The sequence below is a fragment of the Micromonospora sp. NPDC004704 genome, assembly GCF_053601675.1.
Window position 1 is genome coordinate 227111 of sequence record NZ_JBSGCD010000008.1, and the last position, 111450, is coordinate 338560.

Here is a 111450-nt window from a genome sequence, read left to right on the forward strand (position 1 = left end):
ACCCGATGGCCCCGTCGGTCAGCCCGAAGAAGTCCTGGGAGGGCTTTGCCGGGTCGGTGCTGGCGGCGGCCGGGGGCAGCGCCCTGCTGCTCTTCCTGCTCTTCGACGTGAACCCGCTCTGGGGAGCCCTCTTCGGGGTGGCCGTCTCGGGTGCGGCGGTCCTCGGGGACCTGGGCGAATCAATGATCAAGAGGGATCTCGGCGTCAAGGACATGAGCAATCTGCTGCCGGGACACGGCGGTCTGATGGACCGGCTGGACTCGGTGCTGTTCGCCGTACCTGTCGCTTATCTCCTGTTGGCGCTCCTGGTGCCGGTCGGCTGAGATGTTCACACGTCCGCGACCTCACCGGGTTCACGTACCGGTTCGGACCCCTCGGCCAGGTACGTGCTTCCGTCGGCGTGGGAGACTGGACAAGCCATGACGAGCCTGCCCATGATCCAGATCAGTCCGGACGCGCCGACGGCGGCCGGGAAGTCCGCCCGCGCGGCAATGCCTCCGCGCCATCTCGCCGACCTCGCCCTGCCCGACCGGCAGGCGCTGGTCGCGGAGTTGGGCGAGCCCGCGTTCCGCGCCCGCCAGGTCTCCACCCACTACTTCGGTCGGCTGGTACGCGACCCGGCACAGATGACGGACCTGCCGGCCGCCACCCGCGACCGCATCACCGAGGCGTTGCTGCCGACCCTGCTGACCCCGGTCCGCGAGTTGGCCTGTGACGACGGCGCGACCCGCAAGGCGCTCTGGCGGCTGCACGACGGCTCGATGGTCGAGAGCGTCCTGATGGGTTATCCCGACCGGATCACCGTCTGCATCTCCAGCCAGGCCGGGTGCGGCATGGCCTGCCCGTTCTGCGCGACCGGTCAGGCCGGCCTGACCCGGAACCTCTCCACCGCCGAGATCGTCGACCAGGCGGTCTACCTCGCCGGTGTGGCCGCGTCCGGTGCGGTCGCCGGTTCGCCGCCGAGGCTGTCGCACGTGGTCTTCATGGGCATGGGCGAGCCGTTGGCCAACTACTCCCGGGTGATCGCGGCGGTACGGCGGCTCTGCGCCCCCGCGCCGGAGGGGCTCGGCCTGTCCCAGCGCCACATCACCGTCTCCACGGTCGGTCTGGTGCCGGCCATCCGCCGGTTGACTGGCGAGGACCTCTCGGTGACCCTTGCGCTGTCGTTGCACGCGCCCGATGATGATCTGCGCGACGAACTCGTTCCGGTCAACCAGCGGTGGAAGGTCGCCGAGGTGCTGGATGCGGCATGGGACTACGCCGACCGCACGGGGCGTCGCGTTTCCATCGAGTACGCAATGATCAAAGATGTGAACGACCAGCCGTGGCGTGCCGACCTGCTCGGTCGGCTGCTGGCCGGACGGCTGGCACACGTGAATCTCATTCCGCTCAACCCGACGCCGGGCAGCCGCTGGGATGCCAGCCCGAAGCCGGTGGAGCGGGAGTTCGTCCGACGGTTGCGCGAGGCCGGGGTGTCGACCACGGTCCGCGACACCCGAGGGCGGGAGATCGACGGGGCATGTGGGCAGTTGGCCGCGGCCGAGGTGGCCACGTGACCGGGCACCGCGGATGGGCCGGCTGGCGCAGTGGGCTGCGTGATGAGCGATCGAAGCAGGAGACATAGTGGCGAGTCAGGGTCAACGCTTCCGGCGTAAGGCGCTCCGGCGGGGCTACAAGGTCGACGAGGTGGACACGTTCCTGGACCGGGTCGAGTCCACGCTCGCCGGGTCGCCGGTCGGCGCGCCCGTCGCCTCGGCGGAAGTCCACGACGTGGTGTTCCGGGTCCGTTTCGGCGGCTACGACGAGTGGCAGGTCGACCTGCATCTCGACCGGGTCGAGCGCCAACTCGCCGAGTTGGAGGAGCGCGGCGGCGGCAGCAGGGGCGCCGACTCCCGCCTGCCGGCCCGGATGGGTCCGCCCGACCGGATGGGCGCCCCCGACCGGATGGGTCCCCCGGATCGCATGGGTCCGCCCGACCGGATGGGTCCTCCGGACCGCATGGGTCCCCCCGGACAGATGGGTCCGCCGGATCGCATGGGTCCCCCCGGACAGATGGGCCCTCCGGATCGCATGGGTCCGCCGGACCGGATGGGTCCTCCCGGCCCGATGGGTCCCCCGGATCGGATGGGGCCCCCCGACCGCATGGGTCCTCCCGGACCGATGGGTCACCCCGACCGGATGGGTCCGCCGATGCGGGACGACCGTGCGCTGCCTCCGGGCCAGCCGTCGCTGCCGCAACGACCGATGCCCGCCCAGGCCGGGCCGCCCCCTGACCCGTACGGACGGTACGACGAGCCGACCGGCGTCTTCGGCGGCGAGGTCCCGCCGCGCGGTGGTTATGACAACCCGCGTGGCCCCGGCGGCCCGCCTCCCGGTGCCCGTGGGCCGGCCGGTCCGCCCGGTCCCAATTTCGGGCCGTCGCCGGACGATCGTTTCGACGGTTTCGAGTCGGGACGCCACGGTAAGACGGACATGACCGCCGAAATCCGGATGCCCGACCGTGACCTGCGCGGCCGTGGCCCCGGTCCCGGACCGGGCATGGCGCCCGCGGGTGGCCCGCCGATCGCCGGCCCGCCCATGGGTGGCCCACCGATGGGTGGCCCCCCGGCTGGTGGCCCTCCGCCGATGCCCGGCGGCCCCGGTGGCGACATGCAGCGGGTCGACAACATCCGTCGCCAGTTCCAGGTCCGCCGCTTCGGCAGCGGGTACGACCCGGAGCAGGTGGACCGGTTGTTCGACGGAATCCTGACCAGCATGTCCGGGCGGGGGCCGATGCCGGTCAACCCGGCCGAACTCGACCTGATGAAGTTTGGTCTGGTGCCCGGCGGCTACTTCGAAGCCGAGGTTGACGCCGCGCTGAAGGAGGTGCAGGACATCCTGCGCCGCCGCTGACCGTCTCGATCATCCCGGGCAACCGGGTAGAACATGAATTCAGGCCCGTCCCGGTTCCGGGACGGGCCTGAATGCGTACGTTGCCGGTGTGCCGTGCCGATCCCGGCGGCTGCCGAGGATCAGGAACGGAGCCCGTTACGACGCAGTACGGTGTCGCCGATCACGATCAACAGCAGCCCGGCTGCGATGCCGATCAGCCAGATGTCCTCGGTCGCGCCCTCGTGGTTACCGACCAGCATGGCCAGCAGAGCCGCCGCGGAGACGACAGCGCCGATCCGGCCTGCCCTGCGGTGCCCCGGCTTGTGCTGATCGGGCGACGTTACCGGCTCGCTTCCTGCCACGTTCGGTCCTTCCCCTCACGATCGGATCTCCGGTTCAGTTTCCCACGCCGGTCACCGGCTGCGCCGGAGGGTCTCCACGCTGGCGTGAGGCAGCCAACCTGGCGTCGCGGGTTGGGCCCCGTACTCACTCCGGTAGCGTTTGGGCGTACGACTTGTTCTCTCGGTTGAAGGAGTGCGCGGTGCGAGTGACCGGTACGGGACACGCCAGTATGCGGATCGACACGGGTGCGGGCAGCATCCTGTGCGACCCGTGGGTCAACCCGGCCTACTTCGCCTCGTGGTTCCCATTCCCGGACAATTCACAGCTCGATTGGGAAACCCTCGGCCAGGTCGACTACCTCTACGTCTCGCACCTGCACCGGGACCATTTCGACGCCGCGCACCTGAAGCGGTTCATCTCGAAGAAGGCGACCGTCCTGCTGCCGGCGTACCCGACCTCGGAGCTGGAGGACGAGCTGCGGGACCTGGGCTTCACCAGTTTCCTGCGTACCACCAGCAACGAGGTGGTCGAGCTCGACGGCGGGCTCAAGGTGATGATCCAGGCGCTGACCAGCCCGACCGACGGCCCCATCGGTGACTCGTCACTCTGGGTCGAGTACGACGGCATCCGGTTGCTCAACCAGAACGACGCCCGCCCGAGCGATCTGGACGTCTTCAGCGAACTGGGCCACGTGCACGCGCAGATGATCCAGTTCTCCGGCGCCATCTGGTACCCGATGGTCTACGAGCTGCCGACCGCGGCGAAGACGGCGTTCGGCAAGCAGAAGCGCGACCGGCAGATGGACCGGACGATCCGCTACATCGACGACCTGAAGGCGTCCTACGTCTTCCCGATCGCCGGACCGCCCTGCTTCCTCGACGACGACCTGTGGCAGTTCAACGACATCCACGGCGACGAGGGCAACATCTTCCCCGACCAGCAGGTCTTCATCGACCACTACGAGGGGCTCGGCTACGACAACGGGGTCATCCTCCTGCCCGGCACCGTCTCCGAGCTGACCACCGAGACCTGCGAGACCACCCACCCGGTCGCCGACGTCCGCAAGTTCTTCGAGAACAAGGAAGAGCACCTGCGCGAGTACCAGGCCCGGCAGCGGCCGGTGATCGAGGCGGCCAAGGCGACCTGGCGGCACCCGGAGGTCGACGTCCTGGGTGAGATGAAGCGCCGGATCGAGCCGTTGCTCGACGAGTCCGTCTACCTGGCCAAGGGCGTCGGCGGTCCGATCCGGTTCGACCTCATCGGTTACGACGGCGAGTCGGTCGAGTCGATCGTGGTGGACTTCCCGGGCAAGGAGGTCCGGGCAGCCGCCGACGAGAAGGTCCGCTACCGGTTCCGTACCGAGCGGGCGCTGATCGAGTCGCTCCTGCACTCCGGCGAGGTCGACTGGGTCAACTCCCTCTTCCTCTCCTGCCGGTTCTCGGCGGCCAGGATCGGGCAGTACAACGAGTTCGTGTACGCCTTCTTCAAGTGCCTCTCCGAGGAGCGGCTCCAGTACGCCGAAGGCTGGTACGCCGAGCAGCGCCCGGACGCCGAGGACGTCACGCTCGGCGACTGGGTCGTACAGCGGCGTTGCCCGCACCTGAAGGCGGACCTGACCCGGTTCGGCATCATCGACGGCGACCAGCTCACCTGCCAGCTCCACGGGTGGCGCTTCGACCTGCCCAGCGGTCGCTGCCTCACCAGCGTCGGCCACGAGATCCGCGCCCACCGCGCCGGCACCGAAGCCCCCACCCCCGCCGAAGCCACCACCACCACCAACTGACCCCGCCCGACCCCGCCCCGCCCCGCCCCACCCGTAACGCCTGTTGTAGAGAAAGAGTGGTTATCCGGAGGCGGATAGCCACTCTTTCTCTACAAGAGCGGCAACACCGAGCGCGCAACGGCGCGCGGGGCGCGAGCGGGGGAGCGCGGGGTCAGCGGTTGAGGTCGGTGAGGATGCGGCGGGCGGCGTTGTGTCCGGCGGCGCCGATCACGCTGCCCGCCGGGTGGCAGCCGGCGCTGCCGGCGTACAGGCCGTCGATTCCGGTGGCGTACGGCATCCGGTCGGCGAACGCGACCGTGTTGTCGACGTGGTGGATGTGCCCGCCGGTGATGCCGAAGTGGGCCTCGATCCCGGGCGGGGGCAGGGGTACCGCGTCGGCGACCAGGTCGGCGGTGCCGGGGGCGTACCGCTCGCAGACCGCCAGCAGCTTGTCCACATAGGACGGCATCGCCTCGGCCCAGGTGGTGCCGGCCAGCTCGTACGGGACCGACTGGACGAACAGCGCCGACGAGTGGTGCCCCGCCGAGTCGCGCAGGGACGGGTCGACGGTGGTGTGCAGGTACCACTCGATGGTCGGCTCCTCCGGCAGCCGCCCGGCCCGTACGTCGGCCCACATCGCGCGCAGCGCCGCCATCGGCGACTCCCCGGCCGCCCCGTCGAGCAGGGAGGCCGAGCCGGGCAGCAGGTGGATGGTCGAGCCGAACGGGCTCGGGGCGTCCGCCGGCAGGCAGGAGAACCGCGGCAGCCCGGACAGTGCCAGGTTCAGCTTGAGCGTGGTGCCGGTACGGCGTACCGCCGCCATCCGGTCGGCGAGCGGGGCCGGCAGGGCTCCCTCGGGCAGCAGGTCGATCAACCGGTACGGGTCACAGGCGCCGAGCACCACCTCGGCGTCGATCTCCCGCCCGTCGGCGAGTACCACGCCGGTGGCCGTACCGCCGGTCAGAGTGACCGTGCTGACCGGCGTACCGGTGAAGATCTTGGCCCCGGCGGCGCGGGCGGCGTCGGCGAAGGTCCGCGAGACGGTCCCCATGCCGCCCTCGGTGATCATCCAGGTGCCGTCGGCGCCGGGCAGCCGGCACATGTTGTGCACCAGGAAGTTGTGCCCGGTGCCGGGGTCGTCCGGACCGGCGTTCAGCCCGGAGAGCCCGTCGGTGACCGCGTACATCGAGACCAGCAGCTCGGACCGGAACTCGAACCGGGCCAGGTAGTCGGCGACCGAGCCGGTGACCAGGTCGACGAAGACGTCGCGCAGCGCCGGCCGGATGAACCGCTCGGCGGTCTGCGCGACCGGCAGCGGCTCGGCCAGCCAGGCCGGCGCCAGGTCGTCGCGCAGCGCCGCCAGCTCGGCCTGCATGGCGTCGTCGGCGGCCACGTCGGCGGGGGAGAAGACCGACGCCATCTGCGCCCGGGTCGCCGCCCGGTCACTGCCGAAGAGCAGGTACGGCGAGCCGAGGCCGCCCGGCGTCGGCAGGAAGTAGTGCGGGTCCCGGCGCAGCACCGGGATCTTCACGTCCAGCAGGGCGATCAGCTCCGGCGGCATCAGCCCGAGCAGGTACGACCCGGTCGAGTGGCGCAGTCCCGGTACCTTCGCGAACGGCTGTTCGGTCCGGGTGGCTCCACCGAGCGTCCCGGACGCCTCCAGCACCACCACGTCGAGGCCGGCGCGGGCCAGCAGCACGGCGGAGACCAGACCGTTGTGCCCGGACCCGATGACCACCACGTCGGCCCGCCGGGGCAGCTCTGTGCTCATCCGGGGAGCCTAGTGCCGATCGGAGCCGTCCGGGAGGGTCCTAGGCTGAACCCGGATCTTGATCGTCACCCGTACCGGTGGCTGGCACCGCCGGGCGGGACGGGACGGGCGACGCGGGAGGATGTCGATGTTCGACTGGTGGGGTGCGGCGGTCGTACGGTTCCGCTGGGCGGTGCTCGGCGGCGGGCTGGCCCTGGTCCTGCTCGGCGCGACCTGGGGGACCGGGGTGCTCGGTTCGCTCACCGGCGGCGGCTTCGACGATCCGGCCAGCGAGTCCAGCCGTGCCCAGCAGCGGATCGTCGCCGAACTGGGCGAGCAGGGCGCCGACGTGCTGGTGCTCTACTCCTCCGCCACCACGACGGTGGACCAGCCGGCCGTCCGGGAGCCGGTCACCGCCACCCTGGAGCGCCTGCGCCAGCGGCCCGAGGTGGTCAGCGTGACCGACTGGTACGCCACCGGCGCCCCGGCCCTGCTCTCCACCGACCGGCGGGCCACCTACGCCCTGGTGCAACTGCGGGCCGGCGACGAGGACGGCAAGACCGCGGCCTTCGAACGGCTCCGACCGGACCTGGAGGCCCCCGGCGTACGGACCCAGATCGGCGGCAACGTGCCGTTCCTGGTCACCGCGAACAAGCAGACCACCGAGGACATCACCCGGGCCGAGACGCTCTCCCTCCCGGTCCTCCTGGTGCTGCTCATCCTGATCTTCGGCGGGCTGGTCGCGGCGGCCACCCCGCTGCTGATCGGTGGACTGGCCATCCTCGGCGCGTTCGTCGCCGTACGGCTGCTGCACCTGGTGACCGACGTGTCGGTCTTCGCCGTCAACATCATCACCCTGATCGGGCTCGGCATGGCGATCGACTACGCGCTCTTTGTGGTCAGCCGCTTCCGGGAGGAACTCGCCGCCGGGCACGACACCCCGGCGGCGATCGCCCGGGTGATGAACAGCGCCGGTCGTACCGTGCTGGTGTCGGGGTTGACGATCGCGTTGGCCCTGGCCAGCCTGCTGATTTTCCCCCAGGTGTTCCTCCGGTCGATGGGGTTGGGCGGGGTGGCGGCGGTCCTGGTCGCCATGCTCGCCGCCCTGACCGTGCTGCCGGCGCTGCTCGCCGTACTCGGCCCCCGGATCAACGCGCTCCGGGTGCCGCTGCCGGGTGCCCGCCGCCGGGCCGCCCGAGCGGCTGCGTCGGCCGCCGCTGCCGCTGCGTCTGCCGCTGCGTCGGCTGCGGAAGGCGGGACCGGTGGGGCCAGTCGGGACGGGAGCGCGGTCGCCGGGGGCGGTTGGGCGCGGTTGGCGCGCAGTGTGATGCGGCGGCCGTTGCCGTACCTGGTCGGTGTGCTGGTGGTGCTGGCGATCCTGGCCGCTCCGTTCCTGCGGATCGAGTTCGGCGGGATCGACGAGCGGGTGCTGCCGGCCGACGCGCAGCCACGGGTGGTCACCGAGCGAATCGGCGCCGAGTTCCCCGGCGGCAACCCGAACCCGATCGAGGTCCTGGTGTCGGGGGTGCCGGCGGAGGTGGCCGGCGGGTTCGCCGAGCAGGTCGGTCGGGTGTCCGGGGTCACCGGCGTACGGGTGGCGGCGAACCGGGGCGAGCACACGCTGCTCTCGGTGACGTACCGGGGTGAGCCGACCGGGGAGACCGCCCAGTCGGCCGTACGGGAACTGCGTCGGCTGCCCGGCCCGGCCGGCGCCGAGGTCCTCGTCGGTGGCCGTCCCGCCGCCGACGCCGACCTCCTGCACAGCCTCGGTACGCGACTGCCCTGGATGGCGCTGATCATGGCGGCGGCCACCCTGGTGCTGCTCTTCCTCGCCTTCGGTTCGGTGGTGCTGCCGATCAAGGCGGTGGTGATGAACCTGGTCTCGATCGGTGCCTCGTTCGGCGTGGTCGTCTGGATCTTCCAGGAGGGGCACCTCGCGAACCTGCTCGACTTCACCCCGACCGGCTTCATCGAGCCGAGCAACCCGATCCTGATGCTCGCCGTGCTGTTCGGGCTCGCCACCGACTACGAGGTCTTCCTGCTCTCCCGCGTACGGGAGGAGTGGGACCGGACCGGGGACAACACCGCCGCCGTCGCCACCGGGCTGCAACACACCGGCCGGATCATCACCGCGGCGGCGCTCCTGCTGGTCGTGGTGGTGGCCGGCTTCGCCACCGGGGGGACCACCTTCATCAAGCTGATCGGGGTGGGCATGATCGTGGCGATCGTGGTGGACGCGACCCTGGTCCGGGCCCTGCTGGTGCCGGCGACGATGCGCCTGCTCGGCCGGTGGAACTGGTGGGCACCCGCTCCGCTGGCCCGCTTCCACCGCCGCTTCGGCATCCGCGAGTCCGGCCCCTCCTGATCCCCGGAGGGCCCGGTCGGGCCGGGCGTGCGCGACGGCGAGCAGATGACATGCCATGTTCAAGATCGGCTTCCTCGTCGGCCGACCGACTTTTATGTGATCGCGACACGGCTTCGGGCTGGTCTAGGATCGCGGGCCATGACGGTGTTCGAGACCGAGCGGCTGATCGTCCGGAACTGGACCGAGGAACCGGGCGACCTGAGCCGGATCTTCGAGATCTACTCCCTGGTGGAGGTCACCCGCTGGCTCGGGGCGTCGCCCGACCTTCCGCTCACCGACCCTGGGCGGGCCGCCGACGTGGTACGGCGCTGGCACGCCCGGCACGCCGATCACGGCGACCGCTACGGCGCCTGGGCGATCGAGCGCCGGGACAACGCACAGGTCGTCGGCACGGTGCTGCTCAAACCGCTGCCCGGTGCCGACGGCTCGACCCCCACCTCGGACATCGAGGTCGGCTGGCACCTGCACCCGGACTCGCACGGGCACGGCTTCGCCACCGAGGCGGCCCGGGGCGCGGTCGACCGGGAGTTCCCCCACGGAACCCCCGAGATCTACGCGGTGGTGTCACCGGGCAACGACGCCTCGATGGCGGTCACCCGGCGGCTGGGCATGACGCCGATCGGCCGGCGGACCGACTGGTACGGCGGCGAGGAGTTGGAGACCTTTGTCCTGCCCCGCCCCGAGTGAACCGGGTCCTCCCGAGGAAGATCGCCGGACCAGACCGGCAGGGCAGAGCCGGCCCGGACCGGCAGGGCGCAGCCGGACCGGATCGGCAGGTCACCGGCGGGGCGTGAGGCTCGGTGTCCGGTAGTCGGCGTGGTTCAGGGAGAATGTCCGGGTGAGCGTTCCCCGTGACATCGTGCTGCTCGGCTCGACCGGGTCGATCGGCACCCAGGCCATCGACATCGCTCGGCGCAATCCCGACCGCTTCCGGGTGGTCGCGCTCGGTGCCGGCGGTGGCAACGTGGCGGAACTCGCCGCCCAGGCCCTGGAGTTCGGGGTCGAGGCCGTCGGGGTGGCCAAGTCCTCGGCCGCCCAGGACCTGCAACTCGCCTTCTACGCCGAGGCCGCCAAGCGCGGCTACCCGAGCGGCGGCTTCCGCATCCCCAAGATCCTCGCCGGCCCGTCGGCGATGACCGAGTTGGCGCAGTGGCCGGCCGACGTGGTCCTCAACGGGGTGGTCGGCTCGCTCGGGCTGGCACCCACCCTGGCCGCGCTGCGCGCCGGTCGTACGCTCGCGCTGGCCAACAAGGAGTCCCTGGTCGCCGGCGGTGCGATCGTACGGAGTGCGGTGCAGCGACCCGGCCAGATCGTGCCGGTCGACTCCGAGCACTCCGCGCTGGCCCAGTGCCTGCGCTCGGGTGACCGGAGCGAGGTGCGCCGGCTGGTGCTGACCGCCAGCGGTGGCCCGTTCCGGGGTCGGCGGCGGGCCGAGCTGACCGGGGTCACCCCCGAACAGGCGTTGGCGCACCCGACCTGGAACATGGGACCGGTCGTCACGATCAACAGCGCCACGCTGGTGAACAAGGCCCTCGAGGTGATCGAGGCGCACGAGCTGTTCGACGTCCCGTACGCCGACATCGAGGTGATGGTGCACCCGCAGTCGGTGATCCACTCGATGGTCGAGTTCGTCGACGGCTCCACCATCGCCCAGGCCAGCCCGCCGGACATGCGGCTGCCGATCGCGCTGGCCCTGGGCTGGCCGGACCGGGTGCCCGAGGCCGCCGCCGCGGTCGACTGGACCGCCGCACACACCTGGGAGTTCGCCCCGCTGGACGACGCGGCGTTTCCGGCCGTGCGGCTGGCGAAGCAGGCCGGGCTGACCGGCCGGGGTCGACCGGCCATCTACAACGCCGCCAACGAAGAGTGCGTCGCCGCGTTCGTGGCGGGTCGGCTACCGTTTCTCGGCATCGTCGACACGCTGGAGCGGGTTCTGGAGGCGGCTCCGGAACTGGACGAACCGGGTACCGTCGAGGAGGTGCTCGCGGCGGAGTCCTGGGCACGCGAGCACGCTCAGAAGATCATCGAGATGTCGGTGAAGGGAGCTTGATGCTGTACCTGCTCGGGGTCGTGGTGGTTGCCCTGGGGATTCTCATCTCGGTGAGCTTGCATGAGGCCGGACACATGGTGACGGCCAAGAGCTTCGGGATGAAGGTCACCCGCTACTTCGTGGGCTTCGGCCCCACCGTCTGGTCCTTCCGCCGGGGCGAGACCGAGTACGGACTCAAGGCGATCCCGCTCGGCGGTTTCTGCAAGATCGTCGGGATGACCCCCCAGGACGACGACGTCGACCCGGCCGACGAGCCGCGGGCGATGTGGCGGTTCCCGGTGTGGAAGCGGACGATCGTGATGTCCGCGGGCTCGATCACCCACTTCCTGCTGGCGATCGTGGCGCTCTGGTTCGCCGCGGTCTTCATGGGCCTGCCCAACCCCGACTTCCCGACCACCGAGGCGCAGGCCCGGCAGCAGCCGGCCGTGATCGCCCTGGCCGACTGCGTCGTGGTGGAGAACGTGCAGCGCGCCTGCACCCCGAACGACCCGCCGAGCCCGGCCGCCCAGGCCCAGCTCCGTACCGGGGACCGGATCACCGCGGTGAACGGGGCCGCCGTCTCCACCTGGGGCGACGTCCTCGACGTGGTCCGGCGTACGCCCTCCGACGCGCCCGCGAAGGTCGACTTCCAGCGCGACGGCGCCACCCAGCAGGCCGAGGTGAAGCTCGCCTCGGTACAGCGCCCGCCCCTGGGCGACGCCACCGGCCCGGTTTCCCCGGTCTCCGCGCTCGGTGTCGGACTCAGCATCACCACCCCCGGCATGATCACCTACAGCCCGATCGACGCCTTCGGCGCGACCGCCGACTACACCGGTGACATGGCGGTCGGCACCGTCCAGGCGTTGCAGCGGATCCCGGAGAAGATCCCGGCCCTCTGGAACGCGATCACCGGTGGTGAGCGGGACGCGGACACCCCGATCAGCGTGGTCGGGGCCAGCCGGCTCGGTGGCGAGGCCGTCGCCAACGACGCCTGGGAAGTCCTCGTCCTGGTGTTCATCTCGCTGAACTTCTTCGTCGGCATCTTCAACCTGCTGCCGCTGCTGCCGCTGGACGGCGGCCACATCGCGATCGCCTGGTTCGAGCGGGTCCGCACCTGGATCTTCGCCCGGCTGGGCCGCCCCGATCCGGGGCGCGTCGACTATCTCAAGTTGATGCCCGTAACGTACGTGGTGATCCTGATCGGTGGGGCGTTCACGCTGCTCACCGTCACCGCGGACGTGGTAAATCCGATCACGCTCTTTTCAAGGTGAGTGTCCAGTGACCGCTGTCAGTCTCGGTATGCCGGCCGTACCTCCGCCGCCGCTCGCACCCCGGCGGATCAGTCGCCAGATCATGGTCGGGTCCGTACCGGTCGGCGGCGGTGCCCCGGTCTCGGTGCAGTCGATGACCACCACCCTGACCTCCGACGTGAACGCCACGCTCCAGCAGATCGCCGAGCTGACCGCGTCCGGATGCCAGATCGTCCGGGTTGCCGTGCCCTCCCAGGACGACGTGGAGGCGCTCCCGGCGATCGCCAAGAAGTCGCAGATCCCGGTGATCGCCGACATCCACTTCCAGCCGAAGTACGTCTTCGCCGCGATCGACGCGGGCTGCGCGGCGGTCCGGGTCAACCCGGGCAACATCCGGCAGTTCGACGACAAGGTGGCCGAGATCGCCCGCGCCGCCGAGGCGGCCAGGGTACCGATCCGGATCGGTGTGAACGCCGGCTCCCTGGACAAGCGCCTGCTCGCCAAGTACGGCAAGGCGACCGCCGAGGCACTGGTCGAGTCGGCGCTCTGGGAGTGCTCGCTGTTCGAGGAGCACGGCTTCCGGGACATCAAGATCTCGGTCAAGCACAACGACCCGGTGGTCATGATCCGGGCGTACCGGCAGCTCGCCGAGCAGTGCGACTATCCGCTGCACCTCGGGGTGACCGAGGCCGGGCCGGCGTTCCAGGGCACCATCAAGTCGGCGGTCGCGTTCGGCGCGCTGCTGGCCGAGGGGATCGGCGACACGATCCGGGTCTCGCTCTCCGCGCCGCCGGTCGAGGAGATCAAGGTCGGCAACCAGATCCTGGAGTCGCTGGGCCTGCGCGAACGGGGTCTGGAGATTGTCTCCTGCCCGTCCTGCGGTCGGGCCCAGGTCGATGTCTACAAGTTGGCCGAGGAGGTCACCGCCGGTCTGGAAGGGCTGCCGGTGCCGCTGCGGGTCGCCGTCATGGGCTGCGTGGTCAACGGACCGGGCGAGGCGCGGGAGGCCGACCTCGGCGTCGCGTCGGGCAACGGCAAGGGCCAGATTTTCGTACGCGGTCAGGTGGTCAAGACGGTGCCCGAGGCGCAGATCGTCGAGACGCTGATCGAAGAGGCGTTGCGGTTGGCGGATGAGATGGGTGCTGAGTTGCCCGAGGAGCTTCGGGACATGATCACCGGGCCTACTGTCACGGTGCATTAGCTGGGGGGTTTTCGCGGCGGCGTCCCCACTCTGGGCCGTCAGGCTTGATCCCCGTCGTGGGGACGCCGCCGCGAAAACCTTTGTGTGTATGCGAAAGGGCATCCCCTCGGGTGGAGGATGCCCTTTCTGCTGTGAGGGTGTCTGGTGGTTCTCACTCGGATTCGGCGAGGATGGCGTAGAGCTTGCGGCGGGTTTCTTCGAGGACCTGGGCGGCGCGTTCGCGCTGGTCGTCGGTGCCGTTGATCATGACCTGGCGGAGGGCGTTCATCGCCTGGAAGCCGGCGTCGCGCATCTCCTGCCAGCTGTTGACGGTGTCGGGGGTGAACTCTTCCCAGGGCGGGGTCTGGGCGGCCTCGGTGGCTTCGGGTTGGCCGGCCTCGGTGAGGCTGAAGCGCTTGCGCCCGCCGCCGGCCTCGGCCGCCGCGGCGACGATCAGGCCCTCGTCCTCGAGCAGTTGCAGGGTGGGGTAGATCGAGCCGGGGCTCGGCCGCCACGCACCGCCGGTGCGGGAGTCGAGCTCCTGGATCATCTCGTAGCCGTGCATCGGCCGCTCGGTGAGCAGGGCCAGTACGGCGCCGCGCACGTTCGGCCGGCGTCCCCGGCCGCGACCCCGTCCCCGGCCGTGACCGGGATGTCCGTGGCCGCCGGGGGAGAAGGGCGGGAAGCCGAAGCCGCCGCGCATCCGGGACTCGTCGTGCATCGCCTGGAACCTTCGGTGGAAACTCATGTAACTCCTCCTGTGAGTATCGCTGATGTGTCGACGATATATCGCCAACGCATCGGCTGCAACCCCCTCGACGTGAGTCGGGCAATAATGGGGCGACAAACCGTACGGTCGTACGGTTGGGTGGGGTGATGCGACTTCTGCCGGAACGACTTCTGCCGGAACCCGGAGCGGCCCGGATCCTCGCCGTCTCCACCCTGGTCCAGACGGTCGGGCGGGGCATCTGGCTCACCGCGAGCGCGCTCTTCCTGACCCGATCGGTCGGCCTGACCGTGGCGGAGGTCGGTGTCGGCCTCACCGTGACCGCGCTGGTCAGCCTGGTGGCGAGCACCCCGATGGGCTACCTGGCCGACCGGTTCGGGCCGCGCGGCATCCAGTTCCTCGGCCTACTCGCCTCGGCCGGGCTCACCGCGGCCCTGATCGCGGTCCGGTCCTTCCCACAGTTCCTCCTGGTCGGGGTGGCCACCGCGCTCAGCGACGCCGCGTTCCGGGGCGCCCGGGGCGCCATGATCGCCGGTGCCGTCCCGCCCGACCAGCGCGTACGCACGCGTGCCTACCTGCGGGCCACCACCAACGTCGGCATCTCGGTCGGCACCGTCCTGGCCGGCGTCGGGCTCGCCGCCGACACCCGGACCGCGTACGTCACGCTGATCGCGGTCAACGCGGCCAGCCTCGCCGGGGCGGCACTGGTCCTGATCCCGATGGCACCGATCCCACCGGTGCGGGGGACCGGTAACGGGCCACGGCTGATCGCCCTGCGGGACCGCCCGTTCCTGGCCTTCACCGTGCTGGACGGGCTGATGTCGATGCACTTCGGTCTGCTCAACATCGCACTGCCGCTCTGGATCGCCCAGCACACCCACGCGCCGCGCTGGCTGATCTCGGTCCTGCTGCTGGTGAACACCACGGTCATCGTCCTGTTCCAGGTACGCGCCTCGCGCGGGACCGAGCAGTTGACCGGTGCCGCGCACGCCGCCCGCCGGGCCGGAGTCGCCATCGGTGTCGCCTGCCTGCTCTACGCGGCCAGCGGCGGGGTGCCGACCCCGGTGGCGGTCGGCCTGCTGGTGGCCGGCGCGCTGGTGCACGTGATCGGGGAACTCTGGCACTCCGCCGCCGGTTGGGGCATCTCGTTCGGGCTGGCTCCGGCCCACGCCCAGGGGCAGTACCAGGGCGCGTACGGGATGGGGATGCAACTGGGCGGCATGCTGGCCCCGGTCCTGGTGACCACGCTCGCGATCGGGTGGGGCGCGCCGGGTTGGTTGGTGCTGGCCGTACTCTTCGCGCTGCTCGGCGCGGCGCAACCCCCGGTCGTACGCTGGGCCGCCCAACACCGCCCCACCGGCGTCGGGATGCAGGAAGCGCCGCTGGTTGTCGCCTCCGGTGGCGGAAGGGTCCCCTCCTGAGGGGCGGGCACGGACGTCGCCCCGCCCGAGCGGTCACTCATCTGGCACGCTGGTGGGTGTGCTGATGGTTCCGGTACGGCAACTCGGCGAGGCCGAGCGGGGCGCGGTCGAACGGCTGCTCGACCTCGAACCGTACGCGGCTGCCCAGGTGGCCGAGCGGATCGCCGCGCACGGACTGTCCTGGTGGCGGGCGGACGGTCGGGTCTACGGCTACGGTTCCGGCCGGGAGATCGAGTCGCTCTGCTGGGTCGGGGGTCAGCTCACCCCCGTACGGGCGACCGCCTCCGCGATCAGCGCGTTCGGTGAACTGCTCGCCGCCGAGGACCGGTTCTGCTCGTCGATCGTCGGACGGGCCGACGAGGTGCTCGGCCTCTGGGAGCAGCTCTCGGCGCACTGGGGCCCGGCCCGTGACGTACGCCCGAACCAGCCGTTGCTGGCCACCGGGGCGCCGCCGCCGATCCCGGTCGACCCCGACGTGCGCCCGGTCCGCCCGGCCGAGGTCGACCTGCTCTTTCCGGCCGCGGTGGCGATGTACACCGAAGAGGTGGGCGTGTCACCACTGGCCGAGGACGGTGGGCGCAGCTACCGCCGCCGGGTCGCCGACCTGGTCCGGGCGCGCCGCGCGTACGCCCGGTTTGTCGACGGCCAGGTGGTCTTCAAGGCCGAACTCGCGGTCGTCACCCGGCGCACCGCGCAGATCCAGGGTGTCTGGGTGGCGCCGGGGTGGCGCGGCCGGGGGATCGCCGCCGCCGCGATGGCCGCGGTCGTGGCGGACGCGTTGACCCGGGTCGCGCCGACGGTGTCGCTCTACGTCAACGACTACAACGTGCCGGCCCGCCGGGTCTACGAGCGTTGTGGCTTCCAGCCGGTCGGTACGTTCGCCACCATCCTGTTCTGAGCCTTCCTTTCTGCCGGTCGACGGCTGTCGGGGTGGATCCTCGGCAGCGGGGGTGCGACCGATGCTGGCAAAGCAGCTCCAAAGACCGCTTAGTTCCGCCAAGCTGACAACCAGGGCAAATGTGAAACCCCTGCGGCGGTACTACGGCGATGGGGTCGGCTAGCCAGGAGGTAGACGTGTCAACGAGATTTCGCGCCGCCGTGCGCGTCACCAGCGCGCTGCTCGTGGCCGGGCTCGCGGTTGCCGGCTGTGGGGGAGACGACGACAACGGCGGCGGTAGCGGCACGACCTCCAGCAACGTGAAGGTCGCCGACGGGTTCAAGATCGGTCTGCTGCTGCCGGAATCCAAGACGACCCGGTACGAGACCTTCGACCGGCCGCTGATCCAGTCGCGGCTTGCCGAGCTGTGCCCCAAGTGCGAGGTCCTCTACCAGAACGCCGACCAGGACCCGGCCAAGCAGCAGTCGCAGGCCGAGGCGATGCTGACCCAGGGGATCAAGGTGATGATCCTCGACGCGGTCGACGCGAAGGCGGCCGGCGCGATCGTCAGCAACGCCCAGTCACAGAAGGTGCCGGTGGTCGCGTACGACCGGCTCGCCTCCGGCCCGGTCAGCTTCTACGTCTCGTACGACAACCGGCGGGTCGGGATGGTCCAGGGGCAGGCGCTGCTGGACCAGTTGAGCGCGAACGGGCAGAACCCGAAGCGCGGCGACATCGTGATGATCAACGGCTCGCCGACCGACCCGAACGCGGCCGACTTCAAGGCCGGCGCCCACTCCGTACTGGACGGGAAGGTCAACATCGGCAACGAGTTCGACACCCCGGACTGGTCCCCGGACCGGGCCCAGCAGGAGATGGACCAGGCGATCACGGCCATCGGGCGGGACCGGGTGATCGGTGTCTACGCCGCCAACGACGGCATGGCCGGTGGGGCGATCGCCTCGATGAAGGGCGCCGGATTCGGTACGCCGCTGCCCCCGGTCACCGGTCAGGACGCCGAACTCGCCGGGATCCAGCGGATCGTCTCCGGTGACCAGTTCATGACGGTCTTCAAGTCGATCAAACCCGAGGCGGACATCGCCGGGCAGATGGCGATCAACGCGGCGACCGGCCAGGACTTCACCGCGCAGTCGACCACCATGCGCAACAACGGGACCAAGGACGTCGCGTCGGTCCTGCTGGAGCCGGTCTCGGTGACCAAGACCAACATCAAGGACACGGTGATCAAGGACGGGTTCTACACGGTGGCGCAGATCTGTGCCGGTGCGTTCGCCGCACCGTGCGCCTCCGCCGGCATCTCCTGACCCGCCGCGGCAATTCCTGATCTTCCTCGGACAACACGTGATCTTCCTCAGGCGGATCGTGATCTGAAACGGGGTGAGGGCGGTGGCCGACACACCGGTGCTCGCGTTGTCGGGCATCTCCAAACGGTTCGGTGCGGTCGAGGCACTCGCCGACGTCTCGCTGGAGGTCTACCCCGGTGAGGTGGTCGCCCTGGTCGGCGACAACGGCGCCGGCAAGTCGACGCTGATCAAGGTGATCGCCGGGGTCAACCCCGCCGACGAGGGCGAGATCCGCTGGCAGGGACGGCCGGCGCAGATCACCAAACCGAGCGACGCCACCGCCCTGGGGATCGCCACCGTCTACCAGGACCTCGCCCTCTGCGACAACCTAGACGTGGTCGCCAACCTGTTCCTGGGCCGGGAACTGACCCGAAGCCTGGTGATCGACGAGATCGGGATGGAACGACGGGCACGGGAACTGCTGGTCAGCCTCTCGGTGAAGATCCCCTCCGTGCGGCTGCCGGCCGCCGGCCTCTCCGGCGGGCAGCGCCAGTCGGTCGCCATCGCCCGGTCGCTGCTCGGCGAACCGAAGCTGGTGCTGCTCGACGAGCCCACCGCCGCACTCGGCGTCGCGCAGACCGCCGAGGTGCTGGACCTGATCGAACGACTCCGGCAGCGGGGTCTCGGCGTCCTCCTGATCAGTCACAACCTGGCCGACGTCAAGGCGGTCGCCAACCGGGTAGCGGTGCTGCGCCTCGGCCGCAACGCCGGGGTGTTCGACCAGCAGCGGACCAGCCAGGAGGAGATCGTGCAGGCGATCACCGGGGCACTGGACAACGCCGTCACCCGACGCCGGGCCCGTTCCGCCGAGGGCGGTGGCGGTGGCCTGGCCGGTTCGCCCGCGACCGGCCCCGTCACGGGTCCGACCGCCGGCCCCGGCGGCCCGGCGGGAGGCCCGGTTGTCGGCGGCCCGCCCGGTGGCCCGGTCCCCGACCCACCCGCCGGTGGTCCGGCCGCCGGTGGTTCGGCTGCCGGCCCGGGTTCCGGCGGTGCGGCCGGTGGCCCGACGGCCGGCGGTGCCCACTCCCCGGACCCGGAGGAGCGGACGTGACACGGCGGGAGGTCTCGGCATGAGTACGGCGACCACGAGTCCGGAGCCGCCCGCCGGTGACGGTCTCCAACACCCGGCCGACCGGGGGACCACCGGCCCCCTGGACGCCCTGCGGCGGCGGTTGCGCGGCGGCGAACTGGGCGCCTGGCCGGTGGTGATCGGACTGATCGTCATCTGGGCGGTGTTCCAGTCGCTCAACGACGCCTTCCTCAGCCCGCAGAACCTGACCAACCTCGCCCTCCAGATCGCCGCCACCGGCACGATCAGTGTCGGCATCGTGCTGGTCCTGCTGCTCGGCGAGATCGACCTGTCGGTCGGCTCGGTGGCCGGTGTGGCCGCCGCCCTGCTGGCCGTACTGAGCGTGCGCAACGGTTGGGGCGACGTCGCCGCGATCATCGTCGCGGTCATTTTCGGCATCGCGATCGGCATCTTCCAGGGCAGCATCTTCGCCCGGCTCGGGGTGCCCGCGTTCATCGTCACCCTGTCCGGCAACATCGGCTGGCAGGGCCTGCAGCTCTACCTGCTCAGTCCGGAGGGGACGATCAACCTCCCGTACACCGGGGTGATCGGCGGGCTGACCCACACCAACCTGGACAGCGTCTCCGGCTGGGTGATCGGCGCGGCGGCAGTGGTCGTGTACGCCCTGACCGTGCTGGTGGACAGTCGGCGCCGGATCGCGGCCGGACTGCCGACCCGGGGCGTACTGCCCTCGCTGGTGCGGGTGGTCGGGCTGGCCGTACTGGTCTTCGCCGCGGTGGGCGTACTCAACGCCTGGCAGGGCGTACCGGTGGCGTTGTTGATCTTCGTGGGTCTGGTGGTCATCGTCGACCTGGTGCTGCGCCGGACCCGCTACGGCCGGAGCATCTTCGCGGTCGGTGGCAACGTCGAGGCCGCCCGCCGGGCCGGCATCAACGTCTCGCTGATCCGGATCTCCGTGTTCGCGCTCGCCTCCGCGTTCGCCGCCTTCGGCGGGGTGCTGACCGCGTCCCGCGGATTCGCCGCCGGCCAGTCCACCGGGGCCGCCGACACCCTCCTGATCGCCATCGCCGCCGCTGTCATCGGCGGGGTGAGCCTCTTCGGCGGCCGGGGGTCGACCTACGGCGCGCTGCTCGGCGCACTGGTGCTCGGGTCGATCACCTCGGGCATGTTCCTGCTCCAGCTCAACTCGTCGGTGCGGTTCATGATCACCGCAGGGGTGCTGCTGGCCGCCGTCATCCTCGACTCAGTGTCCCGACGCGGTCGCCGTACCACCGGCCGGGGCTGAATCCCCGGCGGTCGGTCACTCCCAGGCGCGCAGGTACTGGGCGGGCCGGTCGGGGGCGGCACCGAGCCGGGCCGCCGCCCGCTGCGGCCAGTACGGGTCACGCAGCAACTCCCGCCCGAGCAGGACCAGGTCGGCCTGCCCGCTCGCGACGATCTCCTCGGCCTGCTCCGGCTCGGTGATCAGCCCGACCGCGCCGGTGGGCACCCCGGCCTCGCGGCGGATCCTGGCCGCCAGCGGCACCTGGTAGCCGGGCCCGACCGGAACCGGTGCGGAGGGGAGCACCCCGCCCGAGGAGCAGTCGACCAGGTCCACCCCGGCGGTGGCCAACTCGGTGGCGAGCAGGACGCTGTCGGCCACCGACCAACCGTCGGGCACCCAGTCGGTGGCGGAGATCCGGGCCAGCACCGGGACGTCCGGGCCGACCGCCGCCCGTACCGCCCGGGCGACCGCAAGCGGCAGCCGCATCCGGTTGGTCAGGGTGCCGCCGTACTCGTCGGTGCGGTGGTTGGACAGCGGGGAGAGGAACTCGTGCAGCAGGTAGCCGTGGGCCGAGTGCAGCTCGATCGCCTCGAACCCGGCGGCCACGGCCCGGGCCGCGGCGGCCGCGAACGCGTCGACCACGGCGGCGACGCCGTCGGTGTCCAGCGCCGCCGGGATCCGGTACGCCGGAGCGAACGGTTCCGTACCGGGGCCGACCGGCGTCCACCCGCCCCCGGCGTCCGGCACCCCGCCCCGGTGTTTCGCCCAGGGCCGGTAGGTCGACGCCTTGAAACCGGCGTGCGCGAGTTGGACCCCGGGCACCGCACCCTGCCCGGCGATGAACGCGGTGATCGGCCGCCAGGCGTCGACGTGGGCGTCCGACCAGAGCCCGGTGTCCTGCGGGCTGATCCGCCCCTCGGGCAGGACCGCGGTCGCCTCGGTCAGCACCAGCCCGGCACCGCCGACCGCGCGGGCGCCGAGATGGATCCGGTGCCAGTCGGTGGGCAGACCGTCCGGACCGGCCGAGTACTGGCACATCGGTGCCATCGCCACCCGGTTGGGCAGGGTCACCGAACGCAGCCGCAACGGGGTGAACAGGGCGCTCGCCGAACCCGCCGGTGCGGCACCGGTCGCGACCTCGGGGGCGGTGGGACGGGCGGTCATCGGCGATCCTCTCGGGGGCGGAGGCGCCGGCACGGTGTTGCGGCGACCGCCGGTTCCCGTGGGGGCGGGACAGGCAGGTCAGGGCCGGCCCGGATGTCGGACGGCGGAGCCGGCCGGACGCTTGGGTGACATATCACCGCGTACGAAGCCCGCTGTCAATGCGCTGGCGATCGCCCAGAGCGCGATGACGAGCAGCAGGGTCCGTTCGACCGCCCCGATCAGCGGTCCCCGGCCGACGGTGAGCATGGCCAGGCCGATCGTCACCGACAGCGGCAGCGCCACCGTGGCGCCGACCAGGCCGAGCCGGCGCAGCACCCGGGCGTCAGTGGCCGACCAGGCGATCGCCAACATGGCGAAGACGACGCAGGCCACCGCGAGGATGCTGCCGCCGCCGTGGACCAGGTCGGTGGTGGTGGTCGGCTCGAACGGCGGGAGCGGGCAACCGGCGGTGCAGGGAACCGAGGCGGACAGCCCGGTGCCGGCGGCGCCGACGGCCAGCAGGGTGGACGCCGGACGCAGCGTCGGGGTCAGGGCCGCGGCGAGCAGGAGCAGGCCGACCGCCACCGCGAAGATCCCGACCTGGTACGCGGTCGCGTACCCGCTGGGGCCGACGCCGGCCTCGCTGACGTACCCGGTGATGGGGGAGGTCGGACCGGCGACCACGGCGAGGGTCACGACGACCACTCCGGTCAGCAGGCTGGCGGCGGCGCCGCGAGCGACCAGGGTCCGGCGCATGGGGACAAACTATCTTGCCCGCTCGGGGCACCGGCGCCGGTCGGGTGTGCCCGACGTACCTGGTCGCCGTCCCGGACCTGGTCGGGGCGGCCGGCGGGGCGGGACTTGATCTCGACTGGTTATGCTGCCCGGCGTGACAGCGGCATACCTCGTCTCCGGCGTCCGTACCCCGATCGGCCGGTACGCCGGCGCGCTGGCCGGCGTACGTCCGGACGACCTCGCGGCGCACGTGATCCGGGAACTCGTGGCCCGCCACCGGACGGTCGACTGGGCGGCCGTGGACGACGTGGTGTTCGGCTGCGCCAACCAGGCCGGCGAGGACAACCGGAACGTGGCCCGGATGGCGACCCTGCTGGCCGGGCTCCCCGAGGCAGTGCCGGGGACCACCGTGAACCGGTTGTGCGGCTCGGGGCTGGACGCGGTCGGGATCGCCGCCCGCGCCGTCATCGCCGGTGAGGCCGACCTGATGGTGGCCGGCGGGGTGGAGAGCATGAGCCGGGCACCGTTTGTCATGCCGAAGGCGACCACACCCTTCTCCCGCGCGGCGGAGATCTACGACACCACGCTCGGGTGGCGGTTCGTCAACCCGCTGATGGAACGCGGCTGGGGCACCGACGCCATGCCGGAGACGGCGGAGAACGTGGCCGCCGAGTACGGCGTCGACCGGGCCGCCCAGGACGCGTTCGCGTACCGTTCCCAGCAGCGGGCGGCACGCGCCCAGGCCAGCGGCCGGCTCGCCGAGGAGATCGCGCCGATCGAGGTTCCGGCCGGCCGCCGGGAGACCCGGTTGGTGGACCTCGACGAGCACCCGAGGGAGACCTCCCTGGAGCGGCTCGCGGCGCTGCCCACCCCGTTCCGCGACGGCGGCACCGTCACCGCCGGGAACTCCTCCGGGGTCAACGACGGCGCCGCCGCGGTGCTCGTCGCCAGCGCCGACGCGGTACGCCGCTACGACCTCACCCCACTGGCCCGGATCACCGGATCGGCCGCCGCCGGGGTGCCGCCGAGGGTGATGGGCATGGGCCCGGTCCCGGCGACCGGGCGGCTGCTCGACCGGCTCGGCATCGGCATCGGCGACGTCGACCTGGTCGAGTTGAACGAGGCGTTCGCCGCGCAGGCGGTCGCCGTACTGCGCGAGCTGGGACTGCCGGAGGACGCCGAGCACGTGAACCCGAACGGCGGCGCGATCGCCCTCGGGCACCCGCTCGGCGCCAGCGGTGCCCGGCTGGCGTTGACCGCGGCGCTGGAACTGGGCCACCGGGGGGCGCGGCGGGCGCTGTGCACCATGTGCATCGGGGTCGGTCAGGGCATCGCGCTGATGCTGGAGTCCGTCGACTAGGCCGACACTCCCGGTGCCGTCGAACGGGCCCCGATCGGCGGGATCGTGACGACCCTGCGGCGGAGCCACGGGGCGGCGGACCGCGCGTATGCTCGATGGCTCATCGATCCGGTCGACGACCGGTGGTACGAGCTGAGGCGGACGATGCAACGGCCTGACGAACATCGCCGGAAGGGCAACACCTCCACTGTGGACAGTGGACCGGCGGGCGGCGGTGCCGGGCGGCGGATCGCCCCGGTCGACCACGTCGGCGGCTAGCCGTGCCGGCCCCCGTACCACCGGCCGGCGGTGAGGAGTTCAGCCGGGCAGGTGTGCACCGGTACGCCCAACAGTGGGCCGGTGCCGTCGCCCGGCTCGGGTTCGTGCCGATGAGCGCGGTGGAGACCGAACGCCTGCTGACCGTGCACACCGTACGGCTCGCGCAGGCGTTGCTCGCCGAGCCGTTCAGCGCCGAACCCGCGGACGACGTCGGTCGGGCCCTGGTCGGGGCGCACCTGACCGCCCCGGCCGTGCTCGACTGGTCCGTACGCGCCCTCGGCAACGGGTTCGCCGCCGCGGTCCTCCCCGAACGGCTCGACTCCCCGGCCGTACGGCACCGGGTGACGCAGTTGCAGGGTGGCCTGGCCGCCGGCTTCGCCCGGGCGCTGCGCGAGCTGACGTTCAGCCAGCAGGAGCGGATCAGCCGTTCGGCCTGGCAGGCCCGGGACGAGACCGAGCAGGCACTGCGGGACAGCGAGGCACGGTTCCGGGCCGTCTTCACCGGGGCCGCGCTGGGCATCGGGATCGCCGACACCGGCGGCCGGATCGTGGACGTCAACCAGGCGTTCGCCGAGATGCTGGGCTACTCCGTCGGCGAACTGCGCGACACCGACGTGACCGCGCTCTGCCACCCCGAGGACGCCGAGCCGCTGGCCGAGCTCTACCGGGAGCTGGTCGAGGGCAAGCGGGAGACCGTCCGGGTGGAGAAGCGGTACTGCCGCAAGGACGGCGACGTCGTCCGGACCGACCTGGCGCTCTCCCTGATCCGGCACGACGACGGCCGGCCGAGGTTCATCGTGGCCATGGCGGAGGACATCACCGAACGGTACGAGTTGCAGCAGCGGTTGCGCTTCCAGGCACTGCACGACCCGCTGACCGGGCTGCCGAACCGTACCCTCTTCTTCGACCGGCTGGCGGCGGTCTTCGCCGACGGTGAACCCGCCGACCGGGTCGGCCTCTGCTTCCTCGACCTCGACGGCTTCAAGGCGATCAACGACAGCCTCGGGCACGACCTCGGTGACCGGTTGCTGGTGGTGGTCGCCCGGCGGCTCGCCGAATCCGTCTCCGGCCGTGGTCACCTGGTCGCCCGGATGGGCGGCGACGAGTTCGTCATCCTGGTCGACGGCAGCGGCGGCCCGCAGGAGGTGATCGACGTGGCGGAGGTGGCGCTGGCCACCGTCGCCCGTCCGGTGCATGTCGGCGACCAGCAGCTCGAGGTCTCGGCGAGCATCGGCCTGGTCGAGGGCCCACTCGCCGGAACCCGCCCGGCCGAGCTGATGAAGGCCGCGGACGCCACCCTCTACTGGGCCAAGGCGGACGGGCGCGGACGCTGGGCGGTCTACGACCCCGAGCGCGGCGCCCGGGACAACACCCGCGCCGGGCTCGCCGCGGTGCTGCCGGCCGCGCTGGAGCGGGGCGAGTTCACCGTGGACTACCAGCCGATCGTGGCACTCGCCGACGGATCGACCCGGGCGGTCGAGGCGCTGGTCCGGTGGCGGCACCCGGAGCTGGGACTGCTCGGCCCGGACCAGTTCATCGGGCTGGCCGAGGAGACCGGCCTGATCATCCGGCTCGGCCGCTGGGTACTGCACCAGGCGTGCGGGTACGGCAGCCGGTGGCGGCGGGAGTTCCCCGACTCCCGCCTCGTGGTCAGCGTCAACCTGGCCGTACGGCAGGTCAACGATCCGGGTGTGGTCGACATGGTGGCCGACGTCCTCGCCGAGACCGGCTTCCCAGCCGAACTGCTGCAACTGGAGATCACCGAGAGCGCGCTGATGGCCACCTCCGGGGAGCCCGTACGTTCGATGCGCCGACTCGCCGCGCTCGGCGTACGCCTGGCCATCGACGACTTCGGCACCGGTTACTCGAACCTGGCGTACCTGCGGCGGTTGCCGTTCCACACGCTGAAGCTCGCCGCACCGTTCGTCGAGGGGATCCGGACCGGCGATCCGCTCGCCCTGGTCGACGAGCGGATCGTCGACGCCCTGGTCCGGTTGGCGCACGCGCTGGGCCTGTCGGTGACCGCCGAGGCGGTGGAGACCGCCGGGCAGGCCGACCGGCTGCGGGCGCTGACCTGCGACACCGGGCAGGGCCTGTACTTCGGGGCGCCGGTCGCGGCGGACGAGATAACCGCTCGACTACGCGAATCCGCCTCCGGTAGGGCAGGCTGACCGGGTGGATCTGACGGACACCGATTCCCTGGTCACTGTCCTGGCTGGACTGGCCATCCTGGCCGGCATCATCGGCGTACTCATGCCCGTGCTGCCGGCACTGCCGCTGTGCTGGGGCGGCGTACTGATCTGGGCGATCTTCGCGGACGGCGGCTGGGGCCGGTGGGTGGTGCTCGGCGTCGCCACCGCGCTCACCGTGGTCGGGACCATCATCAAGTACGCCTGGCCGGGGCGGAACCTGAAGCGGACCGGGGTGCCGAACAGCACGTTGCTGGCCGGCGGCGTACTCGGGTTGGTGGGCTTCTTCGTCGTGCCGGTGGTGGGCCTGGTCCTCGGCTTCGTGCTCGGCGTCTGGCTGGCCGAGCGGCTCCGGCTGGGCGAGAACCGGCTGGCCTGGCCGTCGACCAAGGACGCACTCAAGGCGTTCGGCCTGGCCATGCTGGTCGAGCTGAGCGTTGCCCTCGCCATCGCGCTGACCTGGGTGGTCGGCCTGGCCGTGGTCTGACCGGCACTCCTGGTTCGTGTCGGTCCGAACCTGCTTCGGGCGCCGAGCCCGATTTGTCCGACGGCGTGGCCCAGTGGTGGGTGCGACGGCGCGGAACGGGCGTTGGCACGGCGGTTGCCGTACGGGTGAGAGAGGTGACCGCGTCCCGCGCCGTCGCGTACGCCGGGCCGTCCGAGGGCCCGGCTCTGGGCCGGTGTGATCCGGCCCGGTCGGAGACCCGTGTCCGGGTCTCCGGGAGATCTGTGGTGCCCGGAGTGGCTCAGCGGGCCGGTCCGGCTCCCGCCGCGGCTGGTGACCCGGCGCACCGGTGGCGCACTCGTCGGTCCTCGCGCATCGGCATGACAACGAGCATGCGGCCGGCCGGGGTGTCGGGGCAATCCGATTATCGAATCCAGCTACCGCCGCCGATCCCCGCCTGATCGCGCCCGGACCGCTCCGGCCGTGGTCACCGTGGGTGTCGTGCCCACCACACCGCTCAACTGACCATGATCAAAGCGTTACGGCGCTCCTCCCATCGGGTACTGGGCGGACACGGTGAGAGAGCTGAGCGGCCCTCCACACCGGCGGGAGCAGGAGGCGAGATGAGCGCGGGACCGGCAGGAGACGACGGCCTACACCCGGCCGGTCCGGTGCACGGGACGCGCCAACTCCCTGTCGGCGTCGATGCCGGCACCACCACGGTCGACACCGCAGGTACGGGCGGCGGCGACTGGTACGACGTGGTCACGAGCGTCGACGGCCACCTGGTACTGGTGGTCGGGGACGTGCTCGACACCGGGGTGCCGGCGGTGGCGGCAATGGGTCAACTGCGTACCGCACTGCTGGCGGAGCTGCTGGGCGGGGTGGCGCCCGGTACCGCCCTCACCCACCTCAACGCGCAGTTCGGCAACGCGCTGCGCGGGTCGTCCGCGATAGTGGTCTGCCTGGAGTTCGACCCGCACACTGGCCGGCTCTGCTACGCCAGCGCGGGTCACCCGTCACCGGTCTGCCTCGGCCCCGAGGGTCAGATCGACCTGCTGCACCGGCGACCGCTCGGCCCGCCGATCGGGGCCCGGCCCGATGCCCGGTACGACACGATCGAGTCCCGGTTGGCGCCGGGGGCACGGCTGCTGTTCTACAGCGCGGTCCCCGCGCGGGCACCCACCCGGATCGACCCCCCGGCCGACGTGATCTTCCCGTTCCGCCCGGTGTGGGACTCGCCCCGGCCGGTGGCGGCGATCCCGGTCGAGCCGGCCGAAGAGCAGATAGAGGAGCTGATCCAGGTGCGTTTCGTCCAGGCACCCCGCCGGCCGAGGGCCGACGGGGTGGCGATCCTGGCGCTCGCGGAGACCGCCCCGAACCGGTTCGCCCTGCGCCTACCGGCGGACCCGACCAAGCTGAGCACCCTGCGCCAGCGGCTGCTGGACTTCCTCACCGAGCACCAGGTGGGCGAGGAAGACCTATTCGATCTTGTGGTCGCGGTCTCCGAGGCGGCGGCGAACGCGATCGAGCATCCGGTGGCACCGGCCGACCGGACCATCACCGTCGAGGTGACCGTCGCCGACGGCACGGTGGTGGCGACCGTACGGGACAGCGGCCAGTGGCGGGAGGCGCACGATCCGGGGTTCCGGGGGCGGGGGCTGGAGCTGATCCGGGCGCTCGGCGAGCTGCGGGTGAGCCGTACCGCCGAGGGCACCGAGGTGACCTTCTGGCGGCGTCTGTCGTCCTGATCCGGACCCGACCGGTCCGGCCGGCGGCTGGGGCCCGCCGGGGTACACGAAGGCGTCGTGGCGGGAGTCACGGCGCGGTGAGCGCCCGCACCCCCGGCGATAGGCTGGATGGCATGAACGTCCGTGCGCCACTCACCCCAGGCACGCTGTCCCCGTGGCGGCCGGTGCCGCCCCAGATCGCCCGACCGGAGTACGTCGGCAAGAAGCGGCCCGCCCAGTGGCGCGGATCCCACGTGCAGACGGCCGAGACGATCGAGAAGATGCGGGTCGCCGGGCGGATCGCCGCGCAGGCCACGCAGCTCGCGGGTGAGCACTGCAAGCCGGGGGTCACCACGGACGAGATCGACCGGGTGGTGCACGAGTTCCTGGTCGACCAGGGCGCGTACCCGTCGACCCTGGGCTACCGGGGCTTCCCCAAGTCGTGCTGCACCAGCCTGAACGAGGTCATCTGCCACGGCATCCCGGACACCACCGTGTTGGAGGACGGCGACATCATCAACGTCGACGTCACCGCCTTCATCGACGGGGTGCACGGCGACACCGACGCCACGTTCTGCGTGGGCGAGGTGGCCGAGCCGAACCGGCTGCTGGTGGAGCGGACCCACGAGGCCATGATGCGGGGCATCCGGGCGGTCGCCCCGGGTCGGCAGATCAACGTCATCGGCCGGGTGATCGAGTCGTACGCCCGCCGGTTCGGCTACGGGGTGGTACGCGACTTCACCGGCCACGGCATCGGCGAGACCTTCCACAGCGGGCTGTACGTCCCGCACTACGACAGCCCCCGGCCCACCGACGTGATGGAACCGGGGATGACCTTCACCATCGAGCCGATGATCACCCTCGGCACCCACGAGTACGACATGTGGGCCGACGGCTGGACCGTGGTGACCAAGGACCGGCGGTGGACCGCCCAGTTCGAGCACACGATCCTGGTGACCGAGGACGGTCACGAGATCCTCACCCTGCCATGACCGAAACCCCGGCAGCGGTACGAGAGGACCATCACGCCGACGTCTCCGGTGGCTGGCTGCGCCCCGCCGTCTTCGGTGCGATGGACGGACTGGTCACCAACATCGCCCTGATCGCCGGCGTCGGTGGGGGCGGCATCGCGCCGCGCACCATCGTGCTGACCGGCGTCGCCGGCCTCGTCGCCGGAGCGATCTCGATGGGACTCGGCGAGTACACCAGCGTCCGCTCCCAGAACGAGCAGTTGGCCGCCGAGGTGGCCAAGGAGCGTCGTGAGCTGGAGCGGCACCCGGAGGCCGAGGCGCAGGAACTGGCCGACGCCTGGGTGCAGCGCGGGCTGCCCCGTCATCTCGCCGAACAGGTCGCCTCGGCGCTGCGGAGCAACCCCGAAGAGGCGCTGCGGGTGCACGTACGCGAGGAACTCGGGGTCGATCCGGACGAGCAGCCGAGCCCCTGGACGGCCGCGATCCTGTCGACGGTCTGCTTCTCCATCGGCGCCCTGGTGCCCCTGCTGACCTACCTGGTCGGCTTCACCAACCTCTGGCTGGCGTTGGGCGTCGGCGCGCTGGGCCTGTTCGTGGCCGGTGCGCTGGTGGCCCGGTTCACCGGCCGGCCGTGGTGGATCAGCGGCACCCGGCAACTGCTGCTGGGTATGGCGGCGGCCGTGGTGACGTACCTGGTGGGGCGGTTGATCGGCCTCGGCGGCCCGCTCGGCTGAGCCCGGACCGGTCCGGGCTCAGGGCCGCGGGTCGGGTGGACCCGAGTCGGCTGCGGTGGCGGGGCCGTCCGGGGCCAGCCGGAAGATCCGCAGGTCCCGGCCGCCGGCCCGCTCCACATAGGTCTGGTACGCCGGCCACTCCGTCAGCAGCAGTTGCCACAGCCGTTCCCGCTGCGCACCCTCCGCCAGGGTGGCCCGGACCGGGCGCCGGGCCCCGTCGAGGGTGACCGTGGCGCTCGGGTCGGCGAGCAGGTTCAGCGACCAGGCCGGGTGCTGGGCCTGGCCCCAGTTCGAGGCGATCACCACGTACGCGTCGCCGTCGCGTACGAAGAGCAGGGGGTTGCTGCGGGGCTGTCCCGAGCGGCGGCCGGTGGTCGTGATGATCAGCGACGGGGCGATCCCGAGCGCGACCACCCGTCCCCTGGTCAGGCGACCGATCACCCGGTCGACCGGGACGACGAACCGGACCGTCCGGGCGAACCACCGTCGGTGGCTGAACCGGCGGGCGAGCGTACCGAGTGCGGACATCGACACAGTGTGTCGGTTTCCGGGAAAAAGAAAAGCCCCCGACGGTGGCGGATCCGGTGCCGGTGGGCGCCCGGCGTCGATTCCCGGACCGGAACCCCTACGGCTGCTCGGCTACCGGCCGCGTGCCGCCCCGGCCCAGGGTCTCCAGGCAGTGGTCCAGCCAGCGGATCTCCGCCTCGGTCTGGAAGATCATCGCGTCCAGCACCAGCCGCCCGGAGACGTTGTCGGCGTCGGTGTCGCGGATCTTGCGCCGGACGAACTCCTGCAGCGCCTGCCTGCTCGCCACCCGCTGGGTGTTCACCACCGCGTCGATGTCGACGCCCGGTGTGGCCAGCGCCAGCGCCAGCTTGATCGTCAACTCGTCCCGGGGCCGGTCGGTACGGCGCAGCGCCGTACCGAACCACCCGGCCAGGTCCGCCCGTCCGGCCTCGGTGATCCGGTACGGTCGCTGCCCGGCGTCGTGCTCCGGCAACGATTCGACCAACTCGTCCCGGACGAGGCGGCCGAGGGTGGTGTAGACCTGCCCGATGTTGAGCGGCCAGGTAGCGCCGATCGACTCCTCGAAGGCGGATCGGAGCTGGTAGCCGTACATCGGCCCGCGTTCGAGCAGGGCGAGCAGGCCGTAGCGGATGGACACGGCTACCGAGTATGTATACCGGGTATCCCGCCCGCAACTCGCTGACGATCCACTCGGCCGACCCGCCCACCGCCGGCCCGTTCACGGCCTGGTCGCGACCGCGGTCCGGTGATCCCCGACGGTGGTCCTAGGCCGGTCGACCGGGGAATGCCACCGTGGCGGGAGTGACGCCCGCGGTGCGCCGCCACCGGGTGGCCCGTACGGCGCAGTCGGTCAGCGCGTCCAGCGCCCGCCCACGTTCGACACCGGTGGTGGTGGCGAGCGCCGCCCGCCAGACCGCGCCGGTACGTTCCTCGATCTCGATCGCCAGCCGCAGCGCCGACGCCGGATCCGTGACCGGGTACGGCAACTCGTAACTGGCCGCCGCCGCGGGTGCGGTCCCGCCGCCGGTGGTCAACAGCAGCACCAGCGCGTCCCGCCGGGTCCGGTGAGCGGCCTCGGCGGCCCGTGCGTCGGTGGCCGCCGCCCCGGTCAGTCGCACCCCGATCGGCCCGTACGCGAAGATCGCCGCGTGCTCGGCGGCGAGTGCCGCGTCCAGTGGCCCGCTCATCCGTCCACCCCCGCCCGGACCACCGCTGGCCCGCTCGTCCGGTCGCTCCCGTTCGGCCGATGTGTCGGCCCGCCGGTCCCCGTGCCGCCCACCCGGCTCACCGTGGCACCTTCCGCTCGGCCCGCCACGGCACCTTCGGCCCGGTTCACCGGAGGACCTCCAGGTGGGTGGCCCGTGCCGCGGCGATGGTGCCGAGCAGGACCGCCCGGTCGGCCGGGGCCTCGGTGCAGGCCTTGGCCATGGTCTCCCGGCCCTCGGTCTCGGCCGCCCGCAACATCGCCAACGCACTCTTCGAGTCGCCGGGGGGTGTCGCCGTGCCCGCCGGGGCGCCGGCCGACGGGCTGCCGCTGGGCAGGGCGGTGCGGGTCACCCGGGCGAGTTCCGCCGCGTGTGCCCGGTGCGCCTGTGCCACCGGGGCCAGCCGGTCGGCGAGGTCGGGAAAGGCCGCCACGGCGGCGTCGTACCGGGCGGCGAGATCGAGGGTGTTGGTCACCAGGGGGGCGAGCGGGTCGGGCGGCGGTGGCACCGGGTCGTCGCCGAACAGGCCGCACGCGGTCAGTGACCCCGTTCCGGCGGTCAGTGCCACCAGGCCGGCCGCCCGGATCAGGTCGCGACGGGACCGCCCCCGTACGCGATGGTTCTGGTTGGTCTCCGCGGTCCGCACCGGGCAAGTCAACACCATGGGCCGCGGACCCCGGCCACAAGGCCGGTACCGGGCGTAACGCTCCGCCGGTGCGCCGCCCGGCTCGCCGGTCGGCCCGCGCGTTACGCTCTGCGCAGCCGCCGGGCGCGTCTGGGCCCGGTGGCGAACTGGCATGGCTGCCCGCACGGGCCGCCGACGATTCGGAAAGGGGTGCGGATATGACGCAGCGTGGCCGCGCTACCAGCCGGTCGACGGCTGGACCGCGGGCTGGTGAGCGGCGCTCCGTGGAACGCCCTCGGGGTGATCTTACGGCTCGTCGGGCCCAACTACGGGCGGTGATCGAGCCGGTGGTGATCGCGCAGGGGTACGACCTGGAGGACATCTCGGTCTCCCGCGCCGGCCGACGGCACGTGGTCCGGATCATCGTGGACGGCGACGGCGGCATCAACCTCGACGCGGTGGCCGACGTGTCCCGCGCCATCTCGGCCGCGCTCGACCTGGCCGAGGAGACCGGCGGGGACCTGATCGCCGGGGAATACCAGCTCGAGGTCAGTTCGCCGGGCGTGGACCGCCCGCTGACCCTGCCCCGGCACTGGCGGCGTAACGTCGGTCGACTGGTCAAGGTCACCACGAAGGGTCCCGGCCGGTCCGCGCCGGAGCAGCGTACGGCGGATCCGGCGACCGGCGACCGCCCGGCCACCGAGCGGCAGGTCACCGGACGGGTGATCGCCGCCGACGACGAACGGGTGCGGTTCGACCTGGACGGGACGTCCGGGGAGTGGGCCTACGCGGATCTCGGCCCCGGTCGGGTGCAGGTGGAGTTCAGCCGGCTCGACGAGGTGGCGGACTCCGACCTGGCGGAGATCGACGACGAGTCCGACATGCACGACGACGACCTGCCCGAAATCGACGACACTGACGACGAAGATGTGGAGGGCGAGGAGAGGTGAACATCGACCTCGCGGCACTGCGCGCCCTGGAGCGCGAGCGGGAGATCCCGTTCGACACGATCCTCGCGGCGATCGAGACCGCGTTGCTGACCGCTTACCGGCATACCGAGGGCTCGGAGACGCACGCCCGGGTGGAGATCGACCGTAAGACCGGGGCCGCCCTGGTCTACGCCCAGGAGGTCGACGACGAGGGCGTGGTCGGCCGGGAATGGGACGACACCCCGCACGACTTCGGCCGGATCGCGGCGATGACCGCCAAGCAGGTGATCCTCCAGCGGCTGCGGGAGGCGACCGACGAGGTGCACTTCGGCGAGTACGTCGGCCGCGAGGGCGACCTGGTCACCGGGGTGGTGCAGGCGCACGAGGGGCGGGCCGAGAAGGGCATCGTCAGCGTCGACCTGGGCAAGCTGGAGGCCGTACTGCCCGCGCCGGAGCAGGTGCCGGGTGAGATCTACGGTCACGGCCAGCGGATCCGGTGCGTGGTGGTGCACGTGGCCAAGGGCTTCCGGGGACCGCAGATCACCCTGTCCCGTTCGCACCCCAACCTGGTGAAGAAGCTCTTCGCCCTGGAGGTGCCGGAGATCGCCGACGGCACGGTGGAGATCGCCGCCATCGCACGTGAGGCAGGTCACCGTACGAAGATCGCGGTTCGGTCGGCGGTGCCCGGCGTGAACGCCAAGGGCGCCTGCATCGGGCCGATGGGCCAGCGGGTCCGCGCCGTGATGAGCGAGTTGCACGGCGAGAAGATCGACATCATTGACTGGTCCGACGATCCGGCCAACTTCGTCGGCAACGCGTTGTCGCCGGCCAAGGCCCTGCGGGTCGAGGTGGTCGACCTGGCCACCCGGGCGGCCCGGGTCACCGTGCCGGACTTCCAGCTCTCGCTGGCGATCGGCCGGGAGGGCCAGAACGCCCGCCTGGCGGCCCGGCTGACCGGTTGGCGGATCGACATCCGGCCGGACAACGAGCAGGCGGCGAGCCCGGCACCGACCGGTGCGCGGGGGTCCGCTGATCACGTGACGGAGCCGGGCGGAGCGATCTCGGCCGGGTAGGGGTAGACTTTCCCAGTGGTACGACGCGTGTGGCCGGTGCGCACCTGTGTGGGCTGTCGGAAACGCGCTTCGGCTGTCGATCTGCTGCGGATTGTCGCGGTCGGCGACGGGGTTGGCTACAATCTCCGACCTGATCCGGCCCGCAGACTGCCGGGTCGGGGGGCGCATCTGCACTTTGACTCGGCTTGCTTCGCGCTGGCACTGCGGCGCCGCGCCTTCGGGCGGGCGCTGCGTATCCCCGGTGTTCCAGATACCGGGGCGCTGGCCGAGCACATTGATGCGTCAACCACTACGTCCGGCCATCCGGCCGGGCGAGGGTCGCAAGCAAGGTAGGACGACCGACATGAGCACACGATGAAGTCCCAGAAATGACCAGGCTTCAAGTGCACGAGTGAGGTTGTTGCGGGTGCTGCCCGCACGACCTCGGAGTGAGGAGTGCAGTGGCAGGCAAGGCCCGCGTTCACGAGCTGGCAAAAGAGCTCGGGGTCGAAAGTAAGACCGTTCTCGCAAAGCTGAAAGAAATGGGCGAGTTCGTCAAGTCCGCGTCGAGCACCGTCGAGGCGCCGGTCGCCCGCCGGTTGCGCGGCGCGTTCGTCGCGTCGTCGAACCCCGCGGCTCCCGCGGCTCCGGCGACCCCAGCCCCTCCGGCGACTCCGTCGGCGACCCCCGGGGCAACCCCGGGCGAGCCGCGGGTGTCCGCCAAGCCCATGCCGCCCCGGCGGCCCACGGCGCCGTCGGCGCCTCCGGCCCGGCCGAAGGGCCCGGTTCCGGGTCCGCCGCAGCCGGCCGCAGCCGCGCCGACCGCCAAGCCGGCGAGCGCGCACGACATCGAGGTGGCGGCCGCCGAGGCGCGCGCCTCGGCCCTGAAGGCGGAGCAGGAGGCGGCGGTCAAGGCCGCCCAGGCCGCCCGTCAGCAGCAGCGCGACACCGTACGCCGGGAACCGCCGGCAGACGGTGGCGCACAGACCCGGCCGCGTCCGGGTCCGAACGCCGTTCCGCCGCGTCCGGGTTCACCGGCCGCCCGGCCGGCGAACCCGGGTGCTCCGGCACCGGGTCGGCCCGGCCCCGGCGGTCGTCCGCCGGCGCGTAGCGGTGGCAACAACCCGTTCGGCATCACCCCGGGTGGTCAGCGTCCGGCCGCTTCCGGCGGACCCCGGCCCAACCCGGCGTCGATGCCGCCCCGGCCGAGCCCGGCCTCCATGCCGCCTCGGCCCAGCCCGGCTTCGATGCCGACCCAGCGTCCCGGTCGTCCCGCTGGCGGCCCCGGCCGTCCGGGCGGTCCCGGTGGCGGTGCGGGTCGTCCCGGTGGCGGCGGCGGTGCCGGTGGCGGCTTCCGCGGCGGTCCCGGTGGCGGTGGCGGTGGCGGTGGCTTCCGTCCCGGTGGTGGCGGCGGTGCCGGTGGCGGCTTCCGCCCCGGTGGCGGCGGTGGCGCCCCCGGTGGTGGTGGCGGTTACCGTGGTGGTCCCGGTGGCGGCGCGCCGGCCGGCGCGGGCGCCGGTGGCGGCCGTCCGGGTGGTGGCGGTCGTGGCCGTGGCGGCGGTGCCGCGGGTGCCTTCGGGCGTCCGGGTGGCAAGCCGACCCGCGGTCGCAAGTCGAAGAAGCAGCGCAGACAAGAGTTCGACAACCTGTCCGCGCCGACCATGAGCTCGGGTGCCCCCCGAGGTCAGGGCCAGGTCGTACGGCTGTCGCGCGGTGCCTCGCTGTCGGACTTCGCCGACCGGATCAACGCCAACCCCGGCTCGCTGGTCCAGGAGATGTTCAACCTGGGCGAGATGGTCACGGCAACCCAGTCCTGCTCGGACGAGACCCTGTTGCTCCTCGGTGAGCACCTCGGCTTCGACGTGCAGATCGTCAGCCCCGAGGACGAGGACCGCGCCCTGCTGGCGCAGTTCAACATCGACCTCGACGCCGAGGTTGACGTCGCCCGGCTGGTCACCCGCCCGCCGGTGGTGACCGTCATGGGTCACGTCGACCACGGTAAGACCAAGCTGCTGGACGCGATCCGCAAGACCAACATGGTCGCGGGCGAGGCCGGTGGCATCACCCAGCACATCGGTGCCTACCAGGTGTGGGTTCCGCACAACGGCGACGAGCGTGCGCTGACCTTCATCGACACCCCGGGCCACGAGGCGTTCACCGCCATGCGTGCCCGTGGTGCCCAGGTCACCGACATCGTGGTGCTGGTGGTCGCGGCCGACGACGGCGTCATGCCGCAGACGATCGAGGCTCTCAACCACGCCAAGGCGGCCGACGTGCCGATCGTGGTCGCGGTGAACAAGGTCGACAAGCCGGAGGCCAACCCGGACAAGGTCCGCCAGCAGCTGACCGAGTACGGCCTGGTCGCCGAGGAGTACGGCGGCGACACCATGTTCGTCAACGTCGCGGCCAAGCCCGGCATCGGCATCGACGAGCTGCTCGAGGCGATCCTCCTGACCGCCGACGCGTCGCTGGAGCTGACCGCTCCGATCGACGGGCCGGCGCAGGGTGTCGCGGTCGAGGCGCACCTCGACAAGGGTCGCGGTGCGGTGGCGACGGTGCTGGTCCAGAAGGGCACCCTGCGTGCCGGTGACTCGATCGTCGCCGGTGGAGCGCACGGACGTGTCCGGGCGATGCTGGACGAGAACGGCAACCAGGTCGCCGAGGCCGGACCGGCACGGCCGGTCATGGTGCTCGGTCTGACCGCGGTGCCCAGCGCCGGGGACACGTTCCTGGCCGCGGCCGACGACCGTACGGTGCGGCAGATCGCCGAACAGCGGCAGGCACGGCGACGGGCGGCGAGCTTCGCCAACTCCCGTGGTCGGGCCACTCTTGAGACGCTCATGGAGCAGATCAAGGAGGGCGAGAAGACCTCGCTCAACCTCATCCTCAAGGGCGATGTCTCCGGTTCCGTGGAGGCCCTGGAGGACGCGCTGTTCAAGCTGGACATCCCCGAGGAGGTTCAGCTCAAGATCCTCGACCGTGGCGTCGGTGCCATCACGGAAAGCAACGTGATGCTGGCGAGTGCTTCGGCCGAGGCGGCGACGATCATCGGCTTCAACGTACGGGCCTCGAACAAGGTCCGCGAGATCGCCGACCGCGAGGGCGTGGAGATCCGGTACTACACCGTGATCTACCAGGCCATCGAGGAGATCGACGCGGCGCTCAAGGGTCTGCTCAAGCCGGAGTACGAAGAGGTCGAGCTCGGCAGCGCGGAGATCCGCGACGTGTTCCGGTCCTCCAAGATCGGTAACATCTCCGGGTGTATCGTCCGCTCGGGGGTCATCCGGCGTAATGCCAAGGCCCGCCTGCTGCGCGACGGGGCGGTCGTGGCGGACAACCTCACGATCAGCTCGCTCAAGCGGTTCAAGGACGACGCGACCGAGGTGCGCGAGGGCTTCGAGTGCGGTCTCACCCTGGGCAACTACAACAACGTCCAGGTTGGCGACATCATCGAGACCTTCGAGATGCGGGAGAAGACCCGCGCCTGACGAATAGGTCCAACTGATCAAGGGGTTTACGCCCGGTGGGCGTAAACCCCTTGATCATGCGGGGTGTCCGGACGGTATTGTCCACTCGATGTTTACTGGAACCGCGGTTTTCGACGTATTGCTGCCGGGCGATTCCCGGTCACTGAAAGAAAAGCGATCCTATGTCCGCCCGGTCGTGGCGGCACTGCGCCGGTTCGAGGTCTCGGTCGCCGAGGTGGGCGGCCTGGACCTGCACGGACGGGCGCAGATAGCGGTCGCGGTGGTGGCCTCCGAGGCGGGTCACGTGGGTGAGGTGCTCGACAACTGCGAGCGCCTGGTCGCCGGTCGACCGGAGCTCGAACTCTTGTCGGTCCGGAGAAGGTTGCACGGCGAGGACGACTGAGGGGCCGGCGCGGCCGTACCCGAGGGACCGCCCCGGTGGGTGCCGTCGCCGGGTCGCCGCCCGGGAGCGCCGCGCGGGGGCTCGCAGGTAGTGTTCAAAAGTCGGCCGGTGGCCGCCGGTGGTGCACCGCACCACCGGCCCGCGCCGGAAGTAGGAATGCCGTGGAGGTGCGGAAATGACGGACCCGGCCAAGGTACGCCGGCACGCTGAGCGTGTCCGGGAGCTGGTGGCTTCCGTGGTGCGTACGCAGATCAAGGATCCTCGGCTCGGCATGATCACCATCACCGATGCCCGGATCACCGCTGATCTGCGGGAAGCCACGGTCTTCTACACCGTGCTCGGCGATGCCACCGAACAGGCCTCCACCGCCGCTGCGCTGGAGAGCGCCAAGGGTCTGCTGCGCAGCACCGTCGGCAAGGCCCTGGGGCTGCGCCACTCGCCGTCCCTGGCATTTGTCCTCGACAACGTGCAGGACCAGGTCAAGCACATCGACGACCTGATCGCCGTGGCGCGCAGTGCGGACGAGGAGGTGCAGCGGCGGGCGGCCAACGCCGCGTACGCCGGTGACGCGCAGCCGTACAAGCTCGACGAGGATGAGGACGACGACGAGGACCTCGACGCCGACGAGTCGGACGATCCGGCGGTCGACGCCGGTGACCGGCGGTGACCGGGTCGGCCGGCTCGGCGCTCGCGCAGTCGCCGGCCGACGCCGGTCCCAGCGAGGCTGACTGGGCGGCGGCGGTCGGTGCCGTACGCGCCCTCTCGCCCGATTCCCGGGTGCTGCTGATCTGCCACGTCAACCCGGACGGGGACGCGCTGGGCAGCATGCTCGGCTTCGCCCTCGGCCTGCGCCGGATGGGCTTCCGGCAGCTCCAGGCGACCTTCCCCGGCCCGCCCGGTGTGGCCGAGCCGTTCGGCGCCCTGCCCGGTCTCGACCTGCTCGTACCGGCCGTCGACACCTGGACCGACCCGGATCTGGTGCTCTGTTTCGACGCCGCCAGCGTGTCCCGGATCGGCGACCTGGTCGACCGTCTGGACCGGGCCGGCGAGGTGGTGGTCCTCGACCACCACGCCTCGAACACCCGGTTCGGCCGGATCCACCTGGTCGACCCGTACGCGGCGGCCACGTCGGTGGTGGTGGAGGGGCTGCTCGACCGGTTGGACGTACCGCTCGACCGTGAGATCGCCGAGTGCCTCTACGTCGCGCTGACCACCGACACCGGTTCGTTCCGGTTCGCCATGACCACCCCGGCTGTGCACGAGATGGCGGCCCGGATGCTGGCCACCGGGATCCGGCCGGAGGAGATCTCCCGTCGGGTCTTCGACACCAGGCCGTTCGGCGCCGTCCGGCTCTACGGTGACGTCCTCGCCCGGGCCGAACTCGAACCGGCCGCCGCGGCCGGGCACGGGCTGGTCTGGACCTACGCGACCCTGGACGACCTGGCCCGGCACCAACAGCCGGCGTACGTCCTGGAGGCCCTGATCGACTCGGTCCGCTGCACCGCGGAGGCGGACGTGAGCTGCGTGCTCAAGCAGGTGGCCGAGGCCGAGTGGGCGGTGTCGATGCGGAGCAAGGGTGCCCTGGACGTCAGCCGGGTCGCGGTGGCGCTCGGTGGCGGGGGACACCGGCTGGCCGCCGGTTTCACCGGTCGCGGTGGTCGGGCCGAGGTGATCGGCGCGATCCGGGCCGAGTTGGAGCGGGTCCTGGCCGAGCCGGAAGATCGGGGATAGTCCGGGGTTAATGCACTTTCGGCACTCCGGCACCGCGGGCACAATCGGAAGATGGAGCAGCCCTCGGAAATAGCCGTCGATGTGCCGCGTCCCTGGGACAAACCCCTTGTTTCTGTCCCCGTACTCGCCTGTCTGTCATTGGTGGGCGGCCAGTTACCGTCGTTCTCCCTGTCCGCGAACCTCTACACCCTGGGCACCGGGGGAGCGCTGATCTGGCTCGGACTCACCAACCGGGTGCCCCGTCGCCCGCCGCCCGCCCGGCCGGGTCCGGGCACGATCTGGTGGGTGCTGCCGGTTGCCGTCTTCGGGGTGTTCGAGGGCGCCACCTTCGCCCTCGGTTCCGGTGACGACTTCCCGACCTTCTCCCGCCTGGCCGATCCGCTGCTGACCGACGAGCTGACCCGGTCAGCCGTGTACTTCGGCTGGTTGGCGGCCTTCTGGGCGCTGGTGCGCCGATGAGCGCGACCCGGATGCTCGCGATCGGCGGCTTCCTGCTGGCCTTCGTCCTGTTCGCGGTGGTCGAGTGGGCGGCCCGGCGGGAGGGCTCGCGAATCCCTACTCTCGGTGACGTCTGCGCCCAGGTGATGCGGTACGAGGTGGGCCCGGTCCCGGTGGGCCGAATCGGCCTCTTCGGGTTCTGGTGGTGGCTGGGCTGGCACTTCTTCGCCCGCTGACCCCGCAGGTCAACGCACCGTACCGTTCCGTATCGCGGGATTGGTGCACAGAATGTGGACCTGAACGATAGCTTGGTTTGTGATGCGTGCCACGGTTCCACACCCGGTGCCGGGCGCCTCCAGGGTCAACCGACCCGGGCTCACGCTGCCCTGACCGACCCCGTCCGGCGACCCCGGAGGGCGGGCCGGCGGCGATCAGCAGAACCCGTACGCGAACGGTCGCGTCCCTGTGCGGCCGACGCACCCTGGAAAAGGAGCCGTCCCATGGCCACCACCAAGACCAAGCCGGAGACCACCGACGAGGCTCGCGAGCAGGCCCGTCGCGCGTTGCAGACGTCGATGGACACCCGCCAGTGACACCACCGGTGCGCGGCTGACGACCGAGGATCAACCCACTCGGCCGTCGGCCGCCCATCCGCTCCGCGATCCGGACCGTTGAGTAAGTCCCGTGGAGCATTGCAGTCCTTACGGGAGCCGTGCCAGGATCAGGCGCGATGAGCAACTCCACCGTCGCCGGTCCGCACCCGCCCCCGATCACCTCGCGCCGGATCGCCCGGCTGGCCGTACCGGCCCTGATCGTGCTCGCCGCCGAGCCGCTGTACGTCCTGGTGGACACCGCCGTGGTGGGCCACCTGGGCCGGGTGCCGCTCGCCGCGCTGGCCATCGCCGGCACGGTGATGACCCTGGTCGTCTGGCTCGGCACCGTCGCCGCGTACGGCACCACCGGCCGTTCGGCGCGCCGGTTCGGTGCCGGTGACCGCGCCGCCGCGGTGGAGGAGGGCGTACAGGCGTCCTGGCTGGCCCTCGCTTCCGGCGTACTCATTCTGCTCGTGGTCCAGATCGCGGCCGGACCACTGGCGCGGACCCTGGCCGGCGACGACCCGGCGGTGGCCGGTGCCGCCGCCGACTGGCTGCGGATCGCCGCCCTCGGCGCACCCGGCCTGCTGCTCGCGGCGGCCGGGAACGGCTGGCTGCGGGGAGTGCAGGACACCCGACGCCCACTGTTCTTCGTGCTCGGCCCCAACCTGCTCTCCGCCGCGCTCTGCCCGCTGCTGGTCTACCCGGCCGGGCTCGGCCTGGTCGGCAGCGCGGTCGCCAACGCCACCGCACAGACCCTCGGCGGGATCCTCTTCGTCGGCGCCCTGGTCGCCGAGCGGGTGTCGCTGCGCCCCCGGCCACCGATGATCGTCGGCCAGCTCGTGCTCAGCCGCGACCTGCTGGTACGCGGAGCGGCCTTCCAGGCCAGCTTCCTGTCCGCGACCGCCGTCGCCGCCCGGTTCGGTGCCGCGTCGGTCGCCGCCCACCAGATCGCCCTGCAACTCTGGTTCTTCACCGCGCTGGTGCTGGACGCGCTGGCCATCGCCGCCCAGTCGCTGATCGGCGCGGCACTCGGCTCCGGCGACGTGGCCGGCGCCCGGGCGCTGGCCCGGCGGCTCGCCCTGATCGGGGGTGCCTGCGGGATCGTCTTCGCCCTGCTGGTCGCCGCCGGTGCTCCGGTGGTGCCGTCCTGGTTCAGCGCCGACCAGCAGGTACGCGATCAGGCGCTGGTCGCGTGGCCGTGGTTCGTGGGCATGCAACCGATCGCCGGGGTGGTGTTCGCCCTCGACGGGGTGCTGATCGGCGCGGGCGACCTGCGCTACATGCGCGATCTCACCATCGTCGCCGCGGTGGGCGCCTTCCTACCGGCGATCTGGGCCGCCTACGCCCTCGACCTGGGACTCGGCGGCATCTGGGCCGGCCTCGCACTGTTCCTGGTAGTACGCCTCGCCGGCCTACTCCTCCGCCTCCGCACCGACGCCTGGGCGGTCGCCGGCCCCACCCGCTAACCCCCACCCCACCCCACCCCACCCCGTCCCCGCCACCCCCACCCCACCCCGCTCGGGGATCTTGCAGTTGTGGTGCCCAAGATGCCTTACTTCTGGTGATTTCTGTACAGCCACAAGTGCAAGATCGTCGGGCTGCTCGGGGGCGGGGGGCGTGGGGCGGGGTGGGGCGGGCGGGGGCGGGGGTGGGCGTCTGGCAGGCTTGGCGGTTGTGAGCGTCGACGGTCTGATTGTGGTGGACAAGCCCGGTGGTATGACGTCGCACGATGTGGTGGCGCGGATCCGCCGGTTCGCCCGGACCCGGAGGGTGGGGCACGGCGGCACCCTGGACCCGATGGCGACCGGAGTGCTGGTGATCGGCGTCGGTCGGGCGACCCGGCTGCTCACGTACGTGATCGGCGCGGGGAAGCGGTACACCGCCACGATCCGACTCGGGCAGTCGACGATCACCGACGACGCCGAGGGCGACGTGGTCACCGAGGCGTCGGCGGGCGGGATCACCGACGAACAGGTCCGCGCCGGCCTGCTGCCGTTGACCGGCGAGATCGACCAGGTGCCCAGCGCGGTGAGCGCGATCAAGATCGACGGGCAGCGGGCGTACAAGCGGGTGCGGGACGGCGAGGCGGTGCAGCTCGCGGCCCGCCGGGTGACGGTCTCCCGGCTCGACCTGCTGGCGGTCCGGCGCCCGACACCGGAGCTGGTGGATCTCGACGTCGACGTGACCTGCTCGTCCGGGACGTACATCCGGGCGATCGCCCGGGACCTCGGTGCGGAGCTCGGCGTCGGCGGGCACCTGACCGCGCTGCGGCGTACCGCCGTCGGCGGGTTCGAGCTGACCGAGGCGGTGACCCTGGACGAGCTGGCCGAGCGGGAGCCGCAGGACGTGGTGAACCTGCCGGTCGAGGCGGCGGCCCGGAGGTTCTTCACCTCACGGCAGGCCGACGCGGCCGAGGCGAAGGTGCTCTCCCACGGTGGCCCGCTGGAACCGGCCGGCATCGACGGGCCGTACGCCGTGTTCGACCCGGCCGGCGGCCTGATCGCTATCGTCAGCGAGCGGGGCGGCCGGGCCCGGGCGGAGATCGTGCTCGCCCCGGCCTGAGCAGGAGAAGGGGACCCGGCCCGACCGGGGAAGCGGGACCCGGCCGGGCGTTGCGGGCCGGAACAGTGCGCCGGTCGTGGAAAGCGGGCCGGGCCGGGGGCGGACGAGCGGAAGGGACGCGGATGCAGCGTTGGCGGGGGTACGACGGGGTGCCGGGCGGGTGGGGCCGGTCGGTGGTGACCATCGGCGTCTTCGACGGGGTGCACCAGGGACACCAGGCGATCATCGGGTACGCGGCGAAGCGGGCCCGGGAACTCGGGATGCAGTCGGTGGTGGTCACCTTCGACCCGCACCCGTCCGAGGTGGTCCGGCCGGGCACCCACCCGGCGGTGCTGACCGAGCCGACCCGGCGGGCGGAACTGATCGAGGAACTCGGGGTCGACGTGCTCTGGGTGGTGCCGTTCACGCCCGAGTTCTCCCGGTTGACCGCCGAGGAGTTCGTGCACAACGTCCTGGTGGAGAACCTGCACGCGGCGCTGGTGGTGGTCGGGGAGAACTTCCGCTTCGGGCACCGGGCCGCCGGTGACGTGGTCCTGCTGGAGCGGCTCGGCCGTACGTTCGGCTTCGCCGTGGAGGGGGCACCGCTGGTCGCGCGCGACGAGACCGTCTTCTCCTCGACGTACATCCGGGCCTGTGTGGCGGCGGGGGACATGGCCGCCGCCACGGCCGCGCTCGGCCGACCGCACCGGCTCGACGGCGTGGTGGTCCGGGGCGACCAGCGGGGGCGGGAGATCGGCTTCCCGACCGCGAACCTGCTCTGCCACCGGTACGCCGCGGTCCCGGCGGACGGGATCTACGCCGCCCGGCTGGTCCGGCACGGCGGACGGGCCGGTCAGCCACCCGAGGTACGGCCGGCGGCGGTGTCGATCGGCACCAACCCGACCTTCAACGGCCGGGAGCGCCGGGTGGAGGCGTACGTGCTCGACTTCGCCGGTGATCTCTACGGGGAGCGGTTGGCGATCGACTTCGTCGAGCGGCTGCGCGAGACCCGCCAGTACGACGGCATCGAGCCACTGGTGGCGCAGATCAACGAGGACGTGGCGCAGGTCCGTGCGCTGCTCGGTTGAGCGGCGCGGCCGGCCCTTCAGGGGGTTGACGTACCCCGGGCTGGTAATGTGACGGAGACGTCGGGTCACCGACGAGGGTCCTCGCGCGCCTGCACGACGCCGCGGGTGCGAGGTATTCACTAGAAACCCACCAGAACAGGGAGAAAATGGCGCTCGATCAGGAAGCAAAGAGCAAGATCCGGCAGGAATACGCGACCGCCGAGGGCGACACCGGTTCGCCGGAGGTCCAGGTCGCGGTCCTCACCAAGCGCATCGCCGACCTCACCGAGCACCTCAAGGTGCACAAGCACGACCACCACAGCCGTCGTGGTCTGCTGCTGCTGGTCGGCCGTCGTCGCCGGCTGCTCAACTACATGCAGAAGAAGGACATCAGCCGCTACCGGACGCTCATCGAGCGCCTCGGCCTGCGGAGGTGACTGAGCGGGGGAGTGGCGCGACGTCGGGTTCGTCCCGGCGACGACCGCTCCCCCGACCCGTCACCAACGAATAACAGGGGCCAGCGCGACCACCCAACGGGAGCAGGTCGGCACCGGTCCTCGGTAGTGGCCCCCGGGCGCCCGGCACGAGCCGGCACCCCGGGCGCTTCGATCGAAGACCGGCCGTTCGGACAGCTCCCCAAGTGCCAACCGGGCGCGCGCCGGAACCCACCGGCGCAGAGGGCGGTCGTGAGCCCCACGACCGAAGGAGTGCAACACACTCATGACCGAGCAGAACACTCTCGGCACCGAGCAGAGCAAGGCCGTGATCGACAACGGTGCGTTCGGCACCCGCGAGATCACCTTCTCCACCGGCCGCCTGGCCCGCCAGGCCGCCGGCTCCGTCATCGCCCAACTCGGCGAGACGGTGGTCCTCTCCACGACCACCGCGGGCAAGCAGCCCAAGGAGCAGTTCGACTTCTTCCCGCTCACCGTCGACGTCGAGGAGCGGATGTACGCCGCGGGCCGGATCCCCGGTTCGTTCTTCCGCCGCGAGGGGCGCCCGAGCGAGGACGCGATCCTCACCTGCCGCCTGATCGACCGGCCGCTGCGCCCGTCCTTCGTCAAGGGCCTGCGCAACGAGGTCCAGGTCGTCGAGACCGTGCTGGCGCTCGACCCGCAGCACCCGTACGACGTGGTCGCGATCAACGCCGCGTCGATGTCCACCAAGCTGTCCGGCCTGCCGTTCTCCGGCCCGATCGGTGCCACCCGGATGGCGCACGTGGACGGCCAGTGGGTGGCCTTCCCGACCCACGAGGAGCTGGCCCGGGCCACCTTCGACATGGTCGTGGCCGGTCGGACCCTGCCGGACGGCGACGTCGCGATCATGATGGTCGAGGCCGAGGCGACGGCGAACACCGTGGCCCTGGTCGCCGGCGGTGCGACCGCGCCGACCGAGGAGATCGTGGCCGGTGGCCTGGAGGCCGCCAAGCCCGCCATCCGTGAGCTGTGCCGGGCGCAGAGCGCGCTGGCCGAGGTCGCGGCGAAGCCGGTGGCCGAGTTCCCGCTCTTCCTGGACTACCAGGACGACACGTTCGAAGCGGTCGCCGCGATCGCCCGTGGCGACGTCGCCGAGGCACTCCGGATCGCCGGCAAGGCCGAGCGCGAGGAAGCCCTGGACCTGATCAAGGACCGGGTGCGCGAGCAGCTCGCGACCGACTTCGAGGGACGCGAGCGCGAGGTCAGCGCCGCCTTCCGGTCGCTGACCAAGTCCGAGATGCGGGCCCGGGTCCTGCGGGACCAGGTCCGGATCGACGGCCGTGGCCCGCGCGACATCCGGCCGCTGACCGCCGAGATCCAGGTGCTCCCGCGGGTGCACGGCTCGGCGCTGTTCGAGCGCGGCGAGACGCAGATCCTCGGCGTCACCACGCTGAACATGCTCCGGATGGAGCAGGCGCTGGACACCCTCTCCCCGGAGAAGTCCAAGCGCTACATGCACAACTACAACTTCCCGCCGTACTCGACCGGTGAGACCGGCCGGGTCGGTGCGCCGAAGCGCCGCGAGATCGGCCACGGGGCGCTCGCCGAGCGGGCCCTCATCCCGGTGCTGCCGGCGCGGGAGGAGTTCCCGTACGCCATCCGGCAGGTCTCCGAGGCGCTCGGCTCGAACGGCTCCACCAGCATGGGTTCGGTCTGCGCGTCCACCCTGGCGCTGCTGTCCGCCGGTGTGCCGCTCAAGGCGCCGGTTGCCGGCATCGCGATGGGTCTGATCTCCGACGAGGTCGACGGCAAGACCCAGTACGTGACGCTGACCGACATCCTCGGTGCCGAGGACGCGTTCGGTGACATGGACTTCAAGGTCGCCGGTACGCCGGAGTTCGTCACCGCGCTCCAGCTCGACACCAAGCTCGACGGCATCCCGTCGGACGTGCTGGCCGCCGCGTTGCAGCAGGCGCACGAGGCTCGTACCACGATCCTCGGCGTGATGCAGCAGGCGATCGAGGGCCCGGCCACGATGTCGGACTACGCCCCGCGGGTGACCACGGTCCGGATCCCGGTCGACAAGATCGGCATGGTGATCGGGCCGAAGGGCCAGACCATCAACGCGATCCAGGACGAGACCGGCGCCGAGATCTCGATCGAGGACGACGGCACGATCTACGTCGGCGCGACCAACGGCCCGTCGGCCGAGGCCGCGGTGGAGCGGATCAACGCGATCGCCAACCCGACGCTGCCGAAGGTCGGGGACAAGTTCCTCGGCACCGTGGTGAAGACCGCGCCGTTCGGCGCCTTCGTCTCGCTGCTGCCCGGCCGGGACGGTCTGCTGCACATCTCCAAGGTCGGCGATGGCAAGCGGGTCGAGCGGGTCGAGGACTTCCTGAACGTCGGTGACCGGGTCGAGGTGTCGATCGCCGACATCGACGCCCGGGGCAAGATCTACCTGGACAAGGTGCGTCCGGAGGGCGAGGAGGCACCGGCCGAGGCCGACGGCGCCGACCGTCCGGCCAGCCGGGGCGGCGACCGTGGCCCGCGTGACCGTGGCGACCGGGACCGGGGCGACCGTGGCCCGAGCCGTGGTGAGGGCGAGGGTGGCGGTGAGGGCGGCGGCGAGCGTCGTCGCCGGGACCGTCGTAGCTGATCCACAGGGTTGACCAAACGGGCCGTGTCCTGTCGATCATGTCGATGGGACACGGCCTGTCCATCTCCACCGAGCTAGGAGTCCTGGTTCCTTGAAGCGGGATACGCAACCACCATTTCTCCTGACTCGGCCGGGACACGGCCGGTCCGCCGGTGCACACCGGGCGCCGGCCCGGGCGGTGACCCGTACGCTCAGCACCGATCCGCTCGGCGGCACCGTACGGCGTACCGTCCTGCCCAGCGGTCTGCGGATCCTCACCGAGGCGATCCCGACCGTACGGAGTGTCTCGTTCGGTGTCTGGGTGTCGGTCGGTTCGCGGGACGAGACCGGTGCCTCCGCCGGTGTCTCGCACTTCCTCGAACACCTGCTGTTCAAGGGCACGAACAAGCGGAACGCGCTGGAGATCTCGGCCGAGATCGAGGCGGTGGGCGGCGAGACGAACGCGTTCACCACCAAGGAGTACACCTGCTACTACGCGCGGGTGCTCGACCAGGACCTGCCGCTGGCCATCGACGTGATGTGCGACCTGGTCGCCGACTCGGTGCTCGACCCGGCCGACGTGGAGACCGAACGCGGGGTGATCCTCGAAGAGATCGCCATGCACGACGACGAGCCCGGCGACGAGGTGCACGACCTGTTCGCCACCGCCATCTACGGCGACCACCCGCTCGGCCGGCTGATCTCGGGTACCGAGGAGACCATCTCCCCGATGACCCGCCGGCAGATCCAGACCTTCTACAAGAAGCGCTACACCGCGCCGAACATCGTGATCTCCGCCGCCGGCAACCTCGACCACGCGACCGTGGTCAAGCTGGTCCGCCAGGCGCTGCGCGGCACCCCGCTGGACACCCCGGCCGCCGACCCGGCGCCGCCGCGTCCGGCCGCCCCGGCGGCGAAGACCAGGGTCGGGCGTACGGCGGTGGAGCACAAGGAGACCGAGCAGGCGCACGTGATCCTCGGCTGTGCCGGGATCGGCCGGGTCGACGACCGGCGGTTCGCGCTCGGCGTACTCAACAACGTGCTCGGCGGCGGCATGTCCAGCCGGCTGTTCCAGGAGATCCGGGAGCAGCGCGGGTTGGCGTACTCGGTCTACTCCTACGCCAGCCAGTACGCCGACAGCGGCGTCTTCGCCGTCTACGCCGGTTGCGCCCCGGGCAAGGTCGAGGAGGTCCTGAACCTGGTCCGGGCCGAGTTGGCCGAGGTCGCCGCGAACGGCATCAGCCCGAGCGAACTGGCCCGGGGCAAGGGCATGGCGAAGGGCTCGTACGTGCTCGGCCTGGAGGACACCGGTTCCCGGATGAGCCGGCTGGCCAAGGGCGAGCTGCTCTTCGGTGACCTGCTCTCGGTCGACCAGTTGCTCGCCCGGGTGGACGCGGTCACGGCCGAGGAGGTCAACGCGCTCGCCGCGGACCTGCTCGCCCGCCCGATGTCGCTCGCGGTCGTCGGCCCGTTCGGCGAGGACGACTTTCCCGCGAGCTGACCGTGCCGGCGGCCGCGGTTGGGACGTCTGCGGGTGCCTTCCGAGCGGGGTGGGATAGGTTGTGCCCCGTGAGTGACGGACTTGAAGCACTGGCGGAGACGTCGGCGGAGCCGCTGCGGGTCGGGGTGCTCGGCGCCCGGGGCCGGATGGGCATCGAGGTGTGCAGGGCGGTGGACGCCGCCGACGACCTCGAACTGGTCGCCATGGTCGACCAGGGCGACCAGTTGTTCTCCGCCTCGGACGCGGGTGCCGAGGTGGTGGTCGACTTCACCACCCCGGACGTGGTGATGGACAACCTGCACTGGTGCGTCGAGCAGGGCATCAGCGTTGTGGTCGGCACGAGCGGGTTCACCGAGCAGCGCCTCGACCGGGTGCGCAACTGGCTCTCGCACAAGCCGGGCGTCGGCGTGGTGATCGCCCCCAACTTCGGCATCGGTGCGGTCCTGATGATGCAGTTCGCTGCCCGGGCCGCGCGGTTCTTCGAGTCGGTCGAGGTGATCGAGCAGCACCACCCGAAGAAGCTCGACGCGCCCAGCGGCACGGCCACCCACACTGCGCGGTTGATCGCGCAGGCACGGGCCGAGGCCGGTCTGGGGGCCGGACCGGACGCGACCAAGGACGAGGTGCCGGGTGCGCGCGGGGCGGAGATCGACGGCGTACGGGTCCACTCGGTCCGCGCCGCCGGCCTGGTCGCGCACCAGGAGGTCCTGTTCGGTACGACCGGCGAGACCCTCACCATCCGGCACGACTCGTACGACCGGGCGTCGTTCATGCCCGGTGTGCTGCTGGCGATCCGTTCGGTGCCCCGCCGCCCCGGTCTCACCCTCGGCCTGGACGCCCTGCTCGACTGAGCATCCCTGGTTGCCCTTGTCCCGGCAACTGAGCATCCCGGACATGACGTCGTCCCGGCACCGGTTGATCCGGTGCCGGGACGTTGTCGTCCGGTGGGTGTTACCGCTCGTCGACCACGGTGAGACCGGCCGGTAGTCCGGTGACGGTGGCGACGCCGTTCCGGTCCACGGAGACGTCGACCGGGGCGCCGGCCACCCGCAGCCGCTGCGCGCTGACCGCGCCGAGCGGGGCGCCGTGCAGCGGACGGAGGCGTACGGTGCCGGCCGGGACGTCCGGGTAGAGCCCGACGGCCGCCTGGAGCAGGACCACGGCGGCGGCCGCGGACCAGGCCTGTGGCTGGCAGGCCGCCGGGTACGGCGCCGGCCGGCCCAGGGTGGCCCGGTCGTCGCCGCTGAACAGTTCGGGCAGCCGGTAGTCGAACGCCTCGGCGGCGCTGAGCAGCCCCTCGGCGAGCTGTGCGGCCGGGGCGGTGAAGCCCTCCCGGGCGAGTCCGGCGATGACGATCGCGGTGTCGTGCGACCAGATCGAGCCGCAGTGGTACGACAGCGGGCTGAAGCCGCCGTCGGTGGCGGACATGGTCCGCAGCCCGAACCCGCCGGCCAGGCCGGGTCCGGCGATCGCCTCGGCGACCTGGGTCGACTCGGCCGCCGTCAGCAGTCCGGTGCCGAGCAGGTGGCCGATGTTGCTGGTCAGCGCGTCGACCGGGCGCTTGTCCCGGTCCAGGGCCAGGGCCGGGTACGGCCCGTCGGGGCCGTCGACCCAGAACTGGTTGCGGAACCGTTCGGCGAGCCGACCGGCGTAGTCGAGCCAGCGTTGCGCGCCGGGCCGGCCGAAGGCGGCGAGCAGGGCCGCCCCCTGGGTGGCCGCCTGGTACGCGTAACCCTGCACCTCGGCGAGGGCGATCGGGGCGTGGGCGAGGGAGCCGTCCCGGAACCGGACCGAGTCGAAGGAGTCCTTCCATCCCTGGTTGGCCAGCCCCCGGCCGCTGGTGTCGACGTACTCGACGAAGCCGTCACCGTCGGCGTCGGCGTGGTCGGCGAGCCAACCGAGTGACGCCTCCAGGACGGGCAGCAGGTCGGCTACCTCGTTGTCGGCGAGTCCCCAGCGCCAGGCGTCGTGCAGCAGGTTGACCCAGAGCATGGTGGCGTCGACGGTGCCGTAGTAGGCGGCGGGCAGGTGCAGGCCGTTGCCGGCGACGGTGAACTCGTCCCGGCGCAACTCGTGCATGATCTTGCCGGGTGCCTCGCCGGAGTCGGGGTCGATCTTCGTCCCCTGCCGGCGGGCGAGCACCCGCAGCGTGCTGGCGGCCAGGTCGGTGCCGAGCGGGAGCATCATCCTTGCCGCCCAGAGGCTGTCCCGGCCGAACAGGGTGAGGAACCAGGGGACCCCGGCGCCGAGGAAGACGTCCTGCGGGGCATCGGCCTCGGCCAGCCGCAGTCCGCGCAGATCGTCGAGGGACCGGTCGAGCAGCCGGGTGAGCCGCCGGTCGTCGGCCCGTACCTCCGGGCGGGACCAGGCAGGTTCCGCGGGCGGTGCGACAACCACGGCGCGCGGGTCGTCCACCACCAGGTGCCACCGCAGTACGGCCGAGGTGCGCGGGGCCAGCTCCACCGGCCAGACCAGCCGGGCCGTGCCGTCTCCCGCGACGGCGGTCACCGCGCCGGTGCCGGTGTCGGTGCTGGCGTTCGTGACCGCCGCAGCGCCCGTGCCGATGGTGCCGCCGGCGACGACCGGTTCGCCGGTCACCACGACGGTGATGCCGTCGCCGGCCCAGGTGAGCTGGCCGGGTTCGCCGCTCTTGGCTTCGAGGTCGACGGTCGCGCCGCCGGACTTGACCACCTCGATCGGGGCCAGGTCGCAGCCGAGGTCGAGGGTGACCTCGGCGCGGATCGGGGCGGTGGCGGTGGAGAAGACGTGGATCTCCTCGGTCAGCCCGCGCGAGGTCATCCGGCGGATCCGGTCGACCCGTACGGTCGGGTCGGGGGTGTCGTCGCCGAGCCAGCGGGCCAGCGAGACGAACCGGGCGCCGTGCGGACCGTCGGTGCCGTGGGTGATCGACTCCGGCTCGCGGCCGTCGACCAGGAGTTCGGCGCGGGACAGCACCCGGGCGTCGGCGTGGAACACGCCCTGTACGCCGGCCGGCCGGATCTGCCCGTCCTGGCCGCTCAGTGTGCTGGTCGGGGCGAGGACGACACCGACAAGATCGTGCAGCAACGGTTGCAGGTAGCGGTTGGTCACGAGGAGCTCCTGAGCGGGGGGCGGGGCGTTGACGAACCCTTGACAACTCGTCGCGGGCGGTGCAACATGCGAAACATTCCAGAAACTTGAACGATCCAATAATGCCTCATCAGAGTTTGAACGTTCAAGACGGGAGGGAGGATTTATGGCACAGAAAGTGACCATCGCGACAGTGGCCCGCCATGCCGGGGTCAGCCGCCAGACCGTCTCGAACGTGATCCACAGCCCGGAGATCGTCCGCGAGGAAACCCGCGAACGGGTCCGGGAGGCCATCTCCGTCCTCGGTTACCGCGCCAGCCAGGCCGCCCGGCAGATGCGTACGGGGCGATCCCAACTGATCGCCGTACGGATCGAGCCGACCCGGGACGGGATCAACGGCTCGGTGCTCGACCGGTTCCTGCACGGGCTCACCGAGGCGGCCGGCGAGGCCGGTTACCGGGTGATGCTCTACACGGCCGAGGACCCGACCACCGAGATCGCCACCTACGACGACCTGCTCGGCGCGTACGACCTGGACGCGTTCGTGCTCACCGGCACCGACCACGGCGACATCCGTACCGCCTGGCTGGCCGAACGGAAGGTGCCCTTCGTCACCTTCGGTCGGTCCTGGGACGCCCCGGAGCGCTACCCCTGGGTCGACGTCGACGGTGCCGCCGGCACCGCCGCAGCCACCGCTCACCTGGTCACTCAGGGTCACCAACGGATAGCCTTCGTTGGCTGGCCGGTTGGTTCCGGGGTGGGCGACAACCGCCGCGCTGGCTGGGCGTCGACCGTCCGGGCGACCGGCGCCGACCCGGCCGAACTCGACCGGGCCACCCCGGATGGCATTACTCAGGGTGAGGCGGTGGCGGATGAACTGCTCGGTCTGCGGAAACCACCGACGGCGATGGTCTGTGCCAGCGACTCGCTGGCGCTCGGCGCCCTCCAGGCGGTACGGGCCCGTGGCGTGACCGTGGCGGTCACCGGTTTCGACGACACCCCGGTCGCCCAGGCGATCGGGCTGACCAGTGTGAGCCAGCCGTTGGCCCAGGCGGCGGCGAGCTGCGTGGACCTGCTGACCGGCGTGCTCGACGGCGGCGGCATCCGGGACGGCCGTACCGGGGACGGCGCACCGGCCCAGGTGCTGCTGACGCCGTCGCTGGTGCTCCGCCAGTCCGGCTGACCAGGCGCACGGACACCCCCAACTGCATACCCCGTACTTCCCAAGCACCACCGGTATCCCACCCCCCACCAGGAGATTGACATGGCACGACGTTTCATCCGGCGCTCGGCTGTGGCGGGCATCGCCGTGGCGGCGCTGTTCGGTTCCGCCGCCTGTGGCGGTGGCTTCGACGACGACAACGCCGACAGCGCCCAGAACAGTGGCCCGGCCAACATCCAGATCCTGATCGGCTCGTCCGGCGAGGCCGAGACCAAGGCGGTGCAGGACGCGGCGACCGCGTGGGCCAGCAGCTCCGGCAACACCGCGACGGTCACCCCGGCGCAGGACCTCACCCAGCAGCTCGGCCAGGCCCTTGCCGGCGGCACCCCGCCGGACGTCTTCTACGTCGACGCCGGCCGCTTCGCCGACTACGCCAGCGTCGGCGCGCTGGAGCCGTACGGGGACAAGCTCGCCGACAGCGGTGACTTCTACGACAGCCTGCGCCAGACGTTCACCTACGACGGCAAGTTCTACTGCGCGCCGAAGGACTTCTCCACCCTCGCCCTGGAGATCAACACCGATCTGTGGGCCAAGGCCGGACTGACCGACGCGGACATCCCGACCACCTGGGAGCAGCTCACCACCACCGCCCAGAAGATCAAGGCGAAGGGCATCACCCCGATGGCGATCGGCGACACCCGGGACCGGGTCGGCGCCTTCCTCGCCCAGGCCGGCGGCTGGATCACCAGCGCCGACGGCAAGCAGGCCACCGCCGACAGCCCGGCCAACCTCCAGGCCCTGGAGTACGTCAAGACCCTGCTCGCCGGTGGTCTGGCGCAGTACCCGAAGCAGCTCGACGCCGGCTGGGCCGGTGAGGCCTTCGGCAAGGGCAAGGTCGCGATGACCATCGAGGGCAACTGGATCAAGGGCGGTCTGCAGAACGACTTCCCGGACACCAAGTACACCGTGCACCCGCTGCCGGCCGGCCCGAAGGGCAAGGGCACGCTCTCCTTCACCAACTGCTGGGGGATCGCGGCCAAGAGCCAGCACAAGGAGCAGGCGATCAAGTTCGTCGAGGCGATGACCAGCGTCGACCAGCAGATGACCTTCGCCAAGGCGTTCGGTGTCATGCCGTCGCGCGAGTCCGCCCGGGACCAGTACACCCAGGCGTTCCCGGCCGACAAGCCGTTCATCGACGGCGCCGAGTACGCCCAGGGCCCGGTCAACGCCCCGAAGATGGACAGCGTCCTGGTCGACTTCGACGCCCAGCTCTCCGCGCTGGCCAGCACCGACCCGAAGACGATCCTGCAGAACCTGCAGAAGAACACCGCCGCCACCCTCGGCGGCTGACCTCCTGAGGAAGGGCCCCCGGTCCGCGGACCGGGGGCCCACCCGCACCGACCCGTACCCCTCGAAAGTTCCCCCTCGAAAAGAGGAAGCATGGCTTCCGGAGTCCCGGCCGCTCCCCGCCGCCTACGTGGTGGGATCCGCGGCAACGAGCGGATCGCCGGCTGGGTCTTCGTCGCCCCGGTCGTGGTGATCCTCGGCGTCTTCATGCTGCTGCCGATCCTGATGGCGCTCTGGGTGAGCCTCACCTCCTGGAACGGTCAGGGCAGCCCGTTCACCGGCAAGGTCCCGTTCGTCGGGGCGGACAACTACACCCACCTCTTCACCGAGGACGGGTTGGCCCGCCGAGACTTCATGACCTCGATCCGGAACAACATCTACTACGTGGCGATCGTCGTACCGGTGCAGACCGCGCTCGCGCTCTTCCTCGCCCTGGTGGTCAACCACCGGATGCTCAAGGGCAAGTCGTTCTTCCGTACGGCGTTCTACTTCCCGTCGGTCACCAGCTCGGTCGCGATCAGCGTGGTCTTCCTGTTCATGTTCGCCAACTCCGGGGCAATCAACGGGCTGCTGGGCCTGTTCGGGATCGACGGGCCGCAGTGGTTCGCCGACTCGCGCGGCATCCTGCACCTGTTCTTCGGCCTGTTCGGGGTGGACCAGCCGCCGGCCGCGCTCAGCAGCGGCGGCCCGCTCGGGCTGACCTGGTGGGACTGGCTGTCCGGGCCGAGCGTGGCGATGACCGCGATCATCGCGCTGGTCATCTGGACCACCTCGGGCACCTTCATGCTGATGTTCCTCGCCGCGCTGCAGAACGTCCCGGTGGCGCTGGAGGAGGCCAGCGTGCTCGACGGGACGACCCGGTGGCAGCGGCTGCGTTACCTGACCCTGCCGATGATCAAGCCGACCCTCTTCCTGGTGCTGACCCTCGGCCTGATCGGGTCCTGGCAGGTCTTCGACCAGATCTACGTGATGAGCCAGGGCAATCCGGCGAAGACCACGCTCACCCCGGCGTACCTGTCCTACCGGACCGCTTTCCGCGACTTCGACTACGGCGCCGGCGCGGCGATCTCGTTCGTCCTGTTCCTGATCATCATCGTGCTGACCCTGGCGCAGCGGCGGTTGATGCGCGACCGGGACACCGGCCGCTCGCACCGCTGGTGGCGCCGGTCCGAGCGGAGGTCGTGAGATGTCCATCGTGACCGAGCCCCCGACCAGGGGAAACGCGCCGGCCGGTGATCCGCCGCCACCGCCGGAACGTACGCCGAGGCCCGCCGCCACCTCCGGCCACCGGCGGGAGCCGCGCAGCCTGGTGACCAGCTTCGTCGGGTACGCCATCCTGATCTTCTTCGCGCTGGTCTTCCTCTACCCGTTCGTGATCCAGATCGCCAGCTCGTTCAAGACCGAGCCGGACGCGGCGGCCAACCCGCTCTCCCCGGTGCCGAACCCGGTCGACCTGGACAGCTTCCAACGGATCTTCGAGGGGACGAACTTCCCGCTCTGGCTGGGCAACTCGCTGCTGGTCACGGTCGTGGTCACGCTCGGCCGGGTGTTCCTGGACTCGCTCGCCGGGTACGCCCTGGCCCGGCTGCGCTTCCGGGGCCGGACCGCGATCTTCGCCGCCGTGGTGGCGATGATGGCCGTACCGGGTGTGGTGCTGCTGATCCCGAAGTTCCTGGTCCTCAACCAGCTCGGCATCTACAACACGTACACCGCGCTGATCCTGCCGCTGCTGGTGGACGCCGCCGGGGTCTTCATCATGAAGCAGTTCTTCGAGTCGGTGCCGCCCAGCGTGGAGGAGGCGGCCCGGATCGACGGCGCGGGGGTGTTCCGTACGTTCTGGTCGGTGGTCCTGCCGACCGCCAAACCGGCCCTGATCACGCTGACCATCCTGTCGTTCCAGGGCTCCTGGAACGAGTTCCCGCACTCCCTGGTCGCGGTCCAGGACCCGAACCTGTTCACCCTGCCGCGTGGGCTCGCCGACCTGGTCAGCGGCTCGCTCGGCGCGGGTACGCAGTACCCGCTCAAACTCGGCGCCGCGTTGCTGGCCACCATCCCGGTGGCGATCATCTTCGTGGTGTTCCAGCGTTACTTCGTCCGCGACGCCAACCAGGGCGCCGACAAGGGCTGACGCCCGCCGGGGCCGCGCCCGACCGGGGCCGGCCCCGTGGCACGGGGAGCCCGCGCACGCTCACGAAGCGTCCGTGGGCTCCTCGGTGCCGGTCGACGTTCGAAGTCGGTGCCGGTCTACGACTCGGCGTCGGTGCCGGTCGCCGAATCCGCGTCCAGGGAGACGTGCAGGCGCAACTGGGGGACCAGCATGTCGTCCACGTCCAGCGCCCGGGTCGCCCCGTCCGGCTCCCAGCCGGTGCTGGCCAGGAACGCCCTGGTCGCCTCGTCGCCGTCGAAGGCCCAGGCGATCGCCGTACGGGCGCCGTCCTCACGCCACAGGTCGACGCTCGCCGCCAGCAGCCGACTGCCGTGCCCACGACGGCCCCAGCGCGGCTCCACCAGCAGGTCGGTCACCCCGATCAGGTCCGGGACCAGCGTTTGCGCGGGTTCGTCCGGGGCAAGTGACTGCTCGTCTGCCGGTCCGGATGCGGCAAAACCCACCAGATAAGATTTCTCCGCCTGCTCGATCGCCACCAGGACGCGGTGCCGGGGCGACGGTGGTGCCTCGATCGCGGCGGACCACCGCTTGCCGAGCCACCCCTCGTCCAACCGGTCGAGCACGTGCTTGGGCAGCAGCCGGCGATAGGCGACCCGCCAGGTCGCGAGCTGAATGCGTGCGATCTCGGCGGCGTCCTCCGGACGCGCCGGGCGGACGTACCCGAGAGCCATGAACGGTGAGCGTACGGACGCGAGGGAGGCGACGGTGGCGCAGGGTACCTTCCGGCGAACCCGGTACCAGGTACTCTTCGTGCTCGCCCTGGCCGTCCTGGTCGCCGCGTTCCTGTCGGTGGCGGCCGTCGGGCACGGATTCTTCGACCTCAAGGTCTACTCCGGTGCCCTGCACTACTGGGCCCGTGAGGGCGGCGAGATCTACGACTGGCTCAAGCCGAACAGCAAGTACGGCTTCACCTATCCGCCGTTCGCCGCCCTGGTCATGCTGCCGTTGGCGTACCTGCCGTTCACGGTGTCGATGGTGCTGAGCGTCTCCGCCACCGTCGTGGTGAGCGTGCTCCTGCTCTGGTGGCTGGTCGACCCGATCGCCCGCCGGGTGGGCTGGACCCGCTGGTTCGCCCTGGCGGTGGCGGCCCTGCTCGCGGCGGCCTTCGAGCCGATGCGCGAGACGGTCGACTTCGGCCAGGTCAACATGCTGCTGCTGGTGCTGGTCGCGGCCGATCTGCTCTGGCTGGTCCGCCCCGGCTACGCCGCACCCGGGCAGGTCGTACCCGGTAGTTTCCTGCCCGGACGCGCCCCGGCCGGCGGCCTGCGGACCTCGTCCCGGTACAAACGCTGGGCCGGGGTGGGCATCGGGCTGGCCACCGCGATCAAGCTGACACCGGGCATCTTCATCGTCTACCTGCTGGTCACCGGGCGGTGGCGGGCGGCGCTCACGGCCAGCGGGACCGCCGCCGTCGCGACCCTGGTCGCCGCCGCGATCGCCCCGGACGCCTCGCGGGAGTTCTGGACCACCGCGCTCTGGGACACCGACCGGGTCGGCGAGCTGGCGTTCATCTCCAACCAGTCCTTGCAGGGGATGGTCGCCCGCCTCGACCCGGCCCAGCCGAGCAAGCTGGCCTGGCTGATCCTGGTCGGGGCCGCGGTGGTCATCTGGGCCTGGCGGGTACGGGCCGCGGTGCGCATCGGTGACGAGGTGACCGGGCTGGCCCTGACCGGGGTGCTGGGCGCGCTGGTCAGCCCGGTGACCTGGGTGCACCACCTGGTGTGGCTGATCCCGGCGCTGGTCCTGCTGGTCGACCACGCGTACGGGTCACCCGCCGGCAGCCGAAGGCGGCGCTGGCTGCTCGCCTTCGCGATCGTCGCGTACGCGGTGCTGTGCAGTCGACTGGTCTGGTCCTGGGAGCACGACTTCACCGGCGTGGGCGGGTTCCTCGGCAGCAACGCCTACGTCTGGGTCAGCATCGCGCTGCTGGTCGGGCTGCCGATCGGGGCACCGTCACGGCTAGCCGAGCCGGGCGGCGTACCGAAGCTCGACCAGCCCGAGCGGCGGCCGTCCCCCGGTCCGGTGTAGCTCGTACGTCGACTGCTCGCCGTCGGTGACCAGTCCGGCGCGTTCGTAGAACCGGCGGGCCCGTTCGTTCTCCGCCAGCACCCACAGCCGGATGTCCCGCCACCCGCGCTCGGTCAGCCCGGTCAGCCCGGCGACCATCAGCTCCCGGCCGACGCCGGTGCCCCAGTGCGCCGGGTCGACGTACATCGTCAGGATCTCGCCGTACGTGTGGTCGAGGTCGTCCCGGTCCTGGTTGTTGCGGTACGGGCCGAAGGTGGTGAACCCGATCACGGTGTCGTCCCGTTCCGCCAGCAGGGTGGTGAACGGGTGCTCCGGGTCGGCGGTCCCGATGTCGCGCCGCCGCTGCGCCCACGCCTGTACGTTCAGCCGGGCCAGCACCTCGTCCGGCATGATGCCCGCGTACCCGGCCTGCCAGGTGCGTACGTGCACGCTCGCGACCGCCTCGGCGTCGGCGGGTTCCTCCGGTCGGATCGTCAGCACGTGTCCGTTCTAACCCCTGCCGGGCGGCGAGTCCAGCCCATCGGGTCGCGTCCGAGTCGTGCCGGGCGGCGGGTCCGACCCGTCGGACCGCGCCCCGGCCCGGATACCCCGGATGAGTGTCGGGGGGTGCGGTTAGGGTGCGGGGCGATGGGAGTTTCTGAATCTTTGTCGCTGGCCCAGGCCCGGCGGGTGGCGCTGGCCGCCCAGGGTTTCGCCGACCCGGTGCCCACCGCCGTGCCGACCGCGCGTCATCTGCGCCGGGTGCTCGGCCGGGTCGGGCTGCTCCAGATGGACTCGGTCAACGTGTTGCAGCGGGCGCACTACCTGCCGCTCTACAGCCGGCTCGGCCCGTACCCGACCGACCTGCTCGACCGGGCCGCCTACCGGCCGCCCCGGGACCTGTTCGAATACTGGGGGCACGAGGCGTCCCTGGTCCCGGTCGACCTGCAACCGCTGCTGCGCTGGCGGATGGCCGCCGCGCGGGACGAGTCGTGGGGCGGGATGCGCCGGATCGCCCAGGAGCAGCCGCAGCTCGTCGCCTGGGTCCGGGACGAGGTGGCCGACCGGGGTCCGCTGACCGCGGCCGAGATCGAGCACGACGCGCCCCGCGAAACCGGGAACTGGGGCTGGAACTGGTCGGAGGTGAAACGGGCGCTGGAGTTCCTCTTCTGGGCCGGCGAGGTCGCCGCGGCCAGCCGGACGAACTCCTTCGCCCGCCGCTACGACCTGCCCGAACGGGTCCTGCCGGCGGCGGTGCTGAACACCCCGACCCCGGAGCCGGCGGACGCGTACCGGCGGTTGGTGGCGATCGCGGCCCGGTCCCTGGGGGTGGCCGCCGAGCCGGAGTTGCGGGACTACTTCCGGCTGCCGGTGGCGGCGGCACGGGCGGCGGTGGCGGAACTCGTCGAGGCGGGGGAGCTGCTGCCGGTGACGGTCCAGGGTTGGCGGCTGCCGGCGTACCTGCACGTCGATGCCCGGCTACCCCGGTGGGTCCGGGCGAACACGCTGGTCAGCCCGTTCGACCCGCTGGTCTGGGAGCGGGCCCGGACCGAGCGGCTGTTCAATTTCAGCTACCGGATCGAGATCTACGTCCCGGCCCCGCAGCGGGTCCACGGCTACTACGTCCTGCCGTTCCTGCAGGGGGAGCGGTTCACCGCCCGGGTGGACCTGAAGGCCGACCGGAAGGCGGGTCTGCTGCTGGTGCCGGCGGCCTGGTTGGAGCCGGGCGCGGATCCGGCCGACACCGCGTTGGCGCTCGCCGCCGAGCTGCGCCGGCTCGCCGGCTGGCTCGGCCTCAGTGCGGTCGCACCGCCCGTCGCGGGAGATCTCGCCGGCCCGCTCACCGCCGCCCTGGTTTCCACCACCGGTGTACGGTGAGAGCGGCCGGCGCGGACGAGTGGGGTGGCTATGACCAGCACGGGTGGACCGACCACACCGCCCGATCTGCCGACCGTCGTGGGGCCGCAGTGGACACCCGACCCGGACGCCCCGCAGCAGTGGTACCCGGTGGCCGCCGAACCGGACCGGATCACCCGGTTCTTCGACCGGATCGCGGCCCGGTCCCCGCGCTGGTTGGCCCCGGTCGCGATCCTCGCCTGCTTCGGTGGTGCGGTCGGTTACACGCTCTACGCCGACCCGACCCGCAGCGCCCCCGACGCGGCACCGACCTGCCTGCTGAAGCTGACCACCGGGCTGGACTGTCCCGGCTGCGGCGGCACCCGCGCGTTCTGGTACCTGCTCCACGGTGACCTGCCGGCCGCCGCCCGGCACCACATCCTCTTTGTCTTCGCCGTCCCGTTCCTGCTCTACGTGTACGCCGCCTGGGCCGGCAAGCAGCTCTTCGGCTGGCGCCTGCCGCAGCTCTCGATCGGCCCGGTCACCATCGGCGTTTTCCTCGCCGCCTGGATGGCCTTCTCAGTTCTGCGCAACCTGCCCTGGACCCCCTTCACCTGGTTCTACGTCTAACCCCCCACCCCCACCCCCACCCCCCGCGCCCCCGCCCCCTCCTGCCGCGTCGATCTAGGGCAAATGGTGGCGTGTTGATCTTTAATCACCACCATCTGCCCTAGATCAACGCGCAGGAGATGGGAGGGGAGGGAGGGGTGGGAGGGGAGGGAGGGGTGGGGGCTACTAGAGTCCCAGGAATGTCGGAAATCGTGTCACCGCAGGTCAAGCTCATCGCGTGGACTCAGTTCCAGGCCCCCGAAGAGGTGCCCTGGTCGACCGACGCCGACGGTGGCCAGGCGCTCGCCGAGTTCGCCGGACGGGCCTGCTACCAGTCGTGGAAGAAGCCGAACCCGGCCACCGCGACCAACGCCGGTTACCTCGCGCACATCCTCGAGGTCGGCCACCTCTCCGTGCTGGAGCACGGGAGCGTGACGTTCTACTTCACCGGGGTGTCCCGGTCGTTCACCCACGAGCTGATCCGGCACCGGCACTTCTCGTACTCGCAGCTCTCGCAGCGGTACGTGCCGGAGCGCGACGCCGCCGTGGTGGAGCCGGCCGTGATCGCCGAGGACGCCGAACTGCACAAGCGGTTCGTCGAGGCGACCGAGGCGAGCGTACGGGCGTACAACGAGTTGCTGGAGGGGCTGGAGCAGCGGTTCGCCGACGTGACGAACCCGACCCTGCGGCGCAAGCAGGCCCGGCAGGCGGCCCGCGCGGTGCTCCCGAACGCCACCGAGACCCGGATCGTGGTCAGCGGCAACTACCGGGCCTGGCGGCACTTCGTGTCGATGCGGGCCACCGAGCACGCGGATGTCGAGATCCGTGAGCTGGCCGTGGAGTGCCTGCGCCAGCTCCAGCAGGTGGCGCCGAACGTGTTCGCCGACTTCACCGTCAGCACCCTCCCGGACGGCACCGAGGTGGCCACCAGCCCGTACGCCGAGCAGTCCTGAGCACTTCCCCGGCGGCCGGGCGGTGGGCGTCCGATAGGTTAGCGGTATGACGCACGACCACCCTGCCGCCGCCGACCGGGCGGTATCCCGTCCCTTCGGGCGACTGCTCACGGCCATGGTCACGCCGTTCACCGCGGACGGCTCGCTGGACCTCGACGGCGCGGCCCGCCTCGCCACCTATTTGGTGGACGAGCAGGCCAACGACGCCCTTGTGATCAGCGGCACCACCGGCGAGTCGCCCACGACCACCGACGCGGAAAAGGAACGCCTGCTCCGGGCGGTGGTGGAGGCGGTCGGTGACCGCGCCCGGGTGGTGGCCGGGGTCGGCACCAACGACACCCGGCACACGATCGAGCTGGCCGCCTCTGCGGAGAAGGCCGGCGCCCACGGGCTCCTCGTGGTGACGCCCTACTACAACAAGCCGCCGCAGGCCGGTCTGCTGCGGCACTTCACCGCGGTTGCCGACGCGTCCAGCCTGCCGATCATGCTCTACGACATCCCGCACCGCGCCGGAGTGCCGATCGACTCCGAGACGCTGGTACGGCTGGCCGAGCACGAGCGGATCGTCGGGGTGAAGGACGCCAAGGGCGACCTGTTCGCCACCTCCTGGGTGACCAGCCGTACCGACCTGGCGTACTACTCCGGCGAGGACGCGCTCACGCTGCCCTTCCTGTCGATCGGCGCGGTCGGCCTGGTCGGCACCTCCACGCACTTCACCGGTGCGCTCAGCAAGCAGTTGATCGAGGCGTACGAGCGGGGCGAGCACGACACCGCCCTGCTCCTGCACCGGCGGCTGCTGCCGTTGTTCACCGGAATCTTCCGTACCCAGGGCACGATCCTGGTCAAGGCCGGCCTCGCGGCGTCGGGTCTGCCCGCCGGTCCGGTCCGTCCCCCACTGGTCGACGCGACCGAGGCCGAGGTCGCCCAGTTGCGCGTCGACTGCGCCGACGCGGGTCTGGAGTTGCCGGCATGAGTGGGTCAATCAGTAAGGTCGGCGGCATGGGCAAGCTGAACAGTAGGACGACGGCACCGACCGATCGCGGCGAGGCGGTGGCATGAGCCAGCCGCAGGCGCGCGAGTTGGAACTTCCCCCACCGCTGCCCGTAGGTGGGCTGCGGGTGATACCGCTCGGCGGACTGGGCGCCATCGGGCGCAACATGACCGTCTTCGAGTACGACGGCAAGCTGCTGGTGGTCGACTGCGGGGTCCTCTTCCCCGACGTCGAACAGCCGGGTGTCGACCTGATCCTGCCCGACTTCGCACCGATCCTCGATCGGCTCGAGGACGTGCAGGCGATCGTGTTGACCCACGGGCACGAGGACCACATCGGCGCGGTGCCGTACCTGCTCGCTCACAAACCGGACATTCCGCTGGTCGGTTCGCAGTTCACCCTCGCACTGGTCGAGGCGAAGCTCGCCGAGCGGCGGATCGAGCCGTACACGCTGACCGTGCGGGAGGGCGGGCGGGAGCGGCTGGGTCCGTTCGAGTGCGAGTTCTTCGCCGTCAACCACTCGATCCCGGACGCGCTCGCGGTGGCCATCCGTACCCCGGCCGGTCTGGTGCTGCACACCGGTGACTTCAAGATGGACCAACTTCCGCTGGACGGACGGCTGACCGACCTGGCCGGGTTCGCCCGACTCGGTGCCGAGGGCGTCGACCTGCTCCTCTCCGATTCGACCAACGCGGAGATCCCCGGTTTCGTGACGCCGGAGCGGGAGATCGGCCCGATCCTCGGCTCGATCTTCGGCAAGGCACGCGGCCGGATCATCGTGGCGTCGTTCGCCTCGCACGTGCACCGGGTGCAGCAGGTGCTCGACGCGGCCACCGAATACAACCGCAAGGTGGCCCTGATCGGCCGGTCGATGGTGCGCAACATGGGCATCGCCCGCGACCTCGGGCTGCTCCAGATCCCGCCGGGCCTGGTGGTCGGGCTGGACGAGGCGACCACCCTTCCGCCGAACCAGATCGTCTTCATGTCGACCGGGTCGCAGGGCGAGCCGATGAGCGCGCTCGGCCGGATGGCCACCGGCGACCACCGGCACATCACCGTGGCGGCCGGCGACACCGTCGTGCTGGCCAGTTCCCTGGTGCCGGGCAACGAGACCTCGGTCTACCGCGTGATCAACCGGCTGTCCCGGGCCGGTGCGACCGTCATCCACAAGGACGTCGCGAAGGTGCACGTCTCCGGCCACGCACCCGCCGGTGAGCTGCTCTACCTGCTCAACGTCGTACGGCCGAGCAACCTGTTGCCGGTGCACGGCGAGTGGCGGCACCTGCGGGCGCACGCCCGGCTGGGCATCGAGTCCGGTGTCGCCGCCGACCGGGTGGTGATCGCCGAGGACGGCGACGTGGTCGACCTGGTCGAGGGCAGGGCAACGCTCGTCGGTCACGTGCAGAGCCGGTACGTCTACGTCGACGGTCTCGCCGTCGGCGACGTGGGTGAGTCCCTGCTCACCGAGCGGCGGATGCTCGGCGACGGCGGTTTCATCGCCGCGACCGTGGTGGTCGACTCGGTGACCGGCAAGGTCGTCGGCGGACCCACCGTCTCGGCGAAGGGCTTCTCCGACGACCCGGACGCTTTCAACCCGGTGATCCCGCTGATCACCGAGGCACTGAGCCGGGCCGCCACCGAGGGCATCACCGATCCGCACCAGCTCCAGCAGATCGTCCGCCGTACGGTCGGCCGCTGGGTGAACGACGCGTACCGCCGCCGGCCGATGATCGTGCCGAACGTGGTCGAGGTCTGACGGAAGTCGAACGATCCGGGGTGGCGTGGCACGGTTGCCGCGTCACCCCGGATCTTTTGCGCCAGCGGCTCGCCGGGCCCGGTTGCCCAGTTCTTTCAGGTAGGCGCGAAGCTCCGCCGGCTCGTGCACCTCGAACTCGCAGCCGAGCTTCGCCGCGCCGCCATCGACTGGTGATTCCACGCCGGGCTCACCCGCCGGCTAGGCGACGGTGGCGGGTTTCGGAGCCTGACGACGGGTGGCCGCGCCCCACAGTCGTGCCTCGGCCATCAGCCCCGCCATGGCGTCATCCTTTGCTGCGCCGTACCGTGCCCGACTGTCCGGGTTCAACTCTGCCGCCCGCATTTTTGCCGCCTCGTATCGGTGGGCAGCATCAGTGTCGGCCGCGATGAAGTTACGGAAGAGCCGGTTCTCGTCCGGCACTGGCGACGTCATTCCGAATACGTGCAGGTGGTGGGTCCGCCTCCCGGCGGTGTCCTTGCAGAAGAACAAGTGCTCGCCGTCGTCGGCGAACACCAGCGGGCGGTAGACGTATCCAAGTCGATCGAGTGCCGTGTGATCGGCGATGACCTCACTGACATCTCGTACGACAGCGAGGATGTCGATGATCGGCTTGGCAGCCAACCCGGGGACGCTGGTAGACCCGATGTGCTCGATGCTCAGCGCAGCGGGCAGCGACTCCGCCAACAGCCCCCGCTCGACCTCGAATTGATCCGGCCACGCCGGGTCGTGGGCCACCACCTCGACTAGGCGTGCGGCGTTCTCCATGTCCCCACGGTAGTGCCATGAACCTGCCACAGCCTGATCACTCGCTCCCGAACCAGCCCGGTACGTCCAGCGGGAACATCTCCGACGGGGTGAGGGTGCGCAGGTCGGCCTCGAACGCCTGGAAACGGTCGGGGCCGAGCACGCTGGCCCAGCGGGCGCGGATCTCGTCGAAGATGCGCGCCGACCGGACGAGGGAGTCGACGCCGCGTTCGGTGAGGCGTACGACCTTGCGTCGGGCGTCGCGTGGGTCGGATTTGCGTACGACGTAACCGAGGCGTTCCAGGCCGTCGAGGGTCTTACCGGCCGCCTGTTTGGAGACGCCGAGCCGGCGGCCGAGTTCGACCGCGGTGGTGCCATCGGGGCCGATCGCCTGGAAGACGAAGCCGTGCATGGGTCGCAGGTCGGGGTGACCCTGCCGGGCAAGCTCGGCGTGCAACTCGTCGATCATGAGCCGAAACCCCTGGAACAGCCGCAGCGCCACCTCGTAACCGGGCATCTCGGGGCTTGTCGAGGCGGGCATCTCAGCCGGCATCTCGGTCCGGTCCTCACTTGACACGATCGACAACCTGGTTAACTATTTCGACAACCACGTTGTCTAATCTAGGGGATCCCACGATGCCTGTCATCCGCCGCGCCGAGAGCCGCCGTACCGAAACTCCGAACGCGATCATGACCACGCTCGCCTCGCCCACCCAGGGCGGCGCCGGCCAGCTCGTCTGGCGGGTCGACATGGGCGCCGGCCAGGCCGGTCCGCTGCACGGCATCGACACCGAGCAGGTCTGGACCGTCCTGACCGGCGCCGCCACCGTCGAACTCGACAACCAGGGGTACGCCATCGAGCCTGGCGACACCCTCGTCATCCCCGCCGACGTTCCGCGCCGGATCACCGCAGCTCCGGACGGCTTCACCGCCGTTGTGGTGGCACCGGTCGGGATGCGGGCGTACCGGCTCGACGCCGGGGTGGTGGCGCGCGACTGTGCCGTACCGGACGGGGACAAGGTCATACCGGCCTGGGTGGTCTGATCCGGCGGTGCCGTGGTCAGACCGAGCGCAGGCGTCGGCGTACCGGTGGGTCGTCTATCCAACCGACAAACCGTGCCTGCGCCCGCTCGGCCGTCAGGTCGTCCAGGTCGGCGGTTGCCTTGTCCCGGAAGTGCCGCATGAACGCGGCGAGCCGCTCCCGGTCGTTGCGGTAAAGGGACCACATGCGTCGACGGAAGACCTGGCACGGCCATTCCTCGCCGTCGTCCCGACAGTGCCAGTCGGCGCCGGGCCGGTGCGGGGCACCGAAGGCAGCGCCCTCGTCGTCGGTCACGTTTCCTCCTGACTCGGTGCTGCTCACACCCGTGCCCCCATCCGATCCGCAAGCGAGGCAAGCAGGGCGGGCGGAGAACCTTTGGTACGCCGGAGAATGCCGGTCATCACGGCGTGCGCGGCCGGACGGGAGCGGATCTCCATCGGCGCGAGATGTTCCGCCTCGCCCAGCACCTCCCCAGCCCGATCGAGTTTTCCGGTATGGGCGAGCGCGCGGGCGAGGTCGAGCAGGTGCTGCGCCCGGCGCTCGGGCACCAGCGCGGACAGCCGGCCCCGATCGAGCTGGTCGTGGGCCGCGATCGCCTGCCGGCCCTCGCCCAGCTCGACGGCTGCCGCCGCACGATGCAACTCGACGTTGGTGGGGCCGAAACTGGTCCGGTAGTGGTCCACGTCCACACCACCCAGCGCGGTCGCGGCAACCCGAGCCTCCGCGATCAGTTCGCCGACGCTGGTGCTGTCGCGCAGATGTGCTGCTGCCATCGCCCCCTGGAGCAGCAGCGCGCCGTAGACCGACAGCCGGTCCGGGCTGGTGTCGTTGACGTCGCCCGGTGCGAGCCGGTGCGCCATCGCCACGTTCGCCTCGAACGCCGCCCGGGCGTGTCCCATCCCGAGCAACGCGTTGGCGACCCTGGTGGTCGACGTACCGGCGAGCAGGTCGTCACCGCACCGCACGGACGCCCCGAGGGCCCGATCGGCCGCCAGGTGGGCGAGGTCGTACTCACCGAGTTTCCGCAGCGTGGAGGAGGCGACCTGATTGACCTGCGCGAGCAGGCCCGTCGCCTGTTCGGCGGCGTCACCGGTGTGATGGTCGGCGGCGGACTGGGCCGCGCGGAGCAGAGCGGGCAGCGCCGGGGCGAGGACGTCGTACCTGGCGTACTGGAAGCTCGTCCACGCGTGCTCGGTCGCCTGACGCAGCTTGCCCAGGTCCGGCCAGCGCGGATGGCTGAGTCGCGACGCCAGCGCCGACCTACCCAACGCGTCGCGCAACGCGCCGATCTCGCAATGATCCGCATACGCACGTGGCGGGCGGGCATCCGGACTGCGGCCCAGCAACATCGAAATGTCGATCTCCAGTGCGTCCGCGACCTCGGAGATGGTCGAGAACTTGTCCAGCCGGCGGGCACCCGACTCGACCTTCTCCACCCAACTTTTCGACATTCCGACCCGGTCGGCCAGAACCTGGAGCGTCAGCTTCCGGCGATTGCGCCAGTACGCCACCCGCCGCCCGATGGGCAATTCCTCCATCGTCAGTCGGTGTAATCGGGCCGGGTTCGACCGGACACGCCGACCGCGAAGGTTTCCGACGGCCCGAGGTGCGACCGGGCCGGCCACCGCCCACCGTTGCGGGCCCGCTGCCGACTTTCGCGTACGGGTGGCAGATCGGTCGTCATCTCGCGCGGGGCGGGGGTGACCTGCTCGAATGCGCTTGGCTCCTGATCGTCCTCATGCATGAGGGGGCTCCTCTCTTGAGTGGAAGGGGCCGCTCCGGTGGTCGTGGGGGAGACGACGGGGCGGCCCCACAGTTCCGCCCGGGTCATTGCCGTAACTCCGAGCGGTCCCGCTGATGACACTCTGCTGTGGATACCGCTACGTTCGGAACGCAGATCCACCTAACAGGGAGCTGGCGGCACAGGTGTTGCCCATCGAGCCGGGCCGGCTGAGAAATCCGGGAAGGAACGAGGAACGCGTGGGAATTTCACCTTCTGAATACCTGCTGCGCGAACTACGCCGCCGACGCAAGGCCGCCGGCCTCACGCAGATCGAGCTGGGTAAGAGAACCTTCTGTTCGGACACGGTGATCTCCGGTATCGAGACCGGCACCAAGCCCGTGACCGTGGAGCACCTGGAATTGGTCGACACGGCGCTGGAAACCGGCGGCTATTTCGAGACCCTCTGGGAGGAGATGGTCAAGGACGATGCCGCACCTGTGTGGTTGCGCGAGTGGATCGAGATTGAACGGGCCGCCGCCTCACTGCTGTGGTTCGAGCCGGCGTGGATTCCCGGCCTCCTGCAAACCGAGGCGTACGCGCGGGCGACCCTGGCCGGGGAGTCGCTGACTTCCGAAGAGTTGGACCGACTGGTCGCGTCGCGGATTGGTCGGCAGGCCGTGCTCACACAGGAGCGACCGCCTCTGCTCGTTGCAGTCTTCGACCAAGCCGTCATCCAGCGGCTTTCTGTCCAGACCAACCCGCTCATGACGGAGCAAATCGACTATCTGGTGACCTGCGCGGAGATGCCGAACGTCCAGGTGCACGTAGTGCCCGGCAACGTCGGAATGTATCCGGGGTTCGGTGGGCCGTTCATCATCGCCGAGACGCGGGAGGGCGCGCGGGTGGCGCACGCGGACAGTCAGCTGCCGGCGCAGATCACGGACAAGCCCACCGTGATTGCTACGCTCGCTAGTAGGTGGGAGCGGATCCGGAACTATGCGCTCCCGGGTGACCAATCCCTCGATTTGATCAAGAAAGCGGCGACATCATGGACGTGACCGGCGCGCGGTGGCGGAAGAGCACGCGCAGTGGGAACAACGGTGGGTCCTGTGTGGAGGTTGCCGACAACCTTCCGGGGCGGGTGCTGGTCCGGGACACCAAGGATCGTGACGGCGGCACGCTGAGCTTCGCCCCGGACGCGTGGCGCGCCTTCGTCAGCCTCGCCAAGCAACACTGACTAACTTCACCCATCGCCCTCCGTGCCCGAGCTGGCCCGGAGGGCGATGTCATGTCCCGCCGTACCGCCCCTCCTGGTGACATCGGCCGTTGATCATGAAGTTAGCGACCGGAATCAGCCAAATCCCGTCGCTAATTTCATGATCAACCTTTGAGGTGGGGGCCTTTCGTTGCCGATGGTTCGAGGAACTCGACGCGTACGGATGCCACGCACTGTTCCTTGTCGGCGTGGAAGCGTACGACGTGGGGTTGGCGCTCGTGTGCGTCGAACGCTTCGCGGTCGCGGTAGACCTCGTAGAAGACTCGGGCCAGCGGCTCGTTTTCGATCCGATGGGTTGCGTAGACGAGGGTGCCGGGCTCGTGGGTCTCGATCAGGGGCAGAGTTTCCGAGGTCAGCCGGTCGAACTCCTTCGCGGCAGCGTCGTCGCGGAGGTCGAACCGAACCACCAGTGCAAACATCCACCCCTCCTCGGGTACGCCGCGTTGATCCGCGCCACCGTACCCGAGGGTGCGGTACCGGGATCCGATCCATCGCCCTCCGTGCGCGGGCGGTGGCACGGAGGGCGAGGAGTCGGGTTACGGGAGTTGGCCGGGGTGGTCGACGATCGCGGTACGCAGTCTGGCGGTGCTCAGGTACAGCGACTCCTTGCCGTCGCGTACCAGCATCATGCGGGTGCCGAGGTAGGCGTACGTTTCCCGGTCGAAGATGACGTCGTGGGTGGCGCCGATGACGCCCGGCGTACGCAGCGCTATCCCGTGCCGACCTGCGGCGTCCTTCACGCCGCCCGGGACCACGATGACACCGGGTACGCGTGCCATCGCCTCGAACAGTGCGCCCATCGACTCCGGTGGCAGGTAACCGTCGAGCAGCCAGGTTGCCGTGGTGAACGCCGTGGTGGGTTCGGCCGCGATGGCCGCCTCGTCCGCACCGGCCGGCAGGTTGAGGTCCGGTGGGTTGTCCCGCAGGTAACGCAGCATCCCGTCGGGATCGGTCGGCAGTCCGGTCAGGTAGCCGGCGGGTCGGGGCGTGCCCTCCCGCGGCGGGACCTCGCGCCAGCCGTCCGGTTCGGACTCGGGCCGCCCGCGCCGCTGCCACTGGTCGCCGTCACCGGCTGTCACCCACTGCTGGATCCGGTTGGTGTGGTAGGGCCCGCTCACCGGCTCCTCACGGTAGGTGCCCAGAAATTCCGTGAAGACGTACTGGTCGGGCCGGGCGGTGAGGGCGGGTTGCAGGCGTGCGGCCAGGGCCGCACCGTGCAGGACCTGCGCCGCGCTCGCCTCGGCCGGCAGGTCGTCCGCCCTGATCACCTGCACCACCAGGATGCCGGCGGCGAGCACCCCGGCCACCCCCGCCGCGACGGCGAGGCGCCAAACGGGTACGCGGGACCGCCGAGCCCCCCGAACGACGGTGTCGGGCGAGGACAGTGCGCCGGACCGTTCGAGGTTTCGCGCCGTGATCTCGTCCTTCAACTCGACGAGCAGCCGCTCCTCGAAGGTGGACCGATCGGACCGGTCGGATCTGGTCGACGTCATGATCGTCTCCTCACGAGAAAGCGGGGTCGGGGTGGGCGAGCAGGAGGCGTACGGTCCGGCGTGCGCGGTGCAGCCGTACCCGGGCGGCGATCGGGGAGATCCCCAACGCCTGGGCGGCCTCGGCGACGGAGAGACCGTCGACGGCGACGAGTTCGAGCAGTGCCCTGGTCTGTTCCGGTAGCCCGCCCAGTGCCTCGTACGTCCGGCGGGCCACCGCCTCGGCGTCGATCCGCTCCTCGATCCGCGCGATGTCGTCGGGGTCCAGCAGTCGCCGCCCGGCGACCCGTCCGCTCGCCTGGTGCTGGCGCAACGACCGCCGCCGCTCGGCGGCGATCACGTTGCGGGCCACCCCGAAGAGCCACCCGAGCGGGCTGCCCCGGTCGGCGCGGTAGCCTGCCGCCGAGTGGATCACCGCGAGGAAGACCTCGGCGGTCAGATCGGCGGCGGTGTGGGGGTCGTCGACCCTCCGGGCGACGAACCGGCCGACGATGTCGATGTGCGCCCGGTAGAAGATCTCGAACGCCGACGGATCGTGCCCGATCGTGGTCAGGTCGCCCTCCTGCGTGCCGGAGTCGTTCACAAGTCCGTCCTCCTGCTTGCCGTTGCACCCCTTCCTTGGCTCGGCGCGCGTGTGGCGTTACATCGTCGCTCGAAGGTGCTGGTCAGGCGGTCAGGGTCCGGTGCAGGCGGTAGCGTTTGACGCTCACCTGCCGCACGCCCTCCATGGTCCGGACGCGGTCCCACAGCGGCCCCTTCGAGATGGCGTTGCCGTTGGCCGCCAGGGCTTCCAGGTGTGCCTCGGGGCTCGTCCACTCGGCGTAGTTCAACACGTGGGTGCCGTCGTCGCTGATGTGGAAGAAGGCTCCGATGCCACCGGCGGGCAGGTTCCCGTCCGCGTCGAGCGCCTCGAACACCGCGTCGATCCAGACCCGGGAGCGTTCGAGGCTGTCGGTGTCGACGCGTACCGCCACCACCGCGCCCGTGACCCGGCCGTCGTCGGCCCGGTTGCCCCGGTAGATCCGGTACCGGGCCAGGTCACGCCGCTCGATGCCGGGCACGGCGGCGTCGATCCGGTCGACCCGGGTCGCCCGACCATCGCCGGTGAACCGCTCGAACGCGGCCTCGTCCGTCCATTGCGAGTAGTGCCGGACCAACTCGCCGTCGGTGTCCAGGTAGATCGAGTACGACAGCAGTCCGGCCGGCCAGGGGGCGTCCTGCCAGGCGGCGACGATCGCGTCCGCCGCCGCTCGCTGCCGGTCGGGCGTGCCGAGTACCCACTCGCTCGACAGGGCAACACCCACATCGGTACGGGTGAGATCAGGAAGCTGTTCGGTGACGCGCATGGTCGACTCCTTCGGAGGTGTGCGGTATGGAGTCGACGCTAGAACCCCAACAAACGTTGAGGTCAACAGTTCCGCCGTGCAGATCCTGAATCTCACGCGTCGGGTCGGTGGTCGGGCGACCCCGGTCAGGTCGGGCAACCGGCGATGACCTCGTCGCCCGTCCCCATCAGGATCCAGCCGGTGATGGCGGACAGCAGGCACACGCTGACGACGATCGCCCGTACACGGTGGCCGAACGCCCAGATGACGGCGTCGATGAGGCCGGTGATCCTGCCCCGCGAGACGAACATCAGGAACACGGCCAGGGCGAGGCCGAGTAGCGCCGCCGGCATCATGAGGAGATAACCGACCGAGTGTTGGAGTGCGGCGACGTCGCACCGAGACAGCGACGTCGCGGACCGGGCGGGCTGTTCCGACGTACGGACCAGGTTCACCGCCCCGCAGCCGTCTCCCGGAATTCTTCCGCTGATCCGGTCCGGGCTGCCCTCGGTGAACGTGGCGTCGAGCGAGACCATGCCGTAGTCGGGTGGTTGGTTCGTCCACTCGTGCGGACTCAGTACGAGTCGCGGCGGTGAATAGCTCCCGCGCATCTCGAAGGATCCGTCCGCCACACCGGGATTGCGGGAAACCGGGTAGAAGTGGAACGTGGCCGTCACCGCACCACTGCCGTTGTCGGACACGGTGAGCGTCAGTCCGGTCGGCCCCTGCTGGCAGACGTACTCGCCCTCCCAGGTGCCGGCCACTTCGGAGTCCCCGGCCGACGCGGGTGCCGCCACGGCGGGCGACTGCGCGACGACGAGAGCGGCGAACCCCGCCGCCAACATCAGACCCACCAACCGTACGGGGAGCGGGCAGCGCCGAAGCCTTCTCGGACGCGCGCCGATCGACGGGATCGAAGACATGATCTGCTCCCGTATCTGCTTCCGGAATTGTGGGTGGAGGGCATTTGGCGAGCCCAGTATGTGTTCGGGTGCGAGTCGCCCGTCCCGGTCGCACGGTCAGTGATTCGCGCCGATGTATAAACGGCTGTGGATGATCGTTCGTCCGACATCACTGGACGAGGGCGGGGCACACGCTTGGTGCACACGTTCCGGTATGTACGGGCAGTCCCGCCGTACCGGATGGGACCCGGCTGCCGGTCGTTGGAACCGGCGGGCCTCACCCGTCGAGCCGTGGACCTTCCGGTTGTGGTCGGTGACACACTGTGCCGATGATGGTGACTGCCCTGCGGCGATCGGTGACATTCAGCCGCGCCACGATCGGCGCTCTACTGGCGCTGCTCCTGCTCGGATTCACCGTCTTCTACGGGCTGCGTGAGGCCGGATCACCCGGAGGCGGGGGTCCGACCGTGAGCGGCTACCTCGAAGCGTCCACTCTCAGCGGCAAGGCACAGATCACCGTCGGGGTCTATGTCGACCGGCCACTGTTGGGCTACCGGGAATCGACGGGGGAACTGACCGGATTCGACGTTGAGATCGCCAGATATCTGGCGCACTCGCTCGGTTTCGCGGACGACCAGATCGTGTTCTCGCCGGTGACTCCCGAGGAGCGGGCCATCGCCCTGGCTACGGGCAAGGTCGACCTGGTCGTGGCGGAGTTCGCCATCACCGAGGAGCGCCAGAAGGCGGTACGGTTCGCCGGCCCCTACCTGTTCGCCACCCAGGAGGCGCTGGTGCCCAGCGCCCTCGCGGACGACGTACGCGAACTCGGGGACCTGCGGGGACGGCGGGTCTGCGTGACCGGCGGCTCGACCAGCGAGTCGCAACTGCAACGTCTCGACATACCCGTTGCGACCCGCGGCACCACCCAGAGCTGTGTCGACGGGTTGACGAACGGTCAGTTCGACGCCTTCGTCGCCTCCAGCGTCCTGCTCGCCAGCGTCCGGTACGGGTCGGAGGACAAACTCAGCCTGGTCGACCTGCCGCTGGACACCACCGAACTGCTCGGCATCGGCCTGCCCCTCGGGGACATCCATCTCCAGGCCCTGATCGAGCACTTCCTACAGTCCAGCTACCTGAAACGGCAGAACAGCCCCTGGCAGGTCGCGTACGACCGGACCCTCGGCCGCGCCGGCCTGGTGGCCACCCAGCCATCCGTCATGTCCAGCGTCAACCTGTATGACGACCTCGACCCGCAGGCGCTGGCCGGCAGCCGATCGCCGCACCGGGTGCCCCGGCACGCCTCGGTGCCCCCGGCCCGGCAGAGCACCCGCCGCCGGTCCCGGCTGCCCCGGCAACGCCGAGCGGTTCCCCGGCAACGCCGGACCGTGCTCCGGCTGGTTCCGCGCGACCGGGCGACCCGACCGACACCGGGCCACCCGCCCACGGACAGCCGACCGGGTGGTACGCCGACACGCGGCTTCGACTGGCAGGGCCCGTGGCCGCTGATCGTCGGTATCCCCGTGACGGTCTCCGCCCTGCACGTGTGGATCCAGAGCGGCGGCAACATGCAGCTCACCCTGCTGATGTTGCAGAACATCAACCCGGTCAGCTTCTTCACCACGATGGTCTTCGCCGCGCTCTGGCAACTCGCCATGGTGCCGGTGCTGATCCTGGCGGTGGGCAGCCTGATCCTGCGCAGCGCCGACGGCCCGGCCGACGAGGAGGCCCTGGCCGCCCGGTACGCCTTCGCCCGGTGGACCCGTCGCATCCCGAGCTACGTACGCTGGATCAGCTTCGCGCTCGCCGCGATCAGTTGGCCGGTGATGTACCTGGCCTGGTGCGCGCTCGCCCTGCACAGCGTCGCGTTGGGTCCGACCCGCGAGGACCGGCCGGGCCGGCACCGGGTGCTCGTGTCCGGCGCGGCGGTGGTGGCGCTGATCCTGCTCGCCCCCACGCTCATCTCCGCCCTGCTGCTCGGCGAGGCGTTCCCGGTCGTGGTCCTCGCCGCCCCGCTGCTACTGCTCGCGTTCGGTGTCGGACGGCCGATCCAGCGTACGGCCGTGCCCCTGTTCGCCCGGGGTGCGGCCCTGCTCGCACTCGCGCTGGCAGTGATCGGTCTGCACGGCATCGTCACCACACCGATTCTGCCGTTGAGCGTGGTCGCCGTCGCCCAGCCCGGCCAGGACGCACAGGAGCGCCTGGTCGGCGGGCACATCCTGGGGGTCGACGAGCGGTACACGATGGTCCTGCCGAAGCGGGGCGGCATCGAGATGCTCGGCAACGACCAGATCCGGTCGCAGCTCACCTGCCTCCGGGTCGAACCGGAGCGGTACGACCTCACCCTGCTCACCGTGTACCTGGACCAGTCCCTGCTGGACCGGCTCGCCCGCGACCAGCGGCCGGCTCTGACCTCCGACCCCGGCTGCCGCCCGGTGCTCCGCTGACCGACACCCGCCCGTCGTGCACGAGGACCGGTCCCGTGACCGGCCGGCTCCTATCCTGATCGCATGGACCTGGAGTTCAGGGGCGAGATGTGGTTCTGGAAGGGCCCGTCGCCGTGGCACTTCGTCACCGTGCCGGAGCAGGAGTGCGGTGCGCTGGAGGCGGCGTCCGCGATGGTGACGTACGGCTGGGGCATGATCCCGGTCTCGGCGCGGATCGGCGCGACCGGCTGGCGGACGTCGCTGTTCCCCAAGGACGGGCGTTACCTCGTCCCGATCAAGGCGTGGGTACGCAAGGCCGAAGCGATTGACCTGGGCGACGTGGTGACCGTACGTCTCACCGTCGACGTCTGAGCCGGGTCCCGCCGGGGTACGAAGCTGACCCACCCGTCATTGCCCGATAGGGTCCGAGCGGTTCGGTGTGTCCAGGGAAGGGATCGGGGTCTTGCACCTGCACGTGGGATGCGCGATGTGGAGTCTCAAGTCATGGCAGGGGCGCGTCCTGCCGCATCCACTTCCGTCCCACGAGCGCCTGCGGCACTACGCGAGCTGGTGCAACGCGGTCGAGGGGAACACCACCTTCTACGCGACTCCGGCCAGGGACACCGTGGTCACCTGGGCGCAGCAGACCGAACCCGACTTCCGGTTCGTACTCAAGCTGCCGAAACCCATCACGCACGAACGGCGCCTGACCGACGTCGACGAACCGCTCCGGATCTTCCTGGACGCGATCGAGCCACTCGGTCCGCGTACCCACGCGCTGTGGATCCAGTTGCCGGGATCGTTCGGTCCCACCGAGGTCCCCACCCTCGCCAGTTTCCTGCGCCGGCTTCCCGAGACCCACCGGTACGCCGTCGAGGTCCGCCATCCCGCGTTCTTCGACGACCCCCGTTCGGCGCGGACGCTCGAAGGGGTGCTCGCCGAGACGGCCACGGAATGGATCCCGTTCGACACCACCGCCTTCTTCCGCAGCCCCCCGACCAGCGACGCGGAACGGGACGCGTGGACGAAGAAGCCGCGGTTGCCGCTGCGTACCCACGCGCTGACCGACCGGCCGATCGTCCGTTACCTGGGCCGGGACGCCGAGGTGCGGACGGTCGAGGGGTGGCAGCCCTGGGTCGGGATCGTCTCCGGTTGGCTGCGCGAGGGGCGCTCGCCGACCATGTTCATCCACACCCCGGACAACGCCGACGCGCCCCTGCTCGCCCGCCGCTTCCACGACGAGGTACGGGCGCGGGTACCCGAACTCGCGGCGCTTCCCGAGCCGATCCCGGCCGAGCCGCTGACCCTCTTCTGACCGCGCCCGAGGGCACCGTCACCTCCGGTCGGCGCAGGCGACACAGGTACGGGCCGAGGGGCGTACGGCAAGCCGCTCGGCGGGAATCGGACGCGCGCACCCCTCGCACACGCCGTACGTGCCGGCGTCGAGCCGTTGCAACGCGACGTCGAGTTCGGCGATCTGCCGGCGGGCCGCGTCCAGTACGGCGGTGAGCTGGGCCCGTTCGAAAGCGATCGTGGACCCCTCGGGGTCGTGCTCGTCATCGGCGTTGGACGACCGCGATGCCTCGAACAGGCCGCGCAGATCCCCGTCCAGCGCTGCAACCTGGGCCTCGGCCTGCTGACGTAGTCGCAGCAGTGCCACACGGATCGGTGCGTTTTCCCTGCTCATGGCGCTTCCATCAGTCGAGCGTACGACGTGGCAGATGGGTGACCGCCGCGTGCACCGTGATGCCGATCGCACTTCCGACCAGTACCGCGACGAGTGCCGCCCACCCCGTCCCGAGGGAACCCGTGAGCAGCGCCTCGACACCCTGACCGGTGGGGAGTCCGACGGCCGCACCCGCTCCGAGCGCCCACCAGCGGTGCCGTACGCCCTCCAGGTGGGCAAGGCCGACCGGCGACAGGATCGGGACGAGTAGAAGCGTCACCGGCGACGAGGGCACCCACAGGACGAGTACAACTCCGCTGAGGGCGCCGAATACGAAAACCGCGAGGCTGTGGGCGAGCATCAGATGCGGGTCGACCGGGTCGTCACCCATGTCCGGCAGGCGTCGCCAGATTCGTCGCCAGTTCTCGGCGAAGGTCCTATCGTCGAGCGTTCCGGGGACCAGCGGAGTCGTTGCGGACCTGGCCGTGTCCGTCGTGGCCTCCGGCTCGGAAGGCGTCGCTGGCGAGGGCATAGCTTCCATTGACCCACGGAGGGTCAACCCCGGCCGAGTGCGCAACGTCGAAGACGGAACGCGACGGGTTCGGCACATAGAGTGCTGCGCATGGCATCCACCGGCAGCGCCGTGGTGGTCGGCGGGAGCATGGGCGGGCTGCTCGCGGCCCGCGCGCTCAGTGAGACGTACGCCAGGGTCGTGCTGATCGACCGGGACCGGTTGCCGGTCCAGCCGGCGAACCGGCGCGGGGTGCCGCAGGGCCGGCAGTTGCACGTCCTGCTGGCCCGTGGTCGGGAGGCGTTCGACGAGCTGTTCCCCGGCCTGACCGAGGAACTGCACTCGCGCAGCGCGCCGCTGGTCGACCTGCACGGGCAGGTGAACTGGTACAACGACGGTTACCTGATGCGCCGGAAACCGTCCTCCCTGCACGCGGTCGGCATCGGACGGCCACTGCTGGAACATGCCGTACGGGCACGGGTGGCGGCACTGCCGGGCGTCGAGTTTCTCGCCACGACCGAGGTGCTCGGCATCACCGCCACCCCGGACCACAGCCGGATCACCGGCGTACGGGTGCTGCCGCACGGGGCCGGGGAGGACGAGGCGTACACGATCGACGCCGACCTGGTGGTGGACGCCGGCGGACGCGCCTCCCGTACGCCGGTCTGGTTGGCGGGGCTCGGCTACCCGCCCCCGGCCGAAGACCAGGTACGCGTCGACGTCACCTATGTGACGCGTACCTACCGGCGGGAGCCGCACCACATCGACGGGCTGCTGGGGGTGCTGACGAACGCCGTACCGGGCAAGCCACGGTCGGCGATCATCGCGGTCCGGGAGGACAACCAGTTCGCGGTCGCCTTCGCCGGCATGCTCGGCGAGGAGCCGCCCACCGACGACGAGGGTCTGGCCACGTACGCCGGGCAGCTCGTCGCACCGGAGTTCGCCGAGGTGCTCCGGACCGCCACCCCGACGGGCGAACCGGTCAAGATGCGTTTCCCGGCGAGCATCCGCAGACGGTACGAGCACCTGCGCCGGTTCCCCGACGGCTACCTGGTGGTCGCCGACGCCGTGTGCAGCTTCAACCCGATCTACGGCCAGGGCATGACCGTGGCGAGCCTGGAGGCGCTGCTGCTGCGCCAACTGCTCACCGGTGGCACGGACGACCTGGCCCGGCGGTTCTTCCGGGGCGCCGCCCGGCTGATCGACGCGCCCTGGTCGATCGCGGTCGGCACCGACCTGCGGTTCCCGGAGGTGGTCGGTCCCCGTACGGCGAAGGTGCGGTTCGTGAACGCGTACGTCCACCGGCTGCACCGGGCGGCCACCACCGACCCCGTACTCGGTGCCGCCTTCCTCCGGGTCCTGAACCTGATCGACCCGCCGACCAGCCTGCTGGCTCCGGGCATCGTGCTGCGGGTGCTACGCGGCGCGCTGCGGAGCCAACCATCGACCCGTTACGGAAGGATCACCGGAGGGTCCTTGGGGCAGATCTCGCCGTAGCCGGACGGTTCTCCGTTGTTGTAGTACGCGTCCTTGCACCAGTACGGCTCGGCCTGCGCCGGGGCCGGGGCGACGGTCACCGCCGCGAACGCGACCACCGTCGCGGCCAGCGTCCGCAGGATCGTTCGGGCTGCTGTGCTGCCAAACATTGTCGGTCTCTCCTCTGTAGGTGTGTTGCCGGAAAAAGTCGATACCTCGATCGGGCCGCGCCGGAAATGTGCTCCTGAGTGCGCGTACCCAGGATTCGGCGGGCGTGGCTGCGTAGCCTGGCCTGCGGAGGCGTACATGGGGTATCGGTTGTTGACCACGGTGATCCTGGTGGTGCATTTCGGCTTTCTGGCCTACCTGCTGCTCGGCGGGTTCGTGGCCTGGCACTGGCGCTGGACGATCTGGCCGCACCTGGCCGCCGCGGTCTGGGGGGTGACGGTCGTCGCGGGCAAGCTGGTCTGCCCGCTGACCTACGCCGAGCACTGGTCGAGACGCCGGGCCGGCGAGTCCGGCGCCGCGACCACCCAGGGCTTCATCGACCGGTACGTCGAAGGCGTGATCTTCCCCGAACGGCTCACCGCCCTGGCCCAGGTCCTGCTCGCCGTTACGGTGTTCGCCTCCTGGACCGGGTTCTTCCTCCGCGGCCGACGCGTCCAGCGACCCTCGCTGCGCGCCTAGCGACCCGACCGTCGTGGCCGGATGCCGCGATGAGAGTCCTGCCACGTCACTCTCCCCCCGGAGCGGTGAACTCGTTGCCCAACCATGGCGTGCGGACCTGGCACGGAACCTTGCGAGCGCCTTGAATCAGCCGGTCAGCGGGGGGATGGACGGAACGGGGATGACGGGTCGCACCACGACGGAAAACGAAACGGCAGCCCCCGCGCGGGGACTGCCGTTTCGTCGAGCCGGGGCGTCAGGGCAGGTCGGTCACCGCGTCGGCGAAGGCCGCGCCGGTCGCCACGGTGGCGTTGATCAGGGCGGCCAACTGCGGGCCGCTCACCCCGTGTTCCAGGTCGGTGGTGACGTCACCGGCGATTATCAGCTCACCCTCGCCGGTGTCGTGCACGTACGCCTTCGGCAGCAACTGGTCGTGGTTCCACGAGTTGCAGAACTCGTACGCCTCGGCCAGCCGGTCCGCGTCCAGCCGGCGGTCGGCGATCACCCGCGCGTGCAGGATCTCCTGCCGCTCGCCGATCTGCTGGAACTGGATCACGGCGGTCCCCCAACGCCCGCCGACCGTGCCGTCCTCGTCCACCCGGTAGTGGTCGCCGCGCTCCTGCAACACCGCGACGATGCCCTCGACCCGCAGCGGCGCCACCACGTCCTGCCGACCCTCCGGGGGCAGCGCGGACGGCATCGCCCAGTCGCCCGGCGGCTCGTCCGGCGGCAGCACCACCGGCGCGTCGACCGGCCGCTCGGCCAGCCAGGCGGCCATCCGGCCGGACTGGTGGCTGGAGCCGTTGCGGGCGTCGAACCGGCCGGCGAGATCCTGCGCGGTGGCCACCAGGTCGGCACCGAGCGCCGTGAGGGACAGCTCGGCGGCAGCGCGTTCGCCGTACTCCGGGCGTTGGATCTTGCGGTCGACGCCGGCCTCCGCGGCCAGCCGGCAGACCAGCGCCCCGGCGGCGGAGAACTCCATCGCCGAGGACTCGTCGTACGGCCGGTCCAGCCAGCCGAGGTGGGTGCCGAGGATCTCCAGCCCGCGTTCGTGCTGACTGGTCAGGGCGCAGAACCGCAGGTGCTCGGCGAGGAACGGGAACGCGTCCCGCTCGTGCCGGTGCCGGCGGTACGCCCGTACGTGCGCCTGGGCCGCCTCGTCGTACCGCCCCAGCCGCAGGTACGCGATCAGCACCGTGACCAGGGCCTTCTCCGGCTGTTCGGCGCAACCGAGGGCACCGGAGAGGACCGGCTCGACGGTGTCGACCGCCGCTTCCCACTCGCCCCACCCGGCCAGCAGTTCGGCCTGGCGGGACGGGTCGCATCCCGCGCAGTCGCTGTTCTCGTCCCGCCGGGCGGCACGCCACTTGGCCAGCCACTCCCGCGCCCCCGCCTCGTCACCGAGGTGGTCGGCGACCCGGCAGCGCAGGTTGTAGACCGCCTGGAGGCTGCGCCCGCCCGCCTTGAACCGGCGTTCCAGGTCGTCCAGGGCCGCCTGGGTCTGCACCAGCCCCACCCTGGGCGTGCTGCGCAGGGCCGCGATCGCCCACTTGTGATACCAGCGGAGCATCTCCGCGTCCCAGTCGTCGAAGAGCGACGGGTCGCGGTCGAAGGCGGCCAGGCACCAACTGAACGGCGGGAGCATCCGCCACCGTTCGGTGTGGTTGTTGTACGCGTCGATCACGGCGAACCGGGCGTCGAAGCCGAGCCGTACGTTCCCGGCGGCGTCGGCGTGCGCGACGATCCGTTCCAGCTCGGCGATCTTGCCGTCGCCGTCCGGCAGATCCCGCGCATCCTCCAGCGCCTCGACCAGCTCTTCCTGCTCACTCATGCCGCCGCCTCGCTGCGCTCACCGGCGGCATGAGCCTTCCTGGCGCTGAGCTTGCTGGATCGCTCGCTTCGCTCGCTCACGCCTGCCGCCTCGCGGGGGCAGGGGAGGGGGGTGTTCATGGGATCTCCTCGGGGGGCGGGTCCGCTGCCGGAGCCGCGCCCGTACCAGCCGGCGGGCCGGAGAAGGCGCGGTCGAGCAGCGCGAGAAACGACCGGTTCAGGGCGGCGGTGTCGACCGCGCGCAGCGGGTGGTGGCCGGCGAGCAGCGCCTGCCCGTACAGGGCCTCGATGCCGTGGCGGAGGGTGGCGCCCGGCGGGCCCGCGGTGATCCGCCGGATCAGCGGGTGCCGCCAGTTGAACACCAACTCCGGGCGGTGCTCGATCTCCACCTCGGCGAAGGCGGAGAGCACATCGGACCAGAGCTCGTCGGCCTGGGCCAGGTTGCGGTGGACCGACTCCTGCTCGTGCGCCCGCCGGCTCACCACGTAGAGCGCCGGTACGGTGACCGGGTCGAACTGGCGGATCAGCGGCACACATCCGAACTCGGCCAGTACACCCCGGGCGACACCCAGGAACGTTGCCAGTTCCGCCTCCTGCTCCGCCGGCAGCGGCTCCAGCCGGGCGGCCAGCTCACCCGGATCCAACCGTCGTACGGTCACCGACCGGTCGATCCGGTGCAGCCGCTCCAGGATCTCGGTGTCGTACGCGTAACCGGCGTTGACCAGGGGAGTGCCGGCGGCACTGGCGATCGCGGCGAGGGCACGGAACTCGTCCACCGTCTCGGCGTACCGCAGCACGGTGGCACCCCGCCGGAAGGCACGCAGGGTCATCGTGCCCCGGCTCGTCTCGAACGGCAGCCCGGCGTCGACCAGGCGCAGCATCTCGTCGTCGCGTACGGCGAGCGCCTTCACCCCGAGGTGGTGCACCCGGAGGAAGGCGGCGAGCCGGTCCGGGTGGTGCACCGACAGGTCCAGCAGCCAGTCCCGGATCTGCCCGCCGAGCGACTCCTGCACCTGGGACAGCAGGTCGTCGTCGTAGAGACCCTCCCGGCTGGCGGTGGGGCGCAGCACCGACGTGTCGACCACGCACCGGACGAAAAACGCCCACTCCGGGACCAGCCCGACCGCGTTCTCGGTGAGCAGCATCCGCTTCAGGTAGACCCGGTGCCCGCCGGTCTGGACCGTGTTCGCGGTCGGCAGCACAAAACCGACCCCGACCAGACCGGCCTCCGGCATCCGCAGGTCGATCACGTCCATCGGGCGGCTGCCGAGCAGTTGTGCCCCGTAGTCGAGCAGTGCCTCACGGCGTACGTCCGGGTCTTCGTGGTCGACCTCCCACGGCGCCTGCGGTTCGGTCAGCCGCAGTTCGTCCGTGTCCGGGGCGTGCCGGACCACCTCCACGTCGAGCAGGTGCCCGTACGCCCGGACCAGGTCCGCGACCTGGTCCGGGGCGAACCAGTGCGTCCCGCCGGGGCGGGGGCGCAGGGTCACGGTGGTGCCGATCCCCGGCCGGGCCGCGTCGTCGACCACGACCGTGTACCGCCCGTCGGCGTGCCCGGTCCACCGCACCGCCGGGGTGCCGGTCACCGACCGGGACGCCACCTCGATGGTGTCGGCGACCATGAAACAGGAGAGCAGGCCGATGCCGAACTGGCCGAGGAAGTCCTGCCGGGCGAAACCCAACTCGTCGCGTTTCGAGGTACGCCCGACGCTGGCCAGGAAGGTGTGCACCTCCGGCTCGGTCAGCCCGACGCCGTTGTCGTGCACCCGGAGCGTGCCGTCCGGGTCGATCTCGAACACGACCCGCCCCGGCTCGGGCGCCGGGTCGGCGCCGGGGGCCAGTGCCCGCCGGGCAGTGATCGCGTCGGCGGCGTTCTGCAACAGCTCGCGGGCGTAGACCCGGGGGCTGCTGTAGAGGTGTTGGCTGAGGAGGTCGACTATGCCGCGCAGGTCGACCCGGAACCGCTGCTCCATCGTGGATCCCGCGCTCAGGGCCGCAGTTCGGCGGCGGACTCGGCGAGCTGGCAACCGGTCGAGATGCCACAGTTGATCAGCTGGTCGAGCTGGTGCAGCGTCACGCCCTGGGCCAGGTCGGCCGTCACCTCGCCGCAGACCCGGGCACTGCCGTCGTCGTTGACGTGTACGAACGCCTTGGGCCACAGCCGGTCGTGGTTCCAGGAGTTGCAGAACGCGTACAGCTCGGGCACCCGGTCGATCGGGAACGTGGTCGCGGCCATCGTGCGTACCTGGAGCAGTTCACCCTCCGGACCGAGCCGGAAGAAGTAGATCAGGTTGTCGTCCCACCTGCCGACCAGGTCACCGTCGCCGTCGGTGTAGAAGGAGAAGCCCCGGGCACCGAGCACCGCCGCGATGAGGTCGTTGGTCAGCGGTTGCAGCGTCTGCAACTGCCCGGCCTCGGCCGGCTCCTCGGAAGAGTGCGGGAAACCCGGCGATGACATGCGACGTCCCCCGTTGCGGCGAGATGGGTTGGTTGGTCTGCCCGTGATGTTAGGCGGATCACGCGACCCGGCATAGTTCGGCCGGACCGTCCACCTCGTTCGACCGTACCGACTGTGACGTTGTGCCGGACCGGGGGCGGACACGACCGGTAAAAGCGCGGATATCCGTGACGGCAGGGCTAACGTGTGACCTTATGGCGGGCCGTACCCCTCAGGCGAACCGGCGCCGAAGCGGGTCGTCGACGCGCGGCGCCGCACCTTCCCGTACCCGACAGGGCACGCGTGCCCAGCAGGCTGCCCGCGCCCGGGCGACCGCCCGGCGACCGGTTCGCACCCCACCGGCGGTCTACGTCGGTCGCGCGGTCAACACGATGTGGATGGGACTGGCGCACGGTGTCGGGTGGGCGTTCCGCGCCGCCGGCCGCCAGGCGGCCACCGCCCGCGAGCTGGACCCGGAGCACCGCCGCGACGGCGCCGGGCTGCTCGTGCTCGGCCTGTCCATCCTGACCGCGGTCGCGGTCTGGTTCTCCTCCGCCGGGCCGCTCGGCGCCCGGTTGGCCGACACCGTACGACTCTTCCTCGGCGCGATCTCCGTGGTCCTGCCGCTGCTGCTGCTGATCGGCGCGATCCGGCTGATGCGGACACCGAGCGAGGCGGAGCACCGGGGCCGTGGACTGGTCGGCTGGTCGGCGCTCATCCTGGGCACCGGCGGGCTGCTGCACATCGGCCACCACCCGGCCAACAACCTGGAACGGGACTACGCCGGTGGGCTGGTCGGGGCCGGGATCGGCCAGACGCTGGAGAACGCGGTCACCCCGTGGGTGGCCGTACCGCTGCTGGTGCTGCTGGTCCTCTTCGGCCTGCTCGTGGTCACCGCGACGCCGATCAACAAGGTTCCCGAGCGGCTTGGTCTGTTCGCCGAGGCGGTCACCGGTCGGGGCGGCGGCACGCTCGCCGACGACGAGACCGACGAGTCCGACGACGAGGAAGAGGAGACCCCGACCCGCCGCCGGCCGTCCCGGCGCCGGACCGGCAGCCGGGTCGGATCCGCCACCGAGACCGACGGGTACGGAGCCGACGAGTTCCCCGACGAGCCGGTCCCGGTGCCCCGCAAACCGCCCGCGAAGGTGCCCGCCGCCCGGAAGGTCGCCGAGCCGCCCGAGCACTCGCCCGCGCCGAGCCGCGCCGAACAGCTCGCCATCACCGGCCTCGGCGGCGACTACGTCCTGCCACCGGCGAACCTGCTGCGTACCGGCACCGCGCCGAAGACCCGGAGCAAGGCCAACGACGAGGTGATCGCCGCGCTCACCGGTGTCTTCGACCAGTTCGACGTGGACGCCGCGGTGACCGGGTTCACCCGGGGACCGACCGTGACCCGCTACGAGGTGGAACTCGGCCACGGGGTGAAGGTGGAGCGGATCACCCAGCTCTCCCGGAACATCGCGTACGCGGTCAAGTCCCCGGACGTACGGATCCTGAGCCCGATCCCAGGCAAGAGCGCGGTCGGGGTGGAGATCCCGAACACCGACCGGGAGGACGTGGCCCTCGGTGACGTGCTCCGGTCCCGTGCCGCCGGTAGTGACCACCACCCGATGCTGGTGGCCCTCGGCAAGGACATCGAGGGCGGGTACGTGGTCGCCAACCTGGCCAAGATGCCGCACATCCTGATCGCCGGCGCGACGGGTGCGGGCAAGTCGTCCTGCCTGAACTCGTTGCTGGTGTCGATCCTGAGCCGGGCCACCCCGGACGAGGTGCGGCTGCTGCTGATCGACCCGAAGCGGGTCGAGATGACCAGCTACGAGGGGATCCCGCACCTGGTCACCCCGATCGTGACCAACCCGAAGAAGGCGGCCGACTCGCTGGACTGGGTGGTCCGCGAGATGGACATGCGCTACGACGACCTTGCCGCCGCCGGGGTACGCCACATCGACGACTACAACCGCAAGGTCCGGGCCGGACAGATCAAGCCGCCACCGGGCAGCGAGCGGGAGATCCGGCCGTACCCGTACCTGCTGGTGATCGTGGACGAGCTGGCGGACCTGATGATGGTCGCCCCGCGCGACGTGGAGGACTCGGTCGTCCGGATCACCCAGCTCGCCCGCGCCGCCGGCATCCACCTGGTGCTCGCCACCCAGCGACCCTCGGTCGACGTGGTGACCGGTCTGATCAAGGCGAACGTGCCGTCCCGGCTGGCGTTCGCCACGTCCTCGCTGGCCGACTCGCGGGTCATCCTGGACCAGCCCGGCGCGGAGAAGCTGATCGGTCGCGGTGACGGGCTGTTCCTGCCGATGGGCGCCTCGAAGCCGGTACGCATCCAGGGCGCCTGGGTCAACGAGTCCGAGATCAGCGACATCGTGAAGTTCTGCAAGGACCAGCGGGAGCCGGAGTTCCGTTCCGACGTACTCGCCCCGGCGAAGGACACGAAGAAGAAGGTCGACGAGGACATCGGCGACGACCTGGACGTACTCGTGCAGGCGATCGAGCTGGTGGTCACCTCGCAGTTCGGGTCCACCTCGATGCTCCAGCGCAAGCTGCGGGTCGGTTTCGCCAAGGCCGGCCGCCTGATGGACCTGATGGAGACCCGTGGCGTCGTCGGCCCCTCCGAGGGCTCCAAGGCCCGCGACGTCCTCATCAAGCCCGACGAACTAGACGACGTCCTCTCCACCCTCCAAGGCGACCCCGACGCCTGACCCCGCCCCCCGCGCTCGCCCCCGCGCGCTCGCCCCCGCGCGCTCGTCCCGCAGGGCGCACTTGTAGAGAAAGAGTGGCTATCGCGGGTCGGATAGCCACTCTTTCTCTACAAGAGGGGGTCAGGATTCGGGGGAGGGGTGAGGCGGGCGGCGGAGGGCTTGGGTGAGGGAGATCACCGAGACGATGGTCCAGGTGCCCTCCAGGAGGAGGAAGCCCCAGGAGCGTTCGGTCGCGGCGATCACCGCCAGGATGCCGGCACCCAGGACGTTGAGGACGAGGTAGCGGACGGAGTGCGGGTCCATCCGGCGGAGCTGGTTGGCGGCGAAGGCGGCCAGGATCAGCAGAGCGCCGAGGACCTCGATCAGGTCGTGTGTGTTCATCACCGTCTGCGCGCCGTCTTTGCCTGGCCGGGTACGGCACGCGCTCGTCCGGGGCGTACGCGAAAGCGTCCACCTGCCGCCAGTCTAGCCATCGCCCCGGTGGCGACGCAGTGTGTGGTAAACCTCACCCACCCGACTTGACCTCAAGTCCGGTTCAACTATCAGGATCTCCGTATGACCCTGCTTCTCACCGACGACGAGGTGGCGCAACGGCTCGACGGCACCACCGCCGTCGCCGCGATGCGCGCCGCGCTGCTGGCCGCGTACTCCGGGCGGTTGGTCGCGCCGCCCCGGGCGTCCGCCGCCCTGCACGGAGGTCGCCTGGTCACGGCCGCCGGGCAGCTCACCGAGGAGTGGTACGGGTTCCGTTCCTACGACACCTTCGGCCACCCCGACGCCGAGCAGCTCGTCGTCCTGCACGACGCCGGCTCGGGGCGGATCCGGGCGATCGCGGTCGGCGAGGAGATCGGTTCGCGCGGCAGCGGCGCCCTCGGGGCGGTGGCGGTCGACACCCTGGCCCGCCCCGACGCCGCCACGGTCGGGGTGCTCGGTGCCGGACGGCAGGCGTGGGCGCACGTCTGGGCCATCTCGGCGGTACGTCCGCTGCGCGAGGTCACCGTCCACTGCCGTACGCCGGCCGTCCGGGACGCCTTCGCCGCCCGCGTACGGGCCGAGCTGGGCGTACCCGCACGGGCGGTGTCCAGCGCCGGGGAGGCGGTACGCGACCGTGACCTGGTCGTCCTCGCCACCGACAGCCCCGTACCGGTGATCGACCCGGCGGATCTGGCGCCCGGTACCCACGTGAACGTGGTCGGCTTCAAGCAGCAGGGTCGGGCCGAGTTCGGCACGGACCTGCTCGACCGGGCCGAGGTACTGGTCACCGACTCGCTGGCCCAGGCGATGGACTACCGCCCTCCGATGCTCGCCGCCGTCGCCCCGTACGCCGACCGGCTGCGCCACCTCGGTGCGCTGCTCACCGGCGAACAGCCGGGCCGGAGGGACGCCGACCAGGTCACCCTGTTCTGCTCGGTCGGGCTGGCCGGCGCGGAGGTCTTCCTGCTCGACCGGCTGGCCCGGGTCGAGGCGCTGCCCGCCTAGCCCTGCGGTGAGGGGAGCGGCGCGGCCGGGGGGGGTTGCGCACCCGGCAGGCACCCCTAGCGCTCGCCGGGCTTCCGGAGCGGCCCGGTACCCTCGGATGGTGTCTGCTACTTCCTCTTCCTCGACCACCGGCCGCCGGGTCGCGCTGCTGACCCTGGGCTGTGCCCGCAACGAGGTCGACTCGGAGGAGCTGGCGGCCCGCCTCGACGCCGACGGATGGCAGGTGACCACGGACGGCGAGGGTGCCGACGTGGTGCTGGTCAACACGTGCGGCTTCGTCGAGAAGGCCAAGCAGGACTCGATCGAGACCCTGCTCGCCGCCGCCGACACCGGAGCCAAGGTGGTCGCCGCCGGGTGCATGGCCGAGCGCTACGGCCGTGAACTCGCCGACAGCCTGCCCGAGGCCGGCGCCGTACTGAGCTTCGACGACTACCCCGACATCTCGGCCCGGCTCAACGCGGTCCTCGCCGGTGAGCAGGTTGTCGCGCACACCCCCAGGGACCGCCGGGAACTGCTCCCGCTGACCCCGGTCAACCGGCACGGCAGCGGGGTCGTGCTCCCCGGTCACGCCCAGACCTCCGCCCGTCCGGCCGGCGGTGGCCTCGTCACCGACGAGCACACCCCGGCGCACCTGCGGCCGGTGCTGCGCCACCGGCTCGACACCGGCCCGGTCGCCTCGCTCAAGCTCGCCAGCGGCTGCGACCGGCGGTGCGCGTTCTGCGCCATCCCGGCGTTCCGGGGCGCCTTCGTCTCCCGCCCCCCGGAAGAACTGTTGGCCGAGGCGGAATGGCTGGCCCGGACGGGCGTACGCGAGCTGGTGCTGGTCAGCGAGAACTCCACCTCGTACGGCAAGGACCTGGGCGACCCGCGCCTGCTGGAGAAGCTCCTGCCGCAGCTCGCCGCCGTGACCGGGATCGTCCGGGTCCGGGCGAGCTACCTGCAACCGGCGGAGACCCGGCCGGGTCTGGTCGAGACGATCGCCACCGCCCCGGGGGTCGCCGCCTACTTCGACCTCTCGTTCCAGCACTCCAGCGAGCCGGTCCTGCGCCGGATGCGGCGTTTCGGGTCCACCGCCCGATTCCTCGAACTGCTCGGCTCGGCCCGGGACCTGGCCCCGGCGGCGGGTGCGCGCAGCAACTTCATCGTCGGCTTCCCCGGCGAGACCCGCGCCGACGTGGACGAGCTGGTCCGGTTCCTGTCCGAGGCCCGGCTCGACGCGATCGGGATGTTCGACTACAGCGACGAGGACGGCACCGAGGCCGCCGGCCTGCCCGGCAAGGTCGCGTCGGCCACGATCAAGCGACGGTACGACCGGCTGAGCGCGCTCGCCGACGAACTCTGCTCCCAGCGGGCCGAGGAACGGCTCGGCTCGATCGTCGAGGTCCTGGTCGACACGGTCGACGGTGGGCAGATCGAGGGGCGGGCCGAGCACCAGGCGCCCGAGGTCGACGGCTCCACGACCCTGGTGGCGCCGGTGGACGGCGGGGTCGACCTGGCCGCTCTGCGCCCCGGCGACCTGGTCCGGGCCACCGTCACCGCAACCGAGGGGGTCGACCTGATCGCCGTACCGGTCGAACTGGTCTCCGCGGCGGCCAGCCCGCCCGGCGGCGCGAGGTGACGGCGTGACGGAGGCGTCGGAGCCCACCGCCCCGGCCGCCATGGTCGAGCCGGTGCCCGTCGTCAACGCGGCCAACGCGCTCACCGCCCTGCGGCTCGTCCTGGTCCCGGTGTTCGTGGCGTTGGCGGTCGTCTCCGAGATGACCCATCCGGCGTGGCGGATCGCCGCCTGCCTGACCTTCGCGGTGGCCTCCGCGACCGACCTGCTCGACGGCTGGATCGCCCGGCGGTTCAAGCTGGTCACCGCGGTCGGCAAGGTCGCCGACCCGATCGCAGACAAGGCGCTGACCGGCGCCGCCCTGGTCCTGCTCTCCTGGTACGACCTGCTGCCCTGGTGGGTCACCCTGCTGATCCTGGCCCGTGAGTTCGGCGTCACGTTGATCCGGTTCTGGGTGATCCGGTTCGGGGTGATCGCGGCCAGTCGGGGCGGCAAGGCCAAGACCGCGCTGCAGATCCTCGCGATCGTCTGGTACCTCTGGCCGGTGCCGGATTCGGCCACCTTCGTCGGCCCATGGATCATGGGTGTGGCCCTGGTGGTGACCATGATCACCGGGCTCGACTACGTGGTACGGGCGCTGCGCCTGCGCCGCCGGGCCAACTGAGCGCCGCCCGACGGGTTCCGTCACCGGGACCGGCCGGCGCGGGTTGGTCGGTGGGTGGGTCGGTCGACTGGCGAGGGGGCGGGATGACGGGCGAGGTCGAGGCACGGGACGCGGCAACCGAGGCGGCTGCGGCGGTGCATCCGCTGGCCGAGCGGGGCGAGACCCTGGCCGTGGTGGAGTCGCTCACCGGCGGGCTGCTGGCCGCCACGATCGTGGACATCGCCGGGGTGAGCAGCGTGTTCCGGGGCGGGCTGGTGGTCTACGCCACCGACCTGAAGGAATCCTTGGCCGGCGTACCGGCCGAACTGCTCGCCGCACGGGGTCCGGTCGACGCGGACGTGGCCGTCGCGCTGGCCGAGGGCGGTCGCCGACGCTGCGGCGCCGACTGGTGCCTGGCAACCACCGGGGTCGCCGGTCCGGAGCCGCAGAACGGCCGTCCGGTCGGGCTCGTCTACGTCGCGGTGGCCGGACCGGGCGGTACGCAGGTGCGTGAGCTGCGCCTCGGCGGCGGCCGGGACCAGATCAGGGCGCACACGGTCACCGAGGCGTTGCGGCTGCTCGTGGACCGGTTGCACGGCGTACCGCCGCCTCCGGTGCGGAGCTGACCGGGGCGCCCGGCGGGTGCCGGCCGGAATCCGGACCGGCGGGGTGGGATGTCGTGCGGGCCGGCAACGGGTACGGTTGCGGGAAGGTCCCGGCAGCGGTCGGGATTGGGGGTCGGAGTCGCTCCACGCGGCGTTGCGCTGACTGCCGCCGGAGCTACGGTCCCACGTGAGGGGGAGGTGCGATGGTCCTGCTACGCCGGGTGATCGGTGACGCGTTGCGTGCTCGCCGGCAGGGTCAGCACCGGACCCTGCGCGAGGTTTCCTCGGCCGCCAACGTCAGCCTCGGCTACCTTTCCGAGATCGAACGCGGCCAGAAGGAGGCGTCGAGCGAGCTGCTCGCCGCCATCTGTGACGCCCTCGGCGCCCGCCTCTCCGAGCTGTTGCGCGAGGTCAGCGACACCGTCGCGCTCGGCGAACAGGTGTCCGGGGTGCTGGCACCGGTGCAGGAACGGTCGACGGTCGACGTGCCGGCCCGCACCGTGCTCACCGAGTCCGGTGTGCGTACGGTGACCGATTCGGGCGTACGCCAGGTCGCCACCGACGGGAACGTCTCCGTCTCGGTGCGCCAGGACTCGCCGCTCAAGGCCACGCTGCGCACCACCCGTCGGGTCCGGTCGACCACCGACCGGGGTCGCGACATCGTCCGCGCCGCCTGACCCCTGCTCGGAGTGCCCCGTACGGCGTAGGGTGGCAGTTCCAGAGGTGCTTCCCGGCCGATATCCCCGTGGTCGTCTGCCGGTGTGGCGCCGGCCTGGGACGATGGTGACCATGCCGTGTTCGACCGGTGTACACCGGTCGGGCGGCAACCGGCCGAAGCGGATGACACCGAGGGGACTACGCGAAGATGGCGAACCCGTTCGTCAAGGGAGTGCGCTACCTGATGGCGCTGTTCGGCGCCAAGATCGATGAGCACGCCGATCCGAAGGTGCAGATACAGCAGGCCATCGAGGAGTCCCAGCGCCAGCACCAGGCACTCGTACAGCAGGCGGCGGCGGTCATCGGCAACCAGCACCAGCTGGAGATGCGGCTGTCCCGGCAGATGTCCGAGGTCGAGCGGTTGCAGGGGATGACCCGTCAGGCGTTGGTCCTCGCCGACAAGGCCCGTACCGGGGGCGACGAGGCGGAGGCGCAGAAGTTCGAGCAGACCGCGCAGACCCTGGCCGCCCAGCTCGTCTCGGCCGAGCAGTCGACCGAGGATCTCAAGGCCCTGCACGACCAGGCACTCGGCGCCGCCGGGCAGGCCCGTCGGGCGGTCGAGAACAACCAGATGATCCTCCAGCAGAAGCTGGCCGAGCGGACCAAGCTGCTGAGCCAGCTCGAGCAGGCCAAGATGCAGGAGACCGTGGCGAAGTCGCTGGAGTCGATGTCGACGCTGGCCGCGCCGGGCACCACCCCCTCGTTGGACGAGGTGCGGGACAAGATCGAACGCCGGTACGCCACCGCCATGGGCCGCGCCGAACTCGCCGGCAACTCGGTCGAGGGGCGGATGCTGGAGGTCCAGAAGAGCAGCCTCGACCTGGCCGGGTCGGCCCGGTTGGAGCAGATCCGGGCGAGCATGTCCGGGGATCAGCTCGGCGGGAAGACCCAGCCGGCGGTCGACCAGGCCAACCGGGCGGCGGACAACGCGGGCGTGGCCCGGCTCGACGAGATCCGGGCGAGCCTGGCCAAGGAGCGCTCGACCGGCGACCAGAGCGCCGCCGGCTGAGTTCGGGCAGGAGGGGGCAGCGATGGCAGACCAGCGAGCCCGGTACTTCCGACGGTTGCGCTCCCTGCGCCGTTCCGCCCGCTGGTGGAGCGTCTGGGCGGGTGGGCTGGGCGGCGCCGCCGTGGTCCTGACTCCGTACCAGGGACTGGGTCTGCCGGACGCGGCCTGGGTCGCCGGTGCCGGCGGCACCGCGGCGTTGGCCCTCTGGCGGTGGGCCGACCTGCGCCTGCTGGCGGCGCAACCGGCGCCACCGCCGCCCGATCCGGCGCTGGCGGCCGAGCGGACCCGCGCGCAACTCATCGCCGCGGTCGAGCGGCTGCCCGCCGGTGCCGGGGCGCTGGCCGAGGTACGCCGGCAGAAGGCCCGGTTCACCCTGCGCGGCTCCGCCGCGGCCGAGCCGTGGAACCGGCTGTCCCGGGCCTCGGCCACGATGACCGGGCTGGCCGGTCGGCTGCCCGCCCTGGCCGGGCCGGCGGTGCTGGAGGCGACCGTGGCGGAGACCTCGCTGCACGACCTGGCGCACCGGGTGGCCAGCCTGGAGAAGGCGATGCGGCTCGCGCCCGACGGGTCCCGCCCGGCGCTGGAGTCGGCGCACCGGGACCTGTGCGGGCAGCTCGACCGGGGCGTCACCGCCTACGAGGCGCTGGTCGTCGCGGCCGCCGCCTACCTGGCCGAGGACACCAGATCCGCCACCGAACACCCGGCCGCCACCCGGTTGACCGAGGCGACCGACCTCCTCCACGGCATAGCCACCGGCCTGTCCCAGCTCCGCACCCCGCACTAGTCCGGGGGCTGGACCGCGAGCGGGGTGGTGAAGGCGGAGGTGCCGACGGCGTTGAAGGCCTGGATCCGCCAGTGGTACGTGGTGCCGGGGGCCAGCCCGGTGTTGGTGAACGAACGGGCGGTACCGGCGATGGTGAAGCTGGTCAGCCCGGTGCCGAACGAGTCGTCGTTGGCCCGTTGCAGGGTGAAGCCGCTGACCACGCTGCCCGCGCTCTCGAACCAGTTGAGCTGCACGCTGACCGAGTCCGGTGCGGCGGCGGCGATGGTCGCGGAGAGGCTGTGCGGCACCGCCGGTGCGGTCGGCACGGTCACCACCGAGACCGTCGACCAGGGTGACGGGGCGCCGAGGTAGACGGTCCGCACCCGGTGGTAGTAGGTGGTGTTCGGGCTCACCGTGCTGTCGGTGTACGCGGCGGTCAACGGCCCGGAGGCGGTGACCAGCCCGCTGGTGAAGGTCGGGTTCACCGCCCGCTGCACCTCGATCTCGGTGGCGAAGGAGCGGTTGCGCCAGGCCAGGTCGACGCGTACGGGGGCGGACGGGGCCACGGACGCGGTCAGGCCGCTCGGGGCGATCAGGCGTACCACCGCGGAGGCGGTGTTCGACCAGCCGGAGTAGCCGACCTCGGTCTCCGTACGGACCCGGTAGTAGTACGTCGTCCCGGGCGTGACCGTGGAGTCGGTGGTCGTACTGACCGTCGGTGGCAGGCTGAACGCGGTGACACCCGCGCTGAAGGCGGCGTTGGTGGCCCGCTCGACGAGATGGTTCGTGGCCGCCGGACGGGTCGCGTTGTTCGTCCAGGCGAGGGCGATCGACGGTGCCACGGTCGGTGAGCCGGGTGCCGCCGTCGAGGTGAGCCCGGTGGGTTGCGCCGGGGAGACCCGGAGCACCACCGGGCGGCTCAGCTCGCTGCCCTCGTGGCCGACCAGGTGGCCCTGCCAGGCGTACTCCCAGCCGAAGTTGAAGACCTGGTTGACGACCACCGCCGGTTCGCCCGTACGCGGATTGACCTGGGTGAAGCCGCCGGTCGTACCGGCCGGTCGGGTCGGGTCGAGCAGCCGTACGCTGTCGCCGACCTTGAACGGGAGCGGGTCCGGGACGGTCGGCCGGATGGCGACGATCGTGTCCTCCAGCGGGTTCATCCGGATCGTCTCCTTCCAACCCAGCTCGTTCGGGTCCGGCGGGCGGATCGCACCGTCCCACCCCACCCGGTTGATCAACTGCACCACCAGGTGGTGGAAGTGGATCGCCCGGGTGTCGGCCCCGTTGTGGGTGATCTTCCAGATCTGGGTGCCGTCGCCCGGTGCCCCGATCGGGGTGCCCGGATCGGTCCCGGTCAGGATCTCGGTCGGCGGGTCGACGTACGACAGCGGTGTGGTGGTCTGCACCAGCGCGCTGACCTTCGGCAGTTCCACCCCGAGGGTGGCGTTCATCCGGCCGTACTCCGGTTCGAAGAGCTCCTGGATCGCCTTCGCCCGCAGCGGCACGGTGACCGGGCCGGTCCGGCCGGCGGGGGTGAACGTGATCGTGTTGCTGTGGATCGGGACGTGCGTGTTCTTCGGCGTACGGGTGCCGAACGCGGTGTCGTACGCCGGCTGCGGCACGATCGGCGGGGGCTGGCTGGCGCCGTACGCCACGGGCAGCCGGGCGCGCAGCGTGTCGAGGTCGTACGGCGCGTCCGGGGTCCCCTCCACCTGGAACTGGAGCAGCGTACGGGTGTTCGGCCCGTAGCCGGGCTGGGTGCTCGGGGCACCACCGGCGGCGGTCCGGTCGGGGTCACCGGTGTAGTAGTCGTACCGGGTGTCGAAGGCCGGCATCGGCGCCGGACAGTCGTTGTACAGAATGATCTTCGATCCGGGCGGTACGGAGGAGAAGTCGACGACCACGTCCGCCCGCTCGCCGGGGCCGAGTAGGAGCGAGTGCTCGGAGACGTTCAGCGCGGCGATGTCCCGCCGGTTGTAGACGTAGTTGATCGGCTGGTTCGGTACCACCGCCACCTCGGGCAGCAGTCCACCCTCGGTGCCGATCTGGATCCAGTCCGGGCCGACGCTGTCCGGGTCGGGCACACCGCCGGCCCGGCCGTCGGTCGGCCAGGTGCGCGGGCGGTCCGGGTTGGCGGAGGCGTCGACCATCGGGACCTCCCCGGCCCCGCCGTCGCCCAGCGTCCCGTCCGGGTGCCACATCGGCCCGTGCGAGGCGGCGTAGTAGAGCTGGAGGTTGAGGCTGCGGTCGTTGCAGGCGTTGAGGATCCGGAACCGGTACGCCTTCGGCGTCACCCGCAGGTACGGGTACGCGCACCCGTTGACCAGCGGGGTGTCCAGAAACGCCTCCGGGACCACGGACGGGTTCGGCGTACCCGGCATCACCGGCGGTTGCCAGGGTGCGCCCGCCGGGTCGTAGTGCGGGTTCTCCGCCGGCCCGTGCGCGGTCCCGGTGTACGGCGGCCAGAACCACGGCCCGTAGTCCCAACGCCCCATCGGGTTGGTCCCGGACTCGTTGTACGGGTTCTGGTTGGGCATGTAGACGTGCGGATACCAGAGGTTCCCGCGACCGCCCCAGTTGCCCCGGTCCCAGGTCGGGTCCTGGGCTTCGAGCTGGGCGTCGCCGGGCACGAACGTCTTGTCCTGGATCACCAGGGGGATCTCGTCGGCCGGGATGACCTGCTCGGCGACGAGTTCCCGTTCGACCTCGTCGCGGAGCAGGTAGAGGCCGAGCTGACCGGAGTAGACGGTCAGCCGGGCGATGCCGAGGGTGTGGTCGTGGTACCAGAGCAGCCGGGCGCCGGCCTGGTTCGGGTAGTACAGCGTCACCGCCCCCGGCTCCGGGGTTGCCATGTCCGGCACGTTCACCAGGCTCGTACCGGTGGGGTAGGAGGTCGGTTCGTCGGCCGGGGTAAGCCACTGGTCCGGGCCGCCGTTGCTGATCCAGGGGGTGGCCGCCCCGTGCAGGTGCAGCACCGCCCGGTTCTGCGGATAGTGCTCCGGCCCGCCGAGGGGACCGGGTCCGGCACCCCGGACGGTCGGGTCCACCGGCAGCGGCAGCCGCCCGGCGGGGCCGGTCGGCAGGCCGTTGACGAACTTCACCCGTACCGGTCGGTTGCGGTCCGCGACGATGACCGGCCCGAGATGGTACGGCCGGTTCGGCGGAATGACCGTGTTGCGCCCGTTGGCGTCGGTGCCGTTGTTGAGTTGTCGGTAGCCGCGTAACCGGGTCGGGCCGAGATCCTTGTGTAGTTGCTGGGTGAACTGCTCCAACCCGATCTCGTAGTAGTCGCAGCCGGGGTAGCTGACCGTGTCGGGGGTGGCGACCGGCAGGAAGTTGCCGAGGTCGTTGCGCTGCCCGTCGCCGACCAGGGGCAGCGAGTCGACGAACTTCCGCATCCCGGTGCCGGATACCACCTGTCCGGCGGGGTCGAGGCGGGGCAGGGGACTGTTCGCGAAGTTGGGGACGAAGCCGAAGTAGTCCGGTGCGGGCAGCATCGCCGCCGTTGTCACCTGGCTCTGGGTCTGCTGTGGAATGCCGGGCCGGGACTCTTCCGGTGCCTGGGCGGGGGAAGCGGCGCGACTGTCGGTGTCCTGCTTCGCGCGCCGGGCCAGGCGATGCGCCGCGAGTTTCCTGAACATGACCATGCTCCCTCCCCGGATGCCTGCTCGACCGGAGGTTCCGCCAGTAGGGGTTCGGTCGAGCCGATCAGACGGCCATCGCTGACAATCCGTAAGCAACTAACCGCGTCAAGCGACGATTGGATACGGCCGGATCAGCGTCGGTTTGGCACGGGTTCGCGGGTGGGGATGTTCAGCTCGGGGCGGGCTGGCAGCGCGGGCACCAGTACGTGACCCGGTCGCCCTGTTCGGCCTTCTCTACCAGCATGCCGCAGCGGCGGCACGGTTGGGCGCGTCGGCCGTACACGTAGTTGGTCTGCCCCCGGTGCAGCGAGCCGGTGGTGCTCTGCGTCCACCGTCCGCGGTTCGCCGAGAGCAGCCGCTGGGCGAGTGTCACCAGCCCGGTCAGGTCGGGTACCGCCGCCACCGGTGTCCACGGGTTGACGCCACGCAGGAAGAGCACCTCCGACTTGTAGAGGTTGCCCACGCCGGCCAGGTTCGTTTGGTCGAGCAGTGCCTCGGCGATGCTCGTCCGGGGGTGGGTGCCGAGCCGGCGTACCGCCTCGGCCGGGTCCCAGTCCGGGCCGAGCAGGTCGGGGCCGAGTCCGCCGACCAGTTGTGCCTCCCGGTCGGTCGGCACCAGGGCGACCTCGTGCAGGTGGTAACCGACCGCGATGGCATCCGCCGTACGCAGCACCACCCGGATCAGGTGCGCCGGCCGGGCGGCCCAGCGTTCACCCGGCGGGTAGACCCGCCAGGCCCCGTCCATCCGCAGGTGGGAGTGCAGGCTGAGGCGCCGCTCGCCGGCCGGTTCGGCGAGGCGGATCAGCAGGTGCTTGCCCCGGCTCACCGCTTCCAGGACGGTCCAGCCGACCAGGTCGGTGCCGGCGAGTTGGGGCACCCGGAAGTCGCTGGCGGTCAGCCGGCCACCGGTCAGCGCGCGGTGCAGCGCGCGGGCGGTGTTCCAGACGGTGTCGCCTTCGGGCACGCTTCCATCCTGCCCGTTATCGCCGGATCAGGGCTGCTCTTCGACCCGAGGGGCGCGGACCATGTCCTGGTAGCGGGGATGGCTGGCGCCGTAGATGGCGAAGTTGAGCCGGGCGTGGGACAGGCTCAGGTCGCCGTTCGGGCCGCCCTCGACGACGGCGTCCTCCGACCCCTGCTGGCCGTCGTTCGTCCAGAAACAGACCGGACAGGTCCCACCTTCTCCGGTGAAAAAGCCGCAGCATGGACATGCTTGTACATCGATCGAATGCTTCCCCACCGGTCAAGCATTCCATAATGGTCCATCCATCGCAGCTCCGTGTCCGCGATGCGGAAGTAGATCAGCTAGCGTCCGCTATCCGTAGCACCTGACCCGTTACCAGCGAAAGTACGGCATCCGCGCGGCCACCGTTCACCACCAGCGCCACCCGCCCGGCGGAGTCCGCGAGCACCGCGAGCGCACCGCTCGGTACGTCACCGAAAGTCGCCGCCCGGCGGGCCGGAACGCCCTCCACCAGCAACGCCGCCCCCAGCCCGTCCAGCGCGGACGCGGGCGCGGCGAGCTGCACGTTGCCGAAGTGGTCCACCGACAGGACCTCGGCGGCGAGCCAGCCCGGCCCGCTGCCGACCACCGGATCGGGGAGCCGGACCAGACTGGCCGGGTCGACCGATGGCCCGGCGTCGGCGAACTCGGCCCCGAGCGCGAGCCGGGCGGCGACCGGGGCGAAGACGTCCCGTCCGTGGAAGGTGTGCGAGACGGTCGCCGCGAGCCAGTCCGGATTCGTCAGCTCCACCGCACGCTCGGTCCCGCCGAGGGCGTCGGCCGCCCAGCAGAGCAGCCCGTTGTCCGGCCCGACCAGGAGTCCGCCGGGGGTCTGTAACGTCACCCCGCGCCGAGCGGTGCCGACACCCGGGTCGACCACCGCCACGTGCACCGCCGGCGGCAGGTCCACCACCGTCTGGGCGAGTACGGCCGCACCCCGCCCGATGTCGCCGGGCGGCACCAGGTGGGTCACGTCGAGGACCCGTACGGCGGGCGCCAGCCGGGCCACCACCCCGTGGCACGCGGCGACGAAGCCGTCGGAGAGTCCGTAGTCGGTGGTCAGGCTGATCCAGCCATAGCCGGGCATGACCAGCACGTTAGCCGTCGCCCGGTCGCGGTGACGACATCCCCTCCGCCGGCATGGCGGGGCGGTGGCACCTGGCAAGCTGATGGCATGCGATTGGTCATCTTCACCGAGCCGCAGGACGGCGCGACGTACCAGGATCTGCTCCGGGTGGCGCGCCACACGTCCGACTGTGGCTTCGACGGCTTCTTCCGGTCCGACCACTATCTGCACATGAACGGGGACGGGCAGCCGGGCCCGACCGACGCCTGGCTGACCCTGGCCGGGCTCGCCCTGCAGACCGAGCGGATCCGGCTCGGCACCCTGGTCACCTCGGCCACCTTCCGGCTGCCCGGACCGCTGGCCATCTCGGTCGCGCAGGTGGACGAGATGAGCGGCGGCCGGGTCGAACTGGGCCTGGGCACCGGCTGGTTCGAGGCCGAGCACCGCGCGTACGGGATCCCGTTCCCGCCGCTGAAGGAGCGGTTCGACCGGCTGACCGAGCAGTTGGAGGTGATCACCGGGCTGTGGGGGACCCCGCCGGGTGACACCTTCACGTACCGGGGCGGTTACTACGACCTCTACGACTCGCCGGCGATGCCGAAGCCGGTCCAGCACCCGGGACCGCCGGTCATCGTCGGCGGCACCGGCCTGAAGCGGACACCGGTCCTGGCCGCCAGGTTCGCCGACGAGTACAACGTCCCGTTCCAGTCCGCGCAGGCGGCGGCGAAGAACTTCGCCGCGGTGGTCGAGGCCTGCGAGCGGATCGGCCGGGACGCCGCCGGTCGTGCGCCGCTGACGCTCTCGGCCGCGGTCACGGTGGTCTGCGGGCGAAACGACGCCGAGGTACGCCGCCGGGCCGACGCCATCGGCCGGGACCTGGACGAGCTGCGCACCGGGCCCGGTGTGGTCGGCACCCCGGACGAGGTGGTCGAGCAACTGCACGAGTACGCCAAGGGCGGCGCGTCCCGCTTCTTCCTGCAGTTCCTGGACCTCGCCGACCTGGACCAGCTCGACCTGATCGCCGCCGAGGTAGCCCCTCAGCTCTGACCGCCAGAGATAACTAACATCCATGTTACTAACATCAGTGTTAGTAACATGGATGTTAGTAACATCAGTGTTAGCATCGGGTGGTCGATGGTCAAGGCAGCGGGGAGTGGTGATGGATCGTGGTTGCCTTCGTTGGCCGGCACCGTGAGCTGCGAGTGCTCGCCGCCGAGTTGGAGCGGATCGCGCCCGGCGACAGCCGCCCGGGGCGCTGCCTGCTGATCCGTGGACGACGCCGGGTGGGCAAGTCGCGCCTGGTCGAGCAGTTCGTCGAGAACCTCGACGCGCCCAGTGTCTACTTCACCGCCGCCGGGTCCCCCACGCCACAAGAGGTTCGGCGGTTCTGCGCCGACGTGGCCGAGTCGCCGCTGCCGGGTCGTGAGTTGCTGGCCGCGGCCAACCCCGAGGACTGGGACTCCGCGTTGCGGCTGCTCGCCGCGGCACTCCCGGAGGACGGCCCGAGTGTCGTGGTGATCGACGAGGTGCCGTACCTGATGGATGGTGAGCACGTCTTCGAAGGCGTACTGCAACGGGCATGGGATCGGCAACTGTCCCGTAAACCGGTCCTGCTGATCCTGATCGGCTCCGATCTGTCCATGATGGAGGCGCTGAACAGCTACGAGCGGCCGTTCCACCAGCGGGGTCGGGAGATGGTCGTGGGCCCGCTCAACCCGGCGGACCTCAGCACCATGCTGGAGGTGGATGCGGCCGAGGCCATCGACGCCACGCTGGTCACCGGCGGTCTTCCGCTCGTCTGCACCGAATGGCAGCCCGGCACGGACGTATGGGACTTCCTCACCACCGCGCTGGCGGACCCGACGTCGGCCCTGCTCGTCTCGGCGGAACGTTCGCTGGCCGCCGAGTTTCCCGCCGCCGTCCAGGCTCGTGCCGTACTCGCCGCGATCGGTTCCGGCGAGCGGACCTTCGCGAACATCGCCCGCGCCAGCGGTGGCCTCGGCGCCACGCCGCTCCAGCGCTCGCTGGACGTACTCAACGACAAGCGGCTGGTGGTCGGTGACCTGCCGCTGTCCACCCGGCCGTCGAAGGAACGCCGCTACCGGATCGCAGATCCTTACCTGCGGTTCTGGTTGCACTTCATCGCCCCGTACATGGCCGAGATCGAGCGCGGTCGAGGCGACCTGACCCTCGCCCGGATCCGGCGGGGCTGGAGCAGTTGGCGGGGACGTGCGGTGGAGCCCCTGGTCCGGGACGCGCTCTCCCGACTGCTGCCGGACGGGACGCTACCCGCCGCCGGGGCCGTCGGCAGCTACTGGACCCGGGCCAACGATATCGAGGTCGACATCGTCGGGGCGGACCGTGGGCCGATCGCCCGGGAACTGCTGTTCGTCGGATCGATCAAGTGGCTTGACCAGGCCACCTTCGACGCACACGACCTTGCCGTCCTGCACCGGCACCGGGCCGCGCTCACCGATCAACCGCTGCCGATCCTGGCGGTGTCGCGCAGTGGCGTCTCCTGCGGCGGGTTGGACGCGGCATACGGCCCGGAAGACCTGCTGGCCGCCTGGCGGAGCACGGAGAGCCGGTAACTCGGGCCACCGCACCTCGCACTTCGGGGCTACCGGCCCGCGTCGACCACGGGACCGATGGCAGCCGCCGGCTGGAGGGGTACGGGCTGGGTCGGCAGGACGATCTCGCGTACGGAGAGGTAGACGGCGCGTACGGCTAGCGTCCGTTCGACCTCGTCCAGGATCGGGGCGAAGAACTGGCGGCGGTGTTCCACGTCGCTCATCGAGGTGACCGCGAAGTACATGCTCCCGAACCCGGCCAGCAGGGTGGCGTTGCCCACCAGTGCCAGCGGCACCGGCAGCCCGGCCGCGAGCATCGCCGGGGGCTCACCGATCCACTGCTCGGCGGTCTCCGGCTGCACCACGATCAGTCCCAGCACCAGGAAGAAGCTGAACAGCCCGACCCCGACCACCAGGGCCTGTACGAGTTGCCGGGTGGCGAGCATGAGCAGGAGGTTGCCCACCTGCCGGGCGTTGAGCGGCATCGGTTGCAGTGGTCCGTCCGGGGCGACCTCCTCGATCGGGAGGCTGGCCAGGGGGGTGCGCTTGCAGGACGAGGAGAGCCGTTCGGCGCTCAGGTCCTGTTCCACCCGGCCGATCTCGTCGCGCAGCCGGCCGGCGGCGGCCAGGATGGTGACCGCGGTGAAGAGGCTGAGCACCAGGCCGAGGCGGTACCAGGGCAGCCGGTTCATCGCCTGCCACAGTTCGCCGGTGAAAAAGAAGAACAGGGTGACGAAGAGCAGCAGGGGCAGGGCCCGACCCTGTAGCCGGACGCTGTTGCGCATGTCGTCGACGGCGTGCCGGATGGCCCGGCGTAGCAGCGGGACCACGCCGTAGCTGGTGGCCAGCCAGGAGCCGGTGAACAGCGGTGCGAACGCGGCGATCGAGGTGACGGTGATCTTCAACTGTCCGTCGTGCAGCCAGAGCGCGAGCGGCGGTACGACGATCGGCACCACCGCGTACGCGACCAGGATCGTGATCATCATGCGCCGGGAGAAGTGGGGCAGGCGGCGGCCGAACCTGGTCAGCGCGGACCAGCCGGCCAGCCCGGCGGCGACCACGATCGCGAGCAGTACCCAGCGGGCGGTGCCGGTGGCGGCCTGGAGGATCACCCAGGCGAGGTCGGCCACCACGACCACGGCGAGGAACGGCAGCATCCGGGGCAGGATGTGCCGGTCGAAGTCGTACCCGGCGATCATCTGGGGCACGCCGTGGCGGACGAACCAGCGCTCGGCTTGCCGGACCAGGGCGCGGGAGGCGGTGATGGGCACCCGCTGATCCTGTCAGAGCGCGGGCGCCGGTCAATCCACCGCGGCGGCGTTCGGGAATCGAGGGACGGCCGGGTGTCGGGGGACCGCCTCAACCGTGGTGTCGGGAGCAACGGAAGCCGCCGAGCTTGTTAGTCTGCCGCAGACACCGGTTATACCGGTTACGACGATGGTGTGGAGGCAACGGTCATGGGCGTGAGAATCCAGGTGGCCTTCGACGCGGCCGACCCGCACGCACTGGCCCGTTTCTGGGCCGAGGCGCTGCGTTACCAGCAGGAGGACCACAGCGCGCTGGTCGGGCAACTGCTCGACGGTGGTCAGCTACAGGCGCAGGAAGTGATCGAGGTCGACGGTCGCCGGGCCTTCCGGGACGTGGCGACCTGCACGGACCCCGATGGCACCGGACCCCGACTCTTCTTCCAGCGGGTGCCGGAGCCGAAGACCGCGAAGAACAGGGTGCACCTGGACCTCCAGGTCGGTCCGGAGGCGGCGAAGGCGGAGGTCGAACGCCTGGTCGAGCTGGGCGCCACCCTCGCCTGGGTCACCTCCGACCGGGGCCCGGTCAACACCACCCTGCACGACCCCGAGGGCAACGAACTCTGCGTGAGCTGACCAACGCTCGTCAGGCGCGCTCGGTTTCCGGATCGGCGTCCTCGTCCTCGATCCGGATGCCGAGCGCACCCGCGAGCGTGTACGACAACGCGATCAGGTCGGCCCGCGCGACGATCGCACCGGCCAGACTCGTCACCCCACCGATCCCGGCCAGCGAACAGTTGACGAACCGGGTGCCCGGCAACTTCGCATGGCTGAACTGGGCACCGGTCAGGTCGCAGTCGGTGAACCGTACGCCGGTGAGGTCGGCGTTGGTGAAGTCGGCCCGGCTCAGGTTGCACCCCTCGAACACCACGTGCTGGAAGTTCGAGAACCGGAACGAGGCCAGGTCGAGCCGGCACTGGGAGAACGTCACGTCGCGCAGCGACCCGTTGACCCAGTGCACGCCGGTCATCCGTGCCGTCGACAGCCGTACCCGGAGCAGGGTCGACTTCTCCACCCGCAGGTTGGCCAGGTTCGAGCTTTCGACCAGGCAGTCGCTGAACTTCGCCCCGTCCATGCAGGTGCCGCTCAGGTCGGTGCCGCGCAACCGGCACTGCTCGAACTCCACCGCGTCCGCCGACCGTCCGGACAGGTCCAGGTCCACGAACCCCAGTCGGCGGTACGTCGCCTCGTGGTCGAGGTCGTGCTCCTCGACCGTGGCCGGGTCCAGTGACGCGGGTCGTTTCGGCTCCACCGGTGCCCGCTCGGCCGACCGACCGCTGTCCCGGCGTACCGCGCGTACTGGCATGTCCGCACGGTAGCCCAACCGGTTCGGGCCGCCGGGACGGCGGGGCGCGTGTAGATCGGGTGGGGCGGTGGGTAAGACCGGACGCATGACGTACTCCGTTGGTGTTGCGCCGACCCGGTCGGGCGGCGGCCGTGCCGTCTTCGTTGCGGTCCGGGTGGCCCGGTGACCAGGGTCGCGGTGATCGCCCACCGCAAGAAGACCCTCGGCGGCGGGCTCGGCGAGCTGCGTCGGCGGCTCACCGACGAGGGCATCAAAGACCCGATCTGGTACGAGGTGCCGAAAAGCCGCAAGGCTCCCAAGAAGGTACGGAAGGCGCTGGACAAGGGAGCCGAACTGATCCTGGTCTGGGGCGGGGACGGCATGGTCCAGCACTGCGTGGACACCCTCGCCGGCTGGGACGGTGCCACCGGGATCCTCCCGGCCGGTACGGCCAACCTGCTCGCCACCAACCTCGGCATCCCGCAGGACCTCGACGAGGCGCTCCGGATCGCCCTGCACGGCGAGCGCCGCCGGATCGACCTCGGTCGGGTCAACGGGCAGCACTTCGCGGTGATGGCCGGCGCCGGATTCGACGCGGAGATGATCTCCGACGCCGACCGGCAGATGAAGGACAGCATGGGCAAGCTCGCCTACGTCTGGACCGGCCTGCGGCACGTACGCGACGAGGTGGTGCCGGTGAAGATCAAGGTCGACGGGGAGAAGTGGTTCGACGGCGAGGCGAGCTGTGTGCTGTTCGGCAACGTCAGCACGATCACCGGCGGGATCGAGGCCTTCGACGACGCCCGCCCCGACGACGGCCGGCTGGAGATCGGGGTCGCCACCGGGCACGGGGTGATCGACTGGGCCCGTACGCTCGGCCGGATGGCGGTCGGCCGGTCCGAGAACTCCCCGCTGATCGAGATCACGCAGGGACGGAAGATCGACGTACGGTTCGGCAAGCCCCAGACGTACGAGGTCGACGGCGGGGCGTGCGGCACCGACAAGCGACTGAAGGTCCGGGTGGTGCCGTCCGCCATCACGGTGTGCGTACCGGCCCAGCGGGATGGCGATCAGGCGACGGACGGCTAGAAGAGGTCAGAGGCCCTGCCCGACCTCGATCAGGTAGCCGTCGGGGTCGCGCAGGTAGCACCGGATCTCCGTACCGTGGTCCTTCGGCTCGGTGATGAAGTCCGCGCCGCGGGCCTTCCACTCCTGGTAGAGCGACCGGATGTCGGTGACCCGTACGTTCATCGCGCAGCTCAACGTGTTGGAGTCGGCGGGCGCCTTGGCCTGCACCGTCGGCTTGTCGTCCGTCGGGCCGCCCTCGACGTTGATGATGATGTAGCTGTTGTGGAAGCGGAGGATCAGCGGGTTGCTGTCGTGGATGCAGGTCGCGCCGAACACCCGCTCGTAGAACTCCCGTGACCGGTCGATGTCGCGAACGATCAGCAGGGTGGCGAGGAAGATCCCCGCCTCGGGCTTGAAATAGTCGGGTGCCACATCGGTTGTCATGGTTGCCTCCTGTTCAGCGGGCCGGGCGAACGCGCCCGTCGTAGAACCTGTTGATCGCGGTCACGACTTCGTCGAGGCTGTCCTCCACCACAAAATGTCCCGAGTCGAGCCGGACCAGTTCGGCGTTGGGCAGATCCCGCAGGTACATCTCGCCCGCGGTGGGGGTGAAGAAGATGTCGTTCATGCCCCAGAGGATCAGCGTCTCGGGCCGGTGCGTACGCGCTGCCTCCTGCCACTGCGGAAACAACGCGACGTTGGTACGGAAGTCGTAGAACAGCTCCAACTGGGCCCGTTGCGCGTCCTCACCGGCGAGGAAGAACGAGTCCATGTTCCAGTTGTCCGGACTGAGCGACTCCAGGTCCTTGTGGCCGTGGGTGTAGACGAGCTTCACCCCGTCCGGCGTCATGAGCGACATCATCGCCTGCTCGGTGTCCGGATTCCGGTCGTTCCAGAGCGCCTTGAACGGATCCCAGGCCGGACTCAGACCCTCCTCGTACGAGTTGGCGTTCTGGATGATCTGCCACTGGAGCCAGTCCCGGTGCCGGTCGACCAGCCGGTTCCCGATCGCGCCGCCGTACCCCTCCATGTAGATGCCCATCGGCCCGATGAAGTCGACCTGGTTGACCAGTTGTTCGACCACGTTTGCAAGGTGGTCGAAGGTGTAGGCGAAGTCGGACGGATCCGGGACGCCGGTGTTGCCGAAGCCGGGATAGTCCGGGGCGAGCAGATGAAAGCGGTCCGCCAGTGCCGGGATCAGGTTGCGGTACTGGTGCGACGAGGCCGGATATCCGTGCAGGAGCAGCAGTTTCGGTGCGCCGACCGTCCCCGCCTCGCGGTAGAACACCTCTGTCCCGGCGACGCTCGCCTTCCGGTGGACGACGGAACTGGGAATGGACTGGACCCGGTTCGTCGTGCCCGGACGGGATTGCACCTTGGTCATGGCGATCTCCTTCACGGCCTGACTCCGAGCAGCACGTGACGGGCCGACAGGATCCAGGCGCCGGGACAGAACCGGATCGCGCTTGCTACCCGAACCAGGAGACCCGAAACGCCGTACGGCGATTCACCCCTCGGCTGCCGCCGGGTGGGGTGTCTCCTCGGTCGCCTTCCGGGACGCCCCGTCGGTGCCGAGGATGGCACGCAGGCCGCGCCCGTAGACCTCGGTGGGGACCGCGTCGGGGTCGATCAGGTGCTGTACGGCGACGCCGACGTCCAGCGCGGTCATCAGGGCGGCCAACTGGTCCGCGGGCATCGGCGGATTGCCCCCGGTCCGCTCGACGATCTCCTTCGCGTTGCTCGCCCGTACCACCCGCAGCCACGCCGCGATCGACTCCCGGGCCTCCGGGGTGCGCATCCCGTACAGCCAGAACTCGACGATGGCCATGGCGAACCGGCGTACCTCGGGCAGGGGGAGGTTGGCGTCGTAGTCGGCGCCGAGCTGCCGCAGCCAGCCGTCGTACGAGACGTCGGCGTCGACGTCGGTGCCGGGGTAGGCCGGGTGGTCGTCGGTGAGCCGGCGTTCGAGGATCGCCGCCACCAGGCCGGTCTTGCCCTCGAAGTTGGCGTAGATGGCGCCCTTGGTCAGCCCGGCCTCGGCCGCCACCTCGTCGAGCGAGGTCCGGTGGATGCCCCGTTCGCCGAAGAGCGTCTCGGCCGCGTCCAGCAGGTGCTGGCGGGTGCGCTGTTGCTGCTGCGCGCGGGTGAGTCGATCGCTCATGTCGTGATCCTGCCACAACGGGTCCGTTGACATTCCCATCGGTATCCGGATACTCGATGGTATTCGAATACCGAACGGTATGTGAAGGGGTGGTGCGGGTGCTGCACGTCGAACACCTGACGAAGATCTACCGAGGTGGGCTGCGCGCCAACGACAACCTCTCCCTGGTGGTCCGTCCCGGCGAGGTCCTCGGCCTGCTCGGACACAACGGCGCCGGCAAGACCACCCTGCTCAACCAGGTCGCCGGCCTGGTCCGACCCACCTCCGGCACGCTGCGGCTGGACGGGCGCGACCCGGTCGCCGACCCGGCGTACGCGCGTGCGGTCTGCTCGGTCCAACTCCAGGCACAGGCACCGTTGGCCGGGGTGACGCCGAAACAGGCGATCGAGATCCTCGGCCGGATCCGGGGCGGCAGACGGCAACGGGTACGGCAACGTACCCGGGAACTGCTGGCCGCCCTCGACATCGCCGAGTGGGCCGACGTACCCGGAGAGCGGCTCTCCGGGGGTGTCCGCCGGCTGACCGCGTTCTGCATGGCGGTGGTCGAACCCGGCCGGCTGGTCATGCTCGACGAGCCCACCAACGACGTCGACCCGGTCCGCCGCCGCCTGCTCTGGCAGCAGGTACGCCACCTCGCCGCCGACGGATGCGCGGTCATCCTGGTCACCCACAACGTGGCCGAGGCCGAGCGGAGCGTCGACCGGATCGTCGTGCTCGACCACGGTCGGGCGGTGGTCACCGGCACCCCCGCCGAACTGCGCAACCGGGTCACCGCCGACCTGCGGCTCGAACTCACCTGCACGCCGGGGCTGCCACCACCCGAGCCACCGGCCTGGGCCGGCACCGTGACGGTCACCGGCCGTCGGCTGGTCCTGCCGGTCGACACCGACCAGACCGAACGGGCGGTCGCCTGGGCGCTCGGCCTGCGCGGCGCCGGAACCATCACCGAGTTCGCCCTGCACCCGGTCAGCCTCGAAGACGTCTACGTCGGCCTGACCGGCGGCACCGCGAAGGAGGAGGCCGGCGATGCGATCCTGGCTGCGTAGCTACCTGCTGCTCCTGCGGTGGAGCACCATCCGGCTCAGGCACACCCTCCCGCTGATGGTCATCATCCAGACCATGCTGGCGGTCGGCATCGTGATCGGCTTCTCGTTCCTGATCCCCACCATGGACCCCGCCACCGCGCTCTACCTGTCGACCGGCGCACCCACCCTCGGCCTGATCACCGTCGGCATGGTGCTCGCCCCGCAGTTGGTCGCCGAGGCCAAGACAGCAGGGACCTTCGACTACAACCGGACCCTCCCGGTGCCCCGGTCCGCGATCCTCGCCGCCGACCTCAGCACCTGGCTGGTCACCGCGCTGCCCGGACTGGTCCTGGCGCTGTTCACGGCAACGATCCGGTTCGACCTCACCCTCGACATCAGCCCGCTCGTCGTGGTCGCCGTCCTGCTCGTCGCGGTGACCGCAACCGCCATCGGGTACGCGATCGCGTACGCCACCTCGCCGACGGTGACCGGCCTCATCGCCCAGCTCATCGTCTTCGTGGCGCTGATGTTCGCCCCGATCAACTTTCCCGCCGACCGGCTACCCGAATGGCTCCAGACCGTGCACCTGGCACTGCCGTTCCAGTACATGGCCGAAGCCGTACGCGACACCCTGGCCGTCCCGCCGGACGGGGTAAGCGGACTCCCGTTCGCCGTACTGGGCGTGTGGTGCCTACTCGGCCTCACCATCACCCTGCGGATCATGACCCGTCGGGCGTAGCGGCGATCCGCGTCAGTCGTCCTCGGTCTCGGGCTCCTCGGTCTCGCGATGACGCATGAGGGTCTCGTACTCGGAGAACGGACCGAGGCCGACCGTTCGGCGCCGCTCGTCCAGCCCGGCTGGATCCTCGATCGGCTGTGCGGTCAGCTCATTCCCGTTCTCCGGGTCGTACCAGAACTGGGTGCCGTACAACTGAGGTTTTCCCTCGGCCCAGAGGACCCGGTCGGTGAGGTAGGCCAGGTGGGCGGGGCTCGCCTCGCCGTCGCGCACCGCCTGTTCGAGCAGGGCCAGGCACTCGCGCTGGAACTCCGGGTCGCGGGAGGCGTGCTGGGCCAGCAGCCAGGCGGCAAGGGCGGCCTCCTCGCCGACCACGCTCCGGTGCGGCCAGCCATTTTCTGCCAGCACCGTCTTCAGCCAACCGGTGTTCTCGGCGTCGACCGCGTTGACCCGGGCCCAGGCGGCCTCGCCGGTCGCGCGGCCCGATATCTCGTTGCGTGCCTCCTGGTCACGATCCATCCGGGCGACGAGTTCGACCGCGAGCGGGTGATCCGCAGGCTCGGTCACGACCCGGCGACCGGTTCGGCCGATGCGATCCGGTTGCCGGGTGCGGTCGGTCCGGTCGGTGCGGCCGGTTCGGTCGCTGGTGAGCTTTCTTGGGTCGTCAGTGGTGCGACGATCAGGATCGGGTTGCCGTCCGGGTCCGCGACGTACGCGGCCCGTTCCCGCCACGGCTGGTCGGCCGGCTCGAACAGCACCGGAACCCCGACGGCACGCAGGTCCTCGACCGCGCGGTCCACGTCGTCGGTGTAGAGGCACACCTCCGTACGCCGGCCGTTGTCCGCCCCGCGAGGAATGCCGTGCAGCCCGGTGTCGTCCGCCCGACCGAAAGCGAACTGGGCCCCACCGAGCGTGAGTACGACAAACTCCGGTTCGCCGTCCTGCTCCGGCGGAAAGCGGTAGGACTCGGTGAATCCGAGGCGCTCCCGATAGAACGCGGTGAGTCGCGCCGGATCGTCGCTCAGAATGATCGGAAAGGGATCACGGAACGCAATCGCCATGCCCGTGACCATAGGCACGGATGGTCGAGCCCGGCAAGACGACCAGGCGTGTCAGCAGCTCAGCGGGGTGCCGCCACTGGGGGAGAATGGATCACCATGGAGCAACAGGTGCACTTCGTAACGGTGGCGACGGCCGATCTTGATGCCGCCCGGCGGTTCTATGTTGACGGGCTCGGTTGGGATCCGACGCTCGACGTACCCGGTGAGATCATTTTCTTCCAGATCGGACCGGGGATGATGCTCGGCCTTTTCGACGCCGAGCAGTTCGCCACCGACCTCGGCCCGGGTGATCTCGGCACCGCCCACCTCGGAGCGGCGGCCCCGGCCGACGCCACACCGCGCGGCTTCACCCTCTCGCACAACGTGGCCAGCCCCCAGGAGGTCGACCGGGTGCTCGCCGCCGCGGCTGCCGCCGGTGCCGCCATCCGCAAACCCGGCCAGCCGGCATCCTTCGGCGGCTACCACGGCCACTTCGCCGACCCGAACGGCCTCCTCTGGGAAATCGCCCACAACCCCACCTGGTCCATAACCCCCACCAACCAGGTCCTCCTAGGCCCCAGCGACCCCCAACAGCTCGGTTGATCATGAAGTTAGCGACGCCCTGGAGCCGGCGGTTTCTAGGATTCAGTGCAACTGATCTTGGTTGTGCTGGAGGTGCTGGTGGCCAGGCCGGGTGTGGTGACGTTCGGGCATCGTCAGGTGT

109 protein-coding genes, 2 pseudogenes and 1 riboswitch (1 of these 112 running past the window's edge) are annotated in these 111450 nt (G+C 70.9%); of the genes and pseudogenes, 69 read left to right on the forward strand and 42 right to left on the reverse strand.

Annotated elements, in window-relative coordinates; genetic code table 11:
- The 3 genes from ACWEFB_RS14190 to ACWEFB_RS14200 form a co-directional block, all read left to right on the forward strand.
- On the forward strand, positions 1–323 hold the 3' end of the coding sequence (locus tag ACWEFB_RS14190) for a phosphatidate cytidylyltransferase (RefSeq protein ID WP_452285477.1). It extends 1168 nt beyond the left edge of the window; only the last 323 of its 1491 coding nucleotides appear in the window; the start codon falls outside the window, past its left edge; the stop codon is at positions 321–323.
- A gap of 96 nt (positions 324–419) precedes the next feature.
- A complete protein-coding gene (gene rlmN / locus ACWEFB_RS14195) occupies positions 420–1556 on the forward strand; it encodes a 23S rRNA (adenine(2503)-C(2))-methyltransferase RlmN (RefSeq protein WP_326560375.1) in 1137 nt (378 codons plus the stop codon).
- A gap of 67 nt (positions 1557–1623) precedes the next feature.
- Positions 1624–2892, forward strand: coding sequence for a DivIVA domain-containing protein (locus tag ACWEFB_RS14200; protein WP_452285479.1), 1269 nt, complete (start codon positions 1624–1626; stop codon positions 2890–2892).
- A gap of 119 nt (positions 2893–3011) precedes the next feature.
- Here the strand turns inward: ACWEFB_RS14200 and ACWEFB_RS14205 are convergent, their stop codons facing one another.
- A complete protein-coding gene (locus ACWEFB_RS14205; RefSeq protein WP_326560373.1) occupies positions 3012–3233 on the reverse strand; it encodes a DUF2631 domain-containing protein in 222 nt (73 codons plus the stop codon).
- A 179-nt stretch (positions 3234–3412) separates the two neighbouring features.
- Here ACWEFB_RS14205 and ACWEFB_RS14210 point away from each other — a divergent pair, with 179 nt between their 5' ends.
- Complete coding sequence (locus ACWEFB_RS14210) at positions 3413–4996, forward strand: Rieske 2Fe-2S domain-containing protein (RefSeq protein WP_452285481.1); 1584 nt, start codon at positions 3413–3415, stop codon at positions 4994–4996.
- A gap of 151 nt (positions 4997–5147) precedes the next feature.
- On the opposite strand, the gene ACWEFB_RS14215 is transcribed toward ACWEFB_RS14210, so the two are convergent.
- Positions 5148–6746: a phytoene desaturase family protein gene (locus ACWEFB_RS14215; protein WP_452285483.1), complete on the reverse strand. Its 1599-nt coding sequence runs from the start codon at positions 6744–6746 to the stop codon at positions 5148–5150.
- Positions 6747–6873: 127 nt separating this feature from the next.
- On the opposite strand from ACWEFB_RS14215, the gene ACWEFB_RS14220 reads away from it, so the two are divergent.
- The 5 genes from ACWEFB_RS14220 to ispG all read left to right on the forward strand — a co-directional run bounded on the left by ACWEFB_RS14220 (position 6874) and on the right by ispG (position 13570).
- Positions 6874–9090 (forward strand): MMPL family transporter, encoded by a 2217-nt coding sequence (locus ACWEFB_RS14220; protein ID WP_452285485.1) that lies wholly within the window; start codon positions 6874–6876, stop codon positions 9088–9090.
- 138 nt (positions 9091–9228) lie between these two features.
- A complete protein-coding gene (locus ACWEFB_RS14225; protein WP_452285487.1) occupies positions 9229–9777 on the forward strand; it encodes a GNAT family N-acetyltransferase in 549 nt (182 codons plus the stop codon).
- A 151-nt stretch (positions 9778–9928) separates the two neighbouring features.
- The gene (dxr, locus tag ACWEFB_RS14230) at positions 9929–11140 is read left to right on the forward strand and encodes a 1-deoxy-D-xylulose-5-phosphate reductoisomerase (RefSeq protein ID WP_452285489.1); all 1212 of its coding nucleotides are present in this window, start codon (positions 9929–9931) and stop codon (positions 11138–11140) included.
- On the forward strand, positions 11140–12390 hold the full coding sequence (locus ACWEFB_RS14235; protein WP_326560367.1) for a M50 family metallopeptidase: 1251 nt from the start codon (positions 11140–11142) through the stop codon (positions 12388–12390). Before dxr ends, ACWEFB_RS14235 begins: the two co-directional genes overlap by 1 nt.
- A 7-nt stretch (positions 12391–12397) precedes the next feature.
- The gene (gene ispG / locus ACWEFB_RS14240) at positions 12398–13570 is read left to right on the forward strand and encodes a flavodoxin-dependent (E)-4-hydroxy-3-methylbut-2-enyl-diphosphate synthase (protein WP_326560366.1); all 1173 of its coding nucleotides are present in this window, start codon (positions 12398–12400) and stop codon (positions 13568–13570) included.
- Positions 13571–13721: 151 nt separating this feature from the next.
- Here the strand turns inward: ispG and ACWEFB_RS14245 are convergent, their stop codons facing one another.
- Positions 13722–14297 carry a PadR family transcriptional regulator gene (locus ACWEFB_RS14245; RefSeq protein ID WP_452285491.1) on the reverse strand — a complete coding sequence of 192 codons (576 nt, stop codon included), beginning with the start codon at positions 14295–14297 and terminating at the stop codon, positions 13722–13724.
- Positions 14298–14425: 128 nt separating this feature from the next.
- Here ACWEFB_RS14245 and ACWEFB_RS14250 point away from each other — a divergent pair, with 128 nt between their 5' ends.
- The 5 genes and pseudogenes from ACWEFB_RS14250 to ACWEFB_RS14270 all read left to right on the forward strand — a co-directional run bounded on the left by ACWEFB_RS14250 (position 14426) and on the right by ACWEFB_RS14270 (position 20253).
- Positions 14426–15697, forward strand: coding sequence for an MFS transporter (locus tag ACWEFB_RS14250; protein WP_452285493.1), 1272 nt, complete (start codon positions 14426–14428; stop codon positions 15695–15697).
- A 58-nt stretch (positions 15698–15755) separates the two neighbouring features.
- On the forward strand, positions 15756–16595 hold the full coding sequence (locus ACWEFB_RS14255) for a GNAT family N-acetyltransferase (protein ID WP_452285495.1): 840 nt from the start codon (positions 15756–15758) through the stop codon (positions 16593–16595).
- Between the two features lie 176 nt (positions 16596–16771).
- Entirely contained in the window at positions 16772–17899 is a 1128-nt protein-coding gene (locus tag ACWEFB_RS14260) for a sugar ABC transporter substrate-binding protein (RefSeq protein WP_452285497.1), read from the forward strand.
- A gap of 82 nt (positions 17900–17981) precedes the next feature.
- A pseudogene (locus ACWEFB_RS14265) lies at positions 17982–18791 on the forward strand (ATP-binding cassette domain-containing protein); the annotation flags it as partial.
- 217 nt (positions 18792–19008) lie between these two features.
- Entirely contained in the window at positions 19009–20253 is a 1245-nt protein-coding gene (locus tag ACWEFB_RS14270) for a sugar ABC transporter permease (RefSeq protein ID WP_326560360.1), read from the forward strand.
- Positions 20254–20268: 15 nt separating this feature from the next.
- Here ACWEFB_RS14270 and ACWEFB_RS14275 read toward each other — a convergent pair whose 3' ends face one another.
- Both ACWEFB_RS14275 and ACWEFB_RS14280 read right to left on the reverse strand, forming a co-directional pair.
- A complete protein-coding gene (locus ACWEFB_RS14275; RefSeq protein WP_452285499.1) occupies positions 20269–21396 on the reverse strand; it encodes an NADH:flavin oxidoreductase/NADH oxidase in 1128 nt (375 codons plus the stop codon).
- A gap of 78 nt (positions 21397–21474) precedes the next feature.
- On the reverse strand, positions 21475–22131 hold the full coding sequence (locus ACWEFB_RS14280) for a DUF998 domain-containing protein (RefSeq protein WP_452285501.1): 657 nt from the start codon (positions 22129–22131) through the stop codon (positions 21475–21477).
- Between the two features lie 133 nt (positions 22132–22264).
- On the opposite strand from ACWEFB_RS14280, the gene pcaF reads away from it, so the two are divergent.
- The 6 genes from pcaF (at position 22265) to ACWEFB_RS14310 (ending at position 29797) form a co-directional block, all read left to right on the forward strand.
- Complete coding sequence (gene pcaF, locus ACWEFB_RS14285) at positions 22265–23470, forward strand: 3-oxoadipyl-CoA thiolase (RefSeq protein ID WP_452285503.1); 1206 nt, start codon at positions 22265–22267, stop codon at positions 23468–23470.
- A gap of 260 nt (positions 23471–23730) precedes the next feature.
- A complete protein-coding gene (locus ACWEFB_RS14290; protein ID WP_452285505.1) occupies positions 23731–25899 on the forward strand; it encodes a putative bifunctional diguanylate cyclase/phosphodiesterase in 2169 nt (722 codons plus the stop codon).
- Between the two features lie 4 nt (positions 25900–25903).
- Positions 25904–26404, forward strand: a complete 501-nt coding sequence (locus ACWEFB_RS14295) for a DUF456 domain-containing protein (protein ID WP_452285507.1) — start codon at positions 25904–25906, stop codon at positions 26402–26404.
- A gap of 581 nt (positions 26405–26985) precedes the next feature.
- Positions 26986–28113: an ATP-binding SpoIIE family protein phosphatase gene (locus tag ACWEFB_RS14300; protein ID WP_452285509.1), complete on the forward strand. Its 1128-nt coding sequence runs from the start codon at positions 26986–26988 to the stop codon at positions 28111–28113.
- Positions 28114–28226: 113 nt separating this feature from the next.
- Positions 28227–29084 (forward strand): type I methionyl aminopeptidase, encoded by an 858-nt coding sequence (gene map / locus ACWEFB_RS14305; RefSeq protein WP_326560353.1) that lies wholly within the window; start codon positions 28227–28229, stop codon positions 29082–29084.
- On the forward strand, positions 29081–29797 hold the full coding sequence (locus ACWEFB_RS14310; protein WP_452285511.1) for a VIT1/CCC1 transporter family protein: 717 nt from the start codon (positions 29081–29083) through the stop codon (positions 29795–29797). Before map ends, ACWEFB_RS14310 begins: the two co-directional genes overlap by 4 nt.
- Positions 29798–29815: 18 nt before the next feature.
- Here ACWEFB_RS14310 and ACWEFB_RS14315 read toward each other — a convergent pair whose 3' ends face one another.
- From ACWEFB_RS14315 to ACWEFB_RS14330, 4 genes are all read right to left on the reverse strand, one after another.
- A complete protein-coding gene (locus ACWEFB_RS14315; RefSeq protein WP_452285513.1) occupies positions 29816–30325 on the reverse strand; it encodes a nitroreductase/quinone reductase family protein in 510 nt (169 codons plus the stop codon).
- Between the two features lie 97 nt (positions 30326–30422).
- Entirely contained in the window at positions 30423–30962 is a 540-nt protein-coding gene (locus ACWEFB_RS14320; protein WP_326560350.1) for a PadR family transcriptional regulator, read from the reverse strand.
- Between the two features lie 127 nt (positions 30963–31089).
- Complete coding sequence (locus ACWEFB_RS14325) at positions 31090–31512, reverse strand: ferritin-like domain-containing protein (RefSeq protein WP_452285515.1); 423 nt, start codon at positions 31510–31512, stop codon at positions 31090–31092.
- Between the two features lie 145 nt (positions 31513–31657).
- A complete protein-coding gene (locus ACWEFB_RS14330) occupies positions 31658–32176 on the reverse strand; it encodes a hypothetical protein (protein WP_452285517.1) in 519 nt (172 codons plus the stop codon).
- 197 nt (positions 32177–32373) lie between these two features.
- On the opposite strand from ACWEFB_RS14330, the gene rimP reads away from it, so the two are divergent.
- From rimP to dapB, 16 genes and pseudogenes are all read left to right on the forward strand, one after another.
- The gene (rimP, locus tag ACWEFB_RS14335) at positions 32374–33105 is read left to right on the forward strand and encodes a ribosome maturation factor RimP (RefSeq protein WP_452285518.1); all 732 of its coding nucleotides are present in this window, start codon (positions 32374–32376) and stop codon (positions 33103–33105) included.
- Positions 33102–34157 (forward strand): transcription termination factor NusA, encoded by a 1056-nt coding sequence (gene nusA / locus ACWEFB_RS14340; protein ID WP_326560346.1) that lies wholly within the window; start codon positions 33102–33104, stop codon positions 34155–34157. The genes rimP and nusA overlap by 4 nt, the downstream gene beginning before the upstream one ends.
- Positions 34158–34205: 48 nt before the next feature.
- Complete coding sequence (locus ACWEFB_RS14345; RefSeq protein WP_452285661.1) at positions 34206–34490, forward strand: YlxR family protein; 285 nt, start codon at positions 34206–34208, stop codon at positions 34488–34490.
- Positions 34491–34597: 107 nt separating this feature from the next.
- On the forward strand, positions 34598–37624 hold the full coding sequence (gene infB, locus ACWEFB_RS14350) for a translation initiation factor IF-2 (protein ID WP_442792052.1): 3027 nt from the start codon (positions 34598–34600) through the stop codon (positions 37622–37624).
- Positions 37625–37712: 88 nt separating this feature from the next.
- Complete coding sequence (locus ACWEFB_RS14355; protein ID WP_326560344.1) at positions 37713–38006, forward strand: DUF503 domain-containing protein; 294 nt, start codon at positions 37713–37715, stop codon at positions 38004–38006.
- Positions 38007–38181: 175 nt separating this feature from the next.
- Positions 38182–38673 (forward strand): 30S ribosome-binding factor RbfA, encoded by a 492-nt coding sequence (gene rbfA / locus ACWEFB_RS14360; RefSeq protein WP_326560343.1) that lies wholly within the window; start codon positions 38182–38184, stop codon positions 38671–38673.
- Positions 38670–39737, forward strand: coding sequence for a DHH family phosphoesterase (locus ACWEFB_RS14365; protein WP_452285521.1), 1068 nt, complete (start codon positions 38670–38672; stop codon positions 39735–39737). The genes rbfA and ACWEFB_RS14365 overlap by 4 nt, the downstream gene beginning before the upstream one ends.
- Positions 39738–39788: 51 nt before the next feature.
- The gene (locus ACWEFB_RS14370) at positions 39789–40196 is read left to right on the forward strand and encodes a hypothetical protein (protein WP_452285523.1); all 408 of its coding nucleotides are present in this window, start codon (positions 39789–39791) and stop codon (positions 40194–40196) included.
- Positions 40193–40411: a DUF6186 family protein gene (locus ACWEFB_RS14375; protein WP_363599072.1), complete on the forward strand. Its 219-nt coding sequence runs from the start codon at positions 40193–40195 to the stop codon at positions 40409–40411. The genes ACWEFB_RS14370 and ACWEFB_RS14375 overlap by 4 nt, the downstream gene beginning before the upstream one ends.
- 510 nt (positions 40412–40921) lie before the next feature.
- Positions 40922–42237 (forward strand): annotated as a pseudogene (locus ACWEFB_RS14380) (MATE family efflux transporter); the annotation flags it as partial.
- 208 nt (positions 42238–42445) lie between these two features.
- Positions 42446–43333: a tRNA pseudouridine(55) synthase TruB gene (gene truB / locus ACWEFB_RS14385; RefSeq protein WP_452285525.1), complete on the forward strand. Its 888-nt coding sequence runs from the start codon at positions 42446–42448 to the stop codon at positions 43331–43333.
- A gap of 122 nt (positions 43334–43455) precedes the next feature.
- Positions 43456–44400 carry a bifunctional riboflavin kinase/FAD synthetase gene (locus ACWEFB_RS14390; RefSeq protein ID WP_452285527.1) on the forward strand — a complete coding sequence of 315 codons (945 nt, stop codon included), beginning with the start codon at positions 43456–43458 and terminating at the stop codon, positions 44398–44400.
- A 146-nt stretch (positions 44401–44546) separates the two neighbouring features.
- Positions 44547–44816: a 30S ribosomal protein S15 gene (gene rpsO / locus ACWEFB_RS14395; RefSeq protein ID WP_326560336.1), complete on the forward strand. Its 270-nt coding sequence runs from the start codon at positions 44547–44549 to the stop codon at positions 44814–44816.
- 283 nt (positions 44817–45099) lie between these two features.
- Positions 45100–47454: a polyribonucleotide nucleotidyltransferase gene (locus ACWEFB_RS14400; protein ID WP_452285529.1), complete on the forward strand. Its 2355-nt coding sequence runs from the start codon at positions 45100–45102 to the stop codon at positions 47452–47454.
- Between the two features lie 121 nt (positions 47455–47575).
- Positions 47576–48934 carry a M16 family metallopeptidase gene (locus ACWEFB_RS14405; RefSeq protein ID WP_452285663.1) on the forward strand — a complete coding sequence of 453 codons (1359 nt, stop codon included), beginning with the start codon at positions 47576–47578 and terminating at the stop codon, positions 48932–48934.
- A gap of 89 nt (positions 48935–49023) precedes the next feature.
- Positions 49024–49785, forward strand: coding sequence for a 4-hydroxy-tetrahydrodipicolinate reductase (dapB, locus tag ACWEFB_RS14410; RefSeq protein ID WP_452285665.1), 762 nt, complete (start codon positions 49024–49026; stop codon positions 49783–49785).
- Between the two features lie 100 nt (positions 49786–49885).
- Here dapB and ACWEFB_RS14415 read toward each other — a convergent pair whose 3' ends face one another.
- On the reverse strand, positions 49886–52024 hold the full coding sequence (locus ACWEFB_RS14415; RefSeq protein ID WP_452285531.1) for an amylo-alpha-1,6-glucosidase: 2139 nt from the start codon (positions 52022–52024) through the stop codon (positions 49886–49888).
- Positions 52025–52169: 145 nt separating this feature from the next.
- Here ACWEFB_RS14415 and ACWEFB_RS14420 point away from each other — a divergent pair, with 145 nt between their 5' ends.
- The 4 genes from ACWEFB_RS14420 (at position 52170) to ACWEFB_RS14435 (ending at position 56640) form a co-directional block, all read left to right on the forward strand.
- Positions 52170–53186, forward strand: coding sequence for a substrate-binding domain-containing protein (locus ACWEFB_RS14420; protein WP_452285533.1), 1017 nt, complete (start codon positions 52170–52172; stop codon positions 53184–53186).
- A gap of 81 nt (positions 53187–53267) precedes the next feature.
- Positions 53268–54515 carry a sugar ABC transporter substrate-binding protein gene (locus ACWEFB_RS14425; protein ID WP_452285535.1) on the forward strand — a complete coding sequence of 416 codons (1248 nt, stop codon included), beginning with the start codon at positions 53268–53270 and terminating at the stop codon, positions 54513–54515.
- A 90-nt stretch (positions 54516–54605) separates the two neighbouring features.
- Entirely contained in the window at positions 54606–55697 is a 1092-nt protein-coding gene (locus tag ACWEFB_RS14430; RefSeq protein ID WP_452285537.1) for a carbohydrate ABC transporter permease, read from the forward strand.
- A gap of 1 nt (position 55698) precedes the next feature.
- Entirely contained in the window at positions 55699–56640 is a 942-nt protein-coding gene (locus tag ACWEFB_RS14435; protein WP_452285539.1) for a carbohydrate ABC transporter permease, read from the forward strand.
- A gap of 116 nt (positions 56641–56756) precedes the next feature.
- On the opposite strand, the gene ACWEFB_RS14440 is transcribed toward ACWEFB_RS14435, so the two are convergent.
- Positions 56757–57350, reverse strand: coding sequence for an N-acetyltransferase family protein (locus ACWEFB_RS14440; protein WP_452285541.1), 594 nt, complete (start codon positions 57348–57350; stop codon positions 56757–56759).
- Positions 57351–57384: 34 nt separating this feature from the next.
- Between ACWEFB_RS14440 and ACWEFB_RS14445 the strand changes: the two genes are divergently transcribed.
- Positions 57385–58707, forward strand: a complete 1323-nt coding sequence (locus ACWEFB_RS14445) for a glycosyltransferase 87 family protein (RefSeq protein WP_452285543.1) — start codon at positions 57385–57387, stop codon at positions 58705–58707.
- Here ACWEFB_RS14445 and ACWEFB_RS14450 read toward each other — a convergent pair.
- On the reverse strand, positions 58639–59187 hold the full coding sequence (locus ACWEFB_RS14450) for an N-acetyltransferase family protein (RefSeq protein WP_452285544.1): 549 nt from the start codon (positions 59185–59187) through the stop codon (positions 58639–58641). The genes ACWEFB_RS14445 and ACWEFB_RS14450 overlap by 69 nt on opposite strands.
- 147 nt (positions 59188–59334) lie before the next feature.
- Here ACWEFB_RS14450 and ACWEFB_RS14455 point away from each other — a divergent pair, with 147 nt between their 5' ends.
- From ACWEFB_RS14455 to ACWEFB_RS14475, 5 genes are all read left to right on the forward strand, one after another.
- Positions 59335–60564 (forward strand): winged helix-turn-helix domain-containing protein, encoded by a 1230-nt coding sequence (locus ACWEFB_RS14455; protein ID WP_452285546.1) that lies wholly within the window; start codon positions 59335–59337, stop codon positions 60562–60564.
- Between the two features lie 30 nt (positions 60565–60594).
- On the forward strand, positions 60595–61152 hold the full coding sequence (locus tag ACWEFB_RS14460; RefSeq protein ID WP_452285548.1) for a DUF2752 domain-containing protein: 558 nt from the start codon (positions 60595–60597) through the stop codon (positions 61150–61152).
- A gap of 179 nt (positions 61153–61331) precedes the next feature.
- Positions 61332–62084 carry an FAD-dependent thymidylate synthase gene (gene thyX / locus ACWEFB_RS14465; RefSeq protein ID WP_452285550.1) on the forward strand — a complete coding sequence of 251 codons (753 nt, stop codon included), beginning with the start codon at positions 61332–61334 and terminating at the stop codon, positions 62082–62084.
- Positions 62085–62130: 46 nt separating this feature from the next.
- Positions 62131–63057 carry a 4-hydroxy-tetrahydrodipicolinate synthase gene (dapA, locus tag ACWEFB_RS14470; RefSeq protein ID WP_452285552.1) on the forward strand — a complete coding sequence of 309 codons (927 nt, stop codon included), beginning with the start codon at positions 62131–62133 and terminating at the stop codon, positions 63055–63057.
- A gap of 82 nt (positions 63058–63139) precedes the next feature.
- Complete coding sequence (locus tag ACWEFB_RS14475; RefSeq protein WP_326560322.1) at positions 63140–64831, forward strand: ribonuclease J; 1692 nt, start codon at positions 63140–63142, stop codon at positions 64829–64831.
- 42 nt (positions 64832–64873) lie between these two features.
- Here ACWEFB_RS14475 and ACWEFB_RS14480 read toward each other — a convergent pair whose 3' ends face one another.
- The 3 genes from ACWEFB_RS14480 to ACWEFB_RS14490 are packed head-to-tail and all read right to left on the reverse strand — an operon-like array spanning position 64874 to position 66116.
- Positions 64874–65011, reverse strand: coding sequence for a hypothetical protein (locus tag ACWEFB_RS14480; protein WP_452285554.1), 138 nt, complete (start codon positions 65009–65011; stop codon positions 64874–64876).
- 18 nt (positions 65012–65029) lie between these two features.
- The gene (locus ACWEFB_RS14485; RefSeq protein WP_452285556.1) at positions 65030–65596 is read right to left on the reverse strand and encodes a GrpB family protein; all 567 of its coding nucleotides are present in this window, start codon (positions 65594–65596) and stop codon (positions 65030–65032) included.
- Between the two features lie 37 nt (positions 65597–65633).
- Entirely contained in the window at positions 65634–66116 is a 483-nt protein-coding gene (locus ACWEFB_RS14490) for a MarR family winged helix-turn-helix transcriptional regulator (protein ID WP_452285558.1), read from the reverse strand.
- 95 nt (positions 66117–66211) lie between these two features.
- Between ACWEFB_RS14490 and ACWEFB_RS14495 the strand changes: the two genes are divergently transcribed.
- Positions 66212–66619 carry a cupin domain-containing protein gene (locus ACWEFB_RS14495; protein ID WP_452285560.1) on the forward strand — a complete coding sequence of 136 codons (408 nt, stop codon included), beginning with the start codon at positions 66212–66214 and terminating at the stop codon, positions 66617–66619.
- A 16-nt stretch (positions 66620–66635) separates the two neighbouring features.
- Here the strand turns inward: ACWEFB_RS14495 and ACWEFB_RS14500 are convergent, their stop codons facing one another.
- The 3 genes from ACWEFB_RS14500 to ACWEFB_RS14510 are packed head-to-tail and all read right to left on the reverse strand — an operon-like array spanning position 66636 to position 68361.
- Positions 66636–66911 carry a hypothetical protein gene (locus tag ACWEFB_RS14500; protein WP_452285562.1) on the reverse strand — a complete coding sequence of 92 codons (276 nt, stop codon included), beginning with the start codon at positions 66909–66911 and terminating at the stop codon, positions 66636–66638.
- A gap of 23 nt (positions 66912–66934) precedes the next feature.
- A complete protein-coding gene (locus ACWEFB_RS14505; RefSeq protein ID WP_452285564.1) occupies positions 66935–68155 on the reverse strand; it encodes a helix-turn-helix domain-containing protein in 1221 nt (406 codons plus the stop codon).
- A gap of 2 nt (positions 68156–68157) precedes the next feature.
- Positions 68158–68361 carry a hypothetical protein gene (locus tag ACWEFB_RS14510; protein ID WP_452285566.1) on the reverse strand — a complete coding sequence of 68 codons (204 nt, stop codon included), beginning with the start codon at positions 68359–68361 and terminating at the stop codon, positions 68158–68160.
- Between the two features lie 182 nt (positions 68362–68543).
- Between ACWEFB_RS14510 and ACWEFB_RS14515 the strand changes: the two genes are divergently transcribed.
- Together ACWEFB_RS14515 and ACWEFB_RS14520 are read left to right on the forward strand one after the other, a co-directional pair.
- Positions 68544–69398 (forward strand): helix-turn-helix domain-containing protein, encoded by an 855-nt coding sequence (locus tag ACWEFB_RS14515; RefSeq protein ID WP_452285568.1) that lies wholly within the window; start codon positions 68544–68546, stop codon positions 69396–69398.
- Positions 69395–69577, forward strand: a complete 183-nt coding sequence (locus ACWEFB_RS14520; RefSeq protein WP_452285667.1) for a DUF397 domain-containing protein — start codon at positions 69395–69397, stop codon at positions 69575–69577. Before ACWEFB_RS14515 ends, ACWEFB_RS14520 begins: the two co-directional genes overlap by 4 nt.
- Before the next feature lie 143 nt (positions 69578–69720).
- Here the strand turns inward: ACWEFB_RS14520 and ACWEFB_RS14525 are convergent, their stop codons facing one another.
- From ACWEFB_RS14525 to ACWEFB_RS14545, 5 genes are all read right to left on the reverse strand, one after another.
- A complete protein-coding gene (locus tag ACWEFB_RS14525; RefSeq protein ID WP_452285570.1) occupies positions 69721–70035 on the reverse strand; it encodes a putative quinol monooxygenase in 315 nt (104 codons plus the stop codon).
- 117 nt (positions 70036–70152) lie between these two features.
- The gene (locus tag ACWEFB_RS14530; RefSeq protein ID WP_452285572.1) at positions 70153–71109 is read right to left on the reverse strand and encodes a CU044_5270 family protein; all 957 of its coding nucleotides are present in this window, start codon (positions 71107–71109) and stop codon (positions 70153–70155) included.
- A 10-nt stretch (positions 71110–71119) separates the two neighbouring features.
- Positions 71120–71689 (reverse strand): RNA polymerase sigma factor, encoded by a 570-nt coding sequence (locus ACWEFB_RS14535; protein ID WP_452285574.1) that lies wholly within the window; start codon positions 71687–71689, stop codon positions 71120–71122.
- An 82-nt stretch (positions 71690–71771) separates the two neighbouring features.
- The gene (locus ACWEFB_RS14540) at positions 71772–72452 is read right to left on the reverse strand and encodes a hypothetical protein (protein ID WP_452285576.1); all 681 of its coding nucleotides are present in this window, start codon (positions 72450–72452) and stop codon (positions 71772–71774) included.
- 125 nt (positions 72453–72577) lie between these two features.
- Entirely contained in the window at positions 72578–73276 is a 699-nt protein-coding gene (locus ACWEFB_RS14545; protein ID WP_452285578.1) for a hypothetical protein, read from the reverse strand.
- Between the two features lie 386 nt (positions 73277–73662).
- Between ACWEFB_RS14545 and ACWEFB_RS14550 the strand changes: the two genes are divergently transcribed.
- The 3 genes from ACWEFB_RS14550 (at position 73663) to ACWEFB_RS14560 (ending at position 77071) form a co-directional block, all read left to right on the forward strand.
- On the forward strand, positions 73663–75777 hold the full coding sequence (locus ACWEFB_RS14550; RefSeq protein WP_452285580.1) for a transporter substrate-binding domain-containing protein: 2115 nt from the start codon (positions 73663–73665) through the stop codon (positions 75775–75777).
- 63 nt (positions 75778–75840) lie between these two features.
- Positions 75841–76128 carry a DUF1905 domain-containing protein gene (locus ACWEFB_RS14555; RefSeq protein WP_452285582.1) on the forward strand — a complete coding sequence of 96 codons (288 nt, stop codon included), beginning with the start codon at positions 75841–75843 and terminating at the stop codon, positions 76126–76128.
- Between the two features lie 115 nt (positions 76129–76243).
- Positions 76244–77071 carry a DUF72 domain-containing protein gene (locus ACWEFB_RS14560; protein ID WP_452285584.1) on the forward strand — a complete coding sequence of 276 codons (828 nt, stop codon included), beginning with the start codon at positions 76244–76246 and terminating at the stop codon, positions 77069–77071.
- A gap of 18 nt (positions 77072–77089) precedes the next feature.
- Here the strand turns inward: ACWEFB_RS14560 and ACWEFB_RS14565 are convergent, their stop codons facing one another.
- Together ACWEFB_RS14565 and ACWEFB_RS14570 are read right to left on the reverse strand one after the other, a co-directional pair.
- Positions 77090–77443 carry a TraR/DksA family transcriptional regulator gene (locus ACWEFB_RS14565; RefSeq protein ID WP_452285586.1) on the reverse strand — a complete coding sequence of 118 codons (354 nt, stop codon included), beginning with the start codon at positions 77441–77443 and terminating at the stop codon, positions 77090–77092.
- A gap of 10 nt (positions 77444–77453) precedes the next feature.
- Positions 77454–77813, reverse strand: coding sequence for a hypothetical protein (locus ACWEFB_RS14570; protein WP_452285588.1), 360 nt, complete (start codon positions 77811–77813; stop codon positions 77454–77456).
- Positions 77814–78044: 231 nt separating this feature from the next.
- On the opposite strand from ACWEFB_RS14570, the gene ACWEFB_RS14575 reads away from it, so the two are divergent.
- The gene (locus ACWEFB_RS14575) at positions 78045–79430 is read left to right on the forward strand and encodes an FAD-dependent oxidoreductase (protein WP_452285590.1); all 1386 of its coding nucleotides are present in this window, start codon (positions 78045–78047) and stop codon (positions 79428–79430) included.
- Here ACWEFB_RS14575 and ACWEFB_RS14580 read toward each other — a convergent pair.
- The gene (locus ACWEFB_RS14580) at positions 79385–79579 is read right to left on the reverse strand and encodes a hypothetical protein (RefSeq protein ID WP_452285592.1); all 195 of its coding nucleotides are present in this window, start codon (positions 79577–79579) and stop codon (positions 79385–79387) included. The two genes, ACWEFB_RS14575 and ACWEFB_RS14580, sit on opposite strands and share 46 nt — an antisense overlap.
- A 136-nt stretch (positions 79580–79715) precedes the next feature.
- Between ACWEFB_RS14580 and ACWEFB_RS14585 the strand changes: the two genes are divergently transcribed.
- Entirely contained in the window at positions 79716–80096 is a 381-nt protein-coding gene (locus tag ACWEFB_RS14585; RefSeq protein WP_452285594.1) for a DUF2784 domain-containing protein, read from the forward strand.
- Between the two features lie 235 nt (positions 80097–80331).
- Here ACWEFB_RS14585 and ACWEFB_RS14590 read toward each other — a convergent pair whose 3' ends face one another.
- The 4 genes from ACWEFB_RS14590 to ACWEFB_RS14605 are packed head-to-tail and all read right to left on the reverse strand — an operon-like array spanning position 80332 to position 84363.
- A complete protein-coding gene (locus ACWEFB_RS14590) occupies positions 80332–81906 on the reverse strand; it encodes a YbjN domain-containing protein (RefSeq protein WP_452285596.1) in 1575 nt (524 codons plus the stop codon).
- Positions 81903–82025 carry a hypothetical protein gene (locus tag ACWEFB_RS14595; protein ID WP_452285598.1) on the reverse strand — a complete coding sequence of 41 codons (123 nt, stop codon included), beginning with the start codon at positions 82023–82025 and terminating at the stop codon, positions 81903–81905. Before ACWEFB_RS14595 ends, ACWEFB_RS14590 begins: the two co-directional genes overlap by 4 nt.
- The gene (locus ACWEFB_RS14600; RefSeq protein WP_452285600.1) at positions 82022–83878 is read right to left on the reverse strand and encodes an HSP90 family protein; all 1857 of its coding nucleotides are present in this window, start codon (positions 83876–83878) and stop codon (positions 82022–82024) included. The genes ACWEFB_RS14595 and ACWEFB_RS14600 overlap by 4 nt, the downstream gene beginning before the upstream one ends.
- Before the next feature lie 14 nt (positions 83879–83892).
- On the reverse strand, positions 83893–84363 hold the full coding sequence (locus ACWEFB_RS14605; protein ID WP_326560296.1) for a type III secretion system chaperone family protein: 471 nt from the start codon (positions 84361–84363) through the stop codon (positions 83893–83895).
- A 194-nt stretch (positions 84364–84557) separates the two neighbouring features.
- On the opposite strand from ACWEFB_RS14605, the gene ACWEFB_RS14610 reads away from it, so the two are divergent.
- Complete coding sequence (locus ACWEFB_RS14610) at positions 84558–87053, forward strand: DNA translocase FtsK 4TM domain-containing protein (RefSeq protein WP_452285602.1); 2496 nt, start codon at positions 84558–84560, stop codon at positions 87051–87053.
- A gap of 120 nt (positions 87054–87173) precedes the next feature.
- Here ACWEFB_RS14610 and ACWEFB_RS14615 read toward each other — a convergent pair whose 3' ends face one another.
- On the reverse strand, positions 87174–87434 hold the full coding sequence (locus ACWEFB_RS14615) for a CBU_0592 family membrane protein (protein WP_452285604.1): 261 nt from the start codon (positions 87432–87434) through the stop codon (positions 87174–87176).
- Positions 87435–87441: 7 nt separating this feature from the next.
- Positions 87442–87510: riboswitch (guanidine-III (ykkC-III) riboswitch) on the reverse strand.
- Between the two features lie 98 nt (positions 87511–87608).
- Between ACWEFB_RS14615 and ACWEFB_RS14620 the strand changes: the two genes are divergently transcribed.
- The 7 genes from ACWEFB_RS14620 to pspM all read left to right on the forward strand — a co-directional run bounded on the left by ACWEFB_RS14620 (position 87609) and on the right by pspM (position 93845).
- The gene (locus ACWEFB_RS14620) at positions 87609–88532 is read left to right on the forward strand and encodes an ornithine cyclodeaminase family protein (RefSeq protein ID WP_452285606.1); all 924 of its coding nucleotides are present in this window, start codon (positions 87609–87611) and stop codon (positions 88530–88532) included.
- Between the two features lie 97 nt (positions 88533–88629).
- Positions 88630–90150 carry a 30S ribosomal protein S12 methylthiotransferase RimO gene (gene rimO, locus ACWEFB_RS14625; RefSeq protein WP_452285608.1) on the forward strand — a complete coding sequence of 507 codons (1521 nt, stop codon included), beginning with the start codon at positions 88630–88632 and terminating at the stop codon, positions 90148–90150.
- A gap of 4 nt (positions 90151–90154) precedes the next feature.
- On the forward strand, positions 90155–90751 hold the full coding sequence (gene pgsA, locus ACWEFB_RS14630; RefSeq protein WP_442792050.1) for a CDP-diacylglycerol--glycerol-3-phosphate 3-phosphatidyltransferase: 597 nt from the start codon (positions 90155–90157) through the stop codon (positions 90749–90751).
- Positions 90752–90834: 83 nt separating this feature from the next.
- Entirely contained in the window at positions 90835–91356 is a 522-nt protein-coding gene (locus ACWEFB_RS14635; protein WP_452285610.1) for a CinA family protein, read from the forward strand.
- 182 nt (positions 91357–91538) lie between these two features.
- On the forward strand, positions 91539–92012 hold the full coding sequence (locus ACWEFB_RS14640) for a helix-turn-helix domain-containing protein (RefSeq protein WP_326560290.1): 474 nt from the start codon (positions 91539–91541) through the stop codon (positions 92010–92012).
- A 188-nt stretch (positions 92013–92200) separates the two neighbouring features.
- On the forward strand, positions 92201–93061 hold the full coding sequence (locus ACWEFB_RS14645) for a PspA/IM30 family protein (protein WP_452285612.1): 861 nt from the start codon (positions 92201–92203) through the stop codon (positions 93059–93061).
- A 22-nt stretch (positions 93062–93083) separates the two neighbouring features.
- Positions 93084–93845, forward strand: coding sequence for a phage shock envelope stress response protein PspM (pspM, locus tag ACWEFB_RS14650; protein ID WP_452285614.1), 762 nt, complete (start codon positions 93084–93086; stop codon positions 93843–93845).
- Here the strand turns inward: pspM and ACWEFB_RS14655 are convergent.
- The 4 genes from ACWEFB_RS14655 to ACWEFB_RS14670 form a co-directional block, all read right to left on the reverse strand.
- The gene (locus tag ACWEFB_RS14655; protein WP_452285616.1) at positions 93842–97471 is read right to left on the reverse strand and encodes a fibronectin type III domain-containing protein; all 3630 of its coding nucleotides are present in this window, start codon (positions 97469–97471) and stop codon (positions 93842–93844) included. The two genes, pspM and ACWEFB_RS14655, sit on opposite strands and share 4 nt — an antisense overlap.
- Before the next feature lie 166 nt (positions 97472–97637).
- On the reverse strand, positions 97638–98432 hold the full coding sequence (locus tag ACWEFB_RS14660; RefSeq protein WP_452285618.1) for a zinc finger domain-containing protein: 795 nt from the start codon (positions 98430–98432) through the stop codon (positions 97638–97640).
- A 27-nt stretch (positions 98433–98459) separates the two neighbouring features.
- The gene (locus tag ACWEFB_RS14665; RefSeq protein ID WP_326560285.1) at positions 98460–98708 is read right to left on the reverse strand and encodes a CPCC family cysteine-rich protein; all 249 of its coding nucleotides are present in this window, start codon (positions 98706–98708) and stop codon (positions 98460–98462) included.
- 61 nt (positions 98709–98769) lie between these two features.
- Positions 98770–99558, reverse strand: coding sequence for an SAM hydrolase/SAM-dependent halogenase family protein (locus ACWEFB_RS14670; RefSeq protein WP_452285620.1), 789 nt, complete (start codon positions 99556–99558; stop codon positions 98770–98772).
- 87 nt (positions 99559–99645) lie between these two features.
- Here ACWEFB_RS14670 and ACWEFB_RS14675 point away from each other — a divergent pair, with 87 nt between their 5' ends.
- Both ACWEFB_RS14675 and ACWEFB_RS14680 read left to right on the forward strand, forming a co-directional pair.
- Positions 99646–100584 carry an LLM class F420-dependent oxidoreductase gene (locus tag ACWEFB_RS14675; RefSeq protein ID WP_326560283.1) on the forward strand — a complete coding sequence of 313 codons (939 nt, stop codon included), beginning with the start codon at positions 99646–99648 and terminating at the stop codon, positions 100582–100584.
- A gap of 119 nt (positions 100585–100703) precedes the next feature.
- Positions 100704–102128, forward strand: coding sequence for an ATP-binding protein (locus ACWEFB_RS14680; protein ID WP_452285622.1), 1425 nt, complete (start codon positions 100704–100706; stop codon positions 102126–102128).
- A gap of 29 nt (positions 102129–102157) precedes the next feature.
- On the opposite strand, the gene ACWEFB_RS14685 is transcribed toward ACWEFB_RS14680, so the two are convergent.
- Positions 102158–103378, reverse strand: a complete 1221-nt coding sequence (locus ACWEFB_RS14685) for a hypothetical protein (protein ID WP_452285624.1) — start codon at positions 103376–103378, stop codon at positions 102158–102160.
- Positions 103379–103564: 186 nt separating this feature from the next.
- On the opposite strand from ACWEFB_RS14685, the gene ACWEFB_RS14690 reads away from it, so the two are divergent.
- On the forward strand, positions 103565–103987 hold the full coding sequence (locus ACWEFB_RS14690) for a VOC family protein (protein WP_452285626.1): 423 nt from the start codon (positions 103565–103567) through the stop codon (positions 103985–103987).
- Between the two features lie 10 nt (positions 103988–103997).
- Here ACWEFB_RS14690 and ACWEFB_RS14695 read toward each other — a convergent pair whose 3' ends face one another.
- On the reverse strand, positions 103998–104717 hold the full coding sequence (locus ACWEFB_RS14695) for a pentapeptide repeat-containing protein (RefSeq protein ID WP_452285628.1): 720 nt from the start codon (positions 104715–104717) through the stop codon (positions 103998–104000).
- A 162-nt stretch (positions 104718–104879) separates the two neighbouring features.
- On the opposite strand from ACWEFB_RS14695, the gene ACWEFB_RS14700 reads away from it, so the two are divergent.
- A complete protein-coding gene (locus ACWEFB_RS14700; RefSeq protein ID WP_452285630.1) occupies positions 104880–105785 on the forward strand; it encodes a diacylglycerol/lipid kinase family protein in 906 nt (301 codons plus the stop codon).
- A gap of 6 nt (positions 105786–105791) precedes the next feature.
- Here the strand turns inward: ACWEFB_RS14700 and ACWEFB_RS14705 are convergent, their stop codons facing one another.
- The 3 genes from ACWEFB_RS14705 to ACWEFB_RS14715 all read right to left on the reverse strand — a co-directional run bounded on the left by ACWEFB_RS14705 (position 105792) and on the right by ACWEFB_RS14715 (position 107925).
- The gene (locus tag ACWEFB_RS14705) at positions 105792–106208 is read right to left on the reverse strand and encodes a VOC family protein (protein ID WP_452285632.1); all 417 of its coding nucleotides are present in this window, start codon (positions 106206–106208) and stop codon (positions 105792–105794) included.
- 13 nt (positions 106209–106221) lie between these two features.
- Entirely contained in the window at positions 106222–107148 is a 927-nt protein-coding gene (locus ACWEFB_RS14710) for an alpha/beta fold hydrolase (RefSeq protein WP_452285634.1), read from the reverse strand.
- Positions 107149–107271: 123 nt separating this feature from the next.
- The gene (locus tag ACWEFB_RS14715) at positions 107272–107925 is read right to left on the reverse strand and encodes a TetR/AcrR family transcriptional regulator (protein ID WP_452285636.1); all 654 of its coding nucleotides are present in this window, start codon (positions 107923–107925) and stop codon (positions 107272–107274) included.
- Between the two features lie 98 nt (positions 107926–108023).
- Between ACWEFB_RS14715 and ACWEFB_RS14720 the strand changes: the two genes are divergently transcribed.
- Together ACWEFB_RS14720 and ACWEFB_RS14725 are read left to right on the forward strand one after the other, a co-directional pair.
- Complete coding sequence (locus tag ACWEFB_RS14720; RefSeq protein ID WP_452285638.1) at positions 108024–108971, forward strand: ABC transporter ATP-binding protein; 948 nt, start codon at positions 108024–108026, stop codon at positions 108969–108971.
- Positions 108952–109689, forward strand: coding sequence for an ABC transporter permease (locus ACWEFB_RS14725; protein ID WP_452285640.1), 738 nt, complete (start codon positions 108952–108954; stop codon positions 109687–109689). The genes ACWEFB_RS14720 and ACWEFB_RS14725 overlap by 20 nt, the downstream gene beginning before the upstream one ends.
- A 12-nt stretch (positions 109690–109701) precedes the next feature.
- On the opposite strand, the gene ACWEFB_RS14730 is transcribed toward ACWEFB_RS14725, so the two are convergent.
- Together ACWEFB_RS14730 and ACWEFB_RS14735 are read right to left on the reverse strand one after the other, a co-directional pair.
- Positions 109702–110253, reverse strand: a complete 552-nt coding sequence (locus ACWEFB_RS14730) for a DUF6624 domain-containing protein (RefSeq protein WP_452285642.1) — start codon at positions 110251–110253, stop codon at positions 109702–109704.
- A complete protein-coding gene (locus ACWEFB_RS14735; protein WP_452285644.1) occupies positions 110250–110747 on the reverse strand; it encodes a VOC family protein in 498 nt (165 codons plus the stop codon). Before ACWEFB_RS14735 ends, ACWEFB_RS14730 begins: the two co-directional genes overlap by 4 nt.
- Positions 110748–110855: 108 nt before the next feature.
- On the opposite strand from ACWEFB_RS14735, the gene ACWEFB_RS14740 reads away from it, so the two are divergent.
- Positions 110856–111329 carry a VOC family protein gene (locus ACWEFB_RS14740; RefSeq protein WP_452285646.1) on the forward strand — a complete coding sequence of 158 codons (474 nt, stop codon included), beginning with the start codon at positions 110856–110858 and terminating at the stop codon, positions 111327–111329.
- Positions 111330–111450: the final 121 nt, after the last annotated feature.

What these genes read in the sequence shown, in the direction of transcription:
- ACWEFB_RS14280 (WP_452285501.1), bottom strand. Translation starts at nt 22,131, where the DNA reads ATGCGCCGGACCCTGGTCGCTCGCGGCGCCGCCGCCAGCCTGCTGACC.
- ACWEFB_RS14545 (WP_452285578.1), bottom strand. Translation starts at nt 73,276, where the DNA reads ATGTTGGCGGCGGGGTTCGCCGCTCTCGTCGTCGCGCAGTCGCCCGCC.
- ACWEFB_RS14310 (WP_452285511.1), top strand. Translation starts at nt 29,081, where the DNA reads ATGACCGAAACCCCGGCAGCGGTACGAGAGGACCATCACGCCGACGTC.
- rbfA (WP_326560343.1), top strand. Translation starts at nt 38,182, where the DNA reads ATGACGGACCCGGCCAAGGTACGCCGGCACGCTGAGCGTGTCCGGGAG.
- ACWEFB_RS14675 (WP_326560283.1), top strand. Translation starts at nt 99,646, where the DNA reads ATGCGATTGGTCATCTTCACCGAGCCGCAGGACGGCGCGACGTACCAG.
- ACWEFB_RS14565 (WP_452285586.1), bottom strand. Translation starts at nt 77,443, where the DNA reads ATGAGCAGGGAAAACGCACCGATCCGTGTGGCACTGCTGCGACTACGT.
- ACWEFB_RS14420 (WP_452285533.1), top strand. Translation starts at nt 52,170, where the DNA reads ATGGCACAGAAAGTGACCATCGCGACAGTGGCCCGCCATGCCGGGGTC.
- ACWEFB_RS14635 (WP_452285610.1), top strand. Translation starts at nt 90,835, where the DNA reads ATGACGGGCGAGGTCGAGGCACGGGACGCGGCAACCGAGGCGGCTGCG.
- ACWEFB_RS14530 (WP_452285572.1), bottom strand. Translation starts at nt 71,109, where the DNA reads ATGACGTCGACCAGATCCGACCGGTCCGATCGGTCCACCTTCGAGGAG.
- ACWEFB_RS14510 (WP_452285566.1), bottom strand. Translation starts at nt 68,361, where the DNA reads ATGCATGAGGACGATCAGGAGCCAAGCGCATTCGAGCAGGTCACCCCC.
- ACWEFB_RS14485 (WP_452285556.1), bottom strand. Translation starts at nt 65,596, where the DNA reads ATGGAGAACGCCGCACGCCTAGTCGAGGTGGTGGCCCACGACCCGGCG.
- ACWEFB_RS14580 (WP_452285592.1), bottom strand. Translation starts at nt 79,579, where the DNA reads ATGTTTGGCAGCACAGCAGCCCGAACGATCCTGCGGACGCTGGCCGCG.
- ACWEFB_RS14670 (WP_452285620.1), bottom strand. Translation starts at nt 99,558, where the DNA reads ATGCCCGGCTATGGCTGGATCAGCCTGACCACCGACTACGGACTCTCC.
- ACWEFB_RS14695 (WP_452285628.1), bottom strand. Translation starts at nt 104,717, where the DNA reads ATGCCAGTACGCGCGGTACGCCGGGACAGCGGTCGGTCGGCCGAGCGG.
- ACWEFB_RS14715 (WP_452285636.1), bottom strand. Translation starts at nt 107,925, where the DNA reads ATGAGCGATCGACTCACCCGCGCGCAGCAGCAACAGCGCACCCGCCAG.
- ACWEFB_RS14495 (WP_452285560.1), top strand. Translation starts at nt 66,212, where the DNA reads ATGCCTGTCATCCGCCGCGCCGAGAGCCGCCGTACCGAAACTCCGAAC.
- ACWEFB_RS14505 (WP_452285564.1), bottom strand. Translation starts at nt 68,155, where the DNA reads ATGGAGGAATTGCCCATCGGGCGGCGGGTGGCGTACTGGCGCAATCGC.
- ACWEFB_RS14225 (WP_452285487.1), top strand. Translation starts at nt 9,229, where the DNA reads ATGACGGTGTTCGAGACCGAGCGGCTGATCGTCCGGAACTGGACCGAG.
- ACWEFB_RS14440 (WP_452285541.1), bottom strand. Translation starts at nt 57,350, where the DNA reads ATGGCTCTCGGGTACGTCCGCCCGGCGCGTCCGGAGGACGCCGCCGAG.
- ACWEFB_RS14370 (WP_452285523.1), top strand. Translation starts at nt 39,789, where the DNA reads ATGGAGCAGCCCTCGGAAATAGCCGTCGATGTGCCGCGTCCCTGGGAC.
- ACWEFB_RS14555 (WP_452285582.1), top strand. Translation starts at nt 75,841, where the DNA reads ATGGACCTGGAGTTCAGGGGCGAGATGTGGTTCTGGAAGGGCCCGTCG.
- ACWEFB_RS14640 (WP_326560290.1), top strand. Translation starts at nt 91,539, where the DNA reads ATGGTCCTGCTACGCCGGGTGATCGGTGACGCGTTGCGTGCTCGCCGG.
- ACWEFB_RS14430 (WP_452285537.1), top strand. Translation starts at nt 54,606, where the DNA reads ATGGCTTCCGGAGTCCCGGCCGCTCCCCGCCGCCTACGTGGTGGGATC.
- rlmN (WP_326560375.1), top strand. Translation starts at nt 420, where the DNA reads ATGACGAGCCTGCCCATGATCCAGATCAGTCCGGACGCGCCGACGGCG.
- thyX (WP_452285550.1), top strand. Translation starts at nt 61,332, where the DNA reads ATGTCGGAAATCGTGTCACCGCAGGTCAAGCTCATCGCGTGGACTCAG.
- pspM (WP_452285614.1), top strand. Translation starts at nt 93,084, where the DNA reads ATGGCAGACCAGCGAGCCCGGTACTTCCGACGGTTGCGCTCCCTGCGC.
- ACWEFB_RS14250 (WP_452285493.1), top strand. Translation starts at nt 14,426, where the DNA reads ATGCGACTTCTGCCGGAACGACTTCTGCCGGAACCCGGAGCGGCCCGG.
- ACWEFB_RS14245 (WP_452285491.1), bottom strand. Translation starts at nt 14,297, where the DNA reads ATGAGTTTCCACCGAAGGTTCCAGGCGATGCACGACGAGTCCCGGATG.
- ACWEFB_RS14620 (WP_452285606.1), top strand. Translation starts at nt 87,609, where the DNA reads ATGACCCTGCTTCTCACCGACGACGAGGTGGCGCAACGGCTCGACGGC.
- ACWEFB_RS14595 (WP_452285598.1), bottom strand. Translation starts at nt 82,025, where the DNA reads ATGAACACCCCCCTCCCCTGCCCCCGCGAGGCGGCAGGCGTGAGCGAG.
- ACWEFB_RS14525 (WP_452285570.1), bottom strand. Translation starts at nt 70,035, where the DNA reads ATGTTTGCACTGGTGGTTCGGTTCGACCTCCGCGACGACGCTGCCGCG.
- ACWEFB_RS14590 (WP_452285596.1), bottom strand. Translation starts at nt 81,906, where the DNA reads ATGAGTGAGCAGGAAGAGCTGGTCGAGGCGCTGGAGGATGCGCGGGAT.
- ACWEFB_RS14455 (WP_452285546.1), top strand. Translation starts at nt 59,335, where the DNA reads ATGGGAGTTTCTGAATCTTTGTCGCTGGCCCAGGCCCGGCGGGTGGCG.
- ACWEFB_RS14570 (WP_452285588.1), bottom strand. Translation starts at nt 77,813, where the DNA reads ATGGGTGACGACCCGGTCGACCCGCATCTGATGCTCGCCCACAGCCTC.
- ACWEFB_RS14655 (WP_452285616.1), bottom strand. Translation starts at nt 97,471, where the DNA reads ATGGTCATGTTCAGGAAACTCGCGGCGCATCGCCTGGCCCGGCGCGCG.
- dapA (WP_452285552.1), top strand. Translation starts at nt 62,131, where the DNA reads ATGACGCACGACCACCCTGCCGCCGCCGACCGGGCGGTATCCCGTCCC.
- ACWEFB_RS14325 (WP_452285515.1), bottom strand. Translation starts at nt 31,512, where the DNA reads ATGAGCGGGCCACTGGACGCGGCACTCGCCGCCGAGCACGCGGCGATC.
- ACWEFB_RS14300 (WP_452285509.1), top strand. Translation starts at nt 26,986, where the DNA reads ATGAGCGCGGGACCGGCAGGAGACGACGGCCTACACCCGGCCGGTCCG.
- ACWEFB_RS14550 (WP_452285580.1), top strand. Translation starts at nt 73,663, where the DNA reads ATGATGGTGACTGCCCTGCGGCGATCGGTGACATTCAGCCGCGCCACG.
- ACWEFB_RS14425 (WP_452285535.1), top strand. Translation starts at nt 53,268, where the DNA reads ATGGCACGACGTTTCATCCGGCGCTCGGCTGTGGCGGGCATCGCCGTG.
- ACWEFB_RS14735 (WP_452285644.1), bottom strand. Translation starts at nt 110,747, where the DNA reads ATGGCGATTGCGTTCCGTGATCCCTTTCCGATCATTCTGAGCGACGAT.
- ACWEFB_RS14540 (WP_452285576.1), bottom strand. Translation starts at nt 72,452, where the DNA reads ATGCGCGTCACCGAACAGCTTCCTGATCTCACCCGTACCGATGTGGGT.
- rimO (WP_452285608.1), top strand. Translation starts at nt 88,630, where the DNA reads ATGGTGTCTGCTACTTCCTCTTCCTCGACCACCGGCCGCCGGGTCGCG.
- ACWEFB_RS14600 (WP_452285600.1), bottom strand. Translation starts at nt 83,878, where the DNA reads ATGGAGCAGCGGTTCCGGGTCGACCTGCGCGGCATAGTCGACCTCCTC.
- ACWEFB_RS14690 (WP_452285626.1), top strand. Translation starts at nt 103,565, where the DNA reads ATGGGCGTGAGAATCCAGGTGGCCTTCGACGCGGCCGACCCGCACGCA.
- ACWEFB_RS14235 (WP_326560367.1), top strand. Translation starts at nt 11,140, where the DNA reads ATGCTGTACCTGCTCGGGGTCGTGGTGGTTGCCCTGGGGATTCTCATC.
- ACWEFB_RS14460 (WP_452285548.1), top strand. Translation starts at nt 60,595, where the DNA reads ATGACCAGCACGGGTGGACCGACCACACCGCCCGATCTGCCGACCGTC.
- ACWEFB_RS14375 (WP_363599072.1), top strand. Translation starts at nt 40,193, where the DNA reads ATGAGCGCGACCCGGATGCTCGCGATCGGCGGCTTCCTGCTGGCCTTC.
- ACWEFB_RS14605 (WP_326560296.1), bottom strand. Translation starts at nt 84,363, where the DNA reads ATGTCATCGCCGGGTTTCCCGCACTCTTCCGAGGAGCCGGCCGAGGCC.
- ACWEFB_RS14645 (WP_452285612.1), top strand. Translation starts at nt 92,201, where the DNA reads ATGGCGAACCCGTTCGTCAAGGGAGTGCGCTACCTGATGGCGCTGTTC.
- rpsO (WP_326560336.1), top strand. Translation starts at nt 44,547, where the DNA reads ATGGCGCTCGATCAGGAAGCAAAGAGCAAGATCCGGCAGGAATACGCG.
- ACWEFB_RS14705 (WP_452285632.1), bottom strand. Translation starts at nt 106,208, where the DNA reads ATGACAACCGATGTGGCACCCGACTATTTCAAGCCCGAGGCGGGGATC.
- ACWEFB_RS14710 (WP_452285634.1), bottom strand. Translation starts at nt 107,148, where the DNA reads ATGACCAAGGTGCAATCCCGTCCGGGCACGACGAACCGGGTCCAGTCC.
- ACWEFB_RS14220 (WP_452285485.1), top strand. Translation starts at nt 6,874, where the DNA reads ATGTTCGACTGGTGGGGTGCGGCGGTCGTACGGTTCCGCTGGGCGGTG.
- ACWEFB_RS14390 (WP_452285527.1), top strand. Translation starts at nt 43,456, where the DNA reads ATGCAGCGTTGGCGGGGGTACGACGGGGTGCCGGGCGGGTGGGGCCGG.
- rimP (WP_452285518.1), top strand. Translation starts at nt 32,374, where the DNA reads ATGACGCAGCGTGGCCGCGCTACCAGCCGGTCGACGGCTGGACCGCGG.
- ACWEFB_RS14610 (WP_452285602.1), top strand. Translation starts at nt 84,558, where the DNA reads ATGGCGGGCCGTACCCCTCAGGCGAACCGGCGCCGAAGCGGGTCGTCG.
- ACWEFB_RS14270 (WP_326560360.1), top strand. Translation starts at nt 19,009, where the DNA reads ATGAGTACGGCGACCACGAGTCCGGAGCCGCCCGCCGGTGACGGTCTC.
- ACWEFB_RS14725 (WP_452285640.1), top strand. Translation starts at nt 108,952, where the DNA reads ATGCGATCCTGGCTGCGTAGCTACCTGCTGCTCCTGCGGTGGAGCACC.
- ACWEFB_RS14355 (WP_326560344.1), top strand. Translation starts at nt 37,713, where the DNA reads ATGTTTACTGGAACCGCGGTTTTCGACGTATTGCTGCCGGGCGATTCC.
- ACWEFB_RS14615 (WP_452285604.1), bottom strand. Translation starts at nt 87,434, where the DNA reads ATGAACACACACGACCTGATCGAGGTCCTCGGCGCTCTGCTGATCCTG.
- ACWEFB_RS14585 (WP_452285594.1), top strand. Translation starts at nt 79,716, where the DNA reads ATGGGGTATCGGTTGTTGACCACGGTGATCCTGGTGGTGCATTTCGGC.
- ACWEFB_RS14575 (WP_452285590.1), top strand. Translation starts at nt 78,045, where the DNA reads ATGGCATCCACCGGCAGCGCCGTGGTGGTCGGCGGGAGCATGGGCGGG.
- ACWEFB_RS14435 (WP_452285539.1), top strand. Translation starts at nt 55,699, where the DNA reads ATGTCCATCGTGACCGAGCCCCCGACCAGGGGAAACGCGCCGGCCGGT.
- ACWEFB_RS14275 (WP_452285499.1), bottom strand. Translation starts at nt 21,396, where the DNA reads ATGACCGCCCGTCCCACCGCCCCCGAGGTCGCGACCGGTGCCGCACCG.
- ACWEFB_RS14215 (WP_452285483.1), bottom strand. Translation starts at nt 6,746, where the DNA reads ATGAGCACAGAGCTGCCCCGGCGGGCCGACGTGGTGGTCATCGGGTCC.
- map (WP_326560353.1), top strand. Translation starts at nt 28,227, where the DNA reads ATGAACGTCCGTGCGCCACTCACCCCAGGCACGCTGTCCCCGTGGCGG.
- ACWEFB_RS14315 (WP_452285513.1), bottom strand. Translation starts at nt 30,325, where the DNA reads ATGTCCGCACTCGGTACGCTCGCCCGCCGGTTCAGCCACCGACGGTGG.
- ACWEFB_RS14560 (WP_452285584.1), top strand. Translation starts at nt 76,244, where the DNA reads ATGTGGAGTCTCAAGTCATGGCAGGGGCGCGTCCTGCCGCATCCACTT.
- ACWEFB_RS14475 (WP_326560322.1), top strand. Translation starts at nt 63,140, where the DNA reads ATGAGCCAGCCGCAGGCGCGCGAGTTGGAACTTCCCCCACCGCTGCCC.
- ACWEFB_RS14490 (WP_452285558.1), bottom strand. Translation starts at nt 66,116, where the DNA reads ATGCCCGCCTCGACAAGCCCCGAGATGCCCGGTTACGAGGTGGCGCTG.
- ACWEFB_RS14400 (WP_452285529.1), top strand. Translation starts at nt 45,100, where the DNA reads ATGACCGAGCAGAACACTCTCGGCACCGAGCAGAGCAAGGCCGTGATC.